The following is a 115,343-nucleotide window of genomic DNA, read 5'->3' as shown; positions in this document are numbered from 1 at the left end:
CGGCCAGCTGCGAGTGATTGTAGGGCGCCAGCTCGTCACCCAGGTCATGCAGGAGGGTCGCGACGACGAGATCATCATCGCCACCGTCGGCTTCGGCACGTGCCGCTGACTGCAGGGAGTGCTCCAGACGGCTGACCTTGTAGCCGCTCAGACCATCATCGAGCTTGCGCAGGGCAAGCTTGAGGCGCTCCACCAGCCCTTCATTGAACTGATCCTCAAGACGCTCGAGCAACGCATAGTCTTCTGCGGTGCCGTCCTTCATCTGGGTGAATGAAACCTGATCCATTACGCCATTTCCTCACGGTTTTCTTGTTGTGCCTGCTGCTGACGCTGACGCATCAGGGTCGTGGCGAAGCGCTCACGCGGGCCGTCGCTGTCCATGTAGCAGCCCTGCAGGTGACGATGCCCCTCATTGGTGTCGAACGCCGTACGGCCATGCAGCACGCGGGTGTTGTCGAACATCATCAGCTCACCGGACTCGAGCTGGAAGCGAATCTCGTTGGCCGGGTCCTGGAACAGCTGTCCAAGACGCTGGCGGGCCTGATGGTAGCGGCGCGTGTTCTCCAGCGACATGTGCGGCAGATGATCAAGACGCGGGCTGTAGTTGACGCCGATCGGCTCACCATCGGCGCTCTCACGGATCACGCAGCGACGCGTGGTCAGCTCGGTGCCGGCATCCAGGAAGCGGAAGCCCACCGGGGTGGTGCGCAGCAGTTCATAACCTTCCGGCATCTCGGCCTTGAGCTGCTTGAGCGCATTCAGGCTGTCGACCAGCGTGGATAGACCGCCAGTGGTCTCGTTGACCAGGCAATGCAGCATCTGGATGCCCGGCACCGGATCACGATACGGATTATCGGTGTGCGGTCCAAGTGCCACGCTGCGATAGGCGAGATCGTTGCCGGTCGGGCGCGAATACACCTCGAAGTAGCTGCCGAAGTTGGTGTCCTTCACGTAACCGAAGTGACCGGCCACTTCCAGAATGCGCTCCGGATCGGTCGGCACGTTCTGCACGATGATGTAGCCAAAGCGCAGATAGGCCTCCAGTGCCTTCTGGAAGTCCTCATTGTTGCCCATCTTCTCCCAGTCGACGCGCTGCGCCTGCTGATCGATGCCCGCATCCCAGCTCTCGGCCTTGGGGAACGGTGTGATGCCCTGCAGCTCATGCGCCAGCAGGGTGAGGTCATACACCTCGCAATGCCCGTCACTGAAAGTGAATTCCACGTGCGTCTCATCGACCGGGCGCGCCGCGGTCAACTCGAGATTGACGTCGATGGCATGCGAATCGAACAGACGCTGGGTGGTGACCTCATCGAGCTGCTCCGGGTCCTGGGTGCGCTCGCGCAGCCACAGCGGGCTGACCGGCTCGGGGCCTTCAGCGGTGATCAGGTTCAGTGACAGCGGCGACTCGCTCAGGGTCAGCGGCAGCGCGTCGGACAGGGCATTGGTCAGGGACATGCAGGCATCTCTCCATTAGCACGGTTGTATATCGTGGCCATTATGGGAGCGAGGCATGGGACCTAAGTAGGGGGTGAGTGTTATCGGAGGGCATGCATTTTTCTTATGGGGAATCTCTGGGAAGTCAGCTGCAGAAGGTCAGTCCGGAGGCACGTTTTATACCAGACCCACAGTTGTAGATCTGGTATTTTAGAGTCCGATAATTGCATCGTTTACAAACTCCACAGTCGTATCTCTATCAGAACCCCCAGGTATCGCTGAGTACCACAGGCTGATTCGTATCAAGAAAAGCGAAATCGCTACTCCCTTGAGCGCGCACTCATATAGTTACAGCATACACTCGTATCGCTCCAAATATAGAGAACAGGCACGTATTAAAAAGAACGCACGTTGTATCGCTTTGCATGCATTACCCTATCGCTTCCAATAATCCCCTTTATTTTATGTGCTTAATTAAATCAGTCACTTGCTGTAGAGCAATAGATGAGAAGTCGCACTTTGTTGTCATATGGTAAGCCATTCTAGGGGGCAGCGTTCCTTGTCATTCAGCAAAATATGCCGATTTCCTGATGGCCATCAACAGGTTGTGAGGATGGCCTGACCTAACGGACTACCCCGGGGGCGGTCCGGAAATTTCCGCGTGGGAGCGGCTGTTGAGGGCCTGTCGGAGGAGGTGAGATTCCGTGGCATCGTAACGCACCATGAGGGGGAAAGGGAAATAATATAATTGGATTTGCCATGTATTATTATTGCGTTATTTGCGGTTTGTTGTATGAGTCATGCAAGGCAGCCACCTCCATATAATATGGAGGAGTTATCGTTATCCTTCTGTCGCAGTGCCAATCGGGTGGGAATCTGGCTCGAAACGACGTCGTGGTCGGTCAATGGGATATACATGGCAAGGAGGCACCAGCGGACGGAACTCGAGCAGCGCCTTCAGTGCGCCCTGAAAGGGACACGGAGAACTTCGGACTGGCGATAGCCTGACGTCTATTGTCACGACATGTGACGGGATATCGTCATGTACCGTGAGCGCTTTCAGCCCTGTCAACATGACCCCCCATCTCTTGGCGATGCGGTGAGTGATGGAAGAGAGCGACGTGCGTCTGCCAACTCGCTGTCTCGATGTGAATGGCGGCAGGACCATGTCCCGTGCCGGTCTCTCAGGGAGAGGCCGGCACGGTGGGTGGGCAGGCAAGGAGCGAGGGATCGTCTCGCCCCCAAGACATCATGTCGGGCGTATCACATGGGTGAGGTACTCTCGAGAGAAGTGAATCTCTGCGATGAGGTCGCGGTCTGAGTCGGGGCCTGGAGTGTCTGCCGCGAGCCTGGCGATCATGGCATCGGTCAGTGTGCCGGGAGGCCGTCGATGAGGCGGCAGTCGGGCATAGTCCTGCGTTTCGAGCTCAGGGGGAGCGCCCTGGCGCAACGGTCGTGCATGAGGTAGGGCCTTGGGCGCGCTACCGGCGAAGCTTGAGTACTGAATTCGTGAATGCGACTCCGGGAGGTCCTCCAGCGCGCGTTGGGCATAGCGCTCCAACAAGGGGTCTTGCAACATGAAGAGGTCACACTGTCCATCGAGGTGGTTCTGGCGACGAATGATGCGACCCAAGGCTTGGCGAAAGTACTGTTCCGTCTTGATGTGGCTCAGGTAACAGCATACCCGCAGGCGTGGGAGATCAACGCCTTCGCTGATCATGTTGACCGAGATGATCCATTGGGCGCTCGTCTGTTGAAAACGGGCCAGCATCTCATGGGCTCCCGGTAACTGGCTGTGGACCAGGCAGGTGGTATGTCCCTGCTGATCAAGCCTTTCAGCGATAGCGCTGGCATGGGCGATATCGGCGGCAATCACCAAGCCAGCCGCCGTCGGGTCTTCCCGGCGCCACCAGGCCAATTGATCGGTGGCCTGGTGGAGTAGCTGCGTCACGAGGCCATCATGGCGAACCAACGACGCATAAGGCACCTGCGGATGTCTCAGTAATGCAGGCAGACTGGTATAGCGCTTCGTGTTAGAAGGCTGAGCTGGTGTGGCATGCGTGCGCAGCAGAATCTCTCGGTTGTCGAGCATATGCATCGTCGGAATTCTGCACACCTGATCGTCGATGGCTTCGCGTAGGGAGTAGATGAATCCGGGAATCAGGCGGCGGTCAGGCGAGTGCGCAGCGCCGGATGACGATGCCGCATCGTGAGCCTGATAATGCAGCAAGGGTAAACAGCTTCCATCCGCCCGCCATGGCGTGCCCGACAGCGCCAGAGTGAAGCGAACGTATTGCTCAAGGGATAGCAGGGCGTTACCCCATTGATTGAGTCCCGTGACATGAGTGCCATCGGCACTGGTTTGACTGGCGGCATGATGGCTTTCATCCCAGATCATCAGTACTCGCCCTCTCTGGCAAAGTTGCTTCAGCGTGTCGAGTCGGTGGTGAAGCGCTTGATAGGTCACGCAGGTCCCTGCATCGCTGGCCTGTCCGCGCAGAGGACGCTCCAGTACGCGCTCGAACTGTTGCCTTGCCTGTTGCACGATGGTGCTCGTGGGGCCGAGATAGAGAATCAAGTCGATACTGCCATTGAGCATCAGCTCCTCGGCCAGTACCGCTGACATGAGCATCTTCCCGGCCCCCGGTGTGGCCTGGCAGAGAAAGTGAGGGCTATCGTCGTTCAGCACCTGAAGTGCAGTTTCAATGCAGCGCGCTTGCCAGTCCCGCAGAGGCGGTGTCTTGCCATTTTTCACTAGACGGTTGTGCGATCTGTGTCTCATGCCTCGCCCTCCGGCATTGTCACTGCACGAAGTTGGATCAAGGCCATGTAGTGTCCCCACGCTTTCATCGCCATGTCCTCGGCATTCTTTCGCGCCGCAAGTATCACGTCGCGCCATTGTGGCTTTTGGTGTAGGGAGAGGTCGAAGTACTCGATCATGTAACCGATCTCTTGTCGCGTGACGAGATTCTGAGCAATCAATTTCTCCAACTCACGCTGATCTTCCTCCGTAAATGGCAGAGTGGGAGCCTGAGGAGCCTCGATGGGCGTATCGTGAGTGGCGGCCTCCTTTACCGTGATCGTAGTGGAATGGACAGGCTCGAGCCCCGGGGCGACCGGCATTTGTAGTGCGCTGAGCATTTGAAACAGCTTGCGTTTCTTGCCTCGAATACCGACTTCAATGGCAAGTCCCTTGTCGATGCACTGCATCAAGCGCTTGGTAATGGCGCGATAGAGAGTGTGTTTGTCGAGAGACTTGAGTGATGAGTGTGTCAGTAGCGCATCTCGACATTCCACAATGGTGAAGTGAGATTTAGTCTCGGCATATTGATTCAAGAGCGGAATCAGACACTGATTGATGGTGTGTCGACGTTTGAGTTGGCGGTCGTCGCCCTGGTGTTGGGTACCATTAACCGGTGAAGTGTCAGGCAATGATGTTGCGTCAGTCATTGGAGCGTCCCTCGGGTCGATAATCATGAAACAGATCATGGTGCTGACACGTTGTGGTCAGTCATTTCGACTCTACGAGAGTTCAAGAATCTGGGAAGTCGATCTGCAATACGTCGAGGCCTGACGTTTACCGTCTGCAGGAGACAGATATTTTAATTCTGCAGGCGGCAGATATTTTCAGACTGTAGGAGAGAGATTTTCATGAGAAGGCGCGTCAATGACTCTCGGATATGCGTACCCTTTACTCAGCATGACGTGAGACTAAGTTGATGTATTTAAAAGATTAATCCTTCTAATGGGCAGCGATCGAGCTCTATCAGGACAGATACGATGTTGACTGAGAGCGTGGTGGTAATTCACTAGGCGATAGTGGTGCCAGACCTCCTATGTCACGAGATGATGTTGTCTAAACCATTTTTAATGATTTAAGTTGCTGGTCGTGACCTGATGCGATTTGAATCGACGGTGATATATGACCATTTTGTCAAAGACAGACTACGTCGCCACAGTCATGTCGGGCGATCCATTGCTGGAGTTGGTGTCATTTTTGGACGCCTGAAGAAGGTCCTATCGAAGCCTGCTGATATTGGCCGGCGCGACGGATGAGACGCTGTGTCATTCGCAAGCGTCAGGCGATCGGCCGGGATGCGAGGAGAGGGATTGGCTGTCATAGCCTGAGTAAAAAGGCATGTCCGGGGAGCTGTATTCGCTGATCTGTTGTCGTCAGTTGGCAAACTGACGGCGCACGTGATCCATCATCCCCTGGTGGATAAGACGCTAAAGGAGGATAGGGCACTGGGTGAGGCTAAAGAGGCCAACATAGAGAGCGGGGAGTGGCGTGATATCCACTTCAGCCACTACGCATTCACGCTTACCTGGTTGCATGGCTCTGTCGATCGCGACATGAAGATCACTTCGGTAATGAGTGCTCGGTAGGCCTGAGTGAGGTGAGCACAATGAAGAAGGTCATGCGAACGGGCAGCATCACGATGGCGTAGCCTTGAGGTGGGCACTGCCGCGAGCCTGTTTGACCGGACATGCTCGAGAACGGGAGCTGGCCAGTCGGTAGGGGGCCAAGGCCGAATTGGATGGAGGGAGATAGCATGAGCAGCGTGCCCAGGATCATGAACGATCCCGGCTTTGTGAGTGATGCCTTGATCTAGGTGCTGCGCAAGCGAGATGCTGGGTAAGCCACCGCATTGCTCAGCAGAGACGGCGAGCATGGCGGTTGCGAGTCGGTAATGTGCAAGAGTCTGGTCAAGGGGAAGTCAGCAGACGAGCTGATAGAGTTCGATCGTGTGAGCATGGCAGACCTGTTCAAGTTAAAGATCCGCCCATTTCGTCGCGTGCGTGTCATGTATCCTGAGCGCTGGCACATTGCGCTGTAGGGACACTGCATGAGTGACTGACAACGGGGGGTGGCCATTGATGCTGCGCGACCACGCCTTGATCTTACCGGCTTCGGTAGTCCCGGCGTGATGATGAACACTCCCGCGAACGATCGCGTCTTTCGTCAGCAGGTAGCGCTAAACAACAGCAGGAGATCATTGGGGCCGGTAGGCCTTGTAGTCGTACTCCCGCCCAAGGTGCCGCCTTGGCGCGTTCTTTCGTGAAAATAAAAATGAGATTTAATCATATTAAGGGAGGATTGGCCGTTCGTGCTGATCAAGGTACCTGAAATCACTGGCATGCCTGTTTCTCAGGATATTTAGCGTTGAGACTTAAACGGCAAGTTTCTTTATCCTCTTGTTCGTGCATTGAGGTAAGACCTCTTCACCCTGTACGAGGTTTCCCACAATGATCAACGCGTGCGACGTACTTCGTAATAAGGCGTCGTAGGCCGATAGGATGGTTTCTTCTTCGTTGAGTGTCGTCTGCCAAATGGCGTGACCGCCACTGTCATCAGGAGTCGCTAAAGAATCCACCATGAATGCCGTTAGCCAGTGATTCAGTCTGCATGACAATGTCGGCAGTGATCGAGCATGGCGTACGACCCTTCAAGGACTTTCACACGCTGGATGACCATGACTTCATATCCCGTACCAGACTCTCCTGATGAAAGTGCTCGTTACGCGGCCACCTCTCGGTTGGCTTCACGTCTTTTCATGTACCTCACTGTCTTCCTGTTTTTCATGGCGGGTGGCGCTCTGGTATATCTCAGTATGGCGATTGATGAAGAGCAGCTGGCACATGACAAAGCCGATGTCTTGCTGGCCCTAGAGGATCGTCAGACACAGATTGCCATTGCCTTGGATGATTACGCCTTCTGGATTGATTCGTATCAGTACACCTATGGTGCCGTCGACCATGAGTGGGCGTATGACCGAGATAACATTGGCCCCTCTCTGTATCCCACCTATGGATTGGAGGGCGTGTTCATCGTAGGACCGGCAGGTGGTACTCGCTATGCGCTCCTCGAAGGTGAGTTGCAAGATGTCAATCTCGAGGATTGGGTCGAGAGTGACGTACCACGGTTGCTGGAAAGTGCCAGAGAGGGCTCACGGGAGGATGAGGTCGCCACGGAATATACGACAGTGGGCGGTGTGCCGGCAGTCGTGTCCGCTGCCGTGATTCGTCCCGACAGTTCCTACACTCAGTTCGAGACGCTTTCCTACCTTGTGTATGTCGACATTCTGGATGGGGCTAAACTTGCTGCCATCTCGGAACGTTACGGGCTGACGGATCTGCGTATTGGTGTTGTTGGGTCCAAGGACATCGAAGAGCCCTACGTGATTCTCGCCACTGAGAATGTCGGGGACATTGTCGTGCAATGGCAGAAAGAGGCTTATGGCCGACATCTTCTGATCAACGTCTTGCCTCTCTGGGGGATGGTGGGAGCGTTGGTCGTGTTCCTGTTGATATGGCTTCGCAAGCATTTGCATCATGCCAGTCAGGCTGTGGTCGAGGTACAGCATGCCTTGAAGCTCAGTGAGCGTCGCTTCAAGAATTTGTCAGAAATCTCCTCGGACTGGATCTGGCAGTCCGATACGCAGCAGGTCTTGACCTACCTGTCAGATCGATTTGAGCCGTTGACGGGGCTCACGGCATCCGAGTGGCTAGGTAGGCCCTTGTCAGAACTCTTGCATTACGATCCGTCGATATTGGCCGACATTGCGGCTCACGGTGCGGGCGCTGGACGTCAACCAATCGCGTGTGAGTTGCAGGATGGAGAGGGCCGCACTCGGTATTGCCAGGTCTTTGCCTGTGAATTTCGTGCCGGTGGAGAGCTCAAGGGGTACCAGGGGACCGTGTGTGACATCACGCGTGAAATGGAAGCCAAGGCGCAGATCGAGCACATCAGTCAACATGATCCGCTGACCGGGCTCGCCAACCGCCATCGGCTCGATCGGTTTCTTGACGAGAGGTTGCGTACCGAGGTGAGTGGTGACCAGCCGTTGTTCGTGCTGGCGCTTGATCTTGATCGGTTCAAGCCAGTCAATGATACCTACGGGCACGCAGTTGGGGATCAGGTGCTCCGTGAAATTGCGAAAGCGATCCAAGGCTGCATAGAGGATCGCGATATGGTCGCAAGACTCGGGGGAGATGAATTCATTGTGGTCGCCACGCAGTGCAAGACGCCTCAGGACGCAACACGACTGGGCCAGTGTCTGATCGACAAGATCAATCAACCGATCCAGATCGAGAATCACGTGATTCACGTCGGGACCAGCATTGGTATCGTCGCCGCGCCGTATCATGCATTGACTCATGATGCGCTGTTGCGGGGTGCGGATATTGCGCTTTATGAAGCCAAGTCCCAGGGCAGAAATGTGGCATGCATCTACGACCCTTCCATGAGCGAGCGCATCATGGAGCGACGTCAGCTGGAAATGGATTTGTGCCAAGCTGTCGCGCGCAAGGAGTTGCGGCTTGAGTTTCAGCCGCGTTTCGATGCAATGACTCAGGACATCATCGGCGCAGAGGCGTTGGTACGCTGGCATCACCCTATTCGGGATGTGTTAAGTCCGGCTTGCTTCATTCCTGTGGCAGAAGAAAATGGCGTGATCTTCGAGATCAGCGATTGGGTCTTGCGAGAAGCCTGCTGGAACGCCATGAGTTGGGACAACAAGCTTTGGGTGTCAGTCAATCTGTCGCCGGTCGAGTTCCAGCGTCATGATCTGGTGCAGCGCATCCAACGGGTACTTGAGGAAACTGGCTTGTCTGCTGAACGTCTGGAGCTGGAAATCACCGAGAACATCATGCGGGAGGATTCCGAGGCGATCCTGACGACGATGAGCGATCTCAAAGCTCTCGGGGTTCGGCTGTCAATGGATAATTTCGGGACGGATTACTCCTCGCTGGGGTACCTGCAAAGCTATCCATTCGATGGCATCAAGATTGATCGCAGCTTTCTCATGTACCTCGATCATTCCGAGCGTCATGAGGCGGTCGTGGATGCGATCATCAGAATGGGGCATGCCCTGTCTCTCAATGTGACAGTTGGCGGTGTGGAAACGACCGAGCAGCTCGAGAGGGTCTCCAGCCTATCCTGTGACCAGGTACAAGGGTTCTATCTTGGCCCGCCAGTCTCACCAACCTCTTTCAAGGAGCTGTTATGTGACGATGTCTCCCGCTAATGTCGGGACATGCGTCATCGGCGTGTCTCGCGTTGTACGATTCACTCTCTATCGAGGATCGTGTCGAGTTCGATCTCCCGTTGAGAGCGGCATCGATGCCTGATCGTCATAGGGAGCTGATTGCAATGTTCCGGGAAGCGCAAACGCCGCCGACGTCCTGTTCAGGGTGCCGGCGGCGTTTGCGTGTGGGCCTTACCGCTGAAGGCGTCAATGCATCTCGGTTATGACCCCGTTACCGTTACCGAGGAAGCGGTAGGTGGTGGCTCGTGCGAGCCAGAGGAGATGTCCTCGATTGGCTCGCACGCCCGGGGTGTTGGCCAGATCGAGAGTTTTATCGACCTGGCTGAGGAATTGCAGATGGCGCTGATAGTCATTCAGGACGTCATGAGCGACCTGCGTATGTGTGAAGCCATTGATATCCTGGCCGATCCTCCCTTCGGCGAGATGCACATCCAGTCGTAGACAGTCGTCATTATCTGCGGGCAGGAAGCTCGGGGTACGCATGCGGCATGGACGCACCTGATACAGGAAGGCGGGGCGCCGGGAAAATCAACCTGCAGGGTGGGGCCCATCCATGTGTGTGGCGACTCTCTTGGCAGTGCTGGATGGCGTCGAGGATGTCATGGAAAGGGAGCTTGTCGTTTTCCTACGCCTGGGCAATCTGACCCTGAAGAAGCACCAGGCGTAGTGACTTCGAACGACATGTCACGATGAGGTTGGAACATCTCGTCGGACACAGGGTATGGAGTATCGTGGCGTGGGGCAGTCAATTGCGTGACATCAGAGGCCCCGGATTATCAAGATAGCGTTCTCGAATATGCTGTGCCGACCAATAGGTGAGGGCTGCGACCGTTCCCGTGGGGTTGTGTTGCATATTCTGTGGGAAGGCACTGGCCCCCATGACGAAGAGATTGTGCGCATCCCAATGCTGTAGATATCGATTGAGGACGGATGTCTTTGGATCTGTCCCCATGATGGCACCACCGGTCAGATGCGTTGACTGATAACTTGAGGGATCGAAGTGGTCACCCCGCTGTTTGACGCTCTCGGTATGATAGTCCGGTTGCAACTGGGCGACGATTTCACGCATCCGCTCTGCCATGAATTCCGTCATTCGTAGGTCGTTATCTTTCCAGTCATAGGTCATGCGCAGCAAGGGATCACCATGCGGATCCTTGTACGTGGGATCCAGATCCAGGTAGACGTCTCGATAGGACATGTTCGTACCTGTCGTACCCAGCATCATATGGTGGCCGTAGTGCTCGCGGACCTGCTTTTTCCATTCACTACCCCATTGCGGCGTTCCCGGAGGCGTGCGTAGTGCACCGATCGCGCCTCCCGGGCCTTGGGTGGTATAGATGTAGGAGCCCCCAATGAAACCGTGTTGCTCGGTATCGAAGGTATCGGGACTGAAGTCATCAATCACCTGTCCACTCCCTCCAGCCGAGATGAAGGGGTTGAATTGATGATCCTTGAAGTAAAGATCCATGGAGCCCGTGATCTGGTAGGAGAAGTTGCGCCCCACCACCCCGGTGTTGCTTTCCGGGTCATAGGGTTTTCCAATCTCGGATAACAGCAACAAGCGGACATTGGATAAGGGAAATGAGGCAAGAATGACCATTCCCGCAGGCTGAAAGACCTCATTGCCATCAGCATCGCGATAGATGACCCCTTTGACCGTGTCATCTTCCTCGTGCTTCACGATACGTGTGACTTCACAGCCCGTCCGATACGCGAAGTTCTCGCGTTGCTTGAGTGCATCAAGCGTGCAGGTTTGTGGGGATGCCTTGGAATAGTTGAGGCATCCGTAGTTGCTGCAAAAGCCGCAGAAGTTACAGGGACCCAATTGCATGCCATAGGGGTTGGTCCATGCGCCCGATACATTGGCAGAGGGGTAGGGATATGGGTGCCAGCCCAGTGCCTTGGTCGCCTTGGTGAACAAGGTATCCGTCAGGGTTCTCGGCAAGGGAGGGAGCGGGAACGGATTCTTGCGCGGCCCTTCGAAGGGATTCCCGCCTTCGATCATTTCTCCCTGGATGTTGCCAGCCTGACCGGACAAGCCTGCGACCTTTTCGAAGAAGTCATAGTGAGGTTCCAGCTCTTCATAGCTGACGCCGTAGTCCTGGATGGTCATGTCCTCAGGCAAAAAGCCTGGAGAAAAGGTGCGATCGGCAAAGCTCTTGAGTGCCAGTTCGTTTGGTGTGGCGCGATACAGCACCCCTGTCCAATGCGAACCGGCACCGCCCACGCCATCACCGGGATGGAAGGTAGTCCAATGACGTTGGGGAATGGCCTGTTCCTGGCGATTTCGTCGTATCGTGACGGTGCTCTGACGTGGGCGTTGCATCATCTTGAGGCGTACCCCGTACTTGAGCTCATCCGCAGGCTTGGGATACAGGAAGTCTTCTTTGCTCCGATCTGCTCCGCGCTCAAGCGCAAGCACGTTCAATCCAGCGCTCGTCATTTCCAGGCCCATTATCGAGCCGGTCCAGCCAAGACCGATGATGACGACATCGACGTCTGGTTGTGTGATGGACATGTCGTGATTCCTTTCAGTTCGACGGGGGGGTGGAGGCAGCGTCTTCGCGAGCATGATCCAGGGAGTCTGGACGCCCTTGTTGCGCCGGCTTGCCAGGCCCGTGCGCCTGTCTCACCTCAGCCACCTGCTCAGGAGTCACCCTGGAGGCATCATTGCTCCAGCTCTGTCGGACGAAACTTGCCAGGCTGGCGGCTTCCTCGTTGCTCAAGCGCCAGTCAAAACCTGGCATTTGCAAGCGTTCCGGGCGTTTTGGCGTCGACGGCAACTGTGCGCCATACAGGATGGTGCTGATCAGGGCTGTCGGATTGTCAGCGTTGACCTGGGTGTTGCCGGAAAGCGGGGGGAAGACGCTATCGGCGCCTCTGCCATTGGCGAAATGACAAGCATTGCAGTTGTCCAGATACAGACGTGCCCCCTCGTCCAGGGAAGTCGCGCTCGTCAGTTGCCGTGTCGTGGCATCCGGTGCTGTGTAGGAAGATGGCGTCGATGCGGGGGCGGATGAGGCGCGTTGCTTGTCCGTGGCGCCCAGCGTCGTCAGATAGGCCGCGATGGACGATAAGTCCGCATCAGTGAGGTGAGACGTGCTGTGCTGAATGACAGAGGTCATTTCGCCGCCAGTCGCGGCGTGGCGATTGCGTCCAGTGGCCAGATAATCGATGACATCGTCTTCCGACCAATCGCGTAATCCTGATGCGTCGCCCCCACGCAGAGAAGGTACCTGCCACTCGTTCAGCTCAGTTCCAGCCAGGTACTCGTCGCCGTCCTGGTCGTTGAGCGCTTTTTCCTGCATGAACAGGCCGCGGGGCGTATGACAACTGCCGCAATGTCCCGCGCCTTGCACCAGATAGCGTCCACGCTCCAACAGTTGCTGTCGATCACCAGAGAGATCACTGGAAAGGTTGGCGAAAGAAGTATTCGATACCTCATCGACGAACAGCCAGTTCCAGAACCGAATCGCCCAGCGCTGATTGAATGGGAAGCTGAGAGAGGTCTTTGGTGCGGGCTCGGTGACAGGGGCGACTCCCTCCATGAAATAGGCATACAGTGCCTTGATATCGTCGTCACTCAGGCTGGCATAAGACGGGTACGGCATTGCCGGGTACAGATAACTGCCATCTGCACGTATCCCTTGTCGCAGAGCAGCGGCGAAATCCTGCTCACGATATTCCCCGATCCCTGCCTTGGGCGCTGGCGTGATATTGGTGGCGTAGATGGTACCGAAGGGGCTCTCGATGGGGCGTCCCCCTGCGTACTCTTTATTCGCGCCCTCACGGGTGTGGCACGCCATGCAATCTGCTGCTCGGGCCAGGTAGGCGCCGCGCTTGATCAGTTGGGGATTGGCCGCACTATCCGTACTGATAGAGGACTGACTATGTGTAGGACTGTCACCGAGAACGGCCATTGCCGCACCTGCGGCACTCACGGCAGCCGCCAGGAGTGCGAGGCGTACTGGCCAATTTCTGTATTGGGGCATCCGTTGCTCCTGTTACCCGTCGTCCAGTGGGAGATTGGCTGAATAATTTGAGCGGTGCTGATCAGCCGCGCTTTCCGGCAAGGCTGACTGGACCGAGCGGATAGGGCACATCATGTTGTGTGACCCACTCGCGGAAGCTGGCGCGAGCGCCAGTGAAGCCAAGCATCTTCCAGCCCACCATGTCCCGGTTTCCGCCATACATGGGATCGGAGAGATACCCTTCGCGTGTGTTCTGCAAGAGAAAAGCAAAGAAGGTGGCGGAGGGGAGGTCGGGTATCCCGGCGGCTTTAAAATCAGCTCGTCCATTTTCCAGGTCGGTTAGCAGCGCATCTTGCTGCTCTGATGAAAGGTCAGTGAATTCCTGTCCCGTTTGTTGCTTGGCATGGTGACGGGCGCCTTGAATCCCCAAGCGATAGAGTTCTGCAGGTGTGTGGGGGAGCTGATACCCAAAGACGGGATCGGCGTTCGGGTGAAAGGGGCCTTGCATGTACCAGTCGCTCGCCTGCCCGTAGTCTCCACTCAACTCCTTGTCGATGAAAACTGGGACGTTGGCCGTCAAGGCCCCGGCACCATGTTCATCTTCAGGTATCAGGCGATCGGTGGCGGAGAGAATGAATTCCCATTCTTCCTCGTTGAAAAACGCAGGAACGTACTGATGAAGAGGTGGGGTCGCCGCATCCGACGACTGGCTGAACAGCAGGCTTGGAGCCAAGGTGACGGCAGGGATGACGGTCAGTGAGTTCCGCATGAACTCACGGCGTTTCTGACCTTCGGAATCGAGCGACATATTGCCTCCTTGAGCGCGGTGTGTCGGTGACTCGCTCAACTTTCCAGCGAGTGTTCAACGCGATATCTGGCTGACTCCTTCGGGAGCGGGGCACACCATATGACGACTCTTGCCGCCTCTCTTCGACGTCACTCCTGTCATGGGGTGGTGATGCCTAGAGAATGCAGAGGGGGTGTCAGAATACTGTGCTGAAATATTAGAATAACATCATGATTGGTTGCATTTGAGAGGAGAGGGTAAAGAGTTGGTGTGACGCAGCGTTGCGTTTACCAGTCTGCTAGGCGTGAGAGGCTTGTCGGCAGGTAATGGTCTGTGGAGTGATTCAATACTTCTAGACTCCAACGTGATGGGTAAGATTGCCCTCTCAACGAAAGGTTACCTGACCCAGGAAGTGTCGTGCATTCTTCTGTCGCTTAACGTAGAAAGTTTCTCGCCTAAAGTTAGGTCAAGGTCATCCGATGCTACTAATTAGTGTCTTTGGAAGCTGGTGAAGCTGATTTTCTACGCAGGATCACCCTATTGGTGGAAGCCGCGAGAAGTCATGCTGAAAGAAGACTTTTTTTAGAGTTATGCAATCTCCCAAAGTACAGCGCTGGTAGTAATATCGTCGATAACGATAAGTTATGACGTTGAAATATTGTAGCTTTCTTGATATTGGCTGCGACAAAGCAAGACGCTGCATGGAGGCTTGGGAGTGAACTGGAAGCATCTAAGCCAAAGGCTTGAAAATAAGCCATGGTGGGGCGACTTGATGTTCTAGGTTGTTAGGCCCCAGGCTGTGCAAAGGCACAGTTTCAGTCAGCCCTGATGATATTATTTTTTTGGCGTAGTCACCAATGAAGCGATTGGGTCTCTGGTGTTGTATCTGTCTGCTCACAGGGTGGTCGACTGTGATACGTCTTACGGACCGGCAGGTTTGGTGGTGTAAGCGCTACGTCATGCTTGAAGTCATGGGGTGGCGGTCAGAGAAGGGATGCTCCTCACCAACCAGTGAAGTCTTTAGATCGGTTGCAAATCCTGTGGAAAACTTGGTGCTCTTGAATGCTTCAGAGTATTTGCCAGCGGAAAGCTGCTAGGAACGCCTCAACCGAGTGGCTATGCCCGAGTCCCAAAGTGAGAGTCTTTAACTACTGTCAAAAATATGCGTGTCGCTGAATTTCGTGAAATGAGTTGATCGGACAGCTGAAATGAAACGCTACCCGTTATCATGGCTTACCCAGCGTTTTGATATTTGTGCGGATGACAAGATCGGCCTTCATTGCCTTGGCAATTTCACGTCCGTAGGAGACTGCCGCCTTCTGTGTGGTGAATAACTGAGTGGGATGATTGCGTTCATCGCTCTTGACGAGCCATGCCCCTGATTTGGCTATTACGAAGACAGTACGAAACATAGTTAACTCTCATGTAAAATGGCGATCTTACATTAACGTATTATGAATTAATACTAAAGTTTTACATTCCCCCCTTTTGTGAATATTGGATGCTGGTAATGATTCTATTAGCGTAAGTTATCTTGTCGTGTGTGGCGCATAATCTTAGATAATTTTAGAGGCTTGATTTTTGCCTAGTGAAAATCCTGGATTCATAGAATAACCGCAGCACTTTGGACCGCACGGTAGAGGCAGGAGGGCCAGCGCCGGTACCCTCTCGGGCTCTTCGACGCCAGGTGTGGAATTAGTGCCCTGGAATGGTCCAGGATATGGGGCCCCGAACAGACTGGAGAATTGACATGGATGGTACTCAGATCCTGACCCTTGGCTTGGGCTTGCAAGCGCCTTGGAAACTCAAGGACCAGCATCTGGATACCACGTCATCTCCGCATCGTCTCGAGCTTTACTTGGAAGCCGACCGGGGGAGCCTTTATGCCTGCCCGGAATGCGGCAAGGCATGCCCGGCGCATGACTTTGCGGACAAGTCCTGGCGACACCTGAACTTCTTCCAGCATCATTGCTATCTCCATGCTCGCGTTCCTCGCACCCGGTGACCAGAGCACGGCGTCAAGCGAGTCGAGGTGCCCTGGGCTCGCCCTGATAGTGGCTTCACACTGTTGTTTGAACAGGCTGCCATGTCGTTGGTCAGGGAGATGCCTGTGCTCGCCGTCTCTCGGCAATTGGAAGTTACTGACAAGCGTCTATGGCGCATCGTGCATCATTACGTAGGCCGCATGCTGGGAGACCTGGGTCTTTCTCAGGTTGCCAATGTCGGGGTAGACGAAACGGCATCACGTCGAGGGCAACGCTACGTCACCGTATTTCTCGATATGCAACGCCAACAAGAGCCGGTGATCTTTGCTGTCCAGGGACGTGGCAAAGAGACGATCAAGGCGTTCAGCGCCTTTCTAGAGGCACATGGCGGCGCCCCGGGCAATGTGGTTGAAGTCGTGTGTGACATGTCTCCGGCCTTCCTCAATGGCACTGCGGAACATCTCCCTGATGCTCGAGTGACGGTTGACTGGTTCCATATCGTGCAGACGTTCACCAAGGCGTTGGATGAAGTGCGTAAGCGGGAACGTCGAGAAAAAGCCCATCCCAAGGCCCTGCGCTGGGCAGTGCTGAAAAACATGGATAACCACAACCTGACGGAAAAACAGCTGGTCGCTCTCCGCGAGCTGGTTGCTGGTCAAGGGGCTACCGCGAATGCATGGATCATCAAGGAAAAGCTGAGATGGATTCGTCGCGCACCGACAGCGCGCGGGGCTCGTTGGCGCATCACGAATTACCTCAATGTGATGCGTGAGGCAGTCGCCGGCCACACGCTTCTCAAGCCAATGGCAAAAGCCTTCAATACGTTGGAGCGACATGCCGACCAGGTTGTGAGGCGCTGGCGCTCAGGCCTGACGAATGCACGACTGGAAGGCATGAATGGCCTTTTTCAGGCTGCCAGATCTCGGGCTCGCGGCTACCGAAACGAAAGCAATTTTATTGCGATGATCTATCTGATCGGCAGTCCCGTGGGGCGCATGCTGGATGAAGTCAAATCCACATGAAACGTCGAAGAGCCGGTTCAAGAGAGGTATCAGACACTGATTGATGATGTGTCGCCGATGGACTTTGCGCTCGCCGCTCTTGTGAAGGGTGTCGTCAATCGATGAAGTTTTACGCACTGATGTCGCGTCTTTCATTGGGGTATCCCTCGGGTCGAAATCCTGAAAAATATCTTGGTGCTGACCCATCTTGATCAGCCATTTCGACCATACGAGAGTTCAAAGATCTGGGAAGTCGATCTACAATAAGTGCCCGGGGTCGAGGATGCGTAAGAGAACGTGTCGTGCAAGGTCTTCGGCGGGTCCGCCTATGAGTGCAAGACGGCGCTCGGCGGCGTGGAAGTTTGCTGTGAGCAGCCGGTCAATGTCTCGGCCAAGGACTACCTGGCGATGATTATGGTGGTGCCGAAGGTCGACGAAGCCATCATGTCAGCCGATTTCGCCTCTAGTCGTTTGGCGACACGTTCCAAAGTGGCTACAACACCCTCCGCGACCCGGTCGTAAATTCGTGGAAGCGATTACCGAGCCACTGACCAGCATGTACGACAACACTATTGGTGCGGTGAAAGAGGTTGTAACGGAAGCGCTGGATAGCTTGATCGAAAAGCTTAAAGAACAGACCCAGAAGGTGACCTCCGAAATCATCGGTAATATGGCGGGGCCGGATGCCGTGGCGGCTGGCGGGCAGGCCAAGCAGGGGAGAGCGCGGCCCCGGAAGGAGTCACCATGATGGGTGCCGCAAGCACGCTGATGGCTATCTACGGCTACTATGCCCTGGCCCTGGACACCATCAAAATCGTCTGGGCGTGTGAGGAATATGAGTTCATGCTCGCCGCACACCGAGAGTGTGGTAATTGCACCTATGTCGGCTCCTACTGCAAGACGGAGGTGCTTGGGGCATGCATCGAGAAGCGCAAAGGCTACTGCTGCTTCAAGAGCCCGATGGCGCGCATCATACAAGAGCAGATCCGCCGGCAGATGGGGCTTGAGTATCCAGATTTGCAAGACTTTGGCGATGCTGAGGACCCGGAGTGCGGGGGTATCCCCCTGGACGTCTTGAATGCAGTGGACTGGGACAAGGTAAATCTTGACGAATGGACGGCAACACTCGTGGAAAATGACCTCTTCCAGGGGGCGCCAGACAATCTGACAGTTGAAGCCCTGACCGGTTAGGGTAACTGGCTGGGCGCTGGGGATGAGGGCGAAGAGTCCCGCCCCGATGTCATCGAGCGGACTGGCGAGAGGATGGGGGATCTAGAGTTCGATGAGCGGTATCAGGAAGCGCGACAAATATACAACGTAGAAACCAAGTAAAAAGAAGCCCCGCCGAATTGCGGGGCTTCTTTTATGGGGTTTGGAATAGCAAGCGCTTCCCCTTGTTCAACATATAAGGGTAAGGAGTCGTGATCCCGTAGTCTGTCTCCGGTGGCAAATAAATATAGAAAGTTCCGGGTAGGTTTTCACTTAGTTTGTTATATGCAGCTTCGTAATCGAAGCTTTCATTTGATGATAAGAATAGTATCTGAGACAAAGTATCAATTGAATTCAACTCGACGGCACTATAATAGGGGGCGTCTTTCAGCTTGAATAAATCACGATTCTGATTGTTAGAAATTGATTCGAACGCTTGTCTGTTTACCCACTCACCGGCAATGGTAGACTCATTAGCTCGTGGGATTGTAAGGGCCAGTCGGACAATGCATTGGTCTGCAATCTGGCACCCTAGCTCCTCTGAGGTAAATGAATACCCTGTATAGCTCATATATCCTAAAGTACTCACGGGAAGTGAGCTAACACTGCCCTCTGCACCCACGGTATCGATCAGAGAATCCTTAACGATACCAATGTAGTCGTTGATAGCTGACTGTCGATCACCACCAGCAGCGTAGGGAATGCTTGCGAATAATAATGGATGCTTGTGACGGTGCTTTGGCTTATTAGGTTTCATCGCCTGGATCACAGATGCGGATTCGGCTACATCCGACAAGTCACTGGAAGTCAGGAGGGTGGCAACGGATAGAACGTCAAAAATGGTGCTTTCTGTTCTATCATAAGTCGCTTGAGTACCATCCACAGCATCGCCGACATCATGCTGTGAAACAAAAGCATAATCTTTCATCAGATTACTAGGCAAAGAATATTCTGAGTTGTAAGTTTTCTGGGTGTGCATAGAACAGCCTTGAAGTAGGCTTACAAGCATGACCGCTGATAAAGCTTGGAGTTTTTTTATGTTGAGCATTTTGGGTGTCCCTTGATTGTTCTGCCGTAGTGCTATTCCTTGTATATTGACTTACTTATACATTCTGTCTAGTCAATATACAAACCCCCTCGAGGTAGAGGGGGGAGAGAAGAGCTCTCTGGCGTAGCAGCTAAGCGTCCAGCGACTGCTTCTTGAGGTGCTCGTCCTGTTGGCGACGCTTCTTCTGCCACTGCTCTTTCTGTCGCTGCTGGCTCTTCTGCACTTCGGCCGGCGGCTTCTTCTCTGAAGTGGACCCCAGAATTCGGATCAGGCGCTAAACTCTGATCAGACCGATCAAGAGAGCTTGATCATGAGCAGGAAGCGTCGACAGTACAGCAGTGAGTTCAAAGCCCAGGCAGCCCTTACCGCCCTCAAGGGGGAACAGACCATGTCGGAGATCTCGGCCCACTTCGAGATCCACCCAATCATGGTGAGCCAGTGGAAGTGCGATCTGTTGGACAACGCCACCGGCGTCTTCGAGGGCATGACTTCCAGTAAAACCGCCCAGAAAACCCACCCAGAACCTCCCCTGCCATCAAAGGCAGGGTATAGCAAGAATCGCTATCCGCCTGCCCCAGCATTTTGACTCCGCAAGGGGTAGCGTCATCATGTTGGAAGGGCAACGTCTTTCTCTCGATTGCTGTGCAGGCATAAAGTGTCAGAGGGGCGAAGGAGCGAGGTAATAGCGCTCCTGAGAGAAAGAGCAACACACGGCTTTCCCGATCCAAGGGAAGCGCTGACACTGAGGAGCGGGCGCTACAGGCGACGATCTGGAGTGAATTCGACTTCTTCGACACTCTGGGCCAGCGCCAGAAAAGCGGGGTGCTCTGGATTAACGAGGTAGTTCGTTTCTCGGGGCGCGACCACACTCGGAACCGCCAGAACTAGGCTCGACTGTCCCTCAGGCCAGTCGTCACCGATCTCGGCTGTGGAGGGTGGCGCCGGCTCAGCTCGCCAATCTGCTGGCAGAACGTCCTCCGGGAGCTGCATTAGCACCTCCTCCCGGAATGTCGCCTCCAGGAGCGCATACTCCTTCAGCAGTTGATTGTCTTCCAGGTGAACCATCACCTCGAGCATGGCCAATGACTCTGTGCTCGCGAGGTACACACAGGCCTTACCTTTGCTGTTCCAGCGCCCGCCGTACAGCCAAGCCCCTTCCCCATCAAAGGCTGTCTTTAGCCACTTCCGCTTAACGAGCCGATAACCGCGCACCACAGTCATGCAAAGACGCCATGCTCAAGTCGGCCGATCAGATCTAGAACGGCTTCGGCGCCAGCAGTGGTAGCCACCATCTCGACCGGTCGACGGCCCCCCAGCCCACGCACGGGGCTGAGCAACCATTCTTTCGCCTTCGCCTTGTCGCCCTCGAACAGGTCCACCGTGTTCTTGTACACCTCAGCGAAACGGTAAAGCCGATCGCCCTCGGCAGATTTGAAGTAGCCAGTATCGGCACGACGCTTCAGGGTTGCCGGAGGAATGATCACATACCGTGCCAACTCCTTGCTCTCAAGCCCGGAGATCTCAGTGAGCTTGGTATAGACTTTGTACGAGATGCCGGCACTCAGCGCTTCATGCAGCTTGGCTCCACGCGAAGGAATACCCAGAGCTCTCCAGAAACCGTCCTTCCGAGCGGCTGGTTTTGGGCGATACTCTTTGATAGTGGCTTGCATAGCTCTCTCCCGTGACTTCATCTGATACCTCTTCAGGGTATCAGATGATTCATTCGCCAGTATCTCGTACCGTTTGTCGGCTTCCTGAGGTAGTACTAGCCGTAGGCCAAAACCTGAACCGGCATCAGACAGAAGAACACGAACGTCGCCACCAGCCTCGCCAACGTCCACGCGATATCGACAAGGGTGCCCGAGCGGATATCAATCTCGTTGTAGGTCATCACTCTGCCGTTGCTTCCTGAAGTTTGACGCTATCAATCACAGGTTAGCGGGTTTACGGAGAAGGGGTTGGGCGAGGTTCGGGTGTCCATGGCCTACGCGCCCCCAGAATGCCCGCGCGCTGGATGATCTCGGGCACGAAGGCTTCCTGACGGTGCGCCATGATATGCACGCCGCTCACGCCCTCGATCTCCCGTAATTGCTGGATCATCTCGATGCAGATATCACGGCCCTCCGCCTTCTGATCCCGGGCTCCCTTCAAGCGCTTGAGCACGTCATCCGGGATATGCACGCCAGGAACATGGCGGCGCATCCATTCGGCGGTACGTGCCGAGGCCAGCGGGCCGACGCCGGGCAGGATGAAGCATTTCTCCACCAGGCCCAGATCACGAGCGTGATGCATGAAGTCCTGAAAGCGTGGGAGGTCGAAACAGTACTGTGTCTGGATGAACTGAGCCCCGGCGGCGATCTTCTTGGCCAGACGTTGAGGGCGAAACGCGAAAGGCGGGGCAAAGGGATTGGCGGCGGCACCCAGAAATACCTGGGGGGCAGAGGTCAGTGATCGCCCGCTGGCAAAGGCGTGCTTGTCACGCAGTCCGGCGACGATTTCCAGAAGCGACAGGGAGTCGAGGTCGAACACCGGCTTGGCCTCGGGATGATCCCCGACCTGCACGCCATCCCCGGTCAGACACAGCAGGTTGCGGAGGCCCAGCGCTGCAGCGCCCAGCACATCGCCTTGGATGGCGATGCGGTTTCTGTCACGGCATGAGATCTGCATCACCGTTTCATAGCCTTCACGGGCCAGCAGGGCACACATCGCCACGCTCGACATGTGGCAGTTGGCGCCCGAGCCATCGGTGGCGTTCATGGCATCCACATGGTTGGCAAACAGCTGCGCGCGTGCATGCACCTCCTGTGGGTCGGCCGAGTCGGGCGGTGCCAGCTCGGCAGTGACGGCAAACTGACCACTCCTGAGTACTCGCTCCAAGTGACCGACGTTGCCATCGCGCTCGGTAGGTGGCGGTTGGGTGTTGTCCGGGATAGTGAGTCTGGAGGTCATTTCAGGCTCTCTCGACGTTCAGCGGCTTGTCGGGCTACGCGCAGCCAGGATGAAGTGCCCTGCAGGCGATGGTCCACCGGCAGCTGAACGATCTGGATCGCATCGCTGTCCTTCATCCGCTGGTTGCCTTCCCAAGCTTCCACCCAGACGCAGCGCTTGTCGGGCTCGACTTCACAGTTGCCGTTTTGCATGACACCGCCGCAGGGGCCGTTGCGCAGGTGCTTGGGGCAGTTCATGGAGCAGGACATGCCGGTCGAGCTCAGAATGCACTGGCCACACATCTGACAGTCAAACAGCAAGCCCTTGCAAGCTTGCTCCAGCTTGGCGACGGGCTTCTCGGCGCGTGCGTAACCGATGGACTTCCACAGCGGCTGCAGTTTGATGATCACCGGCTCGACAGCCTGATAGGTGAGCTCCAGCAGTCGCGCGTGACGTGCGGCCCACAGACGAATCGAATACAAGGATGTCTCCTGTCAAAACCTGGCGGGGGTAACGCCCTGAGCGTTTCAAAGCGTTATCTTCGCATGGCCGCTACCCGAGCCGACATCCCGTGGGCGACAGAGTCACGTCCGAAAGGCACAGGCCAAGGCTCAGGCGACGGGGCAGGAAGGGCTCATCGCTCGGCGCCGAGGCTTTCAATGATGAAGCTCTCCATGGCCTGTGCCGCTGGCGACAAGCTGGCGCCTTTGCGGCGAATCAGGCCCACTTCGCGACTGACCCGTGGTTCAGCGAGCTCAATGAACCGCAGGCGTTCATATTCCTGCGGAAACGCCAGGCGTGGCAGCGTCGTGATCCCCATCCCGGCGACCAGCGTGGCGGTCAGCGAAATCATGTTGGAGATATACAAGGCGTGCATCTCAAGCAGTGACTCGGCCGCTGTGCCCTGCAACAGCCGCGAGGTGCCATTGCCGATCAGGGATTCGGTCTCCAGTGCTTGCCATGTCAGGGTCTGTCGCTCGGCAAAGGGGTGATCGTCACGGCATACCACGCCGACTTCGTCATGAAACAACGGATGAAAGCGCAGTTCTTCCTCTACCCCCCACAAGCTGGTGATGCCGATATCGACCTGACCGCTGATGACTTGCTCGCGCACGAAATCGGCGTTGCCATCATGAAGGCCGACCTTGATCCCGGGATAACGACTGACGAACTCGGAGAGGAGTTTCGGCATCAGCCGGCTGGCCACTGAGGGCACCACTGCCATGTCCAGTTGGCCTGCCTCCTTGGCGGCGCGCGCCTGTAGCTCGCGACTCAGACGATCATGCTGATTGATCAGCTCCCGAAAGCGCGGCACGCAGTAGCTGCCATAGGGCGTCAGAGTCGCCTTGGCTCCCTTTTCAAACAGTGCTTCCCCCAGACGGTTTTCCAGCTCGCGGATGGCCATCGACAGGGCGGGCTGCGTGCGATGCAGATAACGAGAGGCAGCATGGAAGCCACCATGATCTACCACTGCCAAGACATAGCGCAGCGGCGTGATCTTCAGCTCTGCGACCATTGCGTCGATCCTCTTCATGATGGTAAGGGAAATTTATCATAGGGTATTTATTATTGATTATCTTTATCTCTCTGGTCCTCCTAGTCTGTTGTCACCGCGTTCAAGGAGGTTCACATGTCACACCACACCACTACCGCCACTCACGCCGCTGCTCACGATCTCTACATCGATGGTCAGTGGGTCGCAGGTCAGGGCAGCATCGCCAATCTCAATCCGTCCGATACCCGTGATGTCATCGGCCATTATGCGCAGGCCAGTGTCGGTCAAGTTGCCGATGCCATCCAGGCGGCCAAACGCGGCCAGATACAATGGGCCACGTCAGGTCTTGAGCAACGTTATTCCGTGTTGATGGCCATCGGTGATGAGCTAATTGCCCGCAAGGCGGAACTGGGTGAGTTGCTGGCGCGTGAAGAGGGCAAGACCCTGGCGGAGGGAGTGGGTGAGGTGCATCGCTCCGGGCAGTTTTTCCATTACTACGGCGCTGAAGTGCTGCGCCAGATTGATGAACGCGCAGACTCTGTGCGCCCTGGTGTTGAGATCGAGGTCCGCCGGGAGCCCGTCGGTGTCGTCGGTGTGATCAGCCCCTGGAATTTCCCGATGGCGACAGCGGTCTGGAAGATTGCGCCTGCGCTGGCCTTCGGCAACTCGGTCGTCTTCAAACCGGCCAATCTGGTCCCTGCGAGCGCATGGGCGCTGACCGAAATCATCCATCGCCAGTCACTCCCGGCAGGCACTTTCAATCTAGTGATGGGCCCGGGCAGCAGCATCGGGGATGCGCTGATCTCCAGTCCTGACATTCATGCCCTGTCCTTCACTGGCTCTCTGGAAGTGGGCCGTCGAGTGGCGGCAGCCACTGCTGCCAATCTGGTGAAATGCCAGTTGGAGATGGGCTCCAAGAACGCCCTGATCATCGCCGATGATGCTGACATGGAGCTGGCCGTCGAGGCCGCCTTCAATGGTGCCTACTCAGGCACTGGCCAGAAGTGCACGGCATCTTCGCGGCTGATCGTGATGGAATCGGTCCATGACGAGTTCGTGGAAAAGCTAGCTGCGCGACTGTCTCAGGTACGTGTCGGTCATGCATTGGAAGAGGGCGTGCACATGGGGCCGGCTGTCGATGCCAGACAGCTCGAGTCCAACCTGTCCTGGGTGCAACGCGCGCAGGAAGAGGGGGCAACGCTGGTCTGTGGCGGCGAGCGTGTGGAATGCGCGACCGACGGCTATTTCATGAGCCCGGCGCTGCTGGTGGGTACCAGCAACGACATGGCTATCAATCGCGAGGAGATCTTCGGTCCCATCGCCTGTGTCATCAAGGTGAGCGACGCAGAAGAGGCCATCAATGTGCTCAATGACACGCACTTCGGGCTCACGGCGGGCATCATCACCAATTCCCTGAAATTGGCCAGCAGCTTCAAGGCGCGTGCCGAAACCGGCTGCGTGATGGTCAATCTGCCGACGGCGGGGACGGATTACCACGTGCCCTTCGGTGGACGTAAGGCCTCAAGCTTCGGGCCACGTGAGCAGGGGCGATACGCGCGCGAGTTCTACACCATCGTGAAGACCTGCTACATCAAGGCGTGAGGAGGCCCCATGTCAAAGACAATGCTGACGATCGATGGCCTGCAGTATTCCAACTGGTCACGCGAGATATTCGAACAGATGCGTGAAGGCGGGCTGGATGCCGTACACGCTACCCTCGTGTACCACGAGACGACGCGAGAGACGTTATCGCGTCTTGGCGAGTGGAATCGTCGTTTCGAGGCCTGGCCTGATCTGATCATGCCCGTGCACGTGCCGAAGGACATCGCGGTTGCGCAAGCCAGCGGGCGTGTCGGCATCATCCTGGGGGCGCAGAACTGCTCCCCCATCGAGGACGACATCGACATGGTCGAAGTGATGCGTGACCTCGGGTTGATGATCATGCAGCTGACCTACAACAACCAGAGTCTGCTGGCCTGCGGGTGTTACGAGGCGGAAGACAGCGGGATCACTCGCTTCGGACGCCAGGTGATCCGTGAAATGAATCGCGTCGGCATGGTCATCGACATGTCGCACAGCGCAGAGCGCTCCACGCTAGAGGCGATCGAGATATCCGAGCGCCCCGTGATCATTTCCCACGCCAACCCGGAAAGCTTCCATCCGGCAAAACGCAACAAGTCCGACAGGGTGCTCAAGGCCATCGCGGAGAGTGATGGCCTGCTGGGGTTCTCGGCGTATCCCTTCCATCTGCGCAATGGCTCCGACTGCACCCTGACCGAGTACTGCGAAATGATCGCCAGAACCGCAGACCTGATGGGCGTCGAGCACCTGGGGATCGGCACTGACCTGTGTCAGAACCAGCCGGTCTCCATTCTGGAGTGGATGCGCAATGGCCGCTGGTCCAAGGACATGGATTATGGCGAAGGCAGTGCCAGCAACGCTGACTGGCCGCGTCCGCTACCCTGGCTGCGAGATAGCCGTGACTTCCCCAACCTGATTGCCGGTTTGCGCAAGGTCGGCATGTCCGAGGACGAAGTGGCCGGCATCATGGGCAAGAACTGGGTCGCGCTCCTCGAGCGTGCCGCGACCCGGCAGGAGATAGCGCCTGCCTGATCGCCGTTTCGCTATGCCATGGCACCTGTGCCGAGCCAGGAATCCTCAGGGTATCGCTCGGCAACAACAACCATAATAAATGCCTGCCAATGACGAGAGTTCGTCAGAGGAATGCCACATGACTTCATCTCGCAAGACCACGACGTCTGCCACGCCGGATGCGTTACCGAAAGGTCAGTACCGCTTTGGCGACCCTGTCGTTCTGACCTGCAGCATCGGGTTCATTCTGCTGTTTGTCGGCCTGTCCCTGTTTGATCTTGAGGGGGTCGCGCAAGCCATCAGTACCGGCTTTGCCTGGACCGCCAGAACACTGGGCAGCTACTTCCAGATTCTGTTGCTGCTCACCTTCTTCATTGCCCTGGGGCTGACCGCTACCCCTGCAGCCAGTGCCCGTATCGGTGGCACGCGAACGCCTGAGCTATCCACCTTCAAGTGGGTGTCGATCATCATGTGTACCTTGCTGGCGGGAGGCGGAGTCTTCTTCGCTGCCGGCGAACCGGTGTACCACTTCTTGGTGACGCCGCCTGCCTTTGATACCGAGCCGGGCACTGCGAACGCCATCGCGCCTGCACTCGCACAGTCCTTCATGCACTGGGGCTTTCTCGCCTGGGCCATCTTGGGCAGCCTGACTGCCATCGTGCTGGCGCATGCCCATTACGACAAGGGCCAGCCCCTGCAGCCGAGAACGCTGCTGTATCCCGTGTTCGGCGAGAAGATCATGAAGGGCAAGCTGGGCGGCGTGGTGGATGCCATGTGCGTCATCGCCGTGGTGGCAGGAACGGTGGGTCCCATCGGGTTTCTGGCCACGCAGGTCAGCTTCGGCCTGCATGAACTCTTTGGCGTGACCAATGATTATTCGACGCAGCTGAGCGTGCTGGTAGTGCTCGGGGTGATCTATGTCACCTCAGCCGTGACCGGCATCGACAAGGGCATCCAGATCATGTCGCGCTTCAACGTTTTCCTGGCGCTGGGTGTGGCGGCGGTGATCTTCGTCTTCGGGCCGACCCTGTTCATGGTCAATGCCTTCACTCAGGGCTTTGGCGAATATCTGAGCTCGTTCTTCACCATGTCGACCATGACGGCACAGAGCGCTCCAGACTGGTGGATGCAGTGGTGGACCGTGTTCTTCTTTGCCTGGTTCCTCGGCTATGGCCCGCTGATGGCGATCTTTGTGGCGCGCATCTCCAAAGGCAGAACCATCCGTCAGATGATCCTAACCGTTGCTGTACTGGCGCCACTGGCTACCGCTGTCTGGTTCACTCTGCTGGGCGGGGCGGGCATCTTCTATCAGTTCACCGGCGTGATTGACCTCACCGAAGCACTCAACAACTTCCAGTTCGATGTCGCGACCCTCACCGTGGCGCAGGCATTGCCGGGTGGAACCGCAATGGCAGCTGCCATCCTGACGCTGACCACCATCTTCGTCGCCACCACCGGTGACTCGATGAGCTATGCGATCGCCGTCGTCAGCGCCGGGCATGACGATCCAAGCCCGCTGGTGCGTGCCTTCTGGGGCATCAGCATGGCGTTGATGGCCGCGATACTCCTCTATATGGGTGCTGGTCAGATCAGTGCGCTTCAGCAGTTCATCGTCATTACGGCCATCCCTGTCTCGCTGGTGCTGCTGCCCTCATTGTGGACAGGACCTCAATCAGCCTTCGCGATGGCACGCGCGCAGGGAATCACCAGCCAGCGGTCCGCCATGCCGGCCCCGGAAGATGCAGGAGAGCGTTGATATGTCTCGCAATCACCAGGGCGCGCGCCTCTCATCCACCGAGCAACGGCTACGGCTGCGGGCACCGGACGATGTGATGCAGCTGGAGCGCCTCGGCAGTCTGCATGCCAGTCGCCTGAGTTTCGTGAGAAGTCTGGTGCGCCAGATGGCACATGAAAAATGGAAGATCACCACGACCCGCTTCGAACTGGATGCCCTCGGTCACGGTGTGGCGATCTACTGCCTGCAGACGCCGAGCAAGCGCTATCACGGCGTCATATTTTCTCAGGCGCTTGAGGATTCCGCACGCTCTGACCGCGTCATCGCAGAAGCCTGGGATGTCACCTTCGGCGTCGTGGAAGGTGATGTGGATGATGCGCTTCTCGAGCAGATGGCGGCCAATGTGCCGTTGCAGGAAGCCGGGCGCCAGCATCCCAGATTGTTGGTCCTTTCACGTGCCAATCGCAGCTTACGTAACTTCGCAAGCTTCCTAGAAGCTTTGAGTGCAGGCCAGCAACCTGATCCTGAGTGGCTGACCCGGGTCGGCTATCTGTATCGAACCACGGCCGTCTATGGCAATGGCAAGTTCGGCATCGCGGATTATGACCGTCTCAAGGACAACGCGGATTTCCATCGGCCATTTTCTGCCCAGATGCTGGGCGTCTACCTGCTGCGTCACTTCTCGATCCAGCAGATAGAGCACATGGCCCGTACCCAGGCACCCGAGACCGCCGCACCTCTGGCAACCTCGTTGAAGCGCTATCTGGGCATCGGCAACTCCACTGGCCTCGGGATGGCGCCGTTCCTGATCAATCATCCGCAGCTGGTACAGCGCTGGGTGGAAAGCCGGGAACTGGCGCTTGCCGAGGTGACGGCACAGGTGCCGGGAGAGCAGGAGCGTTCACGTCTGCTGGCACTCTTGAAGCGCGCCGAGATTCATCTGCGTCAGACGGTCACGGACGATCATGAGCAGACCCTGCGTAACCAGGCCACAGTGGCGTCCTTGCCTGAGCTGATGACATGGCTCGAACTCGTGCCGCTGTCGCCGGAGCTCTGGCAGGAGCTGATCGACTGGAGTCACCAGCAGCATGGGCTTGAGGCCCAGGAGCTGGTGAACACTCTGCTGCTGGAACTGTATCCGGGCATCGTCGACCACTATGAGGACCTGATGGCGGTGGAGGAAAGCCTGGAGCTGACCCCGGACATGCCGTTGGTTCACCTCAAGCAGGTGATCGAAACGCACTACGACTGGGCGTTGCGCTTCGATTTTTCACTCGCCGAGAATCGCCACTGGTTCTGGTATCGCTCGGTCGAGAAGGAGGAGCCCCGTCTGGGAGTCCGCGACAGGGAGGTGGGGGCCGACAAGGAAATGAAGCTGGCGATTGCCCCGCGTGTCGCGGATACCCATGCAGCGATCAGTCAGTACCTGGATGACCACCCTCGTGCCTTGGTGGTGGAATTCCTGATCCATTGCCCGCGCCACAAGGATATCGTTCGCCGCATTCAGAGCATGGCCAGCACGAGCTTTGGCGAGATACGCGCCAATCTGTGGGCGCGGGACATGAAGCCCATGCACTTGCTGCGGACCAAACTGTCGTTCTTCGGTGCCAGTCGTTTCGATCCGAGGTCTGACCGTTGGGTGCGTATCACGCTCTTCCAGGGGGCTCCGCTGGTGGAGGAACTCAACGCCGAGCCGCAGGACCCTGTCGCGTTTGATGATTGGAGCTTCCCGCTGGCACCGCAGATTGCGCGCACGGCGCGAACAGAAATAACCGCCGACCCTAGGCAGGGCAATACCACGACAGTGGGAGGAATGTCATGAAGGTCTCCTACAACGAACTCCACGGCCTGTGTCGCAAGGCCTTTCAGGCGATGGGCTTCGAAGACGGTGACGCCGGTGATGCCGCCGACATGGTGGCCTGGATGCAGCTCTATGAGTTGGAAGGGCTGGCAGCGCTCAATCGCGGACTGCGTTTCTTGCTGGAGGATACTGAGGAGCGTCCGCCGGAAATCGTCTATGCCGATGGCGACCTCGCAATACTCGACAGCCACGGTCACAGCGTATTGAAGAGCTCATCGCTGGCGCTGGAGCTCGGCTTCGCTAAGGCACGTGCGCGTGGCCTCGCTGTCATCAAGATCCAGCATTGCCACAATCGGCAGCTGATCATGGGCTACCTGGCGCGCCTTGCGGGGCGCGGCATGAATGTCACCGCCTTCTGGCGCAACGCCCAGGATGTCGACGAGGCGGTCGGCTGTCCCATGATCGAGCAGGTCGTGGGCTTCAGAGCCAACAGCTCGGTCCCCGAGATACGGGTCTATGCCGTGCGTGAAGTGCCAGAAGAGAATGAGCCCAATGATGGCATCACGCTGGTGATGGCCAACCACGTCGACCTTCTGCCATCCCTTCGCTCCGACTATGACGTCGATCTGCTGGCCTGTCATGAGGAGTCGAAGCTGCTCGCCTGTCGCCAACGTGCCATGCAGGAAGGCATCGAGGTGGATGACGAACTCTGGTTACGCCTGAAAGCGCTTTCGACACGCCTGTTGGTCGAGGCAACGGAAGATTCTCGCAGTGGTGCCGGTGCCGGTTCCACCGACAACGACTGACCTCTCGCGTCCCAATACGCCCCATCACTTCATGATTCGCCGCTCTTACGCCGGCGGGTCATGGAGTGCGCCCATTGAAAGATTCTCGAGGAATAGCCCATGGTTCATCCCGTCAAGACTGATCTGTTTGCCTCTCGTGCGCCCCTGTCGTGGGCGAGTGTCGGCAATGGCATCCTGTTCACTGCGCAGATCCCGATCGATGCCGCTGGCAATGTCGTGGAGGGCGGGATTGCTGCCCAGACCCGCCAGACGCTGGATAATCTGATTCATACCCTGGAATGCGTCGGTGGTGACGCCTCCTCTCTGACTCAGGTGCTGATCTATGTGACTGACCGCGAGCACCTGGCGACAGTCAATAGCCTCTATGCAGAATACGTGCGAGAGCCCTATCCCAACCGGGCTGCCATTATCGTCTCCGGCTTTGCACGCGAAGAGATGCTGGTCGAGATGGTCGCGTATGCTGCACTGGAAGGCGATACAGGCAACCCCGTGTAGAGCCCCCTCTGCAAGAGTTGATCAGCCGAATACCATCGCTTAAAGAATAAGCGCTCCGAGATCCCCTCGCTCGCACATGCCAGGTGCCCATCTAGTTATTGATGGGCACCTGATCTCATTGTACCGGGGCTATCCAGGGCGCAATCGCCTTAGTGTATTCACTGGCGCGCCGCATGGCCTGACGATGCAGGTACTCCAGGCTATGGGCATAGTGCGTCAATGTCTGTTCCGGCGTGCGGTGGCCGATCCAGATGGCGAGTTGATACAGCAACATGCCACGTTCCCGGCTATCTTCCCCGGCATAGCCCTGAACTCCCTCAAGAAAGCGTTTCAGGGGCGCTTTTTGCAAGCCCCAGGAGCCGTGCTCCTGCAAGTCATCGAGAATGTTTCGATTCTGTGCCGCTTCAAGACGGATCAGCCACCAGCTAACGGCTGCGTGACGTAACGAGTGAAAGTCGATAGCGTTTCCCAGCACATCTCTCATGGCGTCGATCGCCGGGGCGATCAGACCGGCGTGATTGAAGGCCAGACCGCTGTCGCTCGGGCCGAACAGGGCGATGTCAGAGAGGGCCGTCGTGGGGAAGCCTCGCCGCCGATATACCCACCATCCTGCCAATAACTGAATATCTCCGAAGAATGTCAAAAGGTGCAGCGGAAGTACGCGTCGGGCTGCAGGAGTCTTCCCACCGCGAATATAGACGCGGCACTCAACCTTGGGCAGTGATCTCAGCTGCTCACTCAATGCCTCGTGAATGATATCCGTATCATGCTGTGAAGGGGGCGAGAACTCTGTGTCAGATAGTCTCGGTGACGGTCCGGCCGGACATTGCTCCTCCAACCAGTGCTCAAGCGAGAAGGTTCCCTGAGGACATTCGATGCGAATGTCTCGTAGCGTCAGAGCACAGACCTCGCTGGCGCGCATCCCCCCGTGGAAGCCCAATGCGATGCAGAGCCATTGCATGGTGGCGTCAGGCGTTGCATCGGGCTTGGCGAGAAGGTGGTCCCGCACCTTTTCCATTTGCCTCAGGGTGGCGAAATGAATTCGCTTGGCGCTGGGGGTTTTACGGTTACCGGATACTGGCGGCTCGACGTCCAGCAAGACTCCCATACTGTGCATGAAGCGGATGAGCTGCCCCATGTTGCCAAGAAAGCTTTGTGTCGTGCTGGCAGACCAGCCCATATCGTGAGGCACACACCAACACATTTCCTGGGCACTGTCGTTGTCCCATTCGTGGATATCGATTGACAAGGCGTAGTCCGCCATTGCCATTGGCAGGCTGCGAGACAGATAGGTGTGCAGTGAACTGACGCGTAGCATGCGAGTTACGCGTAGATCATGAAGCCAATAGAGCACCATGGCCGGATAGCTGTGGCGGATGCCCATGAGTTTGGTGAGACGCCTGCTTGTTTCGAGTAACAGAGCCTCCAGGCGCCTTTTAACATACTCGTCGCTTGTCTTGCGCAGATAATCAGAGGAAATGACACCGATCCATTGCTTGATGATACGTCTTGCCGAAGGAAGCCAGTCGATCGGCCAGGAAGCTCCGCTAATCAAGCGCTGTCCTGGGGATTGTGTCAGCACTGTTGAGGAATACGGAGCGTTCGTTTCTTGCGTTTCGGCTGTAAAAAGATCGACGGTGCTCACCTTTTCGTCATTCACCACAGCCTCAGGCTGGCGGTCGTCGGAATGAGATACCATGACCGTACTGGCAGGAGGGGCCTCAAGCCGAGCGAAGTAGGAGTGGGGCTCATAAAGCCCTTGGGCGCTACTGTAGGGGATTGGATAACGACTGAACTGACTGACCCAATAACCGGGTAACCCCCCCATCACAGCGGCATGGGGCAATGCTCTCAACAGGGTGGTCAGTTTTATTGTCCGACGTTCCTCGATCGTCAGGGGCAGTGTTGTGACCAGGGACGCCAGCTCCTGTCTCATGCGCTCCTTGATGATGCGAATCCGTTCGGTAATCGAGAGATTTTCGTCTCCCTGCTTCTCGGCCAGCAACCATTCGTCCTTGGCGGTGGCGGGTTTCTTGGCTCTCAATGTCTTGAATGCTGTCGCCAGTGTCGACTCCAATGGCAGACGGTAGGCCATCAGGTGAGACGACATGATCCGTGGTGGGGTCGAGTTAGCAGGGATCCAGACCCACTCATTGGGGATATTTCGATCACTCTCGAAGTGACGGCGCGTGAGGCAGGCCAGTGTGACCAGAATGACCTGTTGCCCTAGCCCTGCACGGACACCGAGCTCTACGGCAGCGCGTAGCAGGGAAAAGGCAGTGCCTGAACGACGTAGCTCGCGGATGATCGGCAAGACCCTGGTCGTGTTGGCCAGTGCCTTTGTATCCATTGGCAGCACGCTTTTGCGCCGGGCTAGCGTGGGCCATTGCGGCAGCATCGCCAGGACTCCCGGGCTTTGATTAACCTCTTCCAGAAAGCGGCCGATGACGCCGTAGGCTTCGCGACGCCCTATCGGGCGATGATGGTGAGCCTTTCTCCACCGAATCAGTTCCGTGACCATGGTCTCGGCTTGCGTGTGATTGAGGGCCAGCGTAATACTGCCGGCCTCTGCCGGCACATCGTTGGCGGGTAGGCGCTTGGCGTGACGCTCGATCCAGTACAGAAGGTGCAGGCTTTGCTGGCGTTGCCTGCCTTTGATTCGATCAAGTCGGCGCTCCTCCCATCGTCGCCAAAGCTCCCGCATGTGGTGGGTGCTCATGAACTTGAGGTGCAAGTCAGGATCGGGCCTGGTCAGTAATCGGGTTACTGGAGCATCCTTTTCACGAGCAATGGAAAATATCCAGTCTCCGCTCATGGCAAATCCTTGAGAGGTAGCACCTTGATCCGCAACTCATCGGACAAGTCCCCCAAGAGACGTTGCATCTCCGGCGGTAGGCAGAGGTTGCTGGCATAGGGGGCGTGGCGCTGCTGGCCGCGTTTGACATGGCCCAGCAGCATATCCAGCGTGTTCGCTTTCATTCGCCCATCAAGTGTCTGGGCGACAAAATGACGTGGCGCGTTATCGGGCAGTGCCAGCAGGGTATCGAGTGCACTGCGTGATGATGTGGTCAGCTGCGGTGTCTGATGGCGTGCGCTGATCCAATCTCGCATGTAGATCTGCTGGAAAGGTTTTGCGGTCAGATTGAGGCTTGCCCGGCGTCTTGACCACCACATGGCCAGTGCCTCCTTGTCTTCAGGCCATGACAGCCAAGTCTTTCCCTTTCGTGGCCAGTGTTGCCGCCAGGCAGTCTGCCACGCCTCTAGAGTATCGAGGTTCTGGCAAACCGGGAGAGGTAGCGGGATTACCCGGCTTTCTCTGTAGTGCCCCGAATCTTTGTCAGCGACCCAAAGCAGGCGTCCCCGCCGAGACATTCGCGTAGTGGGGCCGATAGGGCGCAGTCCCGCTGTCATTTGAACGCCCAGGAGCGTGTAGCAGCAAAGGGCGCTATTGAGTTCGATCAAAGCCGAGCAGACATCTTGCGAATGACTTGGCGTACGGGCGGCTTTGGGGAAGTCAGAAAGGCCAGCTTGCACCAGGTCATGTAAGCCCTTCAGTGCTTCTCTGGCCGTATGGAGCGTCAGTGTCACGCTCGAGCCCAAGGCCGTGATGGATTGCCTACCCTTGGGAAGCGCAATCACTTCCTTCGGTGTTGCGATTTCCCACCATACAAGTGATGCGTTCATGAGGCGCTGTAGCTCACGCATGGGCATCTTGCGGTAAGCGGCAGGCGCTGCAGTTTTCAGGCTGAGTTCCCCGTAAAGCCACTCCGCTTCGATATCCGTCTTCGCCATGTTGAGGATATGCTGACGCGCGGCTCTGACAATGCGCTGAGCCGTGGGGGTGGTGCCAGCGTCCAACTCCATGTGTTGCACCAGCCGACGGTTGAGCAGTGTCAAAGTCTTTATCAGAGGCTGAGTTGTCGCTTCACTCAATTGATTGAGTGAAGCCGCGAGTGTGTCCGGTAGTCGTAGAGAGAGTGGTGGACTTCCTGACGGTGCATGAATAACGGGGACGTAGAGTATGCTGCTCTCAGCAACCCACTGCAGCGGTTGGCCACGCGATACCGCCGTAGTGCGGAGCAGCGCTTCCTGCGCTACATCCGTCACACGTATCTGACTGAGACGTACTGGGGCAATACCTGTTGCAAGTACAAGCTGCACTAGCAGTTTGGCATCAGGCGGTAGAGGTAAGGCCAGTATCCTGCGGATCTGCCCCTGAGTCGTGGCGAAATTAGACAGACTTCCCAGGCTCTGCGCGATAGAGGTTTGCTGACGCTTGCGAGCGATTACTCTGCAATCTTCTGGTGTCAGCAGGCTGTCTCCTCTGTGATGGAAGGGGACTTCCTCTTCTTGCTGGTGCGAGATTCTGTTCCGTTCGAGGCTGGCCTCCTCGTCCTCGTCCCCATCCGGGCGCAGCGGTGAATCGAGTATCTCAGGCAGCTCAGGACTGGAGTCAACAGACGAAAAGTTGTGCTTGAAAGAGTCTTGATAAAAGACGGAGCGTTGCGGGCTTCGTTTTGTGTAGCGCGCGCGTCGAGTTCCAGGGGGTGGATTACCGGAGAGCAATTCTTCGGCTCGATTCAAGCGGCTATAAAGCTTTGGCTTATCATTTGCCAGCCATGGCATGCTTTTCCAGGCACTGAGCAACGAGAGACTGGCAGAATGACGCCACACGATCGGGTGCTGCCAACGTGGCAACATGTACCCTAATGCGATACGTAACGTCGACAGGTGTTGGTAATAGATGCTGGGATCGACAAGAAAGCTTGAGTGGTAACCCGCCATGTCGCGCAAAGCGAGGCGAATCAATCGGCGATTGTGCTCAAGGGGGAACTGCTCGCCATTACCTGGCAAGAGTTCGGGATAGGATGTTGAAGCCGTGCCGTGGCATGCAATCTGTATTGCCTGGTTTGCGATGTCTTCTCGCGCCATGGAGGGAGCGAATTTGTCGGGAAATGTCAGGTGGCTATGCAGGGGGTGGCTCTGACGAATCGCCTGTAAAGGACCCGGTGCAAGTGGGAGTAGTCTCAGAAGCTTGCTGATGAGGTCTAGCAATGAAGGATCATTGTCATCCATTACCTGAACATTGGCGGATATCCAGAGGTCCGCTTGGCTGCAGGGGGGGAGGTTGCGCTGAAGAAACGGCCACAAGCGCTGTTCCTCTGAGGCTGTCAATACCTGGTCACCCAGATGATCTGCCCATTGGTGAAGTATTGTCTCGGGGAGCCATGTCTTGCTGTCGGGAGTATCATCCATCATGAGGAGGCCTCCCTCCCTCGTCCAACCGATCGCCAAACAAGTCGTCATCCCTATGGGCCACATGGGATCGGCGAGTTGGTGAGGTGGCTGCCCCCGTTGTGTCTGGGGCGGGGTTCGACGCTACTTGCCACCGAGGCGGGGTCGTCGATTTGGACGATGTGGGCGACATGGGGGCTGATGTCGGTGCCTCCTTTTGTGCCTCGTTCTCCCGTTTTTTCGCGGTAAAGGGTGCCTCTGACACCATGGACTCATCGTCGGGACTACGCTGCCCTTTCGGGCTATGAGCGCGTTGCAGCGTACTCTTGGCCCAGCGTCCTTGGGTCAGGATCATGAGACTCTTGATATCCAGGGTGGGTTTCGATAGCCCGAACACGATACGCGCCAACTTCTCTTCCAGCCCAGGCTTCTCATTGAGCTGCTTGATGAATGCACGGGCTTCCATCACGTGTGATGTGTTGAAAAGCTCCTGAGGCAGCACCTCTGACAGATAGCGCAACACCTCCAGCTCCTCGTAGGTGAGACCTTCACGGTCCACCTCAAACACCTTGAGGGAACGGAAGTTCTCGAGAGATGACTCTCTGAGTTGTCGTAAGAGCATTCCACGGGTGAGCAGCTCGTAATGGCCCTGGGCACTGACAAGCACGATGGGTAGATGGCTGAGCAGCAGACCCTTGTATGAAGGGGCCTTTCCTTTGCGTGGAGGCGGAAGGTAGATGAGATCGCCAAGAGAGCGTCGTGAAAGATTCCGTATCTTGCCTGTGATGGAAAACTCAGCCTCAGGCAGGGGCGTGTAGGTATCGGTCATGAGCTCTCCCTCGCGTCTTATTAATTATCTCATCCTTATAGTAGGATAAATATCACTCTGTTGTTGCCTTGGGAAGTGCTGCCATCCTTGGCAACATCCTCTATGGGTTGGGCTATCAGAAGAGGTCATTGCCGGGATCATGCATGTCATCCGCCAGGCGAATGTAGCGTTCGAAGGTCTTCTGATCACGATGCCCGCTGATGCGTTTTATCTGTTGATCGCTTTTCCCACGGAGATGCGCTTCGGTAATGAAGCCGGCACGAAAGCTGTGGGTGGTGAACTTTTCTGCACTGAGATTGGCGCGCTGTAACGCCTTCTTGAGTAGATTGCCGAACGTGACGGGGTGCATTCTGCCGGCCCCCACTCGATCTGCCTGATCGATGGAACGATACAGCGCACCTCGACGAATGCCACTCCAAGCAAGCCAAGCCTCCAGTAACGTCACTGGGCAGCAACGTCCACCCGCAGGATTACGAGGAAGCGTCTTCTGCTCGATTCGTCCGCTTTGATTGGTTTTGCTGTGGCGCAACGTGATCACGATACCGCCATCACGCCATTCGATATCCTCTCGGTAGAGCGCGACGACCTCACTGGAACGAAACGCCCCGTAGAAGCACAGGCAGAACATGCTGGCATCACGTAAATCTCGGGGATCCTCGAGGTCCAGAGCCTTCAGCAGCTGTCGCAAATGATGGAGTCGCAAAGCGGGGGCCTGGCGCTGTCGTCCATCACTCTTGCGATGAATCCCCTTCAATACGCCCTTCACTTCCAGGCTCAGCGTGGGGGAGGGCAACTGCATGTAAACATGCCAGGTACCCAGCGAGCTGGCGTGACGGGAAATCGTGGCAGGCTTGCGTCCTTTGACATGCATCTCCGCCAGATAATTGGCGACCTGCTGGGCAGTGGCGGGGAGTGTGTAGCCGGCTTTCAAGAAGCCCCGGATATCTGAACGGAATGCCAGAATCGTGTTCTTGGCCATGCTGTCGGACAGCAATCGTCTGGCAGCGCGTGACAACTCCATATCCCCTGTCAGCGCGTGACTCTCTTCCTTTCCAGACAATGACGACATATCGGTTGGCAGGCCTTCGACCTTCTCGTTATGCGACATGATTACCCCCTTGAGAGGTCATTGAGTCGGAGGAGGGGGCAGACCCTGGGGGAGTGTGTGTGACGTCGTGAGGGGAAGGAATGCATGGTGATGGGGTGGTCATGAAGTACCTCGATTGGCAGGCAGTGTCTGACGCCGGTTCGGTGGCGCCTCTTGTCCTGCGGAGTTGCTTGCAGGCAACTCTCACGCTATCGAGCTTCGCGAATCTGGGAAGGCAATCTTCAGCGGCCCAATGGCCGTAATTCTCCAGACTACATATCAGGTGCCGCTATTTTTCGGAGGGGGTGAGGTAATACAGGTGCGGGAAGCATCCCCAGCACGACATAGCGCCTGTGATTGATACTTCGACGGGTAGGAATGCACCAGTAAGCGACAAAATCATAAGGAAAACGACTTAAGTCTCGCTGGATAGCAGTGAATAGCATAAGACGACGGTAAAAGATCACCAGGTTGGTGCGCGGACAAAGAAATATATTTCTCCATGCCCTTTATTGGTGCGCATAGGATGTTTAATCGTCTACCGAAAAATAGTGACGGCGATGAAATGTACTAAGCGGGTCGGCCCTATGCCATTGATTGGCATATCGATTGCACTACACGAGGAGGGATAACAAGTACAACAAGATACGAGGGAATGTCGTGAACAAGAAAATTGCTACCGCAATGCTGTCCGCCTGTGTCGGTTTCTCGCTGGCCAATGTCGCCCAGGCGGAAGAGGGGCCGATCAAGGTCGGCATCCTGCATTCACTGTCCGGCACCATGGCGATCAGTGAATCGACACTGAAAGACACCATGTTGATGCTGATCGAGAAGCAGAACGAGCAGGGCGGGCTGCTGGGACGCAAGCTGGAGCCTGTCGTGGTCGATCCGGCCTCCAACTGGCCGCTGTTCGCCGAGAAGGCGCGTGAACTGCTGGCGCAGGACAAGGTCGACGTGATCTTCGGCAACTGGACGTCCGTCTCGCGCAAGTCGGTGCTGCCGGTGGTCGAGGAGCTCAACGGCCTGTTGTTCTATCCGGTGCAGTATGAGGGCGAGGAGTCCTCGGAGAATGTCTTCTACACCGGGGCGGCGCCCAATCAGCAGGCGATTCCGGCAGTGGATTATCTGATGAACGACGTGGGCGTGGAGCGCTGGGTGCTGGCGGGTACGGATTATGTCTATCCGCGTACCACCAACAAGATCCTGGCTGCCTACCTCAAGTCGAAGGGCGTGGCCGACGAGGATGTGATGGTCAATTACACGCCCTTCGGTCATTCCAACTGGCAGTCCATCGTCTCGGACATCAAGTCCTTCGGCAGCGCGGGCAAGAAGACCGCCGTGGTGTCCACCATCAACGGCGATGCCAACGTGCCGTTCTATCGTGAGCTGGCCAACCAGGGCATCGATGCCGAGGACATTCCGGTGGTGGCCTTCTCGGTGGGCGAGCAGGAGCTCTCGGGCATCGATACCGCGCCGCTGGTCGGGCATCTCGCGGCCTGGAACTACTTCATGAGCGTGGACAGCGATACCAACTACGACTTCATCGATGAGTGGATCGCCTACACCGGCAAGGAAGATGCCGTCACCAATGATCCGATGGAAGCCCACTACATCGGCTTCAACATGTGGATGGAAGCCGCTCGCAAGGCCGGCAGTGTCGAGGTCGATGCGGTCAAGGACGCCATCATCGGCGTATCCGTTCCCAACCTGACCGGCGGCTACGCCACCATGATGCCCAACCATCACATCACCAAACCGGTGCTGATCGGCGAGATCCAGGACAACGGTCAGTTCTCCGTCGTCTGGCAGACCCCTTCCACCGTGGCAGGCGATGCCTGGTCGGACTATCTGGAAGGTTCCAAGGACCTGATCAGTGACTGGCGCAAACCGATGGAGTGCGGCAACTACAACGTCGTGACCCATTCCTGTGGGGCTCAACAGAACGTCGCCACGCAATGAGGCGTCGCACGTTCTGAGAGTGAGGCGGCGCGCATGTGAACCTGCGTGCCGCCTCGCTGAGTGTCGGCTCCGAGGTCGCGACGCCCTCGGAGACTGATGACGCCTTCGCGCGTTCACCATGGATGGCCTTCGTGATGTCTATTTCCGTTGCAATGATGTTCCGCGGGTGCTGGCAGAGGATGCTGCTGATCTGTCTTCTGTCATTCCCCCTGTTTGCCGCTGCCCAGTCCGACTCCGCGACTGGGCAGTCAGCGCGTCTGTCTGACAGCGCTGCCCAGGCCTTGCTGACCCGACTTGCCGAGGCGCGCAATCCCGCCAAGCCGGCCGTGATCGATGAGATCGCCGTGAGCGGTGATGCGCGCGCGCGTGGCTGGCTGGAAGCCTTCTCCTCAAGCAAGCTGGCTCGCCTCAAGAGCGGCGAGCGCTTCCTGATCATCGACAATAATCGCGGCCGCGAATGGGCCGTTTCCGACGCCCTGTCCGGCGACTCCGCCGGCAAGGTCTCGCGACGTGAACTCGAGACGCTGCGCAGCAACAACTCGCTGCGCGGCCACATCGATGGTGTGCTGTCGATGATCGACCTGTCGTCCCCGGAGGCCGAGGTCCGGCTTACGGCGGCGCGCGGCCTGCGCGGCAGTGTCGATGAGGCCATGGCCGAGCGGCTGCCGAGTCTGATCGAGAAGGAAGCCGATGCTGATATTCGCGCCACCCTGGCGGAGGCACTCGCCATCCAGCGGCTGGAAGCCAATGGCGACCCTGCGGCGCTGGAGACGCTGTCCGGCAGCCTGAACGCCGCGGCGATTGCCGCCATCAATGGTGCTGCGGCCAGTGATGACCCGCAGCTGGCCAAGGCCGCCCGGGTAGCACTGGCCGGTATCGAGCAGAAGCTCAAGCTCAACAGCGGGCTCGAGACGCTCTACTTCGGCCTCTCGCTGGGCTCGGTACTGGTGCTGGCTGCCATCGGGCTTGCCATCACCTTCGGTGTCATGGGCGTGATCAACATGGCGCATGGCGAACTGATCATGCTGGGCGCCTACACCACCTGGGGCATGCAGCAGCTGCTGCCCGGGCAGCCGGGGCTGGCGCTGCTGCTGTCGATTCCGGCGGGTTTTCTGGTCGCGGCGGCGGTGGGCGTGATCATCGAGCGCAGCGTCATCCAGCACCTCAAGGGGCGACCGCTGGAGACCTTGCTGGCCACCTTCGGCATCAGCCTTATCCTGCAGCAGCTGGTGCGTACCACCATCTCACCCCTGAATCGCATCGTGGTCACGCCGGAGTGGATGAGCGGCTCGCTGATGATCAATGAGGCGCTGTCATTGACGCTCAATCGCCTCTACATCATCGGCTTCGCGCTGTTCGTGTTCGCCGGTCTGATGCTGATCATGCGCCGCACCCGTCTCGGGCTCGAGGTGCGGGCGGTGACCCAGAACCGGGCCATGGCGCGCTCGATGGGCATCAAGGCGACGCGTGTCGACATCATGACCTTCGCACTCGGCTCCGGCGTTGCCGGCCTTGCCGGTGTCGCGCTCTCGCAGATCACCAACGTCGGTCCGAACTTGGGCCAGAACTACATCATCGACTCCTTCATGGTGGTGGTGTTCGGCGGGGTCGGCAATTTGTGGGGCACGCTGGTGGCCGGCATGTCGCTGGGACTGCTCAATCAGTTCCTCGAGCCCTGGGCGGGTGCGGTCCTCGCCAAGATCGTGGTGCTGGTGTTCATCATCCTGTTCATTCAAAAGCGCCCGCGGGGACTCTTCCCGCAGAAGGGCCGCGCCGCGGAGGGTTGATCCATGCCTGATTCACGTTACTGGCTGGCGCGCCCCTTCACGGAGCGCTCCACCCAGATATTCCTGGCAGTCCTGACACTGTCGGTACTCGCGGTCACGCTGCTGCATGTGCTGCTGCCCGAGAGTAACCCGTTGCATGTCAGCACCTTCACCGTCACCTTGCTGGGCAAGTACCTGTGCTATGCGCTGCTGGCGGTGGCGGTGGATCTCGTCTGGGGCTACCTGGGTATCCTCAGCCTGGGCCACGGCGCCTTCTTCGCGCTGGGCGGTTACGCCATGGGCATGTACCTGATGCGCCAGGTGGGTGACCGCGGCGTGTATGGCAATCCGGAGCTTCCGGATTTCATGGTCTTCCTCAACTGGCAGGAGCTGCCGTGGTTCTGGCAGGGCTTTGACATGCCGGGCTTCGCCTTCCTGATGGTGCTGTTGGCACCGGGGCTGCTGGCGCTGGTGTTCGGCTTCCTGGCCTTCCGCTCCCGCGTCACCGGTGTCTATCTCTCCATCATCACCCAGGCGCTGACCTTCGCCTTGATGCTGGCGTTCTTCCGCAACGAGATGGGCTTTGGCGGCAACAACGGCCTGACTGACTTCAAGGACATGCTGGGCTTCGATCTGCGCACGGATGCCATGCGCGTCGCGCTGTTCATCGCCAGTGGTGTGGCGCTGGGACTCGGTTATCTGCTGTGTCGCGGCATCGTCGGCTCCAAGCTCGGGCGCGTGAGCATCGCCTGTCGCGACGCCGAGGCGCGCACGCGCTTTCTGGGCTATCGCGTCGAACGTGTCCAGCTGTTCATCTTCGTGGTCTCGGCGATGCTGGCCGGTGTGGCGGGAGCGCTGTATGTGCCGCAGGTCGGCATCATCAATCCTGGCGAGTTCTCGCCGCTGTTCTCCATCGAGGTGGTGGTGTGGGTGGCGCTCGGTGGCCGTGCGACGCTCTACGGCGCCGTGCTGGGCGCGCTGATCGTCAATTACGCCAAGACGGTGTTCACCGGCATCATGCCGGACGCCTGGCTGTTCGCTCTCGGCGGTCTGTTCGTGCTGGTCACCGTGCTGTTGCCCAAGGGGATCGCCGGCCTGTTCGCCCAGCGTGGCTGGGGCCGGCGCTCGTCGTCCAAGGCGAAGATTGATCCGACGAACGCGACTCGTCCCACCGAGCAGGAGGCCACTGCATGAGCCTGTTAAAAGAGATGGCGACGCGGGATCGCGTGTTCGACTTCCTGACCCCACGTGTCTCGCCAGTGGATGTGACCCACGGGCCGATCCTCTATTTGGAGGATGTCAGTGTCAGCTTCGATGGCTTCAAGGCGATCAACGACCTCAACCTGACCATCGACGATGGTGAGCTGCGCTGCATCATCGGCCCCAACGGCGCCGGCAAGACCACGATGATGGACATCATCACCGGCAAGACGCGCCCCGACAGTGGCTCGGTGTGGTTCGGCAGCCGCCACGATCTGCTGCACATGAGTGAGCCCGAGATCGCCACCCTGGGCATCGGTCGCAAGTTCCAGAAGCCCACCGTCTTCGAGGCGCTCAGCGTGTTCGAGAATCTCGAACTCGCGATGGCCACCGACAAGCGCATCTTCCCGACCCTGACCGCGCGCATGACCGGCGAGACTCGGGATCGGATCGAGGAAGTGCTGCAGACGATTCATCTCAAGGAATGGCATGCGCGCGAGGCGGGCATCCTGTCCCACGGCCAGAAGCAGTGGCTGGAGATCGGCATGCTGTTGATGCAGAAACCGCGTCTGCTGCTGGTCGATGAGCCGGTGGCCGGCATGACCGAGCAGGAGATGGAGCGCACCGCGGAGCTGCTGACCAGCTTGGCGGGACACCAGTCGGTGGTGGTGGTCGAGCATGACATGGGCTTCGTGCGCTCCATCGCGCGCAAGGTCACGGTGCTGCATCAGGGCTCGGTACTGGCGGAAGGCAGCATGGATGCGGTATCGAGCGACCCCAAGGTCGTCGAGGTCTACCTGGGAGAGAGTGACGGATGACGCAAGCGCAGATGACCGATACCCCGATGCACCACGCATCGCCGACCCATGACCCGGCGACGAATGACGTGGCGCCGCTGCTGAGCATCGAGTCGCTCAATCAGTTCTACGGCGAGAGTCATACGCTGTGGGATCTCACGCTGGAGATTCCCGCCGGCCAATGCACCTGCGTGATGGGCCGCAACGGCGTCGGCAAGACCACCTTGATGAAATGCATCATGGGTGAGGAGAGCGTCCGCGACGGCAAGCTTCTGTATCGTGCCGAGGGCGGTAGTGGTGAGAGCAGCAGTGGCGATGCCAGTGGCCTCGAGCCGCTTGATCTGACACGCCGCAAGCTCGAGGAGCGCGCCCGCCTGGGCGTCGGCTATGTCCCCCAGGGGCGTCAGATCTTCCCGATGATGACGGTGGAAGAGAACCTGCGCACCGGCCTGCCCGTACGTCGTGATGGACTGCGCCAGATTCCCGAGCGCATCTATGAGCTGTTTCCCGTGCTCAAGGAGATGCGTCACCGGCGTGGGGGTGACCTGTCCGGCGGGCAGCAGCAACAGCTCGCCATCGGCCGCGCGCTGGTGATCGAACCGCGCCTGCTGATCCTCGATGAGCCCGGCGAAGGCATCCAGCCCAATATCGTCGCCCAGATAGGCGAGGTCATTCGCCGCCTGATCAAGGAAGACGGCCTGACGGTGCTGCTGGTCGAGCAGAAGCTGCCCTTCGCGCGCAAGTACGCCGATCGCTTCGTGATCATGGATCGCGGCCGGCGGGTGGCCGAAGGCGAGATCGCGGCGCTGTCCGATGAATTGATCAAGCAGCACCTGACCGTATGACCATCCAGTGCATGATTTCCGCAGACGGCGCGACGGATGTCGCGTCCGGCCATCGCTTCGATGATCAGCGTCAGTGGCAGGCCTCGCTGGCGCTGCGCTTCGAGACCGACACCCGTGATGGCGCAGGCCCCATCACGCGACTGACGCGTCGTCGTCATCACGGCCCGCTGCGTGTGCAGCGCCCTTTCTATCCGGAAGGCCGCCACGGCTGCTGCCATGTCTATCTGCTGCACCCTCCCGGCGGGCTGGTCAGTGGTGATGCACTGCATATCACGGCAGAGGTCGAGGAAGGCGCGCGGGTGCTGTTGACGACGCCGGCGGCGGCCAAGCTCTACAAGGCGGATCGCAACGGCGTGGCCTGGGGCCAGCATACGTATCTCAAGGTCGCCAACGGCGCCACCCTGGAATGGCTGCCTCAGGAGACGCTGGCCTTCAATGGCTCGCGCGGCGAGCAGACCACCACCCTCGAGCTTGAGGGCAATGCTCGCTGTCTGGGCTGGGAGGTGCTGGCACTCGGCCGCCCCGTCGGTGAGCTGCCCTTCGTCAGTGGCCATCTGGAGCAACGCTTCCGCCTGACGCGTGATGGCAAGCCAGTGTGGATCGAGCGCCAGTCGCTGGACCCGCTGCATGCGCGCTTCATGGGGCGCTGGGGGCAGGGCGGCTGCAGTGTCCAGGCCACGCTGTGGGCGGTAGGGCTTGCAGATGAGGCGGCGGCCATCGAGGCCCTGCGCGAGGCGATGCCTGCCTCTCCGCGATGGGCGGTGACACGCCGCGAGGGCGTGCTGCTGCTGCGCTATCTGGGCCATGAACGCAACGAGGCCTGGGCGCTGTGCCAGCAGGCATGGCAGATCCTGCGCCCGCTGATGACGGGGCTTGAGGCACAGGTGCCGCGTATCTGGCTGACCTGACCTCGAGAGCCCCCACGCAATGACAACCACAAGAGTCACGACATGGAACTGACGCCAAGAGACAAGGACAAGCTGTTGCTGTTTACCGCAGCACTGCTGGCCGAGCGCCGCAAGGCCAAGGGCCTCAAGCTCAACTACCCGGAATCCATCGCGTTGATCAGCGCCGAGATTCTGGAAGGCGCACGCGAAGGATTGAGCGTGGCTGAGCTGATGGGGCGCGGGGCAGAGGTATTGACCCGTGATGACGTGATGGAAGGTATCGCCGAGATGATTCCCGAGGTGCAGGTCGAGGCGACCTTCCCGGATGGCACCAAGCTGGTGACCGTTCACAACCCCATCGTGTGAGGTGAGCAATGATGATTCCCGGTGAATATCAGGTGGCGGACGGCGAGATCTCTCTCTGCGAGGACCGCCTGCGCACCACGCTCTCGGTCGGCAATCGCGGCGACCGACCGATCCAGATCGGCTCGCACTATCACTTTGCCGAGGCCAATCCGGCGCTGGTGTTCGATCGCGAGGCCGCCCTCGGACAGCGCCTGGACATCGCCGCCGGAACGGCGATTCGCTTCGAGCCCGGGCAGACGCGTGACGTCACGCTGATTCCCTTCGCCGGCAGTCGTCATATCTATGGCTTCCGCGGCGAGGTGATGGGACAGCTCAAGGATGACGGCAGTGTCGAGCGCTGAGCGAGTGACAACCTTTCCGTCAAGGCGCCAGGCAATGGCGCCGACAGGCATTTACCTTGGAGCTCATTCAGAGACTGCGGCTCAGGGATCAAGAGGCAACCCATGAAGATAACGCGACAGGCCTATGCCGACATGTACGGCCCGACCACTGGTGACCGCGTGCGCCTGGGCGATACGGCGCTGTGGATTGAGGTGGAAAAGGACTTCACCCACTATGGCGAAGAGGTGAAGTTCGGCGGTGGCAAGGTGATTCGCGATGGTATGGGCCAGAGCCAGCGCGCTGATGAGAGCGTGATGGATACCGTGATCACCAATGCGCTGATTCTGGACTGGTGGGGCATCGTCAAGGCGGATGTCGGCCTCAAGGCCGGGCGCATCGCGGCCATCGGTAAGGCCGGCAATCCCGACACCCAGCCTGACGTGGATATCGTGATCGGCCCGGGCACCGAGATCATCGCCGGTGAGGGCAAGATCCTCACCGCTGGCGGTGTCGACCCGCACATCCACTTCATCTGCCCCCAGCAGGTGGAAGAGGCGCTGATGAGCGGCATCACCACCATGCTCGGCGGTGGCACGGGGCCGGCCACCGGCACCAATGCCACCACCTGTACGCCGGGACCCTGGCATATCGGCAAGATGCTGCAGGCGGTGGACAGCCTGCCGATGAACATCGGCTTGCTCGGCAAGGGCAATGCCTCGTTGCCCGAGGGGCTGGAGCAGCAGATCGAGGCCGGCGTGATTGGCCTCAAGCTGCATGAGGACTGGGGCACATCGCCGGCCTCCATCGACAACTGCCTGACAGTCGCCGACGCCTACGACGTGCAGGTGGCGATCCATACCGACACCCTGAACGAGTCGGGCTTCGTCGAGGATACCCTGGCGGCCTTCAAGGACCGTTGCATCCATACCTTCCACACCGAAGGGGCCGGTGGCGGCCATGCGCCGGACATCATCACTGCCTGTTCGCGGCCCAACGTGCTGCCGTCCTCCACCAACCCGACGCGCCCCTACACCGTCAACACGGTGGATGAGCATCTCGACATGCTGATGGTCTGCCATCACCTGGACCCGAGCATCCCTGAGGATGTGGCCTTCGCCGATTCGCGCATTCGCCGCGAGACCATCGCCGCCGAGGACATCCTGCATGATCTGGGTGTCATCTCGATGATGTCCTCGGATTCCCAGGCGATGGGCCGTGTGGGCGAGGTGATCTGCCGCACCTGGCAGACCGCGCACAAGATGCGCGAGCAGCGTGGCCTGCTGGCGGAGGATGCCGAGCGTGGCACCGACAACTTCCGTGCCCGCCGCTATATCGCCAAGTACACCATCAACTCGGCCATCACCCACGGCATCGCCCATGAGGTCGGCTCCATCGAGGTCGGCAAGCTGGCGGATCTGGTGCTGTGGTCACCGGCGTTCTTCGGCGTCAAACCGGCCTGCATTCTCAAGGGCGGCATGATTGCCGCCGCGCCGATGGGCGACCCGAATGCCTCGATCCCCACGCCGCAGCCAGTGCATTACCGCCCGATGTTCGGCGCCTTCGGCAAGGCAGCCAGCGCCACGCGCCTGACCTTCGTCTCTCAGGCGGCACTCAAGGCCGGTGTCGGCGAGGCCCTCGGACTCGACAGCCCGTTGTCCGCCTGTCGCGACGTACGCCAGGTGCGCAAGCGTGACATGAAACTCAACGATGCCTGCCCGGAGCTCAAGGTCGACCCCGAAACCTACGAAGTCTTCGCCGACGGTGAACTTCTGACCTGTGAGCCTGCCACCGAGCTGCCGCTGGCCCAGCGCTATCACCTGTTCTGAGGGCCTGTTTCAAGTGCCTGTTCTGATTCCCTATTTGAGAATGACGCCATGATGGAACTGATACATCGCCTGCCAGACGCCAGTGGATCAGGCGACCCAGCGAGCGCTCACACCGAGGCGGAGCCTCTGGATACCTTGACTCTGCCGCTGGAGCTGCGCATTCGTGGGCGGCTGCGTGCTATCACGGACGGCGGGCGCGAGGTCGGCCTGTTTCTGGATCGCGGACCGGTGCTGCGTGACGGCGATCGGCTGGCCTCGCGCGAGGGCGAGGTGATCCGCATCCGCGCCGCGGATGAGCCGGTAGTGACTGCCCACATCGCCGCCGGGCGTCCGATGGCGGCGCTCTGCTATCACCTGGGCAATCGCCATGTGCAGCTGGCGATCGGCATGCATACGCCTGACGCTGATGCTGAAGCCAAGGACGAAACCGGCTGGGTGCGCTTCCCGCCGGACCACGTGCTGGAAGCGCTGGCCGAGCGACTGGGGGCGACCCTCACTCATCACGAGGCGCCCTTTGATCCTGAGCCGGGCGCCTATGCCCAGGCGGGGCAAGCGCATTCCCATGCTCACAGCCATGACCATAGCCACGATCATGGTCAGCCACATGACCATGAGCACAGCCACGGTCATTCTCACAGCCACGGTCATTCTCACAGCCACGGTCATTCTCACAGCCACACTCATGAGCACACGCATGAGCACTGATGCCATGGCGGGCCTGCCGGCTCAGGAGGACCTGGCACTACTGGGGCTCCTGCAGCTGGTGAGTCCGGCCTTGCCCATCGGCGCCTTTGCCTGGTCCCAGGGGCTGGAAAGTGCCTTCGAACTTGGGTGGGTCACTCAGGAGCAGGAGCTTGGCGAATGGATCGACGGCGTGCTGGAAGACGGGCTCGGCCGTTGCGAACTGCCGTTGCTGGTGCGCCTGCAGCAGGCATGGGCCGAGGAGGATGCGTCGGCGCTCAATGAGTGGGATGGCTGGCTCAAGGCGACACGCGAAACCGCCGAACTCAGCGATGAGGACGCGCGTCTCGGGGCGGCGCTGCTGCGCCTGCTCAGAAGCCTCAAACTTGAACCACCAGCGGCGCTGATGCCCGAGACACCGGGCTACGTCACGGTGTTTGCCTGGGTGGCGTACCAGCGTGGGGTGCCACTGCGCCAGACCTTGATCGGCTTCGCCTGGGCCTGGCTGGAAAACCAGCTGGCGGTGGCCTGCAAGGCCATGCCGCTGGGGCACACCGCCGCGCAGCGCCTGACCGAGCAACTGCGCCCCCGCGTAGTGGAGGTCGTCGCACAGGCACTTGAGCGCCCGGATGCAGCGCTTGGCCCGATACTGCCGGGGCTGGCACTCGCCTCCGCCCAGCACGAAACACAATATTCCCGTCTGTTCAGGAGTTGAGCGAACGCCGCCTGTTCTGAGGCGGCGGCGCCTGAACCGACCGACACGAACCCCTGATATCTCACGAGAAAGGAAGCTGTCATGAAGCATTGTCTACGCGTAGGAGTGGGTGGGCCGGTAGGCTCCGGCAAGACGGCGCTGTTGCGTCAGCTGTGTCTGGCCCTGCGCGATCACTACGACATCGGGGTGGTCACCAATGACATCTACACCCGCGAAGATGCCGATTTCCTGCTGCGCCATGAAGCGCTGGAGGCGGACCGCATTCTCGGCGTCGAGACCGGTGGCTGCCCACATACCGCGATCCGCGAAGACGCCTCGATGAATCTGGCGGCCATCGATGATCTCCAGGCGCGTCATCCGAACATGGAGCTGGTGCTGGTGGAATCCGGCGGTGACAACCTGTCCGCGACCTTCAGCCCCGAACTTTCCGATCTCACGCTCTATGTGATCGACGTCTCGGCAGGTGACAAGATTCCGCGCAAGGGCGGGCCGGGCATCACCAAGTCCGACCTTCTGATCATCAACAAGATCGACATCGCCGAGCAGGTGCATGCCTCGCTTGAGGTGATGGACCGCGACTCGCGCAAGATGCGTGGCGAGCGGCCCTTCGTGTTCGCCAACCTGTATGACGGCGTCGGCCTGGAAGAGATCATCGCCTTCATTCTGGATCGCGGCATGCTGCCGGAGCGCCGCCCGGAAAAGCTGGCCGCACAGGCCTGACGGCGCAGCGTTTTCTGTCACTTGCCTGTCGCCCATTGTCTCCCGGTAGTCGACACATGACGGATATCGGGTGAATTCATCATCATCTTGTTCAGGAATGACACATGAAGCGTTCTCACTCCGCACTGCTGGCCACCTCACTGTTGCTGGTGGCGACCTCGGCCTCCGCACACCCCGGCCATGATGCCCAGGGACTGATGGCCGGCCTGACGCATCCCTTCACCGGGCTGGATCACCTGCTGGCCATGCTGGCCATCGGCATCTGGAGTGCACGCCAGTCACGGGCCTTGAGGGTTGGCACGCCGCTGCTGATGGTCATTGGCATGCTGGCGGGGGCCGGTATTGCGCTTCTCAGCGGTGGACAGGCGCTGCATGCGCTGATCGCCGAGCAGGGCATCCTGCTCTCGGTGCTGGTGTCCGGTGCTCTGGTGGCGCTGCTTCTGCGTCTGCCGACTCTGGCTGGCGCCGTCATGGTGGCCGGCTTCATGGCCTTCCACGGCTTCGCCCACGCGCTGGAAATGCCGGCGGCTGGCAGTGCCATGGGTTACATGGCGGGCTTCGTGATCGCGACACTGGCCCTGGCGTTGCTGGGCCGTGCAGTGGGTCAGCGCCTGATGAGCGTGCCAACCATCGCGTCTCGTCTGGTGGGTGGGGCAGTGATGGCCTCTGCCGTGATGATGGCAGTCTGATCGTCACCTGACATTCTGCTCGCGACGAGAAACGCCCCGCTGGCTTGCCAGCGGGGCGTTTTCTTTCTTTCTGATGCTGACGACACAAGAGAGGTGGGGCGCTTCATCAGAAAATGGCTGACGGGAGATTATGTTATAACGTATCATTTGCCACATCTGATGATCGAGAAACCAGCGGTCTCCCACGTCCAGGCACTCACCTGAACCTCGGCCTGACCATGCGCCGGCAAGAATGCCGTCATGCGCGCACGGCGTGGCAATGACCCAACCCATTGAGGTAGTGCCTGATGACTTCCCCCCAAATGTCTCCTTCATATCCCTTGTCGGTAACCGTGTTGTCCGGTTTTCTGGGCGCCGGCAAGACGACGCTGTTGAATCACATTCTGGCTAACCGCGAAGGGCGGCGAGTCGCGGTGATCGTCAATGACATGAGCGAGGTCAATATCGACGCCGCCATGGTACGCGGCGCATCCGGCACAGGCGGCGAGGTGGCGCTCAATCGCGCCGAGGAGCAGCTGGTGGAGATGAGTAATGGCTGTATCTGCTGCACGCTGCGCGAGGACCTGCTCATTGAGGTCCGGCGATTGGCCGAGGAGGGGCGCTTCGACTGTCTGGTGATCGAGTCCACCGGCATTTCCGAGCCGCTGCCGGTGGCGGAGACCTTCACCTTCGAGGACGAAGATGGTCAGTGCCTCTCGGATGTCGCACGTCTCGACACCATGGTCACCGTCGTGGATGGCGCCAACTTCCTTGCTCAGTATCGCGAGGCGCAGTCACTGGCCGAAGCAGGAGAAAGCCTCGGCGAGGACGATGAGCGCAATGTCGCGGATCTGCTGGTCGACCAGATCGAGTTCTGTGATGTGCTGCTGATCAGCAAGACGGACATGATCGAGGCAACTCAGCTGGATGAGCTGACGGCCGTGCTGCGCTCGCTCAACCCGGAAGCCGAGATTCTGCCCATGACGCAGGGCGCCGTGCCGCTTTCCAAGGTACTGGACACCGGTCGCTTCAGTTTCGATCGAGCGCAGCAGGCACCGGGCTGGTTGAAGGAGATGCGCGGCGAGCACGTACCGGAGACCGAGGAGTACGGCATTTCGAGCTTCTCCTACCATGCGCGTGTACCGTTTCATCCTGAGAAATTCCACCAGCTGCTCCACGGGGATTGGTTCGGTGGCAAGCTGCTGCGCTCCAAGGGCTTCTTCTGGCTGGCCACGCGCCCACAGTTCGCGGGGCAGTGGAACCAGGCCGGTGGCATCGCCCACTATGGGTTCGGCGGCATGTTCTGGAAGGCGGTACCGAAGGTCGAATGGCCCGAAGACCCCGAGTACCTGGCGTCGATCCAGGAAAAATGGCAAGAGCCCTTCGGCGACATGCGCCAGGAGCTGGTGTTCATCGGTCAGAACCTGGAGGAAGACCGTATCCGCCAGGCGCTGGATGAGTGTCTGCTCGATGACGCCACGCTGCTGGCAGGCAAGGAAGCCTGGCGTATTCTGCCGGACCCGTTTCCCGCCTGGGAATGAGCGATAGCACCTGAGTCCCTGATCTGCTGGCACTCGCCAAACCACCCCACTGATCCGCGATCAGTGGGGTGTTCTGTTTCTACGTTCATTGCTTGATGCACCTGCTCTTCGTTCCTTGAAGAGATGACTTTCCCGTTCAAGGCAGACTGCCTATGCACGTGGGATTTTCCCTGTTGTGTCATCGAGTCAATTCATGACGGCTTGGCTGAGTGCTACGTCGCTTGAGCGATACCCAGAGGGGGAATGTCAGGGCAGAAGCGATGCAGAGAGTGCCAAGCCATTGAAGGGAGCCGAATGACTCGCCCATCCATAGAAAACCCAACACAGTTGCCGTCAGCGGGCTGAGCATTCCCAGCAGTGATGCGGAAAAGGCGGGCAGTCGCTGGACGCCGGCAAACCAGAGGCTATAGCCGAGCACGCCACCCGGCAGGATCAGGTAGCCATAGCCCAGCAGATGTTGCGGCTCGAGGGTGGTCGGAATACCTTCCGACCAGGCGGCCAAAGGCAGCAACAACAGTCCACCGAAGATCAATTGCCAGCCCGTCAGGCTCAATTGACTGACGTCGGGCGGACGTTGCCAGCGCTTGCTGAGTACGATGCCGGCGGCCATCGAGACAGCACCGAGCAGTGCGACCCCGACCCCTGTCATGTCCAGTCCACCTTGGCCGGGATTGAGCAGCATCACCACTCCGACCATGCCCAGTCCACACTGCATTGCGGCTGTCATGTTGAAGTCTGTCCCTAGCCACCAGCGACTCAACAGTAGAACCCACACCGACTGACTTGCCAGCAGCAAGGCGGCCATGCTGCCGGGGATGCGGTATGCCGCGGCAAATAGGCAGGTAAAGAAGAGTCCGATATTGAGGGTGCCCAGCACCATGGCCTTCACCCACCACCCTCCCGACAAGGTCTGTCGAGTCCAGAGCAGAATCAGTATTCCCGCGGGAAGGGCGCGAATGGTGGCTGCGGTGAATGGCGTGTCGGCAGGGAGAAGGGTCTGTGTCACCAGGTAAGTACTCCCCCAAATGATCGGGGCTGTAGCGGTCATGGCGAGAACCTTCAGGTGTGAAGATGGCATGCTTGTCTCTCCTTGAAGTATCTTTTTAAAAAGATAAATGTAAGAGTACTCGCAAAACCGCCGACGTCAAAGTATCTTTTGGGAAAGATAACTGGGAGGTTTCATGATGTGGGATACCGTGGATCGCATTCTTGCGCAGTGGGAGGAAGCTCGCCCCGATCTGGATTGCCGGCCGATGGGCATATTCGGGCGTATCAGCCGGGCAGGTCGTGTGTTTGGCTCTAGGATGGAGCAGGTATTCGAGAAGGAGGGCCTGTCGACTATCGAGTTTGACATCCTGGCGACGCTGCGACGTTCACAGGTGCCATTGACCCCGACTCAGCTGTATCAGACGTTGATGCTCTCTTCCGGTGCCATGAGCACGCGGATAGATCAGCTGGTGAAGCGAGGGTTGTTGCAACGCCAGGCCAGTGATGAGGATCGGCGCAGCAATCGCGTCGCGCTGACGGAAGCAGGGCGCCGTCTGATCGACACCACTCTGGAAGCGCATGTCGAGAATCAGCACCGGATGGCGAGTGCGCTGGACAGCGATGAGCAACATCAGCTTGCCTGTCTGCTGCGCAAGCTAATGTCTGATGAAGAACGCTAGTTATCATGCAGCACTCATCGGGCCTCTGTAGGGGTATGCACCAGATCAACCTCGAGTAGAAGTCTCGCTGCCGGTCTGAGAAACGAGGCGTGAGATGCGTGCCGCTGCAGTGCTCAGGGCAAAAAGCAGGGTGGCGAGGCACACGATGGTGGGGCCGGTGGGCGTATCCAGCCAGTAGGCTGCCTGCAGACCGCCGGTGGTGGAAATCCCGCCGACGATGGCAGCGGTAACCGCCATGAGTTCTGGGGTGTGGCAGAAGCGGCGTGCCGTGGCCGCTGGAATGATCAGCAGCGCGGTGATCAGAAGCGCCCCGACCACCTTCAGGGCGACCGCGACCACCACGGCCAGCGACAATGTCAGCACCAGCTGCTCGCGTTGCGGGTTGATGCCGCTGGCACGCGCCAGTTCTTCATTGAGTGTCGCAGTGAGCAATGCCGACCAGCGCCAGCGAAGCAGCCCGAGGACCAGCAGGCCTCCTGTGGCGATGATCGCAAGATCCGTCTTGCTGACGGCCAGGATATCGCCGAACAGATAGGCCATCAGGTCGATCCGTACGCCAGGCAGGAAGGACACGGCGACCAGCCCGAAGGCGAGCGCGGAGTGCGCCATGACGCCAAGCAGGGTGTCCATGGCATAGCCGCGTCCGCTGAGCAGGGTCACCAGCGTCGCCATGATCAGCGAGACGATGAGCACGCCTGCCAGCATCGAGGTGGACATCAACAGTGACAGCGCCACCCCGAGAATCGCGGCGTGGGCCGTGGCATCACCGAAATAGGCCATGCGCCGCCAGACGACGAAACAGCCCAAGGGCGCTGCCGCAAGCGCGACGGCAATGCCAGCCAGAGCGGCGCGGACCATGAAATCGTCCATGACATTGTCCAGCATCAGTGCAATTTCTCTGTGATCGGTGTCGCGGGTGTCGCGGGTGTCGTGAGGGGCTGTGCAGGCGGCACCCTGTCATCCATCGGCGGCGCCGTGTGGCTGTGTCGATGGTCATATCGGTAGAAGGCGAGGGCGTCAGCAGTGTCGAGTCCGAACAGATTCTGATAGGCCGGTGAGGCCATGACGCGCTCAGGCGTGCCCTGGCAGCAGACGTGCCCATGCAGGCAGACGACGCGGTCGGAGGCGCGCATCACCACATGCAGTTCGTGGCTGACCATCAGCACTCCGCAGCCTAGGGTGTGACGGACGCGATCGATCTGACGATAGAAATCCGCGATGCCACGATGATCCAGGCCTTGGGTCGCCTCATCCAGCAGCAGGAGATCAGGCGAATCCAGCAGTGCACGAGCCAGCAGAATGCGCTGGAATTGACCACCGGAGAGACTGGCGATCTGCTGAACCTCGGCACCGGGAATACCGGCCTGCAGGAGGGCATGGGCTACGGTATCCAGCGAGTGTCGATGTGGCAGGTTCAGGAAGCGTTCCACCGTCATCGGCAGCGTCGGGTCAAGGCTCAGACGTTGAGGGACATAGCCGATCTTGAGTCCCGGCTCTCGTTGTATCCGACCGTGCGACGGGGTGATGGACCCGATGATGCTGCGAAGCAGCGTGGACTTGCCGGACCCATTGGGGCCTACGAGGGTGACGATTTCACCGCGTTCCACCTGTAGCTCGATCTCCTCGAGAATGCGGTGCTTGCCGAGGGTGACGCAGAGGTTCTCGATCGATAACAGCGGCATGGAGAGCGGACCCTTGAAGAATGACAACGTTGGCGGTTCAGTGATCGTAAGTGTTATATTATAACATATTGAGTCGAGGCGGTAGCGTCTCCGAACTTCCTTCCATGTCATCGCATCTTCTGGAGAACCGTCATGCGCAATCGGTTGCTGCCTTTCCTCTCGCTGCCAGTGTTGATGTTACCCGCCGTGGCCATGGCGGAGGTGCCATCCGTCGCGGTGGATATCCCACCGGTGCATTCACTGGTCTCGCGCGTCATGGGGGAGCTGGGCAGTCCCGATCTTGTCATCCAGCCCGGCGCCTCGCCGCATGGCTATTCCATGCGGCCCTCCGAGGCCAGGTCACTGGCCGACGCGGATGTCATGATCTTCGTGAGTGATGAGCTGACGCCCTGGCTTGCCAAGGCGCGTGAGACGCTGGCCGCGGATGCTGATGCCGTCGAGTTGATGGAAGTGCCCGGCACCCTTCATCTGCGCTATCGCGAGGGCGCCACCTTCGAGGCGCATCATGATGAGCATGACGACCACGACAGCCATGATGATCACCATGAGCATGCCCACGCTGGCATGAACCCTCATGGCTGGTTGGACCCGATGAATGCGCGTCTCTGGCTGGCAGAGATCGCGGAATCGCTGGCAGCACAGGACCCGGAGCATGCCGCGACCTATCGCAGGAATGCCCAGGCGGGCCAGCGGGAGCTCGACACCATGACAGAGTCACTGTCGGCGCGTCTGGCGCAAGTTCAGGGCACTCGCTACATCGTCTTCCATGATGCCTACCAGTACTTCGAGCACCGCTTCGATGTCCCCGCGTCCGGTGCCATCTCGCTGGGGGATGCCTCCACGCCCAGCCCGGCGCGCGTCAAGGAGATCCAGACGCGCGTGGCGCGGGACAACATCCAGTGCGTCTTCCGTGAGCCACAGTACAACCCGGCGTTGATCGAGAGTGTCTTCGAGGGGACCGGCGTCAAGACCTCCATCGTCTTCGAGCCGCTGGGTGTCGGGCTGCCGCTGGGCGAGACACTCTATCCGCAGCTGATCAAGCGTCTGGGGCAGGGCATCCTGCGGTGTGCCGACGCCTGAGCGATCACGTGACATCAGGGCGGGGAGGCCGGCAGCCCCCCGTCTTTCTTTCCATATCCTCAAGAGAGAGCCACTGCATGCCTCATCCGACGTCCCCTCCATTGACGGAACGTGACGCTGAATTTTGCATCAATGCCGCGACTCGCACGCTCGAGCGCTGGGCGATCGCCGTCACGCGTGGGGAAAAGGAAACGCTTCTCTCGCTGTATGCCGAGGACGCGATTCTGGTGCCGACGGTCGCCGATGATGTGCGTGAGAATCGCCAGCAGCGGCAGGCCTATTTCGATGGTTTTCTCGCCAATGAGGCGCTGGCCTGCGAGCTGGGTGAGTACTCGCCACGGGTCAGTCGCAAGCTGGGCACCGTGGTGATCGGCGGCCATTACACCTTCGAGTATCGCGTCGCTGACGAGACGGTCACGATTCCGGCCCGTTTTCTGTTCACCTTCGAGGAGATCCTCGGCGAGTGGAAGATCACCGGCCATCACTCCTCGCGACTGGCGGGATGATCCTGCGCTGACGGCGAGCCGTCCGCGCTGTGTTCTTCACCTCTCCTGACACTCCCCCACACTTCGGCGGAACTCAGTGCCTGCCTCCCACCGGCGTGAGGGAGGCGGCACTGAGGAGAGCCGCTCTGGATATCTGACGAATGACCGCAATACTCCCCGACGTTTCCCTGACCGAGCGCTCCCGTTCCCTGAGCCCCCTTGAGTGGGTGGGCATGCAGGGGATCGATCTGCCCGTACTCATCGAGGAGGGCGATTACCGCCGTGAATTGCATGCCCGCGTGGATGCGCAGGTCGACCTGCCGATGCCGCATACCAAGGGCATTCACATGTCGCGCCTCTACCGTCTGCTGGATGGGCTGGCGGAGGGCAAGGCGCTGACCCCCGGCAGTCTGCGGAATGTGCTCGCTGCAATGGTCGAAAGTCATCATGACTGCGCCTCGCGCAATGCCCGCGTGAAGATGACGTTCGCACTGCTGGTGAAGCGTCCGGCGCTAGTCACGCCGGCACTCTACGGATGGAAGTCGTATCCCGTCACGCTGGAGGCCAGTCTGCACGAGGGCAGGTTCACGCTGCAGGCCAGTGTCACGGTGGGCTATTCCTCCACCTGTCCCTGCTCGGCGGCCCTGTCGCGTCAGCTGATCGAGCAAGCGTTCCTGGAGGCTCACCACAATGACGCCGCGCTGACCCCAGAGCAGGTCGCCGAGTGGCTCATCCACCATGCGACGCTGGCCACGCCCCACAGCCAGCGCAGTGAAGCGCTGGTTCAGGTCACGCTCAAGCCTGAAGCCGAGGATCTAGGGCTGATCGCGCTGATTGATGCCATCGAGCAGGCCGTGGCGACGCCTGTCCAGACGGCCGTAAAACGTGCCGATGAGCAGGCATTTGCCGCGCTCAATGGACAGAATCTGATGTTCGTCGAGGACGCCGCGCGCCGCTTGATCAATGGCTTGGCAGTCTCACAAGGCGAGGCGCATGTCCAAGTGCGGCATATCGAGAGCCTTCACCCCCATGATGCCGTAGCCTGGGGAGGCGGTGCGTAAGAAGCCCCCCTGCGCCATGGTGAGTGCCAGCTCACGGTCCCGCTGAAGAGACATCGAGGTTGATGTCTGATCTGTCCAGGCCCTGCCGGTGATGCCGGTGGGGCCTTCGCGTCTTGGGCGCCGCCATCAGGCATCATGTGGTTTGCAAAATAGGCCAGATGTTGTGATGTAGAGCGATATATTGCGTATATGTCTAGACAAAGGTCTATTTCTGCGCCAATTGGATTGACCCTTGAGTCGGGAGACGTCTAAGTTCTGCTCTATCTGGTATGGTTTGCAGTCCACTTGAGGGGCGGCTCTTGCGCGTGAAGCGCTCGAAGCTCCGTCGGCAGCACACGCTCACCGTCCTCAAGCGTCATGCCAGACGCGATACGTCCATACCCATAATCAGAACAATCAAAGGGATTCGACAATGAAGCGAGTCATGCTTGCCGCCACGCTGTTAGCCGCCGCCTTGGGTGCCACGACCGCACATGCCGAGAAGATCGTGTTTGCCATCGGGGGTAGTCCCAACAGTCTGCAGGGCCAGACCGCGCAGTACTTCGCCGATAGCCTGCAAGCCCGGCTCGGCGATGAGCATCAGGTCGAGTACTACCACAGTGGGCAGCTGGGGGATGAGCGCCAGCTGATCCAAAAGCTGCGCCTGGGTACGGTCGACCTGGCCGCGATTTCCTCGGTGATGTCGTCCGTGTCACCAAGCTTCGCCCTGTTCGACATGCCGTTCATGGTCAAGGACCGTGAACACCTCAAGCGCATCGATGATACGATCGTGATGACGGATCTGGCCGAGGATGCCAAGTCCAAGGGCCTCAAGCTGGTCTCCACCTGGGAGAACGGCTTCCGTCAGATCACCAATAACGAGCATCCGATCGTGGCGCCAGAAGACCTGGACGGGCTGAAGCTGCGTACCCCACAGAGCGAATGGCGGACCGGCATGTTCAACGCCTGGGGCGCCAACCCGACACCGATGGCCTTCTCGGAAGTCTTCGTGGCGCTGCAGACCGGGGTCGTCGATGGTCAGGAGAACCCGCTGTCCAACATCGATGGCGCCAAGTTCCAGGAGGTGCAGAAGTATCTGTCACTCTCCAATCATGTCTATTCGCCCATCTGGTTGACCAGCAGTCAGGCCGGCTGGAACAAGATGCCCGAGGACGTGAAGGCAGCGATTGCCGAAGTCTCCGCCGAGACTCAGAGCTGGGCCTTCGCCAAGGGGGCGGAGCTTGATGACAAGCTGCTGGCAAGCCTCAAGGCGGGTGGCATGGCCGTCAACGAGGTGGACCGGGATGCCTTCGTCACTGCAAGTGCGCCGGTCTATCAGGCGTTCTCCGACAAGGTCGATGGCGGCCAGGCGCTGGTTGACCGGGCCATGGCACTGGCCAAGGAGTAAGTCATGAGCTCGCATTCCCATGCGGCCAAGGCAACCTTCCCCACCGAGAGTGGGGAAGGACTGACGCCCAAGGCTGACTTGACAGTGCTGGACAGAATCAACCGTGTGGTAGAACGCTGCCTTGAGGTATTTACCGTCAGCCTGCTGTTGTCGCTGACAGTGATCGTGCTGGCAGCAGTGGCCTTGCGTACCTTCGGTGGCTCCTTGCCGTGGTATGACGAGGTCGCCTCGATCAATCTGGCATGGCTCAGCTTCTATGGCGCTTGTCTCGCGGCCTTGAAGCGTTCGCACATGGGCTTTCCCGGCTTGATCACCAAGGCGCCCATCGCACTGCGCAGTACGCTGTTCATTACCTCTGAGCTAATCGTGATCGGATTCTTTGCCGTGGTGGGCTGGTTCGGGTATCAGGTGCTGGACGTGCTGGCCTGGGATGCCTTGATCGCCTTGCCGAGCATCGGCCTGGATGTCACCCAGTCGGTGATCCCGCTCAGTGCGGCACTCTTCATCGTGTGTGAGCTGCTGAGCCTGCCCCATGCATGGCGCAAGATGTGTGAAGGCGTCAACAGCGAAGAGGAAGAGATCGCGGAAGCCATCCGCTTGGCCGAGGAAGACCTCAAGGAGCACCGCTCATGACGTTACTGATCATTATCGCGGCCCTGTTCGCACTGGTGCTGATCAACGTGCCCATCGCGGTTGCCATCGGCACGGTGGGGGTCGTGGGGGTGGTGATCTTCATGGGCGTGGATGCGCTGGTGAACGTGCCATTGACGCTCTTCAATGGCGCGACCAAGTTTCCGCTGATCGCGATTCCGCTGTTCATCCTCGCCGGTGCGCTGATGAACACGTCAGGCATCTCCATGCGGCTGATCAATCTCGTCACGGCGATGGTGGGGTTCGTGCGCGGTGGCCTGGCCATGGTCAATGTCGGGGTGTCACTGTTCTTTGCCGAGATTTCCGGCTCGGCTGTCGCGGACGTGGCAGCCACGGGGTCGGTGTTGATTCCCGAGATGAAGAAGCGCAAGTACACGCCAGAGTTCTCGGCGGCTATCACCTCATCCTCCGCGTCATTGGCGATCATCATTCCGCCGTCGCTGTCGATGATCCTGTATGGCGCCATCGCGGATACCTCCATCGTCAAACTGTTCGTGGCGGGGATCATTCCGGGCCTGTTGGGTGGATTCGGCCTGGCAGTGCTCTGCTACTACTATGCCCGCAAGTACGACATGCCGCGTGAGGCTGCCTTTTCGCTGTCGGCGCTTGGCAAGGCGTTCCGGGAAGCCTTCTGGGCGCTGACGCTGCCGGTCATCATCCTGGGCGGAATCTTCGGCGGCTTCGTGACCGCCACGGAAGGAGCGGGCATCGCCGTGCTGGCGGCGCTGGTCATCGGGGGTCTGGTCTATCGCGAATTGAATCTGCAGGTGCTGTATCGGGCGGTGATCGATGGCGTGATCCAGACGTCCGTCGTCATGTTGCTGGTCGCGACCTCAGCCGTCCTGGGGCTGTTCCTGACCGAGATGCAGCTGCCGCAGCAACTGGCGCAGGAAATCACCTCACTGACCACGGACCCGGTGGCGGTGCTGGCGTTGCTCAATATCCTGCTGCTGTTGCTGGGGATGTTCCTGCATGGTGCAGCGGCCATCATCCTGGTCGTGCCGATCGTGATGCCGCTGATCCAGCAGATCGGGATCGATCCCATCCACTTCGGCCTGATTCTGACGCTCAACCTGGCCATCGGTCAGCAGACACCCCCCGTCGCCTCGGTGTTGGCGACCTCATGCTCGATTGCCAGAACGGACATGTGGGAAACCACCAAGGTCAATCTGCCGATGATCTTCGTGCTCTTCCTGGTGCTGATGCTGGTCACCTACGTGCCGGCGATTCCCATGAGTCTTGTCGAGCACTTCTATGGGTGAGTGTTTGATTGATAGGTAGATAGATAGGTAGATAGATAGGTAGATAGGTAAGTAAGTAGGGCAGTGATGGAGACTGCTCACCAGACACGCCAAGGCCGCCCTTTGAGGCGGCCTTGGCGTGTCTGAAGCCAGCAAGCGAACCCCGAGGTGCATGCCCCTCAGGCAATCCACGCTGCATCAGGAGGGGGATTTCACTTTTCCGGTCCAGCAACCGGCACGCCTTGTGCTATCTGGCGGGGGCCGGACACATGCTGTTCGGCACGGAGAATCCAGGTGACACCTCCAGGCATCAGCAGCATGCCCAATACTTCGTTGGTCTGGGGCCATTGCCATGCCAGCAGGTAGCCGTAGAGCAACACACAGCAGGTCTCGAAGACGGTCTCTGCCCACCCACGGAGACCTGCAGTCGCTGGGCGGAGGAGTTTCACAAGGCATTGGCAATCCACGAACCGCCCACCGACATGAAGACGACTGCGGAACCGAAAGCCCACCAGCGCTCTGATGACAGCTCCAGCGGCAGTATTCGCGGCTGCAAGACGGCGACCAGCACAAGAATCATGATTGCCACGACCCCGGTCGCGATGCCCTGCAGGGTGGACCACTCTCGCGCGGAAAAACGTTCGGCCTTGAGTTGTTGAGCATTGCGCAGTGCGAACCATGTCCAGGACATCACGCCGAGCGAACCACACAGCATGCCGATCAGGTCTCGCCACTCTCCCGAGCCCTGCAGGAAGCGAAGCAGAACAGGCACGTTCATGCAGACGATATCCACCCCGATCAGCGTCAGGGACAGGCTCATGGACAGGCGGCTCGCGCGCTGGGAGCGTCACTTGGCACGCCGCTATTCGTGCGCAAGACGCGAGGCGTCGTGCTTTCCGATGCGGGAATGCTCTACCAGCAGCACGTTCACCCAGAGCTGAAAGGACTCGAGATGGGAGGGCGACGCCTGCGCGCGAGAGCACCCTGACACCGTCAGCGTGCTGGCAATGCATGCCGCCATTCAGCGAGGCGCCGGCATCGGTCTGGCCTGGGATTTCATGGCGGGAGACGCCATCGCAAAGGGCGAGCTGGTGCGTGTCACAGTCCATCGCGCGATCATTGGCCTGGCTGAGCATCTTGTCCACGGCCTTCATCGACCGTTACCGGCCTCCGCGCGATTTTTCAGGGGTTGGCTGATCGCAATATCAAGTCACTGGATGGCAGATACTGACAACCAAGGTCTAGATTGGAGGTCAGAATCATAGCTCAAGACGCAAAGTCGAATGACGGACATCGGATTAGTTGCCGAGGTGTCGACGCAGTAGTGACGTATTCAGACATCATCTCACCCTGGAGTTCTTGTCTCAGGGATGAGCTCAATCCATGACCTGTTATCGCTCAACAGATGAGGTGAATCTTCTGTAACAGAGAGTGATTTAACGTATAATTAAAGTAATCATAAGTTATCTTTGTCATGTGAACCCCGGCGTAGTCATGACTCAGATAATATTGTGCGTGACGTCGTCGTGTCTGCAGACCTGCTTCATTTTGCCAGGTCTTGGGAAGGCTGACCCGATGATGGGCAAGCAGGGCTTTGCGATGGCTTTACTAATGGCAACCTCCTGTTTCACTACTCAAAAAGTGGGTAGCGTCTCCTCCTTTGAGCGGTCTTCATTGTGGTGGCAGGAAAGACTGTGTAAAATTCCGCGTCCAGAGTTCGTTATTCGATAACTCAGCTTGAAAGAGTCTATCTAGTTCGCATAGAGACAAGACTCTTTGATATCCCCAAGATAAACCCCAGTGTGATAAAGACACCTTGGATAAGTAGAGTCATTATGCAACCTGTAAAGTGTTGGTATTCGATTGATGATCGTCTCGGAGCTCGTTGGCTGGCTTATATAGGCATCATATCGTTATTATTATATGCCGCTTTACAATTTGTCTTGCCAAACACTCAAGAAGTGATGGAACGAGTCTTGGCATTTTCGGGGCTTGTCGCATTCTGTGTATACGGTAAAGGCTTGCGCAAGGCCCCCCTCTTATTACTTCTGGGGTTTCTCTGCGTACAATTGTTTTCCTGGAGCCTGGGATTATGGCAGTACCCGCAATGGGCGATAGATGACCCAAGGCTCCAGGATCTGGCCAAATTGTTTATCTTCATCAGTGTGGCGTGGTGGTTGAACGGAAGTACACGAAATACTCTCATCGTGTGGGGACTGGCAGTCGGCGGGGTCTTGGTCACGACGCTATTTGCACCAGGTGACGACGGATGGCTCACCGGGTTTACTGGGGAAAGAGTGGGATTCGGAATCCGTAACAACCAGCATGCATCCATGTTGTTTGGGGTTTCGCTATTGGGTTTGCTCTGTTTTGCTCGTCGCTTTTGGAGCAACGGTAACGCGCGGTATTTGAGAATAGCGCTTTGGTGCCTGGCGATGGTGATGGTAGTGACTGGCATCGCCGTTGGTCAGACAAGAGCCGTCTGGCTCAGTGCAACGATTGCAAGTGGCATTGGTCTGATACTCTGGGTTATCAAGTCCGTACTGGAGGGTAGAACCAGACATTTGACAAAGTATCTCGTCACAATTCTATTATCTATCGTAATCGGGGCAGGGGTATTGGTCTCTACACTGGGAGACTCTCTCAATCATCGCTTCCATAAAGAGAGCAGTGTGATATCTCAGTTGGTAGATGGCGAGATCACGGAAGTACCTTATACAAGCATCGGGATTCGTATCAATAGCTGGATTGCGGCGAGCCAGTGGATTGCGGAACGCCCGATGACAGGGTGGGGACCTGAAGGCCGTCAGTTGGTCATGTCGGAAACGACCTGGCTGCCAGATTGGGTACTGGCAAAATATGGCCACCTGCATAATTACTTCCTGGAAACCTGGGTCGAATATGGAATTGTTGGACTTATCGCGATGTCTCTATTGGCATTCTGGATTGGCCGTGCCACCTGGCTAGCGTGGCGGGGTAATGCGATGCCTGATGACATTGCCTGCTTCGGCCTGATGTTCTTCATCTATTGGATGATAATCAGTAACTTTGAATCTTATAATTCATTCCCGACAGGCCTGTTTGTGCATAATCTGATCGTCGGTGGTTTGATCACGCATTATTGGCGTTGGCGTTTGAGTCACCAGACTGCGTAATCGAATCTGTTAATAAGTATGAATAAAGCGCGTCAGATCATTCTGGCGCGCTTTATTTTTGAGCACAAGAATATCGGTTGTTACCTAATATAAATAAGAAATGCCAGTAAGCTGTTATGGGACGAGGTAATCCATGTTTTTTATATTGTACTTCATTGGCATATTAATAAATAATGAGCCGGGTTTCTGGTGTGAGGTATCCCAAGAGGTCATCAGGTAGACACGATCCGCTACGCGTTTACCACCATCTGGAGATATCCTTTAGACTTTTGACTTTCCTCCACTGTTGCTCCGATAGGTAAATACAGAAAGTGTTTAAGTACTGCAAATTGACAATTCAATGAAAACAGGAGCTGGGTAGTGGTATTTGATGAAGCGATCAATTACTGACCAATATAGAAAGCGAGAAATTAGAGCCAGAAAATATCTAGCGACCGAGACGCATTACTGGCGTATTGATATCCCTCTCATTATAAATCATTAACATGATCTGATGCTTGCGAGTCTGTTCTGTCTCTTCCAGCGCCGGGTGCATCTCACAAGAACAGCCCTTTTTTGTTGACCCGCTGGCCGCTTCATACCTTCGAAGCACACTAAGGTGATGGTTATCTGGTGCTTTCTTGATTAACCCCGTGCAAGAAGGTGGACTTCACTACTCTGAATCTAGCCAAATATGACGAAAATATGTATAATCCATGAAGCTTTGAATAAAAAATCTCTCTATTTTCTCAAACAGGGTATCGTGATCTTACCATCGCGCCCTGTCTGTCGTCTGGCTTCAGGAATTGCCCCACAATCCTGGGGCGGTAGCGTGTTTAAAATATTTTTTGGATGTGTTGATCTACACAGAAAAGCATAGAGATGTCAAAAAGCATTAAATTTTAAGTTTGCTCTTTTAGAGGCCTATTAATTGCCAATTACGAAAATATATCATGATATTAGTTGCTTACTTATGAGGTGCAGTTGTATGACAGCTCCGCTATGAATTTGTTTATGCAGTATACTGCAATAAGTATTATGGCCTAATATAATTTCTGTATTCATTGGTGAAACGTATGGGTAAGTCTTTGAGTTTTTTTGCGAAGCAATGCTACTTGTTAACGCAGTTTTTTCACAAAAATGTAAAATTCTTTTTTTCGGCAGCGAGTTTTTTTTCATTATCCAAAGTGGCACAAACTATATCGTTCTTTTTGCCAATTAAAGTATTAATTATGATTTCTATGGATAAGCCACCAGCATATTTCGATTCTTTAAAAGAAATCATACCTTACAGAAATTTTATAATTATAGTCTTACTTTCAGTACCATTTTTTTATATTTTGTATATGTTGTTAGGGTTGGTGTATAGAAAGCTAATAGATTTAGATTTGAAAGTAATATGGAGTTCGCAATATGACGGAAACGGTTTTCAATTGAAAACAAAAGATTTGCGGATAGCCTATACACAAACATCACGCTTGATGAGCGATATATTCCTCTGCTCTGTAGTATCGATAATAGCATTGAGTATTAATATTTATATTGGTGTCTTAGTATTGCTCTTGTCATATGTAATGGTTAATGTGTTTTTAAAGCACGCTTTTCAAGCAAAAGAAGATGACAGAGTAACTTTTGTGAAAATTCACAGAAAGCAGTTGATCGAATATACATTAGCTTTGTCCTACATGGTGGTCTTTTTCTCTTTAGTTGCTTTTGTATATTATAGTTTGTTAGGTGTGTATGAAACTATCTTTCTATTGCTTATTTCCCGTTTATATCTTCAAGGATTGCAGCGTATAATGGTTGAGACTATGTATCTTAATCAACATATCCAATCACATAAAATTTCCTGATCAGGTTATCAAACTCACGATAAAGGTATACAATGATTAAGTTAAGTGTAATTGTTCCGGTCTATAATTCAAGTAATAGTTTGGAACAATGTCTAGACTCCTTGGTTAAACAAAGCTTTGATTCATTTGAAGTCATAGTTGTCAATAATAATAGTACTGACAATAGTCAAGATATAATAAATGACTTTTCATCTCGCTATCCAGACATTATTGTGTCTGAATTTGAAGAGCAAGCTGGTGTCTCCTATGCGAGAAATAGAGGGCTTTTAGTTGCTAGAGGTCAATATATTGGCTTTGTAGATGCCGATGACTATATTGAAAAGGAAATGTATCAAAAGCTATATTCTAAGGCTGTAAGCTCTAGAGCCGATATTGTTATTACATGCAGGAATAACCTGCTGCAATCTGGACAAAAAAAACCAAAATTATATAAGGATAATTTCTTCAACTCTTTGAATATACGTGAAGGAAATGGTTTTTTAAGGAAAGTATCTGTTTTTGTATGGGATAAAATATTCAGTAAAAGTTTAATTCAAGAGAACCAAATATCTTTTAATACGACCTTAAATTATGCTGAAGACTATTTGTTCTTGATAAATAGCTTGGTGCGGTCAAAAAAGGTAAAAGTCGTCAATGAATGTTTGTATAACTATCGTGTAAGCACGAGCGGTAGTATTACTAATAGTATCACCAGTAATGTTTTAGATATAGAAAAAGCACTACAATTGATCACTGATTGTTTAAAGAATAATAACGCTTATTCTAGGAATAGAGAAGATTTATATAGAGTGGCTTTAGGGTTTTATGGGAGAAGGTTAAAAGCATTCTCACAGCAGGATAATAAAATAATACAACTAAGTTTTGCTAGAAAGATGCAATCATTTATAAAAAACCATTTTTCTGATATTGATTATGTTGAAAAGAATCTTAGTAAAGTAGAAAGATTAGCTCAGCTGATAGATAAACGTTGGAAAGCTTGTTTGTATATATTTACGCCTAACTGGGCTAAGTCTATAGTTTTTAAATCGGATAGAGTTTTATCGAAAGCAAGTGTAGTAAAAAATGTTTATTGTTTTTTTGGTAAATACTGTGGCTTGGAAGTAGATAGAGTGCTTTATGCCTCTTTTTCAGGAGCCAATATTAGCGGCTCGCCGTATCACTTGATGAAAGATGTACAGGCAAGTAGACAAAATATTAAAATTTCTTTTGCAACTAACAATTTTGTTAGAGATAAAAGGTTTTTAATTAAAAATGATATTAAGAATGTAGAGTTGGTCCATACAAAATCACTTAAGTATATATATCGACTTGCCACTAGTAAATATTTGGTGAGTAACTCCAGATTCCCGACTTTTTTTGTTAAGCGTTGTTCACAGATACTACTAAACACATGGCACGGAACTCCTATTAAAACGCTTGGTTTTGATATTAAGGAAGGTGCTATAGATGTTTGGCGAAATCAAAATCAGTTTCTTATGGCTGATTATTTCTTAGTACCAAATCCATATGCAAAATCTGTACTTCTTCCGGCATATAACTTAGATAAAATTTACTATGGTGAAGTTTTAGAAAGTGATTATCCTCAAAACGAGGTTATTGATTCTTCGGAGAGAAGAGAGGAGATAAGGACGGTACTTGGCGTTAATGATAAAAAGGTTATTGCCTATATGCCCACTTGGAGAGGCGTTAGCACAGGTAATATGGATATAACGGCTCAGGCAAACTTGTTCACGGAGCTTTTCCATAAGTTAGAAAAAGAATTGCCAGAAGATACTATGGTATATTATAACTTGCATCAGCTAGTTTCTTCAAAAATCAAAAAATATATTGGCAATAAGGTGCAGCCCTTCCCTGATGGCTTCGAAGTATATGAGTTCTTAACTTGTACAGATGTATTGATAACAGATTATTCCAGTGTAATGTTTGACTATGCTGCTAGCTCTAAACCTGTGTTGTTGTATGTTCCAGATAAAGAAGAGTATATAGAGGGGAGAGGTTTTTATTTTCCAATTACAGAATTGCCATTTCCTCAAAGTGAATCAATAGATCAATTACTTACTCATATTGTGGATGCGAGCTCTTCACAAGAAGAAAAGTTCAAAGCTTCTAATATGGCCCCTTATAGGCACGACAACATTACGCCTGCTAGATATATAAACTCTAGGTTTTTTGAGAATTACAATGGTAGATATCCTAAGAAGTGTAAATCTGTTGATAAGATAGTAGTGTTTTTATCCGGCAATTTGAGTCGTAAAGAACAAACCTTTTTGGAGGGAAGGGAAAGTAAGTTGCAAGACTATGTCTTCATACTGGATGCTAATAACTTTAGCGATGACTTGTCAAAATACTTATTAGAGCAAGGATGTACTTTGATTGTTGTGCCAAAAGATACCTTGTTTAATGTTTTTGATTTAATTGCTTTGAGATTGTGGCGGAAGTTTAAATTATTGAGCGGCTTGGTTAAGAAATCTTACGATAGAGAGTTAAGAAGGATTGTGCCAGGTATTAACGTAATAGAAGTCATTAGTTTTTCTTCTAGACCTAAATATATTGAAATGGCTAAAATTTATTGCAATAGTCTCGATATTTAATCTTGAAAGCAAGCTCCAGGTGATAATATGAATGATGGAAAGGTGATAATTACTTATGGAACATTTGATATGTTCCATATTGGGCATCTTAATCTTCTCAAGCGTCTCAGTGAGAGAGGTGATCGTTTAATAGTGGGTGTATCGACTGATGAGTTTAACTTGCTGAAAGGTAAGAAGACACTGATTCCCTACGATCAGCGTGCCAAGATCGTGGAAGCGATCGATTGTGTAGACCTCGTCATTCCTGAAAACGACTGGGAGCAAAAAGTACGCGACGTCAAGGAATATAATGTTGATACTTTCGCGATAGGGGAAGACTGGAAAGGCGAGTTCGATTTCCTGCAGGAATATTGTGATGTGTTGTATCTGGAGCGCACCAAGGATATTTCCACAACGGATCTGAAGCGCTCGCTGAAGCGGTTCTTGTCCATTCCTCATGAAGATCTCATCAAGGCTTTCGAAGTTTTGGAATTGCTTCGTAGAGATCTTGAATAATGATGATGCTACAAACGCTATGAAAGCTCAAAATCGTGTCTTGAGTGGCTATACCATGTATACCACTGAATTGGTACGCCTGGTCGATTTCTGTATTATCTTTCTGGCAGGGTTCAGTGCACATTGGTTCCATTTTGGGGGACTGGATGTTTCCGAAAGATATGGTTGGGGCATGTTGCTGGGGGGGATATTAGCTCTTCTGGTACTGCCGCATTTCAATATCTATCGTTCCTGGAGAGGACAAGTCCGCTTCCGCCTGGTATTCCAGATCATGGCCGGATACATGATGTTGGGAGGGCTGTTGGCGCTGGTCATGTTCATGACCAAGACAGGTGACAAGTTCTCCCGGCTGTGGGTTGGCTACTGGATGGTAAGTGCTACGACCTACTCCATCCTGATTCGTGCGATTGCTTATCCTGTTCTCAATCATCTGCGAGCCAAGGGCAAGAACCGCAAAAGCGTTCTCTTGATTGGTGATGCCTTGACCTGTGTTGGTGCAGTGCGTCAGCTGGCCAAGATCCCGACAGCAGGCTTTGATGTAGAACGAGTCATCTTGACTGGGGGGATTGAGCATTGGGGGTGGAGCGCGATTGAGCCAGAGCGCTACCAGCCTGACCAACAGATCGTCCATCAGGAGCAGGAAGTCTGGATCTGTCTCCCATTGACGCAAGGTAACCTGGTTCGTGATATCCAATCAGAGTTGAGCCTGACGACCTGCAATGTGCGTTACATGCCCGATATGCGTGATTTCCGCCTTATCAACCATGATGTATCAGATGTTGCCGGTCTGTTCATGCTTGATCTGAGTTGCAGTCGCATGTCGCTGGGCGCAAAGCTTCTCAAGTGGATCGAGGATCGCCTGCTGTCATTGATCATCGTGATTCTGCTGTCACCTTTATTGGCGCTTATCGCGCTATTGGTGAAATGTACCTCTGCGGGCCCGGTGTTCTATACCCAGGAAAGGGTCGGGTTGAACGGAAAGCCCTTCAAGATGCTGAAATTCCGCTCGATGCCAGTCGACAGTGAAAAGTGTGGGGTGCAGTGGGGAAATGCCCAGGCGAAACGAACTACCCTTGTAGGCAGGTTCCTTCGCAAGACCAGCCTGGATGAGTTGCCGCAGTTCCTCAACGTGCTTAAAGGTGACATGTCAATCGTGGGGCCGCGTCCGGAACGCACGATCTTCGTCGAAAAACTTCGTCACGAAATTCCTGGTTATATGCAAAAGCACATGGTTAAGGCCGGTATCACGGGCTGGGCACAGATCAATGGTTGGCGAGGCGATACGGACCTGGCCAAGCGAATTGAATGCGACTTGTGGTATGTAGAGCATTGGTCATTATGGCTGGACTTACGTATCATCATGCTGACTCTCTTCAAGGGTTTGATCCATAAACATGCGTACTGACACATTGGTGAAAGTGAAATGAATATCGAAGTCGAAAAATCCTATCGGCTTCTACGGTTTTTGAATAAACCACGCCACCCATTACTTCGTTATCCTTTGGCCTTGTTATCCGGCATTGGTGTGTGGATGCTGGGTGCGCCTCTGGCCGTAGCGGCAGACAGTATCAAGCTTGCATCGCGAAGTAATGGACTGAAAATCGTCGTGCGGCGAGGCATCTGGTTTGCGCATACCGGGTGGCTGCCAGTGTCGACCAGGTCTGATTTCTTTTTCGATATTTCTGAAGAAATGTCTACCAAGGCGGCCGACTGCCTCATTGCCTGGTTGGCTGACAACCAGCGCATCACTGACTTTGAGCGCCATATCTGGCAGGCTGATCTGCATGGTGGGAAGCTGGAAAAAGCCGATTTCTCAGAGTGTGATAATGATCGTGATACGTCTACCAGCAGTCTGGTCATCTCTCCGCAAGACTCACTCTGGCAATATGACAAATCCTTCTGCGCCAGCGTCAATCATGCATTGTCGATCATCAGCGCTGACATGGACAATCCGACAGCAGCGCCTGTCGTGGCGCATAAGTTCCAGAAGTCAGCGCAGTCGTTTGACAAGAATGATGCCTATCGCACGATCAAGGATTGCGATAGTTTGATGCGTAGCCTTGAATGGCCCTGGTATGTCATCAGTGGCACGCTTCTTGGAGCCGTGAGAGAACAGGATTTCTTGGGACATGACTACGATATTGATATCGGTGTCGACGCCAAGGACTTCGATATCAAGCAACTTCGAGATGCTGTTGCTGGATCCGACAATACCTGGTTCATAAAGTCAGAAAGTTATTGTACTTTCCGGGAAGTCGTATCCGAGAGTGCCGTGCGATATTCCAGATTGACTCAGCCGATACTTGTCAAACTCGTGCACCATACCGGCCTTGTCGCTGACCTTTTTGTTCATGTGCAAGAGGGGAGCGTCGTCTGGCATGGCTCCGCTATCCATCGGTGGGACAACTCGGAGTTTTCGTTGACTGACTACACCTTGGGCAGTCAGGTAGTCAAAGGTGCCGCGGATGCTGATCGTTACTTGACTGAAAACTATGGCGATTGGCGTACCCCCGTGACGCGTTTCGATTGTAGTATTGATCCTCCCAATATCCGTTATTCTCGAACTGCGCGTTCAATCACGTACTTGAGCAAGGTCATTTATCGCTATCTGCTTGACGGTGATGTCGAGAAGGCACGTCAATACCTCTCTGCACTGGAAAACGATGGGATGATCCTCAAGCAAGACGGTGTCTATCGTTATTGTTAGAGGATCGCGAAGATTCGGCTTCTCGCATCGTGGGAAGGCTGACGGTATCAAGGATATGAATGACAGAAGCCCGCCAAATTGGCGGGCTTTTTTGTTTGTCATCGCATGCCCCGGCGCTCCCCATCCACCAGTCGGCTGATGTCGGAGGGCGCGTCGTGCTTGAGCTCCGGCGGGAGCAGGGCATCCGGCAGGTCCTGATAGCAGACCGGGCGCAGGAAGCGGTGAATCGCGGCGGTGCCCACCGAGGTGGTGCGGCTGTCGGAGGTGGCGGGCCAGGGGCCGCCGTGCACCATGGCGTCACAGACTTCGACCCCTGTCGGCCAGCCATTCACCAGGATGCGGCCTGCACGACGCTCCAGCACTGGCAGCAAGTGGCAGGTCGCGGTGTGATCTGCTTCATCGAGATGCAGCGTGGCGGTCAGCTGGCCTTCGAGTGCACTGCAGACCTGCTTGAGCTGAGCGAGATCCTCGCATTCGACGATCAGCGAACTTGAGCCGAAGACTTCCGCCTGCATGGCCTCATTGGCAAGAAAGTCACTCGCCTGGGTGCTGAACAGCTGTGTCTGACATGGGCTGGCGATGGGGGAGTCGCTTTCACCGCTGGCCAGACAGGTGATGCCTGGCTGTTCGGACAGGCTCGCGACGCCTTGGGCATAGGCCTTGTAAATGCCGGGTGTCAGCATGGTCTGCACCGGGCTTGCCTGAATGGCAGGGATGGCCGCCTGCTTGAAGCGTTCCAGCGCTGCGCCTTTCACTGCCAGTACCAGCCCCGGGTTGGTGCAGAACTGCCCTGCGCCCATGTTGAGCGAGCCGACGAAGGCCTCACCCAGCAATTCGGCGCGGGCTTCCAGGGCCGCTGGCATCAGGATGACCGGATTGATACTGCTCATCTCGGCGTAGACTGGAATCGGCTGCGGACGCGATTGGGCGAGCGTCAGCAGGGCGGTGCCACCACTGCGCGAGCCGGTAAAGCCGACCGCCTGTATCTCGGGATGCTTGACCAGTGCCTGACCGACCTCATTGCCTGGGCCGAACAGCAATGAGAAGACGCCTTCCGGCATCTGACAACGCCTGGCGGCGTGAGCGACGGCCTGACCGACCAGTTCCGAGGTGCCCGGGTGGGCCGAGTGTCCCTTGACCACGACCGGACAGCCTGCAGCGAGTGCTGAGGCGGTATCGCCGCCGGCCACCGAGAAGGCCAGCGGGAAGTTGCTGGCCCCGAAGACAGCGACCGGGCCAAGCGGGATCTGACGCTGGCGCAGATCGGCACGCGGCAGGGGAGTGCGCTCCGGCAGCGCAGGGTCGACGCGCACATCCTGCCACTCACCGCGACGCAGCACCTTGGCGAACAGCTTGAGCTGTCCGCAGGTGCGACCGCGTTCACCGTTCAGGCGTGCCTCAGGCAGGCCGGTTTCCTGCATTCCGCGCTGGGTCAGGGTCTCGCCGAGTGCCTCGATCTCCTCGGCGATGGTCTCGAGGAAGAGGGCTCTTTCTTCGGGCGTCGTGGCGCGATAGGCATCAAAGGCCTGGCCGGCCAGTCGGCAGGCCTCTTCCACATCCCCTGCATTGGCCCCCGGGTAGCCGGGCGCCAGGCGCTCTCCGGTGGCCGGATTGATGGCGTGGATCGCCTCGCCCTTGGCGGCAAAGCTGCGCTGTCCGATGAGCTGATGTCCGTTGAGTGTCATGGTGCCTCCTGTCTGGCATGTTGGGTGAGTCTGGCATCGTGGGTGATAGCGGCAATCGGCAGCCGATACCAGTGAATGGCGTTGTCGTGCAGAACCTGGTCGAACGAGATCTGGCGTTGGTCGTGAGACGCCGTCTGCGCGATGGCGCCTGTCACCAGTGATAGCCAGTCGCCATAGCTGACCTTGAGGCCGGAGACCGGGAAGTTGCTGGCGAACAGGCAACGACGGGGGCCGAAGATGTCCAGTACCTCGCAGAGCAGCTCGTGATTGGCGCTGGCATCCCAGGCATGCCAGGGCGTGCCCAGCTCCGAGAGCTTGACGGCGACATTCGGGTTCTCAGAAAGCGCCCGCATGCCTGCGCGCCATTGGGCGAGGCCTTCCGGCGTGCGATCCCACGGCAGGCCGCTGTGATTGAGAATGACGCGCAAGCCGGGGTAGTCCTGAAGGGTTGTGGCCGCCTCCTCGAGGTGCCAGGCGGGCACGCGCAGGTCCCAGCTCAGACCACGCGCTTTGAGCAGCGCCAGCCCTTCGCACCAGCGTGGGTCCTGCAGACTGCCGCGAGTGCCCGTCACCGTCTGGCGGGTCTGGGGTGTGGCGGCGGTGACCGGCTTGGCACGCACGCCACGAAACAGCGGTGAGTCACATTGCGTGTCCAGCTGTGCGGCGCACGCCTCAGTGCCGAAGGCCGCCCAGCCGACATGCGCACTCGGTAGGCCATGAATGGCTGCTTGCTCGGTAATCCAGCGCGTCTCTTTCTCAGCCTGTGGGCGTGACGCTTCGGCTTCGCAGTGCACACTGCCTACCAGGCGATAGCCCGTGGGGATCAGGCGCTTGAGATCCGCGACCTGAAAGGGCTGGCGAATCGCGGCATAGTCGCCGAGAAAGAAGTTCTTTACCGGCGAGTCTTCCAGCCAGGGATACGCCACCTGGCCATCCAGCGCCCAGAGATGATGGTGGGCATCGATCAGCGGCTGGCTTTGTGAAGGTTCGCGCTGTATTGGGGTATCCGTCATGACTGGCTCGTGTCCTGGCAAGAAGTATCAAGTGCCCACTGACTCAGTGGTCACGCACCAGCAAGCAAGACACGTCCGGTTCGGCGCGCGTCGCGAAGCTTCGGCGTACCTGACCGCTCTCCAGATCCAGCACCGCGATGCGATCCCCCTTGAGCGAGACGAAGGCCTGCTCGCCATCCGGATGGAAGCTCATCGCGATGGGAATCGCCTCAAGCTGGATGGTGCCCAGCGGTGCCAGCGTTTCATCGAACAATGACAGCGAGCTTTCGCCGTAGTTGGTGGTGATCAGGCGGCCCCTGGGGTCACGGTAGATGCGATTGGGGTCACGACCGGTGGTCGCCGAGGCGCGCACGGTCATTGATTCGGTATCCACCGCCACGATGCTGTCGTCATCGCGATTGCTGATGAACAGGGTGCGGCCATCGGCGGATAGGCTGTTGCCTTCCGGCTTGCGGCCCGGAATCATCGCGATGGGCGCGAAGGTGGCATCGTGCGGCTTGAACTTGGTGATGGTGTTGCTGAGCAGGTTGATGCCGTAGGCCCAGTCGCCTACCTGGGTGAGCGCGAACAGGTGGGTCTTGTAGCCCCCGGAGGGCACGGCCAGGTCCGGCGTGGTCTGGGTCAGGGGCGTGTTGAACAGCAAGAGGGTGTTGTGGCCCTCGCTCATCGCATACAGACGATCCTGCTCATCGATGCCCAGCCCATGGATGCGGTAGTACGGCCAGGTGCTGAGCGTGTTGACCAGCGTGAAGGTCTCGAGATCGACCACGAACACCGAGCAGCCGCCCTGGTCGCCGATGCAGTCGGCACCGAGGATGCCGTAGTGGCCCACGAAGGCGTAGCGGCCGGTGGAATCCACCACGAACTCATGCGGGTAATCCGGCAGGCGCAGATGGTTGAGCTCCTCGCCGCTGGTGGCGTCGTAAAGGCTCAGGGTGTGTGCGCATTTCTGGTTGAGCAGCAGAACATCTCGGGACATGACATTTCTCCAATCAGCGAGGGCCTGTTTGTTAGGGCCTGTATGTCGAGGGCTTATGCCCTCGCTGGGGTGACAGATAGATAAAACGAGCAACCGTTCAGGCGTTACTGAGTCACGGCGGCCGTGGTCTTCTGCGTGCCTTGCGGCTGGGCGTCGGTCGCGACATCGGCACTGGCCTGACTGGCGCCCTGGATGGCATCGATCCAGTCACGGCCATTGGCGGCGATATAGCTGTCCCAGGTGGGCAGCACGACTTTCTGGAAGGCGGCGGTATCGACCTCGGTCTCGATCTTCATGCCCTTGGCGGCCAGTTCAGTGAGAATCTTCTGCTCGTTCTTCGCGTTCAGTTCGCGCTGATAATCACCGGCCTCACGTGCTGCGCTCACCAGCACCTGCTGATACTCCGGTGACAGGCTCTCGAAGGTGTCGTCGTTCATCACCATCAACAGCGAGGTATAGGCCTGATTGGTCAGCGACAGGTAGTCCTGCACTTCGTAGAAGCCTGCCGACCAGACGATGCTGATCGGGTGGTCCTGCGCATCGACCGTGCCCGTCTCCATCGCGGTGTAGAGCTCACCCAGCGGCATCGGCACCGGGTTCGCGCCGAGCAGGGAGAAGGCCTCGATCAGTGACTTGTTGGAGTTGGTGCGCATCACCAGGCCATCGACATCCGCGGGTGTCTTGATCGGGTGCTTGGAGTTGGTCATCGCGCGGAAGCCGACCTCCCAGAAGGCCAGGCCCTTGAGGTTGTCCTGCTTGAGCAGTGCCAGGGCATCGTCGCCGACCTTGCCATCCAGCACCTGATAGGCCGTCTTGCGGTCCGGGAAGATGTAGGGCAGATCGAAGGCGCCCAGCGCCGGCTGCAGGCCCGCGAAGTTGGGGTTGCCGGACAGCTCGATATCGATGGTGCCGCTGCGCACGCCGGCGATCATCTGCTGGTCACCGCCGAGCACGCCGTTGCCGAAGATGTTGACGGTGATCTCGCCATCCGTGCCTTCCTTGACCAGCTCGGCGAAGCGCTCGGCCGCCTGTTGCTGGGTATCGGTGGTCGGGGCCGTGTGGGCCAGCTTGAGCACGGTGGCTGCGTGCGCGGCGCTCATTGGCGCAAGGAGAAGCAGGCTGGCGAGGGAGGTCTTGAGCATTGGCGTCATGGAAAGGCTCTCTTGTCGTTGTTGTCGTGAATGGCTCGGTTTTCGTGAGTGGCGCTGGCGACCTGCAGAATTGCGGGTCAGTCGGTCATCCAGTACAGGGGCACGGTGATGATCTGCGGGAAGGCCACGAACAGCAGCAGAATCACTACATAGGCGAGGGCGAAGGGCGCGACGCCACTGACCGCCTTCTCGAACTTGAGGTTGCCGACGCTGGTGATCACGTTGAGCACGTTGCCGACCGGCGGGGTGATCAGGCCGATGGCGCAGTTGAGGACGAACATGATCCCGAAGTAGACGGGATCGATACCGGCCAGCTTGACGATGGGCATCAGGATCGGCGTGAGCACCAGAATGGTCGGGGTCAGGTCCATCACCATGCCGACCACCAGCACGATGCCCATGATGGCGAGCATCAGGATGCGCGGATCATCGGCCAGCGGCTGCAGCAGACCGGCGACCATCAGCGGCAGCTGGGCGATGCTGATCAGCCAGGAGGCGACCATGGCAGCGGCCACCAGGAACATCACGATGGCGGTGCTGCGCGCGGCCTGGGCGAGGACGGCGTAGAGCTGGCTCAAGTCCAGTTCCCGGTAGACCACGGTGGCGACGAAGATGGCGTAGACCGCGGCGACCACGCCGGCTTCGGTCGGGGTGAAGATGCCGCTCTTGATGCCGCCGATGATGATGACCGGCAGCATGATGGCCCAGAAGCTGTCCTTGAGTGCCTTGAGGCGCTCACGCCCGGTGGCCTTCTTCGTGACGACCAGATCTTCCTTGCGGGTCATGAACAGCCACATCACCACCAGGGTCACGCCCATGATCAGCCCCGGCACGATCCCGGCGAGGAACAGCTTGCCGATCGAGATGCCACCGGCGACCCCGATGATGATCAGCGGAATCGAGGGCGGGATGATCGGCGCGATGATCCCGCCGGCGGCCATCAGGCCGGAGGAGCGGCCCAGTGGATAGCCCGCCTTGCGCATCATGGGCAGCAGCATGCTGGCAAGCGCGGCGGTATCCGCGACCGCGGAGCCGGACAGACTGGCCATGACGATGGCGGCGAAGATGGCCACGAAACCCAGTCCGCCCTTGCGGTGACCCACCAGCGACATCGCCAGCGTGACGATGCGCTGGGAGAGCCCGCCACGCGACATCACTTCCCCGGCGGTCAGGAAGAAGGGAATGGCCAGCAGGGTGTAGCTGTCGGCGCCGTTGACGAGGTTCTGGGCCAGGATCTGCGAGTTGAACAGATCCAGGTGCAGCATCAGCACGATGGCACTGACCAGCAGGGCAAAGGCGATGGGGAGGCTCAGGCCGATGGCGGCCAGCAGGGAGCCGAGGAAGAGCCCGATGGTCATGGCGTGTCTCCTTGCTGATCAGATGAGGGGCTGGCGGCATTCGGTGGCGTGAGGCCATGCAGGGCAAGGGGCGTCAGCAGTCGCCAGAGCAGGATCAGCGACATCAATACGCCTGCCATCAGGCCGGCGAGATAGAAGACGCCGACGGGAATGCCGCTGATGGGGGAGAGATTGCGCCAGTTGAGCACCGTCTGATCGAAGCTGCCCTTGAGCAGCATCAGGCAGCAGCCGAGCATCACCAGGGTGACGACGCGATCCAGCACCCTGCGACATGCCGCCGGCAGCTTGTCGGCGAAGGTGTTGACGCTCAGGTGCTCCTGACGGATCAATGCCGTCACGGCGCCCATGAAGGTGACCCAGACGAACAGGAAGCGGGACAGCTCGACGCTGATCGAGATGCCGCTGTTGAAGCCGTAGCGCAGCACGACATTGACGAAGACCAGCGCGATCATCGCCACCAGTGCCAGCACCATCAGCAGGGTGAGGGCCTTCTCCAGTCCCTTGAAGATCGTCGTGATGCCGGTGGCAGTGCGGGTAGGCGCCGCTGACGCCAGCGGGGTGGGGTGGCTTCCCCGTGACTCGGAGGATGGCGCGATGGACGGTTTGATCGACATGGATAACGGCATCTCTTGGGTCAGTTTGTTCATGGTGTTATCCCCGAAGGAAGCATCTCGATGACGGCGCGACAGTGCGACGCTGTGGCGAGTCGCGGCAGTACTGCCGCGGGTCGTTTTCTGAGACTGGTCACCGGAACGGGTTGCTCAGACTGGTCGCCGGGACTGGTTGTGTTGACTAAAGGGCGTCGGCCAGCGCTGCCTGGAATTGTGTCACCACCGCTGGGTCCAGCGCCTGGGTGTGCTGCTGGATCACCGGTGCCAGTGCCTCACGCATGCGCTGACGTTCACTGTCCGCCACCACGTTGACGGTCATTTTGTCCTGCAGCTCGCTCAGCAGTTCCTCGTTCATGGCACGGCTCTGCTCACGCTGATACAGCGTGGCTTCACGAGCGGCCTCGCGGACCAGCTGGCGTTGGGCGTCATCGAGTGACTGCATGAAGCCCGCCGAGGCGACCAGCACCTGGGCGTCATAGGCATGCGCGGTACGCGACAGGTACGTCTGGACCTCGAAGAAGCGCTTGGCGTCGATCACGGTGTAGGGATTTTCCTGACCATCCACCGTGCGGGTTTCCATGGCGGTGAACAGTTCATTGACCGACATGGGTACGGCGTTGGCATTCAGTCCATTGAAAAGGTCGATGTAGAGGGCGTTCTGCATGGTGCGAATCTTGAGGCCCTCGATGTCCTCGAGCGTCTCGATGGGACGGCGGCTGTTGGTCATGTGACGGAAGCCGTTCTCCCAGTACTCGAGTGCCACCAGCTGCTTGTCATCCAGGCTTGCGAGCAGGGCACGGCCGGCCTCGCCATCCAGTACCGCATCGGCATGTGCACTGTCATCGAACTGGAAGGGCAGGCTGACGATGTTGAAATCAGGATTGAGGCTGCTGAGGGTCGCAGTGGAGGGGGCGGTGAAATCCAGGGTCCCTGACTGCAGCATCGAGGTCATGTTGACGTCATTGCCCAGAATGCCGTTGGAGAACACCGTGATGGTGATCTCGCCGTCTGATTTTTCCTCGACCAGTTGTGCAAACTTCTTGGCGCCCAGTGTCTGGGGATGCGCCTCCGGCAGGCTGGTGCCCATGCGCGCGGTGATCTCGGCGTGGGCGGTGGTCGCGAAGGTCAACATCAGCCCCAGGGTGGAGATCGTCTTGAGCAGGGCGTTGTTGAACAGAGTCTTGTCAGACAGGGCGTGGCGAATAAGCATGACGAATTCCTTGCAGATTGTTGTTATAGGGGCTGTTTTCCAGAGCCTGTTGTCATGGGGACGGATGTCATGACGATCGTTGTGGCATCGAATGAGCGCTAGGCGCTGGTGTCCAGCGAGTAGCAGCGAATGGCGTTGTCGCAGAACAGCTTGAGGCGGTTTTCGGGACTCAATGAGCGACTGAGGTCCTTGAAGGCCTGCCACAGCGTATCGAGCGAAGTCACTAGCCCATCGACCGGGAAGTTGCTGGCGAACATCACGCGGTGGACCCTGAAATGGCGCAGCACGATCTCGAAGACCTCGCGGTTGTCTTCCAGCCGCCAGGGCTGGCCCGCGACGCCGAGGCCCGAGAACTTGATCATCACCTGTGGCCAGGCGGCGACCTTGGCGAGGGCGTGTGACCATTCACGCAGGGTGTCGGGATCACGATCGCCGGGCACGCCTGCATGATTGATCACCACCGGCATCTCGGGATGGCGTTGCAGCAAGGGCAGCAATTCCTCGAGGTGCCACCAGGGCACCTGCAGCTCGAAGATCAGGCCACGACGCGCGACTTCACTGACGCCATACTGATAGCGCGGGCAGCGTAGCGAACCGGGCATGGCGTGGGTGGCCAGTCTCGGGTCGTAGCGCTCCAGTGCAGCTGGCTTGTGGCGGACCCCCTTGACCCTTCTTGATGCGCAAAGTCCTTCCAGCTGATCGCCGATGTCGCTCTGATCCAGCCAGGCTTGGGCGATCATGGCATCGGGCCAGCCGCTCTCGCAGGCAGTCTCCTCGATCCAGCGCACTTCCTTGAGCGCATCGCCCCGCGCCCATTCCGCCTCCATGTAGACGCACCCGAGCAACCGATGCGCCTCGCCCGCCGCCTGGAGATGCTCGGCGGGCAGGTAAGGGCGACGGATCGCGGAGTAGTCGCCGTAGCGGAAGGGGATCATCGGCTCATCACACAGCCAGGGGTGGTAGTTCTGCGTCGGGTCCCAGACATGCATGTGGGCATCGATGATCGGCAGATCTTCCTCCTGGCGAGTGGCCAGATAACGTGCGCGCTGCTCGCCGAGTTCCGCCAGAGGCACAGGCATCACCGGGGATTGGAGTGAGTCAGAGAGCATGGCGTGCCTCCTTGCATGGGCGAGTCAGGCTAGCGTGATCAGCGCGCAAGCGCGGTGTCGATGCGATCCAGCAGCTCGCTGCCGTGCTTAGCAGTGAACTCGGCGCGTACCGGCTCGGCGACCTTGGCACGCATGCTGGCGGTATCAGGCTCACGCACGACCTGCATGCCTTGCTCCTCGAGGAAGGCCAGATCGCCCTGCTCATTGTCATGATTGAGCTGACGCTGATAGCGGGCCGCTTCCTGAGCTTCTTCCTTGATCAGGGTCTGCAGTTCGGGCGCGAGGCTGTCGAACGTCTGCTTGTTCATGATCAAGGGGGCGGCGGTGTAGGCGTGTGCGGTGAGCGACAGGTGCTCCTGTACGGAATACAGGTTGGCGGAGCGGATCAGGCTGACCGGATTCTCCTGGCCATCCACGGTGCGGGTTTCCAGCGCGGTATAGAGCTCCGCGAAGGGCATCGGGGTCGGATTGGCGCCGAGTGCCTGGAAGGCGGCGATATGCGCCGGATTCGGGGTGGTGCGCAGGGTCAGGCCGCTGACGTCATCGGCGTTCTCGACCGCACGTCGCGAGTTGGTGAGGTTGCGAAAGCCGATTTCCCAGAAGGCCAGTCCTTCGATCTGTTGCGGCTGCATGGCGGTCAGCAGCTCCTGGCCGATATCGCCATCCAGCACCTGATAGGCCTGCTCACGGGTGTCGAACAGGAAGGGCAGGTCGAGCACATTGAGCTCGCCGACCAGCCCACTGAAGTAGGGGTTGCCTGAGAGCTCGATATCGATGGTGCCGCTGCGCACGCCCGAGATCATGGCTTGGTCATTGCCCAGCTGACCGTTGGGGAAGATCTTGATGGTCAGTTCACCGTCACTGCGTTCTGCCAGATGTTTGGCGAAGCGTTCGGCGGCCAGGTGTTGTGAGTCGGTAACTGGATGCGCATGGGCCAAGGTCAGCGAGGTGGCGGCGTGTGCGGGGCCTGCTAGCAGCAGACCGGCAAGAGCGGCGGTGATGAATGAGGCGGCGGTATGGCGGGTCGTGATGGTCATGGCGAAGCCCTTTTCTCGTTATTGTCGTGATGCTTCTGGTGCGTACAGGCGTTATTGACGCCGGTGCTGCTGGTGTTGCTGGTGTTACCGGCGCTGGTGCTGACGGGGGCAGGGCCGGGTGGTGGCGAAACCCTCCAGGCCCTGATCCCTCCTCTATGGCTCGTACTGATCAAGCGTGCTCACAGCACCGCCATGGCGGATGGCTGCTCAGCGTTGTTATCGTGGGTCTCGAACGCGACGGGATTGCGCAGTGCACGCCCTAAGGCGGGCAGTTCGATCTCGAAGCGATCGCCTTCCTGCACCTTGATCTGATCGGCGAAGCTCAGGGTGGCGGTGCCGAAGAAGTGCACGTGCAGATCTCCCGGCGCGCGGAACTGGGCGTACTTGAAATGGTGGTGTTCCAAGTTGGCCAGGCTGTGGGCCATGTTGGCCTCACCGGTCAGGAAGGGCTTCTCCCACAGGGTCTGGCCGTCGCGGGTGATGCGGCTGGTGCCTTCCAGGTGCTGGGGCAGCTCGCCGATCAGCAGTTCAGGGCCGTAGCTGCAGGCGCGCAGCTTGGAGTGGGCCAGCCACAGGTAGTTGGCGCGCTCGGTGATGTGGTCGGAGAACTCGTTGCCTACCGCGTAGCCGATGCGATGCGGCTGACCGTTGGCATCGTTCACGTACAGGCCGACCAGCTCGGGCTCTTCACCGGCGTCTTCGGCGAAGGCCGGCACACTGATCGCGGTTTCCGGTGCCACCACGATGCTGCCGTCACCCTTGTAGAACCATTCCGGCTGCGCGCCGACCTGGCCCTCGGCGGGCTTGCCACCCTCGAGCCCCAGGCGGAACATGCGCATCGAGTCGGTAAGGCTTGCGTCACCCTGCGCCTGTGCAGCGGCATGCATGGCGTCGCGGGTATCGGCGCTGCCCAGGTGGGTCAGGCCGGTGCCGGTGACGGTGCAGCGCGCGCGATCTGGGTGGGTGACTGGCGGCAGCAGTTCCTGGCGATCAATGGCCTGCTTGTAGTCGATCAGGGTGTGCGAGTAGTGCTGTTCGATCAGCGCGCTGAGCCCGATGCCCAGCTCGATGGCGCGAGAGGCCAGCTCATAGGTGCCGCCCGGGAAGTCGAGCAGGCGCAGCTGGTCGCGGCTTTCGACCACGGCGACCCGCGGGCCGTTGGCGGTGCGAAGTTGGACGAGTCTCATGATGGCTTCCTCACTCGATGATGTTGAACTGATCGAAGTAGTCGCTGTTCAGCTCAAGGCCCAGCCCCGGGGTCTCTTCGTCGAGGTCGATGAAGCCGTTCACCGGCTCCGGGTCGCCCTTGAAGATGTAGTAGAAGAGCTCGTTGCCGATCTCGACGTCATGCACTGGGAAGTACTCACTCATCGGGGAGGCTAGTGAGGCCATGGTGAGGTGGTAATTGTGCATCTGGCCGGCATGCGGGATGACCGGCACGCTGAAGGATTCGGCCAGCGCATTGATCTTGCGCGCCGCGGTGATGCCACCGACCCGGTTGGTGTCGTACTGGATGACGGAGACGGCACGCTTTTCCAGCAGCTGGCGGAAGCCGTAATGGGTGAATTCGTGCTCGCCACCGGAGATGGGAATGCTGGTCAGCTGATTGAGTTCAGCGTAACCATCGATGTCATCGGCGATCACCGGCTCTTCCAGCCAGCGCGGCTGGAAGCGCTCGAGCTTCGGCAACATGCGCTTGGCGTAGTCCAGGTTCCAGCCCATGTAGCATTCGAGCATCAGGTCGACATCCTCGCCGATGACTTCGCGCACGGCGGCGACGCTATCGAGGTTGGCACGCACGCCCTCGACGCCGTCACGCGGACCGTAGCCGAAGCGCATCTTCATGGCGGTGAAGCCTTGATCCAGATAGGACTGGGCCTCTTCCTGCATGCCCTTGAGGTCGGTGCGGTAGAGCTTGGAGGCGTAGCAGGGGATCTTGTCCTTGGTGCGCCCGCCCAGCAGCTTGAAGACCGGCTTGCCGACTGCCTTGCCCATGATGTCCCAGATGGCGATATCCACGCCGGAAATGGCGGCCATGCCGATGCCCTTGCGGCCCCAGGCGTGGGTGGAGCGGTACATGCGCTGCCACAGGTATTCGTAGTCGAAGGGGTCCTGGCCGATGATCAGCGGCGCGAGGTACTGGTCGATGATCGCCTTGGCGATGCGCGGGGCGAGTGCCACGTTACCAAGCCCTACCAGCCCGTTGTCGGTCTCGATTTCCACCACCGTCCAGCCGTGGAAGCGGAAGGTGCCCATCGAGTCGCCCTTGTCCCACAGCTCATCCATGGCGTTGGAGCAGAAGTGGGCAGTGGGGGGGACGGTGTGGCCTTTCCATTCGAAGACGCGAGTTCTGACCTTGGTGATTTTCATCGGATTATCCTTGTTGTGGATGACGTTGGCGCACATAGGTGAGCAAGAGTGGCAAGGCATCAGGCCGACGCGGTCTCGAGGCGGAGCGCGCGCAGGTTGGTGCCCATGCGCTTGGCGATCGCGAAGGCATTGCGGGTCGGGTTCACGTCCGCCTTGCCCTGGCCTGCGATATCGAAGGCGGTGCCGTGGGCCGGCGTGGTGATGGGGATCGGCAGGCCGCCCTGGACGGTGACGCCGGACTTGAAGCCCAGCAGCTTGATCGCGATCTGCCCTTGGTCGTGGTACATGGTCACGATGGCGTCGTACTCGCCGTCGCGTGCCTTGAGGAAGATGGTGTCAGCCGGGAAGGGGCCTTCCACGGGATAGCCCTGGGCGCGGCACTCGGCGACGGCCGGCGCGATGACATCGATCTCCTCACGCCCGCAGGTGCCGCCCTCGCCACCATGGGGATTGAAGGCGGCCACGGCGATGCGCGGCTGCTCGACGCCGGCCAGTGTCAGCGAGTCATGAATCAGCTGGCTGGCGGCGATGATGCGCTCCTGAGTGACGTACTCGGCGGCATCCTTGAGCGGGATATGCGAGGAGATGCGTGAGGTCCACAGCGTCCCCAGGGTGTTGAACTCGCAGAAGTAGCCCTTGACGCCCAGTGTCTCGGCGAAGAAGTGCAGCTCGTCCTCATGGCCCAGGCCGCCTTTCTTCATCGACAGCTTGTTGAGGGGCGCGAAGCAGATGGCGTCGACTTCCTCGTTCTGGGCCGCTTCCAGGCAACGAGACAGCACCGCGAGGGTCGAGGCGCCACAGGCGGCACTTTCCTCGGCCAGCGTCACCTCCTGCTGTGCCACGCTCTCCACCAGCATCAATGACAGGCCTTCATGTTCACGGGCTTCCGCGAAGCTTGTGACGCTTGGCAGCTCGGTGAAGAGCCCGGCCTGGCGTTGGCCCTGCTCCCAAAGCCACTGATCCCCGACCAGCACGCTGTGGGTCTCGGCGAACTGCTCGGGTTCCGCGATCAGGCGAGCGATCAGCTCTGGGCCGATACCGGCGGGGTCACCGAGGGTCAGGGCAATGACAGGGCGTGTTGCGGACATGGGGTCAGCCTCTTGGTGTTGTCGTCGTTGTTGTCGTTGTCGATCGATGTGGTAGATCGTTGTCGTCGACCGTTGTCGATCGTGTCGATGTCGGGCGTGCTCAGCAGTCCGGCCTCTGGCGTGAGGGCCTTCTCAAGACAGTTCAGGACAGTTCAGGACTGTGAAATATCACGACTTGATTGGACTGCTGGTTGGTTTACCGGACCAGTTGAGATGAAAACTAGCCGAGCGCACGATGATTGGTCAAGGATTTCTCGAAAATTGCGACTATGGTCGGTTTTCTGGTGCGTCTGATTCGGTTGTCAGTTATTCTGGTATGAAATCTATACCAGTGGGGGCCGCATGAACCAGACGCCTTTCGCCTTCGAGAAAGCGCTGAAGAATCAGACCAAGAAGGAAATTCTCGCCGACAAGCTCATCGAGATGATTCTGACCGGCCTGCTGCGCGATGGGGACGAACTGCCCAGCGAGCGTGAGCTGGCGCAGTTGTTTGAAGTGAGTCGTGAGACCGTGCGCGGGGGGCTGGCACTGTTGACGGGGTATGGCCTGCTCAATGTCTCGCATGGCAGCAAGTCAAGGGTGTGTGCCAGCGAGGCGGTGATCGACAGCTTCCGCAATCATCCCGCACGTCAGCAGGGCGACGAGCTCAACAATCTGGACATCGAGAGCGTCTTCGAGAGCCGTATCGTGGTGGAGTCGGCCATCGCCCGCCGCGCTGCTCGGCACATCGATGCCGCGGGCCTCAAGAAGCTGGATGCCTTGCTGGACGCCCAGTCCCAGCATTTCGACTCGCCGGTGAACTTCCAGCTCTCGGATCAGAACTTCCATCAGGTGATCGCGGAGTATTCGCGCAACGAGATCCTGATCCGCTACGCCCACGAGCTCTATACCTATGCGCTCAACATTCGTCGCCAGGTCATGGCCGAGCATGGCTCGATCAAGCGCAGCTATGAAGAGCACGTACGTATCGTCGAAGCGCTGCGCGCCGGCGACCCTGACGCCGCCGAACGCGCCATGCTCTCGCATATCGACAGCGTCTATTATACGACGCGGGACAAGATGCCTCGTTGAAGGTGCCTCATGGAAATGAGGGGCTCAGTACTCCACGCCCGTCATCACCCAGACAATACGGGTCTCGGTCTCGCCGGGGTTGCGAATCCAGTGGGGTTCCTCCCCGGTCAGCGAGAAGCTGTCGCCCGGGTTGAGCAGGAATACCTGCTCGCCGATGGTCAGCTCCAATTGGCCACTTTCCACATAGCCCGCTTCCTCACCGCGCCGCTCACGAGGCGTCTCACCGCCGCTGCCGCCGGGCTGCAGGCGGGTCATGATCAGGATGAGCTGACCGCTCAGGCGGGGGGAGAGCAGTTCTTCCCGTGCACCGATGGCGCTGAGGTTCATGGCACGGCGTTGATCCGCGCGCACGATAGTTTCCTGTTCGGCCGCCGAGTCACTCCCGCCCGGCTGGAAGAACCAGCTGACGCGCACACCGAGGGCATCACTCAGGGCCTGTAGCACCCCGATGGGGAGGGAGGAGACGCCGCGCTCCACCTGGCTCAGATAGCCGACGGATTTTCCGACGCGCTTCGCCAGTTGGCTGAGTGTCATCTGACGGGACTTGCGCAGGTCGCGCAGCTGTCTGCCGATACGACGGTCTTCCTTTTCTGCATTGCTGAGTGCGGTGCTGCCGGCTGATGCCTGTGAGGAGTCTGTCTCCGTGATCATCCGGTTTCCTCTTGGCAATGGGGGCTGTCTGGCAATGAGGGCCATTTCATGTAGATGAAATGCGTGAAGTGGTTTTCATCAGCAAGATTATCAGCATGCGGCGTGGAGAGATAAGTCAGTGTTGTTATCAAATCGTCGTGTCGGGACTGGTGTTGGTTCAGGGCTTGAGATAGCGGTTTATGAGATAACGGCTTTTGAGATAACGGCTTTTGAGATAGCGGCTTTTGAGATAACGCTTGAGACGCAAAAGGCCAGTCATGATGACTGGCCTTTTGCGTGTGCGCCGGGCGTGAAAATCACCCGGCTGGGGTAAAGGCCGGTCGCTGCTTGCGGAAGGCCTGCTTGCGGGTGATCTTGCCCTTCTCGATGGTGAAGAGATCCACGCTATCGGCCTCGACACGCAGGCCATCGGGCTGGGTCGCCATGAAGGTGCATTCGGAGACGACGCGCGGATCGGCGAAGAAGAACTCGCCCTTGGCCCACTGCACATCAGGCATGGTCGTCCAGGTATTCACGAAGGCATCGCGCACGGCGGCCTTGCCGACGATACGCGTGCCGTGCGCCTCATCGCCTGACACGGTGTCGAAGACCACATCATCGGCGAAGTACTCCATGACGTCATCGATGGCGTGGCGATTGAAGGCATCGAACATGGCGGTCATCTGTTCACGGTTCATGGTACGGGTCTCTGGTGCATGCATGCCGCGAGTGGCATGCCAGTGGGAGGTGCCGCGACGTCATTCGGGAGCGCCGTGGCGTGTTGAGCAACATGAAAGACGGTGGTCGGTGAGCGTAGAGAGCGAGTCGTGGCTCAGCTCACCTTGTCCAGCACCTGGAAATACTTGTAGAGCAGATGCTGCCCCATGCGTCGGATCGGCCTGAGCGGATGGGCGGGCAGTGGGGAGTTGAAGATTGGCAGGTGGCGCTCGGGCAGTGACTGACCGGCGATCAGCGCGGCGAGTTGTCTGGAGGCATAGGCCGAGAACGACACGCCGTTGCCGCTGTAACCCTGGGAGTAGAAGATCTGCTGCTTGGGGTCCGGCTGCACGATGCGCGGCATCATGTCGTGGGAGATATCCATCCAGCCATGCGAGAACCACGGTGTCTCGATGCCGGCCAGCGCCGGGAACTTGCGTGCAATGGCGGCATGCACCACATCCAGATGACGAGCATTCTGCGCATCCGCGCCGCTGATGGCGCTGCGCGTGCCGATCTGCAGGCGTTTCTCGGGCAGCAGCCGATAGTAATAGCGCAGCTTGCGGGTATCCGTGGTCAGGATGGTCGAACGCAGGCTGCAAGCCTCGATTTCATCGTCGGTCAGCGTTCGCGTCCACACCGAATTGGCCATGATCGGCATGTTGCGATAGGCGGTCAGTGAGTGGAGGTTGGGGCTGGTATAGCCCGCCGTGGCGATGCCTACCGCGCGTGCCTTTACCGTGCCTCCCGGTGTCTGCAGATAATGGATGCCGTTCTCGGTCGTCCAGTGTTGCACCGGGCTGCTGGTGTGGATTCTGGCGCCATGGCGGCGCGCGATACGCGCATAGCTGTAGGCCAGCTTGAGCGGCTGCACGGCGATGCCCTCGGGCTCCAGCATCGCGCCGTGACTTTCCTGATCGCCCATGAAATCCCGATGGACCGTCGCACGGTCCAGTGTCCGGGTCCGGTAACCGAGGATGTTGTTGCACAGGCGTGATTCGGCCTCGAGATGCTGCATGGCCTGCGGGCTATGGGCGATCAGTAGATTGCCCAGCGGTTGAGGCTCGCAATCCACTTCCGGGTCCTGGGTCAGGGACCTGAAGACCTCGAAACCCTCGAGACTATTGGCGTGCAGCTGGCGCGCCATGTCGACCCCCCATTTCCTGACCCACTGGCTGCGACTCAGGCGTCCCCAGGCCAGATGGCCCTGGCCGCCATTGCGGCTGGTGCAGCCCCAGCCGATCTGATTGGCCTCCAGCACCACCGCCTTGATGCCGTGCTCGCGCGCCAGGAACATCGCCGTGGCAAGGCCGGTAAAGCCGGCGCCGATCAGCACCACGTCTGCCTCCATGTCGTCAGTGACCGGGCCATCATCCTCGGGAGGCGGGCCGGCGTGGTAGCGCCAGTAGCTCGGCGCATAATCCACTCCTTCACCCGGGGAGCTGTCCTTGAGAGGGTCGTAGTGAGGGTTGTAAGGCTGCTTGACAGTCATCGTGGGTCACCATCCGTATTGTTGTTGGCGATCGTTGTCATTGGTGATCGTTGTTGTCGGTGATCAATGTCAATGGCGGTGCTTGTCCAGGCGCGTTGCGCTCTGGGGTCTCTGCCTGCCCGAGTCGACGTGAGGCGCGTCATGCCGCTCAGGTCGCGCCCGGGATGGGTTGGCTTCCCGATCCCGGGAGGGTCTGCGGCGTTGGCGTGGCAGTGGTGCCCGGCGTGGCTGTCGCACTTGGCGAGATACTGGACGTGGTAGCTGGCGTGGCGGGTGTGGCAGCGCTCGGGGCTTCAGGCTCAGCGGCTTCGGCAGGTATCGGTCTGGCCTGAGGGGCCGGCTGCATGGCCGTTGCGGGCTGCTCGTGGGTCGCCTTGAGCATGCGATAGACCGAGAACATGTAGGCGATGCTGACGAGGAAGAAGGGCGCACCGACCACGATCGCCAGGCTCTTGATGGCGTTGAAGCCTCCGGCGAGCTGGAAGACGATGCCGGTGACACCGATGATCACGCCCCACAGCAGGCGCATCAGGATCTTCGGATTCTCGTTGCCATTGGAAACCTGCATGGCCGAGAAGAACGAGGCCGAATCCGAGGTGGTGACGGCGAAGACGATGATGTTGAACAGCACCGCGAGGCACAGCCACCAGCCGCCGGGCATGCTCTGCAGCAACAGGTAGATGCCGGATTCCGGGTTGCCCTGCACGCTCTCCCACAGCGGCACGATCTGATTGACCTCGGCATAGCCGGCCGAGCCACCCCAGATGCTGAACCACACGATCGACAGCAGCATCGGCACCACCACCACGCCGAACACGAATTCGCGCAGGGTGCGACCGCGGGAGATGCGCGCGATGAAACCGCCGCAGAAGGGGATATAGGAGATGTACCAGAGCCAGTAGAAGATCATCCACCAGCCCACCCATTCGCGCTGTTCGAAGCTGCCCGCGTCGGTCCAGAACTGAGTGACGAAGACGGCGCCGAAGTAATCACCGAACTGCTGGGTGATCATGTTCAGCAGGTACTGCGCCGGTGCATGACCGAAGGCCAGCAGCGCCAGCAATATGGCACCGGCCATGACCATGTTGAGCAGGCTGAGGTACTTGATGCCGCGCTCGATGCCGGTCGCCGCCGATGCCACGTAGGCGATGATGATCACCAGCATCACCATGGCCTGACCGAAGGCACCGAACTCGAGCCCGAACAGCACCTTCAAGGCATAGCTGATGGAGGTGACGCCCAGGCCGATCATGGTGGCATTGCCGCCGATGGTGCCGATCACCCCCAGCCCGTTGGCAAGCTTGCCCCACAGGCTGCTGTTGCAACGCTCTCCCAGAAGACCGTAGAGGCCGGTGGCGACCGTCAGCGGCTGTCCCAGGCGATAGGCCGGAAAGGCGATGGCCCAGGCGGCCACGGCAAACAGTGCCCAGCCATTCATGCCCCAGTCCATCAAGGTGTCGAGAATCGCGGTCGATACCCCGGCCTGCTGGCCGACTTGATGGAGGTCCTGCACATGCGAGGAGGTGTAGAGATGCGTCAATGGCTCGGCGACGCTGAAGAACACGAAGCCGATGCCCAGTCCGCAGCTGAAGATCATCGAGATCCACGCCACATAGCTGAATTCAGGGCGTGAGTCGTCCGGCCCCAGCCGGATGCCGCCAAAGGGGCTGAGCAACAGATAGAAGCTGAAGATCAGTGTCGCGGCGACACCAAGCACGAAGCTCCAGCCGAAGTTGAAGATCAGGAAGTCGCGTATGCCGGACAGCGCCGCGCCGGTCTGCTCCGGTGCCGCCAGGGCGTAGATCATGATCAGGGTGTAGATGCTGAGAACGGGCCAGAACAGCCCCTTGTCGTAGTCGCCAAGCAGACCGGACGAGCGCGGAACGCCGTTACTGCCAGCGCGCTCAGCCGCTGCGGGATTGCGTGTTGCTGTCACTGGGATGCCTCCAGGAAGGGGCCCTGATGCTCCAGCCAGATCTCGTCAAACACCTGACAAGCCGACAGGAATATCGAGAGCAGATTTTATTGTTGTCATGGGAGCGGGGGCTGGGACTTCACCATTCATCGAAGCGGCAAGGTCCCCATCCATCGTCAGTGAATGCGCTGCAGCTGATGCAGCACTCGATGAATCTTCTCGCGTCAAAATGAAAATAGACGGCGGTATAAATCACGCAAGTGAAATTTTCAGGTATTTTTTCATTTATATGTGAATTGGTAGACTTCTAGCGCTAACGCCTTGAAATAAAGAATCAATTGGGTGCACTGCTCAGGTTGGTTCGAGGGTCGAAGGCGGGCGAACAGAGGTAGGGGAGGAACGGGATAGGAAAGAGGAGGTGAGGGGGAGTGTGGAATGTGGAGGGCTGAGTGAGGAGTGAAGCAGCCTGTCAGGAGTGGCACTGCACGGAAGGTGCAGCGCCTTGCTCTGCCCCGTTATCTCCGCAACGACATTGCCCTACATGCCATTCGATATTCCTTTCCCAATATTGCCATCAGCTCTCCCGCTGGCATCGCTCTGGCCAGCGGGGCGCCCTGGCCCGCCCACTGTGCCCCGAAACCGGTGTCGCCCTGCGATCTGGCGGCGGCGTTGAGCGCCTTGCCGGCGGCGTAGGTGAGGGGGTAGTCCGGTGGTGTGGGGCATGATGGGTCTTCCATCAGGCGGGCAAATCGATTGGCGAGAATGCGTGCGGGGCGGCCCGAGACGATCGAGGTCATGCGGGTGTCATGCGCTGCCGGTCCTGCGAGTGCGTCTCGATAGGCGGCATCGGCGCTGGATTCCGGGCAGGCGATGAAGGCGGTTCCGAGTTGGGCTGCCACGGCGCCATTCGCGAGAGCGGCGGCAATGGCCTCACCATTCATGATGCCTCCTGCAGCAATGATCGGCAGATGCGTGGCGTCAACCAGCTGCCTGGTCAGGGCGGCAGTGCTCAGCTGGGTATCCGCGGCTTTAGGATCAAACATGCCGCGATGACCTCCCGCTTCGAACCCTTGCGCCACGATGGCGTCCAGGCCCGCCCGCTCGATGGCGCGGGCTTCCTCCAGGTGGGTCGCCGTCGCCATGAGCCAGATGCCTGCCTCCTTCAAGGCGCGGATGAAATCGCGTGAGGGCAGGCCGAAGTGAAAGCTGACGACGGGTGGGCGAGTCTCCAGCAACATCGCCTGCATGTCGGGGTCATCGGCGACGCTGGTATAGAGCGTGTCGAGTCTGGTGGGGGGCGTTGCCTCGAAGGCCTGGAAGTGCGGCGTCAGCCACTCCCGCCAGGCGCTCTCGCGAGCAGCGTCATGTGCCGGGGCCGGGTGCACGAAGACATTGACGTTGAAGGGCCTGTCGGTCAGCGCTTGCAGTTCCGTGATCATCCTGCGGGCGCCGTCGGCATCCGTGGCACCGACGCCGATCGAGCCCAGCCCGCCTGCCTTCGAGACCTCGGCTGCCAGACGCGGCGTCGAGACGCCTGCCATCGGGGCCTGAATGATCGGCCACTGCATTCCCATCCTCTTCAGCATTTTCGTTCTCCCCAGCATCGTTCTTTCTGGCATTGCGCTCTCTCCAGTATTGCTCCATCCAGCATTGCGCTCTGCTCTGCATGCACAACTCTGCCTGTGCACTCCGCCTGTGCACGCTGCGTGGCGTGATCAGGTCCTCGTGGCTTCGGGTGCCCCAGGCTCATGCTACGCCGCACGCAACGCCGTGTGCCACTTATGCCTTGCGCCCTCACCATTGCATTTCCTCGGGTCATCCCAACGTCTTGTTTACTGTTTATTCGAATGAGTGAATGCATTGCTCATCCTTCACCGCAACTCAACGGAAAAGGAAAGCGCCCCCATGTCCAAGTCCCATTCTTCGGCCCATAGCGTCTCCGAGATCATCACCGAATCCCTGCTCGAGGCAGGTGCCAAGCGCTGTTACGGCATCGTCGGCGATACCATCAACCATTTCACCGACGCCATCCGGCGCTCCGAGATGGAGTGGGTGCATGTGCGGCATGAGGAGGTGGCCGGCTTCGCGGCAGGGGGCGAGTCCTTCATCAGCGGGGAGCTGACCTGCTGTGCCGGCACCTGTGGCCCGGGGAGCACCCACTTTCTCAATGGTCTGATCGAATCGCATCGCAATGGCGCACCGGTGGTGTTCATCGCCTCGCAGATCGATACCGCCGAGATGGGCGTGGGCTTCCCGCAGGATGTGGACCAGAAGGCGCTTTATTCCCAGTACAGCGTGTTCTGTGAATACCTGACCAATCCCGAGAATGCTCGCCGCATGGTGGCCATCGCGGCGCAGAAGGCGCTGGCGGAAGGTGGGGTCGCGGTGCTTATCGTCCCGGGGGATCTTTTCCCGCAGAAGCCGAAGGCCTCGCTGCCCTGGCGTGCCCATCGCTTCTCGCCGGTGATCCGCCCGAGTGAGCAGGAGCTGGCCGCCGTCGCCGAGGCGCTCAATCAGCCGGGCAAGGTGTCGATCTACGCCGGGGTCGGCTGTCAGGATGCGCAGGAAGAAGTGCTGGCATTGGCACGTCGCCTCAAGGCGCCGGTGGCGTGGACGTCGCGTGCTAAGGACTTCATCGAGCCCAACAATGAACTCGAAGTCGGCATGACCGGCGTGTTCGGCCTGCAGGGCGGCTACGAGGCCGTCGCGGAATGTGACACCTTGCTGCTGCTGGGCTGCAGCTTTGCCTGGTCCCAGTTCTATCCGGACAAGGCCACCGTGATTCAGGTGGATCTCGACCCCGGCAAGATCGGTATCCGTCATCCGGTGGATCTCGGTGTCGTCGGTAGCGTCAAGGATACCTGCGACGCTCTGCTGACCCGCGTGGACCCGCGTGATGACAGTGGCTGGCTTGACAGCTGCCGCAAGAAATATCTCGAGGCACGCGACGAGGCCGCCGTCACCTCCGACGATGAGCATCTGATTCACCCGCAGGAACTGACCCTGGCGCTGGACCGCCATGCCAGTGAGGACGCCGTCTTCACCGCTGATGGCGGCAGCCCCATGGTGTGGTGCCTGCGTCATATCCGCGCCAACGGCAAGCGCCGCACGCTGCCAAGTCTGATGCATGGCACCATGGCCAATGCCTACCCTCAGGGCATCGGCATCCAGAAGGCCTACCCTGAACGTCAGGTGATCGCCATGTGCGGTGATGGTGGTCTGTCGATGCTGATGGGGGACCTGCTGACCCTCAAGCAGGAGAAGATTCCACTCAAGATCGTCATCTTTAACAACAGCACGCTGGGCTTCGTGGAGCTGGAGCAGAAGGTCGAGGGCATCCTGGATACCTACACCGAACTCGAGAACCCCGACTTCTCTCTGGTCGCCCAGTCCATGGGGCTGTGGGGACGTCGCGTCGAGGAGAAGCACGAGCTGGATGAGGCAGTGCAGAGCCTGCTGGCCCAGGACGGCCCCGGGGTGCTTGAGGTCAAGGTCAACCGCATGGAGCTGGTGATGCCGCCGCACATCGAAGCCGGACAGGTCGCTTCCACCGCGCTCTACTCCGCCAAGGCGGTGCTCAATGGGCGCATGGATGATGTGGTCGATCTGGTGCGCAACAACTTCACCGGGCGGTGAGTACGATGTGAGAGATTGTGGCCCACTCATGCCTTCACTCAAGAAGGCATGAGTGAAGGCGCAGACCAGAAAGCGCAGACAAGAAGGCCCCGATCCAGAGGATCGGGGCCTTGTCGTTGGCACGGCAGGTGACTGAGGAGAACTTCAGCACGATCGGCCGTTGTCTGCGGGAGCAGAGGTCAGCTCGCGGTCAGGATCACTTCCATACCTGTGAGGCGAAACCGCGCCAGTAGTCGTCCATGTCGCGATAGCTGGTCATGTCATACAGGCTGAACTTGCGATTGAGGCGGGCGCCACCATCACGCGTCAGCGGATTCCACGCCAGGCCGACATTGTCGCGGGTGGAGTGCATGAAGAAGGCATCCAGCGGCAGCACGATGTAGAGGCCCTTGTCGAAGCTACCCTCACCGAAGTCGTCACCGGCATCGGTGAAGGTGGCCCAGGCACCCATGCGCGCGCCATTGGCGAAGCCGCGCGAGACATCCAGCGTCACGCCGACATCTTCTGCCAGATAGCGGCCGATACTAGCCTTGGCCAACACGTCTTCATAGCCGGTATCCCAGTAGACGCTGGCATGGCCGGTGGTGGTGGAGTAGTCGCGCAACCCGAACTGCTGGTCGAATTCACGCTGCTTGACCCAGTTCACATCGACCCCATAGGCCAGCGGAGAGCCCAGCGGACGATAGAGCACCTCGGCGCCGACACCGGCATACATCATCTCCAGGATGCCTCCATAGGCCATGCCGTACCAGTCACGCCCGAACTGGTGGGTGCGGGTGTACTGCAGGTTGTCGATACCGACGTCGGTCTCTTCGATATAGCGCCCGATATAGGAGCGTACCCTCGGCAGCTTGGAGTCCGAGATGTAATCGAACTTGTCGAAGTTGTCGAACAGGGTCAGCTGCGCCGAGCCGGAGAGCCAGCCGTGGCGATCGGTACGCCAGGCGGCGGAGCCGCGCAGGTAGGCTTGATAGAGATAGCCATCCGGGCCGCCGATGTTCTGGTTGAGGCCGGGGGAGAAGCCGGCGCTCCAGCGATCATCGGGATTCTCGAGCAGCACCTTCTCACCCGGGTAGCGTGCGGCACCTTGTGCCTCGTCACTGTCGGGTTCGGTGGCGGCCAGCGCATAGACGCCATGGGTATAGCGCAGCTGCTGGCGGGCGTCGTGACCGGCATTGACGATATCGGCACGCTGGTGGACATCTTCGCGGGTATCCAGGCCGCCGGAGCGCAGGCGGTAATGGAAGCTCTCGAAATAGTCATCCAGGCGGTTGTGCAATACGCGGTTGGCACGGCCTTCGGCCTGTGCGGTCGAGCGGAAACGCGTACTCTCGCCGCTGACGATCAGCGCCGTACCTTCGCGGGACAGGCTATCGACACGAATGCCGGATTGCGCCTGGATCTCGCGGGACAGCTCAGGCCAGCTGACCTGGTTGCGTGAGGGGGCTTCTGCCTGCAAGGCCTCCGGCGGGCGGTCCAGCTTGGCCTGGGAGAGCCCGGCGAGATCCACCCCGAAGTTGACGCCCAGCATCGCGGTATTGCCCCGCTCCCAACCGGCCTTGAGGTTCAGGTTGTCCGTCACGCTCAGGCGAGCGCCCAGATTGATCGGGCTGTCCTGCGCTTGATCGTTGTCCTGTGGCTCGCTCTGATAGTCGTTGCCATCCAGCTCCACCATCATCACCAGCGGGTCCCACGGGGTCTGCCATTCCACGCCGCCGAACACGCCCATGTCGCCCTTGAACAGGCTGTTGAGGGAGAACTCGCCACCCTGGTCACCGCCGGTCTCGCCGCGACCGGGACGGTCGTTGTAGCTGTCGCGTATCCAGCCGATGGGGTTGGAGAGATCCCCGCGGGAGCCCAGATACCCCCAGCCCAGTCCCAGCGTGAAGTCCAGGTCATACCAGCGCTTGCTGGCGACCAGATATTCACTGCCGAACAGGCTGGTACCGCCCATGTCGCGCAGGCCGACCGCGAGCTGCGGCAGATAGCGGCTCTCTTCCCACAGGCGGATCTTGGCATCGACCCCCTTGTCCAGATAATCGCGGTCACCGGCGATGGATTCGCCATACAGGCGGTTGGTGACCTCGGTATAGCGAAAGCCCACTTCCAGCCAGTCAAGCGGCTGTAGGCTGACGTTATAGCGCTGATACGGCTCGACCTGGCTGTAGGAGAAGTGGATGCTGCCCGGCTTCTGCATGCGCGCGGTCGGTGTCTGCATCAGCCCGACGCCGCCGAAATCCGATTGACCATGCCCCAGGCCGCTCAGGCGGCTCTCGACGGGCTGCGGGCCATCCAGCATGCCGGCGTGGCTCACGGGGGCCAGCATCACGCCCGCGCTGAGCAGCGCCAGCCTGCGGATGATGCGTGGCAGCGGTGCCAGACGCGGCCGGGCCTGCATGGCGGGAGAAGAGGGGAAATGATGCATGCTGTCTGCTGCCATCCTTTGCTTGCCTGAGCGCGAAGCGTGCGGCGGGTTCATGGACGCCTCGCTCATGGAGTCTCACTCTCGACGGATGCGGGCGCCGACCCGTCGGCGGGGGTGTTGTCGGCCGCCACTTTTTCCTCAGCCGTGCCTTCTGGGGCATTCGCTTCTGCCGCCTCAGGAGAGGCGTCCAGCTCACGCAGCGACAGCAGGTACTCCGGCGCCTGAGGCTGGCCAGTAATGGCATCCAGGCTGCGGCACGTCTTGCCCGGCCATTGCAGGCTCAACCATTCCGGCAGGCTGCGATTGACCCAGGCCGCCGAGGGCGAGAGGCGCGGCAGATGAATCACGACACGATCCCCCGGTGCCAGCGTGTAGGGCTGCTCGTTCCAGGCGCTGATGCCGCGCTCGATCACTCGGCCGCTGAGCGTGATGACACTGGCGCTCTCGGCGCTGGTCCGTGCACCCGGCAGGCCAGCAATGGCCTCGCGCAGGGTCAGCTCTGGCCGCCAGTCAAGCTGACGAACGCCCACGGCGCTCCACAGCTGCAGGCGTGTCTCGGGCTGGCATTGCCCGATCCAGTCATGCGTGCTGAGCGGGATATCCAGGCGCGGGAAACGCCACAGCGCGATGGGATCGATACGCCCCACCTGGCGGCCACCGATCGGCGTGCGCTTGACGATCTGCATCCAATGCTTGAGCCCGGCGGCAGGCAAGCGCTCATCGAACACCGCCTGTGAACTCAGTTGACGCAATTCGAAGAACAGCCGACGCCCCAGCTGGCGAGAGTGCTCACGTGCCTGCCGGGGCGCCACGAAGGTGTGCGGCCATTCAATGCCGTGCTCACCCCTCAGTTCGGCGAGGTGACGTGACAGTGCCTCGCTGATAGTCAGCGTGGTGGGTGGCTGAGCGCGGTCAGGCGCGCCTTCAGCGGCAAACGCTGACGCAGGCGTCAGCAAGGCGCCCGACGCGGCCATCAGAGAGCCGAGCAGTGCGGCGGACAGGACGGCCTTCAGACGTGTTGGCAGATAAGGTTTCACGACACCTCGACGAACAGGAGAATGGCCGTCGGCTCCCCCGCGAGGGGCGACGTGATCAAGGCGCTGACGCCGGCGGCTGTCATGCCATGTACCTTCTTGCCAGGCACTTTCATGCCGGGTACCACGCTTACCACCAGGCACGTGCCACCTCCCAACGCCAATGGGGTGAGTCAGGCCAGGCCTGAACCTCTGCAGCCCAGATTCTGGGGGAGGCATCCAGTTTCATGGCGGGGGCCACCGCGTAGTGATTGACGCTCAACGTGCCGTCGCTCCAGTGAATGTTCTCCTCACAGTGGGCGACGCGTTGCTCGCCAAGCGGGAAGGGCTGCACGCTCGGCGCGGCACACGACCAGCCGGCACGGCCCTGGGCATAGCCCTCGGTGCCATCAGCGCGTTGCCAGCGCGTGCGTACGTGGTAGCCGGGAGCAGGCTCGCCAGCGGCCAACGCGGACATCAGCGTGGTCAGCCGAGTCTCGCGATGCATGTCCAGGAGGTCGCTGTCGAAGCCGGCGGTGCCGGTCAGCCAGCCGTTCTCCAGGCGAACGAAGGCGTGGTCCGCGGTTTCAAAACGAGCCAGTTCTGTCGGAGGCGACGAGGGAGTCGTCACTGTCTCGGCAGAAGTGGCAGAAGATGACGAGGCTGCCGGTGAAGGCAGCTCGTGGTCTGCTTGTGTCGGACTCGCGTCCGTGGCGCTGGGCGGGCGGGAACTGACAGTCTCAAGTGACGCCAGTACCACCATGCCGGTGTTGCCGTCGTAGCGCAGACGCAGCGACGCGTAGGGCAGGGCGCGCGCGCGCTCGGCATCGAATTGATCGCTGCCGAACACGGCACTCGCCGTCTGACCCAGCTGCCCCTGCTCAAGCGCCGAACAGCCGCCAAGCAGAAGTGCGCCGGACACGAGCAAAGGGGCCGCCTGGCGACCCCCCATGCTGATGGATGTCGAGATCATGATGATCAGAAAGTACCTGTCGTGCCGGTGGTGCCTGTCGTCCCGGTAGAACCGGTGGTGCCGGTCGTGCCCGTGGTACCTGTCGTGCCAGTGGTACCGGTGGTACCTGTCGTGCCGTCACCATCGCCCGGCTCGCCGCCTTCATCCGGGTTACTGCCATCGTCTGGATCAGTCGTGCCGGTCGAGCCGTCGCCGTCACCCGGATCGGTGGTGCCAGTGGAGCCGTCGCCGTCACCTGGATCGGTGGTGCCGGTCGAGCCGTCGCCGTCACCCGGATCGGTGGTGCCAGTCGAGCCGTCGCCGTCACCCGGATCGGTGGTGCCGGTCGAGCCGTCGCCGTCACCCGGATCGGTGGTGCCAGTGGAGCCGTCGCCATCGCCCGGATCGGTGGTGCCAGTCGAGCCGTCGCCGTCACCTGGATCGGTGGTGCCGGTCGAGCCGTCGCCGTCACCCGGATCGGTGGTGCCAGTGGAGCCGTCGCCATCGCCCGGATCGGTGGTGCCAGTGGAGCCGTCGCCATCACCCGGATCAGTGCCACCGTCGCCACCGTCCCCCGGATCAGTACCGCCGTCGCCGCCATCACCCGGATCAGTACCGCCGTCGCCGCCATCACCCGGATCAGTACCGCCGTCGCCACCATCACCCGGATCAGTACCGCCGTCGCCGCCATCACCCGGATCAGTACCGCCGTCGCCGCCATCACCCGGATCAGTACCGCCGTCGCCGCCATCACCCGGATCAGTACCGCCGTCGCCACCATCCCCCGGATCAGTGCCGCCGTCGCCACCATCACCCGGATCAGTACCGCCATCGCCGCCATCACCCGGATCAGTACTGCCATCGCCACCATCACCCGGATCAGTGCCGCCGTCGCCACCATCACCTGGATCAGTACCGCCGTCGCCACTATCACCCGGATCAGTACCGCCGTCGCCACTATCACCCGGATCAGTGCCGCCATCGCCGCCATCACCTGGATCAGTGCCGATATCGCCGCCAGTGCTACCACCACTACTGCCATCGCCACCAGATGCGACAGTCGCCGCGACGCCCACTGCCGCTGCGAGGCCAGCGGCAACGGCGGCGATGCTGCCGGCTGCCATGCCACCGGCTGCACCGGCACCTGCGGCAGTGCCACCACCGCTGCTACTGCCCGTACTTGTGGAAGAGCCGGTTGATGTCGTGCCCGTCTGCGCTGGCGCTTCACTTTCCGCGCGCGCGATCCCGGCAACGAGAGGGGATAGCGCCAATCCCGCGATGACCAATGTTGTAGCAGTACGTTTCATGAGAGGGCCTTATCTCCTGCAGAGTACATCTGCACATCTGGTTGTGATCGTGATGTCCTGCCGATTGGTTTTCCATTGGCACCAATAGGCAAGTCATGCACATTTTTATGACAAGACTTGAAACAATGCGCCCGGCATGCGAGTGAAAGAAGCAAGCGTACACTCAAGCCATGACATTCTCATCAATGACAGGTGAAATCAGTTGAAGCATGGCGCATCTAGTGCTAATGCGAGCCATCTTAGCGTATTCCCATTCTTTAGAGAATCTCAATTCACCTGCTGGCAGAGATATGGGAGTCAATGTGACGTCTTTACCTACCGAAATCATATCAGGCCTTATATCTGTCAGGGGGCTGAGCTTACTAAATCCGGTGAGTGAAAGTCATTATAAGGAGGTTCTTAATTAATCTCTTGAGAATGGTTTGTCTAATACTTGTCGGGGCTTGTTGTGGCCCAGAATGTATATTTACGTATCTTTGTGTAGCGGCGCGGAGGTATGTGAGTGATGCTGAGTCGCATATAGCAGACGCACAGTAGGTCTTGTCAACTGTGATCAGTACAATGGAAAGTGGGCGGAATGATGGAAAATTGCTTTTATATCAGTATCTTATGATTTTTTTGGTGCCAGTGTCTCACGCCTGGACCTGAACGAAATGTGAAAAACTGGTAGATAAATTGCGTGATTTTACAGTATGATGCGCACCTTATTTGTCACCATCGTGTTGCGAAAAGGCGACAGGGTTGGCAAGGATGCGAACCAGATTGATAGGAAATCAAGCACCACAGAGGTTGTCGTGTGCTCCTCTGGCAAGTGACACATTCTCCTACCGCTACTGCTGGCAATCTTCTTTCTTGTCAATCATGCCTGCCTCTGACTCGCTGGCGACGCGCTTTTTTGCGTAAAAAGTTCTTGTACTGCCGATGTCATGGTTGAGTCACTCAAACGCTATAGCGTCAAGGCACAAAGCAACTTCATAAGCTCGACATGCCTGCGCGTGATGGATGGATCCTCACGCCTCAAGGCGATGCTCACTATGTGCTTTCTGTCTTGAGGTGATGCTTTGTGTCTCGCTTAATGAAATAAATAGAGGGAGTCAAGGCCATCCGGCATTGAATTCGAGAACTTCGTTTCAAGGCGCCACATTGCATTGCCGCTTTCCCTATGTCTTCTTGTAACGCCCTTTCCAGGGTGGGGAAACGTTCGTCTTAAAATTCTTGAATTGTTTCCATCGTGGAAGCAATTCTGTCGCGTCATCAGCAGACTCTGCTGGTGGGCGTGTCCGGGCCTTGGGGTAAGCGCCGTCATATACCTCAGGGCGGTAGCGTGCCTGAACGCTGAATGGCTCAGAGGTGCTCCACCTCGGTTCCTGGGCACCGAACCAGCGTCTCTTCCTGACGATCCATCGTCTTTCATCGCTTCAGCACTCATGGCGGATGTGCCTTGCCAAGGCGCGCCGGGTGAGCTGCTTACATCATCTTGCAGGTTTCGGGGGTTTTACATGATCAAGGTCACCATGTTTGGCAAGGGCTGTGCGCTGAAGCCGCGCCCCCGCCTGGCAATGATCACCGCGCTGTTGATTGCCATGTTGTCTACCACCGGCTGTGCCTTTGCCCCCGGTGGCAACATGGATTATCAAGCGGAAACGGCTCCCCTGGATGACGCGCTCGAGGTCCGGCCCATCACCTTTGGCATGGTAGATGCCCTGAAGGACAGTCACGGGAAGGCCCAGCGTGACAACGAGAAGCTGGAACAGCAGCTGGCCGATTACGATTACCGTATCGGCCGAGGGGATGTGCTCAACATCATCGTCTATGACCACCCCGAACTGACTATCCCGGCCGGCTCCGAGCGCAGCGCCATCGAATCAGGCAACAGCGTTCACAGTGACGGCACCATCTTTTATCCCTATATCGGGCGCGTGAAAGCGGCCGGGCTCACCGTCAAGGAATTGCGGGCGGTCATCGAGCGTCGCCTGTCCGGCTATATCGCCTCCCCGCAGATCGATGTGCAGGTGGCGGCATTCAAGTCCCAGAAGGTCTATGTCACCGGGCAGGTGGAAACCCCCGGCATTCTGCCGATCACCAATGTGCCGCTGACCATCCTCGACGCCGTCAATCAGGCAGGCGGCCTGTCGCCGCTGGCCAACTGGCACGACGTGGTACTGACACGTGATGACAGTGATGAGCACTTCTCGCTGTATGACCTGCTGCAGAACGGCGCGCTGAGCAACAACCGTCTGCTGCGCGACGGCGATGTGCTGCATATCCCGGATGTGGGCAATCAGAAGGTCTACGTGATGGGCGAGGTGCAATTGCCGGGCAGTCTGGCGATGGGCAATTCGCGTATCTCGCTGACGGATGCCATCGCACAGTCTGGCGGTATCGATGAAGGTCAGGCCGATGCCAAGGGCATCTTCGTCGTGCGGCGCGCGGACACCAACACTGGCAAGCTGGCGACGGTCTACCAGCTGGATGCACGTGATTCGGCGGCCTTCGTGATCGGTGCGGAATTCATGCTTCAGCCTTCGGATGTGGTCTACGTCACGGCCGCGCCGCTCAGTCGCTGGAACCGTGTCGTCAACCAGCTGATGCCGACGCTGACCGCCGTCTATCAGGTGACGCGTTCCGCCAGTGATTTCGATGACCTGCGCAGTGATGATTGATCCGCGTCATCCCCCCATCTCCCTCTTCATTACCAACTACCACTGGTTCTCACGAGAGCCGCAGCACTCGAAGGGTGTTTCATGAATCAGACCCCGCAACATACGGCCACTGGGGCGATGCCAGCGCCTGCCACTCGCGACAACGATGACGATGCGATTGATCTGGGGCGCCTGTTCGGCACCCTGCTCGATTACAAGCAGTGGATCATCGCGATCACTGGCCTGTTTGCCGTCATCGGGGTGGTCTACGCGCTGCTGGCGACGCCCATCTACAAGGTGGATGCCCTGATCCAGATTGATGATGCCCCTTCGACCAATCCATTGGCTGACGTCAATTCGATTCTGGGCAAGGAGCCGCCGTCCCAGTCCGAGATCGAGATCATCCGCTCGCGGATGGTACTCGGCCGCGCGGTGGACCTGCTCAATCTGGATGTCACCGTCACGCCGAAGCGACTGCCGTTGCTGGGAGATTTCCTTGTGCGCCGCGGGGTGGAGCGCCCGGATTTCGCCCAGGGTTGGGCAAGTACCTGGGCAGGGGAGAGCATCAGCGTCAGTGAGATGCCTGTCGATGACGCCATGCTGGGTAGCACCATTACCCTGCGTGTCGTCGATGATGCGCATTACGAGCTGATCCAGGATGGTGAGTTGCTGGGCAAGGGGCGCATCAATCAGCTGGATAGCTTTGCCGATGGTCAGCTGAATCTGCGTGTCACTGCCTTGAATGCCGCCATAGGCGCGGAATTCACACTGACACACATCAGCCGCATGCAGGCGATCGAAGATCTACGCAAATCATTCTCTGTCTCGGAGCAGGGCAAGGAAACCGGCATTCTCTCCTGGTCGATGACGGGTGAGCAGCCGCGTGAGCTTCAGCGCACGCTGAATACCATCGCGGATATTTATTATTCACAGAATGTTCAGCGTCAGAGTGAAGAGGCGCGCAACAGTCTCGAGTTTCTTGATAATCAGGTACCCAAGGTACGTGCTCAGCTCGATGAGGCGGAATCGCGTCTGAATGCGTTCAGGACGTCACGTGACAGTGTGGATCTCTCACTGGAGACCCAGTCTGTGCTGGAGCGCATCGTGAATCTGGAGGCCCAGGTCAATCAGCTGGAACTGACCGAAGCCGAGATCGCCAAGCGTTATACGCCTAGCCACCCCACCTACGCGGCACTGCTCGAGAAGAAGTCTCAGCTCAAGCGCGAGATGGACAAGCTGAATGCTCAGGTGAAGGACCTCCCGGAAACCCAACAGGAAGTGTTACGCCTGACACGTAGCGTGGAAGTGACCCAGGCCATCTACGTGCAGCTGCTGAATAAAGTGCAGGAAATGGAGATCGCCAAGGCCAGTACGGTAGGTAATGTGCGCATCCTGGACGATGCCGGTATCTTGCCGCAGCCCGTCAAGCCAAAGAAGGCCATGATCGTGGTCATCATGACACTGCTCGGCGGCATGCTGTCCGTCGGTGTCATTCTGCTGCGTGCGGCGTTTAGGCGTGGGGTGGAATCGCCGGACCAGCTGGAAGCGCTGGGCCTGCCGATGTATGCCACCATCCCGCTCTCGGATGAGCAGGGCAAGCTGAGCCGCAAGGTGAAGCGTGCGACAGACAAGCATTCGCGCAAGATTCCCAACGGACTGCTGGCCGAACGCAATCCTGCGGATCTCGCGATCGAGGCCTTGCGTGGCTTACGCACCAGCCTGCACTTCGCCATGCTGGAATCCTCATCCAACACCCTGATGATCACCGGCCCCAGCCCGGGGATAGGCAAGAGTTTCATTGCCGCCAACCTGGCGGCTGTCTGTGCCCAAGCCGGGCAACGCGTGCTGGTAGTGGATGCCGATATGCGCAAGGGCCACATGCACTCCATCTTCGATGAGCGCTCCGAGTGTGGCTTGAGTGACTACCTGGCAGGCAAGAAATCACTGGAAGACGTCATTCGCCCTGTTTCCGCGCTTGAATCACTGTCCTACGTCGCGCGTGGCATTGCGCCGCCCAACCCCTCGGAACTGCTGATGAGTGCGCGTTTCCAGGACTTCCTGACTGCGGTCAGCGAGCGTTATGACCTGGTCATCATCGACTCTCCGCCCATCCTTGCCGTCACCGATGCCGCCGTCATCGGCAAGCATGTGGGCACGACTCTGCTGGTCTCACGCTTCGAGGTGAACGCGCCCAAGGAAGTGGAAGTCTCTCTCAAGCGCCTGGCAGCTTCTGGCATTGCCGTGAAAGGCGGAATCCTCAACGCCATGGAGCGCAAGGCCGCCGGCGCCTATGGCGAGAATTATGGCTATTACAACTACAGCTATAAATGATCCCGCTGTATTCCGTCATCAGTCATATTGAATTCGAAGGGAACCAGACATGAAAGACATGAGCTCTACCATGGAGCATCAACGGCGCTATTCACGTCACTACGAGCGCCTGCTTGCCAGCAAGCGCCTGCAGACATTCTTTGGCGTGCTGTTGGTTGTCGTACTGCCTGCCATGTACCGCTGGGGATTCGATTTCTGGAATACCTCCACCCTGGCACAATGGAATGCGATTCTGGGCACCGCCGCCGCCTTCACCTTGTCCCTGACGCTGATCAACCGTCTTTGCCAACTGCCGGGTACGCGCTCCTTCACTTACGTCATTCCGACAGTTGCGGCTTCCTATACCTTGCTTATCATCATCTGCGGTGTGCTGGAAATCGAGGTGTCACGTCTGCAGGTCGGGATTTCCTTCGTACTGGCGATCGTCTTCGGTGGGGCCTTCTACTATGTCGACAGCAAGCTGACCACCAAGCGCATGGCAGTGGTGCCCTTCGGGAAAGCCCCGTCCTTATGTGATCACCACAGCAAGTCAGTGTATTGGTATGCGATGAAGGAACCGACACTGGTCGGGTTCAAGCGTATTGACGCCGTCGTTGCGGACCTGAGGGCAGATCTCCCGGAAGACTGGCAGCGTTTTCTCGCTGACTGCACGATTCACCGTATTCCGGTGTATCACGCCACCCAGGCCCATGAAATGATTACCGGCAAGGTACTGCTGGATCACCTCTATGCCAACGAATTCGGCTCCCTGACGCCGCGCGAAGACTATGAAGTCATCAAACGGGGCATGGATATCCTCGCGGCGTTGATCCTGATTCCGCTGTTGGCCCCTGTCATGTTGCTGACGGCACTTGCTATTCGTCTGGATAGCCCGGGCAAGGCGCTGTTCTGCCAGCCGCGTATGGGCTTCCACTGCCGCCCATTTACGGTCTACAAGTTCCGTAGCATGTATACCGACATGAAGGGCACTGGCTTTACCCAGGAAGGTAATGACCCGCGTATCACGCGCGTGGGGCGTTTCATTCGCAAGTGTCGCCTGGATGAACTTCCCCAATTGTTCAATGTCCTGAAAGGCGACATGAGCATGATTGGCCCGCGCCCAGAGTCCATGAGCCTCACGGAGTGGTACGAGAAGGATGTACCGTTTTTCCACTACCGTCATGTAGTACGTCCTGGAATTACAGGTTGGGCACAGGTGGAGCAGGGCTATGCAGCAGAGGTAGATGGAATGATTGAAAAATTGGAATATGATTTCTATTATATAAAGAATTTTTCTTTTTGGCTTGATATTTTAATATTTATAAGAACTATAAAGACAGTTATCTTTGGAAGTGGGTCACGATGATTAAAGTTTCTATTATAATACCAGCCTATAATTCTGGCAAATATATAAGCGATTGTATAAGCTCAGTGCTATGCCAAAAAGAAAAAGACTATGATTTGGAGGTTTTAGTTATAGATGATGGCTCTAAAGACAACACTAAAGAGGTAGTGGAAAGTTTCGCATCTAAGCTTATAAGATATATTTATATAGAGAATTCTGGCGTATCGACTGCTAGAAATGTAGGTATTGAAGCCGCTACTGGGGATTATATTTCTTTTTTAGATAGTGATGATATGTTAAGCCCCGGTACCTTTAGGACTTGCATATCAATTTTTGAGCGCGAGAATATTGATATAGTATTTTTCGGGGCATCATCTATTATTGAATCAAACAAAAATATTGACATAGCAAAGTTTAGTTATAGTAGAGATGAAAAAATAGCTAATAGAAAAATTTCGACATTCAACGCCTTTGTAGAAATGAGTCAAAAGAATAACTATATCGTGCAACCATGCTTATATATGTATAGTGTAAGTTCTTTTAAGGATTTGAGGTTTAAAGATAATATTATACATGAAGATAACTTGTTTACAACGCAACTCCTCTTGCACGACCTAAGTTATAATGCTTATGTACTTAAAGAAATGTTTTATGTAAGGAGGGTAAGAGATGGATCAATTATGACTAAATCTAAAACTAGATTTAATATTGATAGTTACTTTTCTGTAGCCGAAGAATTGCTAGTTGTTAGATCTAAATTAATAGCTGATCGGCAAGTTTCTTTTTATTTGACCGAACTCTGCATTAAAATGGTTGTCAACGCCTTAATCGACTCTGTTCACGTGCATGGCTTAGCTAGTTTTAACGATAGATTACATGCGATAAAAATACTTAAAAATAATAAAGTTTTTCCGAAGTCAAATAAACTAAGGGTCCTAATGTTCATGCCTGAGCTTTATTTGTTTAAGCGTAGGGTCTTTAAATGAAGATCCTTTATGTTTCGATAATTAAAAGCATGTTGAGTAAGTATTTTATATATTTTTCTCATTTAATTTCGATGATAGTGTTGGCTCGATTATTTTCTCCGGAATATTTCGGTACACTAGCGGCAGTAATGGTTTTTTTTACTTTCTTCAAAATGGTGTGCGAGGGAGGCTTTAGTCCGGCAATAATCAATCTAAGAGCTATGAGTGAAACACAGCGCGACGGAATATTTACATTCACGCTATTAGTTGGTGTCATATGTGCCGTGATATTATATTCTAGTGCTGATGTCATAGAAGATTTTTATGGTTTTCCTGGTATTGTTTCAATAATGCCTTTCATAGCTCTAAGTGTATTTTTCTCTGCAGTTTCAATTTTTCCAAATGCTTTACTCTTACGCCAAGTAAAGTTCTTCACGATAGGTATAATTGGTGCTGTATCTGAACTGCTAGGGTTAGTATTAGCTGTGATTGTATATAAATTTGTTGGGCCATTAGAGGCTCTAGCTATTCGCTTACTTGCTAACACTATATTTACATCAATTGCATTGCTTTATTGCTCAAAGAATTTAGAGTTTGGTTTCCCGAAACCTAGTAAAAATATGAGCGGTGTTAGCTTGATTTTAAGCTTTTCAAGCTATCAGTTACTATTTAATATAGCAAATTATTTTAACCGTAATATAGATACTGTCATAGTTGGTAAGTTTTTTGGTAATGGTGTTTTGGCAATTTATGATAAGTCATATGAAATTATGAAATATCCCTTAATGCTATTAAGCTTTGCTATGACTCCTGCAATACAGCCGGTGATCAATAAATATAGTCATGATATAGAATACGTAGAATCGGTGCATCGATCCTTCGTGCTGAAACTTTCACTTTTAGCTTCAGTGGCTGGATTTTTTATATACTCGCTTTCTGATACTATTATATTTTTGCTACTAGGGGATGAGTGGTTAAAGGCGGCAGATATTATTCGTGTTCTTTCTTTGTCTATACCTATACAAGTAGTCCTTTCAACGAGTGGTAGTTTTTTTCAGTCTCTTAATAAGCCAAATATATTATTATTTAGCGGAGTTTTTTCGTTAATAATAACTTGCATTGCAATTGCTTGTGGCATATACGCTCGGGATATATATATTCTTTGCTACTTTATAGTGATTGGTTATCACGTTAACTTCATACAAGCGTATCTGTTGTTATATTATAAGGTGTTTAAAGTAAATCCTATGAGCTTTTTTATTAATGCTATACCTGCGTTAATATTCGCACCAGTTACATACCTTTTCTTTTCTTAAATTAACTTATTTGCGAACTATAATAGGAAGGTTAATGCCGATAATATATAGCTTCCTTATATTTGGTTTATCTGTTGTTTATTTTCTAGAGCATAATTTATACCTGAATCGAAGAGCAGTTTCTGTTATATCAATTTTTGTATATGCTGTATTTTCTATTATCTTCTTCTCTCTTAGAAGTGAAGAAGTAGGTTCAGATACAGATGTCTATATTGATTTTTTTAGACAAGCTTCAAACTATACTCTTACAGAAGCATTAGAGGTCTTTCGATTTGAAATTGGCTTTACTACATACTCTTACTTGCTTAGTTTGATCTTTAGTGGTGTGGAAGTTAAGTTTCTAATATCATTAACACAAGTATATCTAAGTATTTATTTTTTTTATAAATTTACTTCCGGTAAAGCCACGCTTTTTCTTGTCCTAGTATATATGGGGTTCTTTGTAAATATTAATCTCAATGTTAATGTTATACGGCAAGGTATGGCTATATGCTTTATCATGTTGTTCTATAAAAGTATTCTTGAAAATAAGATCATAATTTCTTTAGCTTTTATTTTAATAGCAATTTCATTTCACAAGACTTCGGTTTTATGTTGTGTAGCTTATTTGGTGCACTATACTAAGATTAACAAATATACAGGGAAGTTGGTATTAGCATGGCTTGCAATTTCAATCATTTCTTACTTGGAACTACCTGAAACCTTTATACGAAGATTGCTTATTGACTCTGGCATACTAGGGGAATATTCACATATATCTAATTCTACAGGATATGTGACAGGGTTTAGATTTGATTTTTGGTCTATTAGTTTTTTGCCAATACTTGTATATATATTGGCTCCTCTTTTCAGATTAAGAAAAACACCTTCGCTAGAGTTTTTTATTACTAATTATCTGATATTAAATTCAGTATTTATACTTATGTTTTTCATGCCTTACTCCGACAGAGTTGGTACTTACTCTTGGTATTTGATACCTATAATATCACTTCTGATGTTCGCTAAGTCTCAAGATAAGAATGGCGCATATATATTGAGTGATTCTAACTTAGGTATCGCTTACATGTATTTGTTTGTTATATCGATTGGTGGAGTAATGGCATATGTATATATGCCTCCCATGCAAATAGGATATTAAATGAAAATTTCTTATGTAGTAACTGTTAAAAACGGAGAAGATTTCATTGTATCATGTATTGAATCTCTGGAAAATCAACAAAGAGTAAGTTTAGAAGTTGTTATAATTGATGATGGTTCTGAAGACTCTACCGTGAGCTTGGTTAGAGACTATATCACTAACAATCCTAAAGTAAATTGCAACTTGGTTGAAACAGATGGAGTTGGACGTGCTAAGGCATTAGATTTAGGGGTAAGGCAAGCTAGTCATGATTTAATCGGTATTTTAGATGTGGACGATGATATCCATCCGATGAAATCTTTTAATCAAATTAAACACTTGCAGAATTTACCTAAAAAGACGCTTTTGTTTACTGGCTATAAAAAAGTTATAGGTAGTCAAGATGCCGACTTTGATAGTGTTGATAATGAACAACTAGATGTCTTAAATCATTACTCGCTTCGTGATCTGATTAAGCGTAATCCCTTATGCCATAGTTCTTTAGTTTTCCGTAAAGAAGACTATTTTAGTATTAATGGTTATAATCTTGGGATTAATAAGCTTATAGATTACGAGTTATATTTGCGCAGCAAGGTTAATGGATTTAAGGTTATATGTATGTCATCAAAAATGACCGCTAAGCGAATCCATCAGGCTCAGTCTTTTGAAGGCAGAAAAAGATTTAGTTATATAGGTGCCACCTTTAGATTACAGATTTCGTATGCCGTGAGCACTAATAACATAAATCTTGTACCTTATGTATTTGCTAAGTTGCTGTATTCATTGCTACCAGTCTCCCTTAGATCAAAGATAAACATAGATAAATAAATGAATATTGCGCACATACAATTGTTACCACTTTTAAGTGGTGTTCAGCGTGTCTCACTTGATGAGCTTGAGAGGCTGACAAGTGATACAAGAAAAGCTTTATTCTGTAGGGGACGAGGCCCCCTTACTGAGGGAGCTGAAAAGAGTGGCACAGACGTTATTTCTGTACCCTATTTGGTACGGGAGATCCATCCGGTACTGGACTTGAAAGCACTTTGGCATCTTTGGAATTGTTTTCGTCGTGAAAAATTTGATGTTGTTCATACTCACTCCAGTAAGACAGGCGTAATAGGACGTTTAGCAGCGAAATGGGCAGGTGTACCTTGTGTTGTTCATACTGTGCACGGTTTCGCATTTCCTGCAGCCACAAACTCTTTGCAGCGTAGAATTTTCCACACGATGGAGTGGATAGGTGCACGTTGTTCTCATCGTGTCATTTGCCTACACGAGGATGATGCAAAGATTTGCCGAGAAAAACTTGGACTTACCGACAAGCGCATCGAAATCATCCCTAATGGAATAGATCTTCAAAAATTTCACCCGTTATCTCTTGAGGCTAATCGTGAGGCCATGAGGGTGGAGGCAGGCCTTCCAGCTGATCGTAAATTGGTCATGATGGTCGGGCGATTATGGGAGCAGAAGAATCCAGCGTGTCTCGTTGAAGCTTACTGCCAACTCTGGGAGTCAGGTGACCCAGGGGCAGACCTGGTACTGGTGGGGGACGGTGCCTTGAAGGAATCCTTGGAAGCCAGGATCAAGCTTGCAGGTCTTGAGCCACATGTCCATTTTCTGGGGTGGCGGACTGATACGCCTGAACTGCTTCGTCTCTGCGATGTCTTTGTCTTGCCTTCTCGGTGGGAAGGTATGCCCTTAGCCATCCTTGAAGCGATGGGTTGCGGGCTGCCAGTCATTGTTTCAGATATCCCCGGGAATCGACATCTTGTCCACCATGGAGAGAATGGACTGCTGTTCCCCGTGGAAAACACTGGGTCTCTGGCCAGTGCGTTGGTAGAACTACTTGAGAATGCTAGCATACGTATCCGCTTGGGTGCCGCCGGAAGAGCCAAGGTAGAAACTGAGCATGATATTCAGCAGAGAGTACGAAACATAGAAGCGCTGTATCATGACGTATTAAGCGCTGGTGACTAGCCATGATGTCCGATATCCGGTCTTTGTACCAGGTCGGTTCTTTTTCACTATGTTGGCTATATTGGCCACTTCATCATACTCACAGGATTCAGCAATGAAAATTGCCATCGCAGGCACCGGCTATGTCGGTCTCTCCAACGCCATGCTGCTGTCTCAGCATCATGAAGTCGTCGCGTTGGATATCGTGCCAGAGAAGGTGGAAGGCCTGAACCGTGGTATCTCACCTATCGTCGATAATGAGATTCTTGAGTTTCTGGCGCGTGGAGATCTGAATTTCTGCGCTACCCTCGACAAGGAAGAGGCCTACCGCGATGCTGATTTCGTGATCATCGCGACGCCGACGGATTACGATGCTACCACCAACTACTTCAACACCAAGAGTGTGGAAGCGGTGATTCAGGATGTGCGTGACATCAACCCTGACGCGGTGATGGTCATCAAGTCCACTGTACCGGTGGGCTATACGGCTGAGGCGCGTGAGCGTTTCCAGACTCAAAATCTGATGTTCTCGCCGGAATTCCTGCGTGAAGGCAAAGCGCTGTACGATAACCTGCACCCGTCACGCATCATTGTCGGTGAGCGCTCCGAGCGTGCCGAGGTGTTCGCTGGGCTGCTCAAGGAAGGTGCCATCAAGCAGGGTGTCGATGTGCTGTTCACTGATAGCACCGAGGCGGAGGCCATCAAGCTGTTCGCCAATACCTATCTGGCAATGCGCGTCGCCTACTTCAATGAGCTGGATACCTACGCCGAATCACATGGCCTGGACGCCAGGCAGATCATCGAAGGGGTGGGGCTGGACCCGCGCATCGGCCAGCACTATCACAACCCGTCCTTCGGTTATGGGGGTTACTGCCTGCCGAAGGATACCAAGCAGTTGTTGGCCAATTATCAGGAAGTGCCGAACAACATGATCCAGGCCATCGTCGATGCCAACACCACGCGCAAGGACTTCATCGCGGAATCCGTGCTTAAGCGCAACCCGCAGGTAGTGGGGGTGTATCGCCTGGTGATGAAGTCCGGCTCTGATAACTTCCGCGCCAGTGCCATGCAAGGCGTGATGAAGCGCATCAAGGCCAAGGGTGTGGAAGTGGTGGTGTACGAGCCGGTACTGGAAGAGGACACCTTCTTTGGGTCACGCGTCATGCGAGATCTCGAGGTGTTCAAGCAGAAATCAGACGTTATTTTGAGCAATCGCATGGCGGAAGAGCTCGCCGATGTGGTCGACAAGGTTTACACTCGCGATCTGTTCGGCAACGATTGATTCTGTGTTTAAACTTTTTGGGCTGCGCAGTTGAAATTAGATCAATTTTATTTACATAGATAGAGGGCATAATTGTTGTTAGTTGTCGGGTCTCGTCTGATTGATTACCCGCCTGTGGAAAAGCTCGGGCCGCCTTTTTTGCCAATCTTTCATGGCTGATATCGGCGTCTGATGATGTAATGCTTTCTGCTGGATGTAGTGGTTGTAGAGCCAACAGTAACGCTTGGGTGTCTGCTCCAGATCCTTCCTCGATTCGTAGCGTCGAGTCGTCAGCACATCGCTGATACGGCCATTGAAGCGCTCGACCATCCCGTTGGTTTGGGGGTGACCCGGACTGATGAGCCGGTGTTCGAGATGATGCTGTGCACAGGCCTTGTCGAAAAGATGGCTTCCTGTCGGCTTACGTTCACCGCCCGACGTGAAACGATCGGTAAAGCACTTTCCATTGTCTGTCAGCACCTTCTGAACCTTGAACGGTGCCTTGTCGATAACGCGATGGAAGAACCCCTCTGCGTCTTTCGCTGACTGGCTGGAGCGCACCTCAAGATAGACCCAGCGCGTGGCGCGGTCGATGGCCACGAACAGGTACCGGAATCTGTCAACATAGTTGGCACATGAAGTGGTTCTGGCTTTTTAAAACCCTATTGCCTGCGGTATCGGATCCCGCTCCGGATTCAAATGCACTATCTCCGGCAGGTCGAGTTTTCGGATGTCACCTGACCATCGCTCCGGGTGACGCTGCTTCGCGGCCTCGAAGACCTCTCGGCGCTGCGTCAGAATGCCTTTGGCCTCGCCGTCATGACGCTGGCTCGGCGTGACGTAGCGAAGG

Annotated in this window: 95 protein-coding genes and 2 pseudogenes (2 of these 97 running past the window's edge); 51 read left to right on the top strand and 46 right to left on the bottom strand. The window is 57.2% G+C overall.

Translation table 11 applies throughout. The features are described from left to right. The 4 genes from AC26AR_RS10460 to AC26AR_RS10445 all read right to left on the bottom strand — a co-directional run. On the bottom strand, positions 1-286 hold the beginning of the coding sequence (locus AC26AR_RS10460; RefSeq protein WP_077373977.1) for an HD domain-containing protein. Its footprint begins 314 nt before the window's first position; only the first 286 of its 600 coding nucleotides appear in the window; the start codon lies at positions 284-286; its stop codon lies off the left edge, out of view. Then, positions 286-1,455, bottom strand: coding sequence for a TauD/TfdA family dioxygenase (locus AC26AR_RS10455; protein WP_488106984.1), 1,170 nt, complete (start codon positions 1,453-1,455; stop codon positions 286-288). Before AC26AR_RS10455 ends, AC26AR_RS10460 begins: the two co-directional genes overlap by 1 nt. 1,228 nt (positions 1,456-2,683) lie before the next feature. Beyond that, on the bottom strand, positions 2,684-4,216 hold the full coding sequence (locus AC26AR_RS10450) for a DEAD/DEAH box helicase (protein WP_488106983.1): 1,533 nt from the start codon (positions 4,214-4,216) through the stop codon (positions 2,684-2,686). Beyond that, a complete protein-coding gene (locus AC26AR_RS10445) occupies positions 4,213-4,884 on the bottom strand; it encodes a hypothetical protein (RefSeq protein WP_488106982.1) in 672 nt (223 codons plus the stop codon). The genes AC26AR_RS10450 and AC26AR_RS10445 overlap by 4 nt, the downstream gene beginning before the upstream one ends. A gap of 2,018 nt (positions 4,885-6,902) precedes the next feature. Here AC26AR_RS10445 and AC26AR_RS10440 point away from each other — a divergent pair. Both AC26AR_RS10440 and AC26AR_RS10435 read left to right on the top strand, forming a co-directional pair. Further along, positions 6,903-9,461, top strand: coding sequence for a bifunctional diguanylate cyclase/phosphodiesterase (locus AC26AR_RS10440; protein ID WP_488106981.1), 2,559 nt, complete (start codon positions 6,903-6,905; stop codon positions 9,459-9,461). Between the two features lie 210 nt (positions 9,462-9,671). Then, entirely contained in the window at positions 9,672-9,923 is a 252-nt protein-coding gene (locus AC26AR_RS10435) for a hypothetical protein (protein ID WP_169477195.1), read from the top strand. Between the two features lie 304 nt (positions 9,924-10,227). Here the strand turns inward: AC26AR_RS10435 and AC26AR_RS10430 are convergent, their stop codons facing one another. From AC26AR_RS10430 to AC26AR_RS10415, 4 genes are all read right to left on the bottom strand, one after another. Next, complete coding sequence (locus AC26AR_RS10430; protein WP_488106980.1) at positions 10,228-12,000, bottom strand: GMC family oxidoreductase; 1,773 nt, start codon at positions 11,998-12,000, stop codon at positions 10,228-10,230. A gap of 13 nt (positions 12,001-12,013) precedes the next feature. Beyond that, positions 12,014-13,402, bottom strand: a complete 1,389-nt coding sequence (locus AC26AR_RS10425) for a c-type cytochrome (RefSeq protein WP_488106979.1) — start codon at positions 13,400-13,402, stop codon at positions 12,014-12,016. A 133-nt stretch (positions 13,403-13,535) separates the two neighbouring features. After that, positions 13,536-14,261: a gluconate 2-dehydrogenase subunit 3 family protein gene (locus AC26AR_RS10420; RefSeq protein WP_348471782.1), complete on the bottom strand. Its 726-nt coding sequence runs from the start codon at positions 14,259-14,261 to the stop codon at positions 13,536-13,538. A 1,205-nt stretch (positions 14,262-15,466) separates the two neighbouring features. Next, positions 15,467-15,652, bottom strand: a complete 186-nt coding sequence (locus AC26AR_RS10415) for a DUF2188 domain-containing protein (RefSeq protein ID WP_141392016.1) — start codon at positions 15,650-15,652, stop codon at positions 15,467-15,469. Between the two features lie 338 nt (positions 15,653-15,990). Here AC26AR_RS10415 and AC26AR_RS10410 point away from each other — a divergent pair. From AC26AR_RS10410 to traN, 4 genes and pseudogenes are all read left to right on the top strand, one after another. Then, positions 15,991-17,247 (top strand): annotated as a pseudogene (locus AC26AR_RS10410) (ISL3 family transposase). A gap of 276 nt (positions 17,248-17,523) precedes the next feature. After that, entirely contained in the window at positions 17,524-17,748 is a 225-nt protein-coding gene (locus AC26AR_RS10405) for a hypothetical protein (protein ID WP_488106978.1), read from the top strand. Between the two features lie 34 nt (positions 17,749-17,782). Further along, entirely contained in the window at positions 17,783-17,974 is a 192-nt protein-coding gene (locus AC26AR_RS10400; RefSeq protein WP_488106977.1) for a hypothetical protein, read from the top strand. After that, on the top strand, positions 17,971-18,417 hold the full coding sequence (gene traN / locus AC26AR_RS10395) for a conjugal transfer protein TraN (protein WP_488106976.1): 447 nt from the start codon (positions 17,971-17,973) through the stop codon (positions 18,415-18,417). The genes AC26AR_RS10400 and traN overlap by 4 nt, the downstream gene beginning before the upstream one ends. 172 nt (positions 18,418-18,589) lie before the next feature. Here traN and AC26AR_RS10390 read toward each other — a convergent pair whose 3' ends face one another. After that, entirely contained in the window at positions 18,590-19,483 is an 894-nt protein-coding gene (locus AC26AR_RS10390; RefSeq protein ID WP_488106975.1) for a hypothetical protein, read from the bottom strand. A gap of 310 nt (positions 19,484-19,793) precedes the next feature. Between AC26AR_RS10390 and AC26AR_RS10385 the strand changes: the two genes are divergently transcribed. Next, positions 19,794-20,069: a transposase gene (locus AC26AR_RS10385; protein ID WP_488106974.1), complete on the top strand. Its 276-nt coding sequence runs from the start codon at positions 19,794-19,796 to the stop codon at positions 20,067-20,069. Positions 20,070-20,239: 170 nt separating this feature from the next. Here the strand turns inward: AC26AR_RS10385 and AC26AR_RS10380 are convergent, their stop codons facing one another. From AC26AR_RS10380 to AC26AR_RS10355, 6 genes are all read right to left on the bottom strand, one after another. Further along, positions 20,240-20,704 carry an RES family NAD+ phosphorylase gene (locus AC26AR_RS10380; protein WP_488106973.1) on the bottom strand — a complete coding sequence of 155 codons (465 nt, stop codon included), beginning with the start codon at positions 20,702-20,704 and terminating at the stop codon, positions 20,240-20,242. After that, a complete protein-coding gene (parS, locus tag AC26AR_RS10375) occupies positions 20,701-21,153 on the bottom strand; it encodes a type II RES/Xre toxin-antitoxin system antitoxin (RefSeq protein ID WP_488106972.1) in 453 nt (150 codons plus the stop codon). The genes AC26AR_RS10380 and parS overlap by 4 nt, the downstream gene beginning before the upstream one ends. A gap of 95 nt (positions 21,154-21,248) precedes the next feature. Further along, positions 21,249-21,377: a hypothetical protein gene (locus tag AC26AR_RS10370; RefSeq protein ID WP_283248921.1), complete on the bottom strand. Its 129-nt coding sequence runs from the start codon at positions 21,375-21,377 to the stop codon at positions 21,249-21,251. A gap of 50 nt (positions 21,378-21,427) precedes the next feature. Continuing rightward, positions 21,428-22,432, bottom strand: a complete 1,005-nt coding sequence (locus tag AC26AR_RS10365) for a methylenetetrahydrofolate reductase (protein WP_488106971.1) — start codon at positions 22,430-22,432, stop codon at positions 21,428-21,430. Beyond that, positions 22,429-22,893 (bottom strand): methylenetetrahydrofolate reductase C-terminal domain-containing protein, encoded by a 465-nt coding sequence (locus tag AC26AR_RS10360; RefSeq protein ID WP_141392004.1) that lies wholly within the window; start codon positions 22,891-22,893, stop codon positions 22,429-22,431. Before AC26AR_RS10360 ends, AC26AR_RS10365 begins: the two co-directional genes overlap by 4 nt. A 152-nt stretch (positions 22,894-23,045) precedes the next feature. Continuing rightward, positions 23,046-23,927 carry a LysR family transcriptional regulator gene (locus tag AC26AR_RS10355; RefSeq protein ID WP_054556197.1) on the bottom strand — a complete coding sequence of 294 codons (882 nt, stop codon included), beginning with the start codon at positions 23,925-23,927 and terminating at the stop codon, positions 23,046-23,048. Between the two features lie 114 nt (positions 23,928-24,041). On the opposite strand from AC26AR_RS10355, the gene AC26AR_RS10350 reads away from it, so the two are divergent. From AC26AR_RS10350 to AC26AR_RS10325, 6 genes are all read left to right on the top strand, one after another. Further along, a complete protein-coding gene (locus AC26AR_RS10350; protein ID WP_054556196.1) occupies positions 24,042-25,508 on the top strand; it encodes an aldehyde dehydrogenase family protein in 1,467 nt (488 codons plus the stop codon). Positions 25,509-25,517: 9 nt separating this feature from the next. Then, a complete protein-coding gene (locus AC26AR_RS10345) occupies positions 25,518-26,519 on the top strand; it encodes a dipeptidase (protein WP_169477194.1) in 1,002 nt (333 codons plus the stop codon). A 118-nt stretch (positions 26,520-26,637) separates the two neighbouring features. Further along, positions 26,638-28,254: a BCCT family transporter gene (locus AC26AR_RS10340; RefSeq protein ID WP_488106970.1), complete on the top strand. Its 1,617-nt coding sequence runs from the start codon at positions 26,638-26,640 to the stop codon at positions 28,252-28,254. Between the two features lies 1 nt (position 28,255). Further along, positions 28,256-30,055, top strand: coding sequence for a hypothetical protein (locus AC26AR_RS10335; protein ID WP_488106969.1), 1,800 nt, complete (start codon positions 28,256-28,258; stop codon positions 30,053-30,055). Next, entirely contained in the window at positions 30,052-30,840 is a 789-nt protein-coding gene (locus tag AC26AR_RS10330) for a DUF3726 domain-containing protein (protein ID WP_488106968.1), read from the top strand. Before AC26AR_RS10335 ends, AC26AR_RS10330 begins: the two co-directional genes overlap by 4 nt. 99 nt (positions 30,841-30,939) lie before the next feature. Next, positions 30,940-31,335 carry a RidA family protein gene (locus AC26AR_RS10325; protein WP_488106967.1) on the top strand — a complete coding sequence of 132 codons (396 nt, stop codon included), beginning with the start codon at positions 30,940-30,942 and terminating at the stop codon, positions 31,333-31,335. A 115-nt stretch (positions 31,336-31,450) separates the two neighbouring features. Here the strand turns inward: AC26AR_RS10325 and AC26AR_RS10320 are convergent, their stop codons facing one another. The 4 genes from AC26AR_RS10320 to AC26AR_RS10305 form a co-directional block, all read right to left on the bottom strand. Continuing rightward, a complete protein-coding gene (locus AC26AR_RS10320; protein ID WP_488106966.1) occupies positions 31,451-34,150 on the bottom strand; it encodes a hypothetical protein in 2,700 nt (899 codons plus the stop codon). Next, on the bottom strand, positions 34,147-36,594 hold the full coding sequence (locus AC26AR_RS10315) for a hypothetical protein (protein ID WP_488106965.1): 2,448 nt from the start codon (positions 36,592-36,594) through the stop codon (positions 34,147-34,149). Before AC26AR_RS10315 ends, AC26AR_RS10320 begins: the two co-directional genes overlap by 4 nt. Then, positions 36,584-37,399: a hypothetical protein gene (locus AC26AR_RS10310; RefSeq protein WP_488106964.1), complete on the bottom strand. Its 816-nt coding sequence runs from the start codon at positions 37,397-37,399 to the stop codon at positions 36,584-36,586. Before AC26AR_RS10310 ends, AC26AR_RS10315 begins: the two co-directional genes overlap by 11 nt. 115 nt (positions 37,400-37,514) lie before the next feature. Then, positions 37,515-38,507 (bottom strand): site-specific integrase, encoded by a 993-nt coding sequence (locus AC26AR_RS10305; protein ID WP_488106963.1) that lies wholly within the window; start codon positions 38,505-38,507, stop codon positions 37,515-37,517. A gap of 663 nt (positions 38,508-39,170) precedes the next feature. Between AC26AR_RS10305 and urtA the strand changes: the two genes are divergently transcribed. From urtA to zigA, 14 genes are all read left to right on the top strand, one after another. After that, complete coding sequence (gene urtA / locus AC26AR_RS10300) at positions 39,171-40,445, top strand: urea ABC transporter substrate-binding protein (protein WP_136938922.1); 1,275 nt, start codon at positions 39,171-39,173, stop codon at positions 40,443-40,445. Between the two features lie 134 nt (positions 40,446-40,579). After that, positions 40,580-42,232, top strand: coding sequence for an urea ABC transporter permease subunit UrtB (gene urtB, locus AC26AR_RS10295; protein ID WP_488106962.1), 1,653 nt, complete (start codon positions 40,580-40,582; stop codon positions 42,230-42,232). A 3-nt stretch (positions 42,233-42,235) separates the two neighbouring features. After that, entirely contained in the window at positions 42,236-43,405 is a 1,170-nt protein-coding gene (urtC, locus tag AC26AR_RS10290) for an urea ABC transporter permease subunit UrtC (RefSeq protein ID WP_488106961.1), read from the top strand. After that, positions 43,402-44,229 (top strand): urea ABC transporter ATP-binding protein UrtD, encoded by an 828-nt coding sequence (gene urtD / locus AC26AR_RS10285; RefSeq protein WP_488106960.1) that lies wholly within the window; start codon positions 43,402-43,404, stop codon positions 44,227-44,229. The genes urtC and urtD overlap by 4 nt, the downstream gene beginning before the upstream one ends. 77 nt (positions 44,230-44,306) lie before the next feature. Continuing rightward, positions 44,307-45,053 (top strand): urea ABC transporter ATP-binding subunit UrtE, encoded by a 747-nt coding sequence (gene urtE, locus AC26AR_RS10280; RefSeq protein ID WP_488107901.1) that lies wholly within the window; start codon positions 44,307-44,309, stop codon positions 45,051-45,053. An 11-nt stretch (positions 45,054-45,064) separates the two neighbouring features. Next, the gene (locus AC26AR_RS10275) at positions 45,065-45,961 is read left to right on the top strand and encodes an urease accessory protein UreD (RefSeq protein WP_488106959.1); all 897 of its coding nucleotides are present in this window, start codon (positions 45,065-45,067) and stop codon (positions 45,959-45,961) included. A gap of 42 nt (positions 45,962-46,003) precedes the next feature. Next, complete coding sequence (gene ureA, locus AC26AR_RS10270) at positions 46,004-46,306, top strand: urease subunit gamma (protein WP_024952521.1); 303 nt, start codon at positions 46,004-46,006, stop codon at positions 46,304-46,306. A gap of 11 nt (positions 46,307-46,317) precedes the next feature. After that, positions 46,318-46,647: an urease subunit beta gene (locus tag AC26AR_RS10265; protein WP_054556303.1), complete on the top strand. Its 330-nt coding sequence runs from the start codon at positions 46,318-46,320 to the stop codon at positions 46,645-46,647. Between the two features lie 102 nt (positions 46,648-46,749). Further along, complete coding sequence (ureC, locus tag AC26AR_RS10260) at positions 46,750-48,453, top strand: urease subunit alpha (RefSeq protein ID WP_176494429.1); 1,704 nt, start codon at positions 46,750-46,752, stop codon at positions 48,451-48,453. Positions 48,454-48,501: 48 nt separating this feature from the next. Then, positions 48,502-49,158, top strand: a complete 657-nt coding sequence (ureE, locus tag AC26AR_RS10255) for an urease accessory protein UreE (RefSeq protein WP_488106958.1) — start codon at positions 48,502-48,504, stop codon at positions 49,156-49,158. Continuing rightward, a complete protein-coding gene (locus AC26AR_RS10250; RefSeq protein ID WP_303568389.1) occupies positions 49,148-49,849 on the top strand; it encodes an urease accessory protein UreF in 702 nt (233 codons plus the stop codon). Before ureE ends, AC26AR_RS10250 begins: the two co-directional genes overlap by 11 nt. Positions 49,850-49,930: 81 nt before the next feature. After that, positions 49,931-50,569: an urease accessory protein UreG gene (ureG, locus tag AC26AR_RS10245; RefSeq protein ID WP_054556181.1), complete on the top strand. Its 639-nt coding sequence runs from the start codon at positions 49,931-49,933 to the stop codon at positions 50,567-50,569. Positions 50,570-50,673: 104 nt separating this feature from the next. Then, the gene (locus AC26AR_RS10240; RefSeq protein ID WP_488106957.1) at positions 50,674-51,258 is read left to right on the top strand and encodes a HupE/UreJ family protein; all 585 of its coding nucleotides are present in this window, start codon (positions 50,674-50,676) and stop codon (positions 51,256-51,258) included. A 302-nt stretch (positions 51,259-51,560) separates the two neighbouring features. Continuing rightward, positions 51,561-52,778, top strand: a complete 1,218-nt coding sequence (gene zigA, locus AC26AR_RS10235; protein WP_191237817.1) for a zinc metallochaperone GTPase ZigA — start codon at positions 51,561-51,563, stop codon at positions 52,776-52,778. A gap of 178 nt (positions 52,779-52,956) precedes the next feature. On the opposite strand, the gene AC26AR_RS10230 is transcribed toward zigA, so the two are convergent. Then, on the bottom strand, positions 52,957-53,856 hold the full coding sequence (locus AC26AR_RS10230) for an EamA family transporter (protein WP_488106956.1): 900 nt from the start codon (positions 53,854-53,856) through the stop codon (positions 52,957-52,959). 103 nt (positions 53,857-53,959) lie between these two features. Here AC26AR_RS10230 and AC26AR_RS10225 point away from each other — a divergent pair, with 103 nt between their 5' ends. Beyond that, entirely contained in the window at positions 53,960-54,445 is a 486-nt protein-coding gene (locus tag AC26AR_RS10225; RefSeq protein ID WP_488106955.1) for a MarR family winged helix-turn-helix transcriptional regulator, read from the top strand. A 45-nt stretch (positions 54,446-54,490) separates the two neighbouring features. On the opposite strand, the gene AC26AR_RS10220 is transcribed toward AC26AR_RS10225, so the two are convergent. Beyond that, a complete protein-coding gene (locus AC26AR_RS10220; protein ID WP_488106954.1) occupies positions 54,491-55,315 on the bottom strand; it encodes a metal ABC transporter permease in 825 nt (274 codons plus the stop codon). A gap of 14 nt (positions 55,316-55,329) precedes the next feature. Next, on the bottom strand, positions 55,330-56,127 hold the full coding sequence (locus tag AC26AR_RS10215) for an ATP-binding cassette domain-containing protein (protein ID WP_488106953.1): 798 nt from the start codon (positions 56,125-56,127) through the stop codon (positions 55,330-55,332). A 132-nt stretch (positions 56,128-56,259) separates the two neighbouring features. Between AC26AR_RS10215 and AC26AR_RS10210 the strand changes: the two genes are divergently transcribed. From AC26AR_RS10210 to AC26AR_RS10185, 6 genes are all read left to right on the top strand, one after another. Then, entirely contained in the window at positions 56,260-57,207 is a 948-nt protein-coding gene (locus tag AC26AR_RS10210) for a zinc ABC transporter substrate-binding protein (RefSeq protein ID WP_488106952.1), read from the top strand. 77 nt (positions 57,208-57,284) lie between these two features. Further along, the gene (locus tag AC26AR_RS10205) at positions 57,285-57,713 is read left to right on the top strand and encodes a DUF4440 domain-containing protein (protein ID WP_136938543.1); all 429 of its coding nucleotides are present in this window, start codon (positions 57,285-57,287) and stop codon (positions 57,711-57,713) included. Between the two features lie 140 nt (positions 57,714-57,853). Continuing rightward, positions 57,854-58,753 (top strand): GTP cyclohydrolase FolE2, encoded by a 900-nt coding sequence (folE2, locus tag AC26AR_RS10200; RefSeq protein WP_488106951.1) that lies wholly within the window; start codon positions 57,854-57,856, stop codon positions 58,751-58,753. A 412-nt stretch (positions 58,754-59,165) separates the two neighbouring features. Continuing rightward, complete coding sequence (locus tag AC26AR_RS10195) at positions 59,166-60,140, top strand: TRAP transporter substrate-binding protein (protein WP_488106950.1); 975 nt, start codon at positions 59,166-59,168, stop codon at positions 60,138-60,140. A 3-nt stretch (positions 60,141-60,143) separates the two neighbouring features. After that, positions 60,144-60,773, top strand: a complete 630-nt coding sequence (locus AC26AR_RS10190; protein ID WP_084208290.1) for a TRAP transporter small permease — start codon at positions 60,144-60,146, stop codon at positions 60,771-60,773. Further along, the gene (locus AC26AR_RS10185; RefSeq protein ID WP_084208291.1) at positions 60,770-62,053 is read left to right on the top strand and encodes a TRAP transporter large permease; all 1,284 of its coding nucleotides are present in this window, start codon (positions 60,770-60,772) and stop codon (positions 62,051-62,053) included. Before AC26AR_RS10190 ends, AC26AR_RS10185 begins: the two co-directional genes overlap by 4 nt. 424 nt (positions 62,054-62,477) lie before the next feature. Here AC26AR_RS10185 and AC26AR_RS10180 read toward each other — a convergent pair whose 3' ends face one another. Further along, positions 62,478-62,852 carry a hypothetical protein gene (locus AC26AR_RS10180; protein ID WP_488106949.1) on the bottom strand — a complete coding sequence of 125 codons (375 nt, stop codon included), beginning with the start codon at positions 62,850-62,852 and terminating at the stop codon, positions 62,478-62,480. Between the two features lie 1,015 nt (positions 62,853-63,867). Between AC26AR_RS10180 and AC26AR_RS10175 the strand changes: the two genes are divergently transcribed. The 6 genes from AC26AR_RS10175 (at position 63,868) to AC26AR_RS10150 (ending at position 72,812) form a co-directional block, all read left to right on the top strand. Continuing rightward, a complete protein-coding gene (locus tag AC26AR_RS10175; protein ID WP_488106948.1) occupies positions 63,868-65,187 on the top strand; it encodes an O-antigen ligase family protein in 1,320 nt (439 codons plus the stop codon). Positions 65,188-66,242: 1,055 nt separating this feature from the next. Then, entirely contained in the window at positions 66,243-67,019 is a 777-nt protein-coding gene (locus AC26AR_RS10170) for a hypothetical protein (RefSeq protein WP_488106947.1), read from the top strand. A gap of 32 nt (positions 67,020-67,051) precedes the next feature. Beyond that, entirely contained in the window at positions 67,052-69,610 is a 2,559-nt protein-coding gene (locus tag AC26AR_RS10165) for a CDP-glycerol glycerophosphotransferase family protein (RefSeq protein WP_488106946.1), read from the top strand. Between the two features lie 27 nt (positions 69,611-69,637). Next, positions 69,638-70,105, top strand: coding sequence for an adenylyltransferase/cytidyltransferase family protein (locus tag AC26AR_RS10160; RefSeq protein WP_488106945.1), 468 nt, complete (start codon positions 69,638-69,640; stop codon positions 70,103-70,105). Positions 70,106-70,160: 55 nt separating this feature from the next. After that, the gene (locus tag AC26AR_RS10155; RefSeq protein WP_488106944.1) at positions 70,161-71,510 is read left to right on the top strand and encodes an undecaprenyl-phosphate glucose phosphotransferase; all 1,350 of its coding nucleotides are present in this window, start codon (positions 70,161-70,163) and stop codon (positions 71,508-71,510) included. 18 nt (positions 71,511-71,528) lie between these two features. Next, complete coding sequence (locus tag AC26AR_RS10150; RefSeq protein WP_488106943.1) at positions 71,529-72,812, top strand: LicD family protein; 1,284 nt, start codon at positions 71,529-71,531, stop codon at positions 72,810-72,812. Positions 72,813-72,910: 98 nt separating this feature from the next. On the opposite strand, the gene AC26AR_RS10145 is transcribed toward AC26AR_RS10150, so the two are convergent. From AC26AR_RS10145 to AC26AR_RS10090, 12 genes are all read right to left on the bottom strand, one after another. Further along, the gene (locus AC26AR_RS10145) at positions 72,911-74,497 is read right to left on the bottom strand and encodes an aldehyde dehydrogenase (NADP(+)) (protein ID WP_488106942.1); all 1,587 of its coding nucleotides are present in this window, start codon (positions 74,495-74,497) and stop codon (positions 72,911-72,913) included. Continuing rightward, entirely contained in the window at positions 74,494-75,510 is a 1,017-nt protein-coding gene (locus AC26AR_RS10140) for an amidohydrolase family protein (protein WP_488106941.1), read from the bottom strand. The genes AC26AR_RS10145 and AC26AR_RS10140 overlap by 4 nt, the downstream gene beginning before the upstream one ends. Positions 75,511-75,553: 43 nt before the next feature. Next, complete coding sequence (locus AC26AR_RS10135) at positions 75,554-76,489, bottom strand: YncE family protein (RefSeq protein WP_191237338.1); 936 nt, start codon at positions 76,487-76,489, stop codon at positions 75,554-75,556. 104 nt (positions 76,490-76,593) lie between these two features. After that, positions 76,594-77,640: a DctP family TRAP transporter solute-binding subunit gene (locus AC26AR_RS10130; protein ID WP_488106940.1), complete on the bottom strand. Its 1,047-nt coding sequence runs from the start codon at positions 77,638-77,640 to the stop codon at positions 76,594-76,596. Positions 77,641-77,717: 77 nt separating this feature from the next. Beyond that, positions 77,718-78,998: a TRAP transporter large permease subunit gene (locus AC26AR_RS10125; protein WP_191237336.1), complete on the bottom strand. Its 1,281-nt coding sequence runs from the start codon at positions 78,996-78,998 to the stop codon at positions 77,718-77,720. Beyond that, positions 78,995-79,645 carry a TRAP transporter small permease gene (locus tag AC26AR_RS10120; protein ID WP_488106939.1) on the bottom strand — a complete coding sequence of 217 codons (651 nt, stop codon included), beginning with the start codon at positions 79,643-79,645 and terminating at the stop codon, positions 78,995-78,997. The genes AC26AR_RS10125 and AC26AR_RS10120 overlap by 4 nt, the downstream gene beginning before the upstream one ends. 145 nt (positions 79,646-79,790) lie before the next feature. After that, complete coding sequence (locus AC26AR_RS10115) at positions 79,791-80,819, bottom strand: TRAP transporter substrate-binding protein (protein WP_488106938.1); 1,029 nt, start codon at positions 80,817-80,819, stop codon at positions 79,791-79,793. Positions 80,820-80,917: 98 nt separating this feature from the next. Next, positions 80,918-81,928: an amidohydrolase family protein gene (locus AC26AR_RS10110; RefSeq protein ID WP_488106937.1), complete on the bottom strand. Its 1,011-nt coding sequence runs from the start codon at positions 81,926-81,928 to the stop codon at positions 80,918-80,920. A 38-nt stretch (positions 81,929-81,966) separates the two neighbouring features. Beyond that, on the bottom strand, positions 81,967-82,965 hold the full coding sequence (locus AC26AR_RS10105; RefSeq protein WP_488106936.1) for a TRAP transporter substrate-binding protein: 999 nt from the start codon (positions 82,963-82,965) through the stop codon (positions 81,967-81,969). Between the two features lie 179 nt (positions 82,966-83,144). Further along, the gene (gene araD1, locus AC26AR_RS10100; protein ID WP_488106935.1) at positions 83,145-84,152 is read right to left on the bottom strand and encodes an AraD1 family protein; all 1,008 of its coding nucleotides are present in this window, start codon (positions 84,150-84,152) and stop codon (positions 83,145-83,147) included. A gap of 10 nt (positions 84,153-84,162) precedes the next feature. Continuing rightward, positions 84,163-85,335, bottom strand: coding sequence for an L-rhamnonate dehydratase (locus AC26AR_RS10095; protein WP_077373800.1), 1,173 nt, complete (start codon positions 85,333-85,335; stop codon positions 84,163-84,165). A 59-nt stretch (positions 85,336-85,394) separates the two neighbouring features. Next, positions 85,395-86,423: a 4-hydroxythreonine-4-phosphate dehydrogenase PdxA gene (locus tag AC26AR_RS10090; RefSeq protein ID WP_488106934.1), complete on the bottom strand. Its 1,029-nt coding sequence runs from the start codon at positions 86,421-86,423 to the stop codon at positions 85,395-85,397. Positions 86,424-86,765: 342 nt separating this feature from the next. Here AC26AR_RS10090 and AC26AR_RS10085 point away from each other — a divergent pair, with 342 nt between their 5' ends. Continuing rightward, a complete protein-coding gene (locus AC26AR_RS10085; protein WP_084208310.1) occupies positions 86,766-87,494 on the top strand; it encodes a FadR/GntR family transcriptional regulator in 729 nt (242 codons plus the stop codon). Between the two features lie 24 nt (positions 87,495-87,518). On the opposite strand, the gene AC26AR_RS10080 is transcribed toward AC26AR_RS10085, so the two are convergent. The 5 genes from AC26AR_RS10080 to AC26AR_RS10060 all read right to left on the bottom strand — a co-directional run bounded on the left by AC26AR_RS10080 (position 87,519) and on the right by AC26AR_RS10060 (position 93,834). Continuing rightward, positions 87,519-88,145, bottom strand: a complete 627-nt coding sequence (locus AC26AR_RS10080) for a helix-turn-helix domain-containing protein (RefSeq protein WP_488106933.1) — start codon at positions 88,143-88,145, stop codon at positions 87,519-87,521. 296 nt (positions 88,146-88,441) lie between these two features. Beyond that, on the bottom strand, positions 88,442-88,822 hold the full coding sequence (locus AC26AR_RS10075; RefSeq protein WP_488106932.1) for a nuclear transport factor 2 family protein: 381 nt from the start codon (positions 88,820-88,822) through the stop codon (positions 88,442-88,444). 134 nt (positions 88,823-88,956) lie between these two features. Beyond that, on the bottom strand, positions 88,957-90,333 hold the full coding sequence (locus AC26AR_RS10070; RefSeq protein ID WP_488106931.1) for an NAD(P)/FAD-dependent oxidoreductase: 1,377 nt from the start codon (positions 90,331-90,333) through the stop codon (positions 88,957-88,959). A 148-nt stretch (positions 90,334-90,481) separates the two neighbouring features. Then, positions 90,482-92,269, bottom strand: a complete 1,788-nt coding sequence (locus tag AC26AR_RS10065) for a BCCT family transporter (RefSeq protein WP_488106930.1) — start codon at positions 92,267-92,269, stop codon at positions 90,482-90,484. A 494-nt stretch (positions 92,270-92,763) separates the two neighbouring features. Then, a complete protein-coding gene (locus tag AC26AR_RS10060; protein WP_488106929.1) occupies positions 92,764-93,834 on the bottom strand; it encodes an NAD(P)H-dependent flavin oxidoreductase in 1,071 nt (356 codons plus the stop codon). Between the two features lie 319 nt (positions 93,835-94,153). Here AC26AR_RS10060 and AC26AR_RS10055 point away from each other — a divergent pair, with 319 nt between their 5' ends. Next, positions 94,154-95,884, top strand: coding sequence for a thiamine pyrophosphate-dependent enzyme (locus tag AC26AR_RS10055; protein ID WP_136938516.1), 1,731 nt, complete (start codon positions 94,154-94,156; stop codon positions 95,882-95,884). A 196-nt stretch (positions 95,885-96,080) separates the two neighbouring features. Here the strand turns inward: AC26AR_RS10055 and AC26AR_RS10050 are convergent, their stop codons facing one another. From AC26AR_RS10050 to AC26AR_RS10035, 4 genes are all read right to left on the bottom strand, one after another. Then, positions 96,081-98,309 carry a YjbH domain-containing protein gene (locus AC26AR_RS10050; RefSeq protein ID WP_488106928.1) on the bottom strand — a complete coding sequence of 743 codons (2,229 nt, stop codon included), beginning with the start codon at positions 98,307-98,309 and terminating at the stop codon, positions 96,081-96,083. A gap of 65 nt (positions 98,310-98,374) precedes the next feature. Then, positions 98,375-99,346, bottom strand: a complete 972-nt coding sequence (locus AC26AR_RS10045; protein ID WP_488106927.1) for a hypothetical protein — start codon at positions 99,344-99,346, stop codon at positions 98,375-98,377. Between the two features lie 127 nt (positions 99,347-99,473). After that, positions 99,474-100,244 (bottom strand): hypothetical protein, encoded by a 771-nt coding sequence (locus tag AC26AR_RS10040; RefSeq protein WP_488106926.1) that lies wholly within the window; start codon positions 100,242-100,244, stop codon positions 99,474-99,476. Between the two features lie 56 nt (positions 100,245-100,300). Continuing rightward, positions 100,301-101,581 carry a hypothetical protein gene (locus AC26AR_RS10035; protein WP_488106925.1) on the bottom strand — a complete coding sequence of 427 codons (1,281 nt, stop codon included), beginning with the start codon at positions 101,579-101,581 and terminating at the stop codon, positions 100,301-100,303. A gap of 1,499 nt (positions 101,582-103,080) precedes the next feature. Here AC26AR_RS10035 and AC26AR_RS10030 point away from each other — a divergent pair. The 9 genes from AC26AR_RS10030 to AC26AR_RS09990 all read left to right on the top strand — a co-directional run bounded on the left by AC26AR_RS10030 (position 103,081) and on the right by AC26AR_RS09990 (position 114,514). After that, positions 103,081-104,244, top strand: coding sequence for a polysaccharide export protein (locus AC26AR_RS10030; RefSeq protein WP_488106924.1), 1,164 nt, complete (start codon positions 103,081-103,083; stop codon positions 104,242-104,244). 81 nt (positions 104,245-104,325) lie between these two features. Next, on the top strand, positions 104,326-106,554 hold the full coding sequence (locus AC26AR_RS10025; RefSeq protein WP_488106923.1) for a polysaccharide biosynthesis tyrosine autokinase: 2,229 nt from the start codon (positions 104,326-104,328) through the stop codon (positions 106,552-106,554). Positions 106,555-106,603: 49 nt separating this feature from the next. Next, the gene (locus AC26AR_RS10020; RefSeq protein WP_488106922.1) at positions 106,604-107,899 is read left to right on the top strand and encodes an exopolysaccharide biosynthesis polyprenyl glycosylphosphotransferase; all 1,296 of its coding nucleotides are present in this window, start codon (positions 106,604-106,606) and stop codon (positions 107,897-107,899) included. Further along, on the top strand, positions 107,896-108,864 hold the full coding sequence (locus AC26AR_RS10015; RefSeq protein WP_488106921.1) for a glycosyltransferase family 2 protein: 969 nt from the start codon (positions 107,896-107,898) through the stop codon (positions 108,862-108,864). Before AC26AR_RS10020 ends, AC26AR_RS10015 begins: the two co-directional genes overlap by 4 nt. Further along, the gene (locus AC26AR_RS10010; RefSeq protein ID WP_488106920.1) at positions 108,861-110,159 is read left to right on the top strand and encodes an oligosaccharide flippase family protein; all 1,299 of its coding nucleotides are present in this window, start codon (positions 108,861-108,863) and stop codon (positions 110,157-110,159) included. The genes AC26AR_RS10015 and AC26AR_RS10010 overlap by 4 nt, the downstream gene beginning before the upstream one ends. Before the next feature lie 34 nt (positions 110,160-110,193). Then, positions 110,194-111,297 carry an EpsG family protein gene (locus AC26AR_RS10005; RefSeq protein WP_488106919.1) on the top strand — a complete coding sequence of 368 codons (1,104 nt, stop codon included), beginning with the start codon at positions 110,194-110,196 and terminating at the stop codon, positions 111,295-111,297. Next, positions 111,298-112,104, top strand: a complete 807-nt coding sequence (locus tag AC26AR_RS10000; RefSeq protein WP_488106918.1) for a glycosyltransferase family 2 protein — start codon at positions 111,298-111,300, stop codon at positions 112,102-112,104. Continuing rightward, entirely contained in the window at positions 112,105-113,253 is a 1,149-nt protein-coding gene (locus AC26AR_RS09995; protein WP_488106917.1) for a glycosyltransferase family 4 protein, read from the top strand. It begins immediately after the preceding gene. A 94-nt stretch (positions 113,254-113,347) separates the two neighbouring features. Beyond that, positions 113,348-114,514 carry a nucleotide sugar dehydrogenase gene (locus AC26AR_RS09990; protein ID WP_488106916.1) on the top strand — a complete coding sequence of 389 codons (1,167 nt, stop codon included), beginning with the start codon at positions 113,348-113,350 and terminating at the stop codon, positions 114,512-114,514. A gap of 78 nt (positions 114,515-114,592) precedes the next feature. Here the strand turns inward: AC26AR_RS09990 and AC26AR_RS09985 are convergent. Then, a pseudogene (locus AC26AR_RS09985) lies at positions 114,593-115,105 on the bottom strand (DDE-type integrase/transposase/recombinase); the annotation flags it as partial. 42 nt (positions 115,106-115,147) lie between these two features. Then, positions 115,148-115,343 (bottom strand): IS3 family transposase gene (locus AC26AR_RS09980; RefSeq protein ID WP_245163163.1) (it continues 1,321 nt past the right edge of the window). Within the gene, positions 115,148-115,343 belong to an annotated coding region that runs on past the window's edge; the region does not span the whole gene.

It is taken from the genome of Cobetia sp. PS-4MA, from assembly GCF_057670765.1.
Note: the sequence above shows the minus strand (reverse complement) of the source record. Positions and strands in the feature narration are given on the sequence as shown.

Coding starts and splice junctions, on each gene's coding strand:
- AC26AR_RS10455 (WP_488106984.1), bottom strand. CDS start 1,455: ATGTCCCTGACCAATGCCCTGTCCGACGCGCTGCCGCTGACCCTGAGC.
- AC26AR_RS10450 (WP_488106983.1), bottom strand. CDS start 4,216: ATGAGACACAGATCGCACAACCGTCTAGTGAAAAATGGCAAGACACCG.
- AC26AR_RS10445 (WP_488106982.1), bottom strand. CDS start 4,884: ATGACTGACGCAACATCATTGCCTGACACTTCACCGGTTAATGGTACC.
- AC26AR_RS10440 (WP_488106981.1), top strand. CDS start 6,903: ATGACCATGACTTCATATCCCGTACCAGACTCTCCTGATGAAAGTGCT.
- AC26AR_RS10435 (WP_169477195.1), top strand. CDS start 9,672: ATGCATCTCGGTTATGACCCCGTTACCGTTACCGAGGAAGCGGTAGGT.
- AC26AR_RS10430 (WP_488106980.1), bottom strand. CDS start 12,000: ATGTCCATCACACAACCAGACGTCGATGTCGTCATCATCGGTCTTGGC.
- AC26AR_RS10425 (WP_488106979.1), bottom strand. CDS start 13,402: ATGGCCGTTCTCGGTGACAGTCCTACACATAGTCAGTCCTCTATCAGT.
- AC26AR_RS10420 (WP_348471782.1), bottom strand. CDS start 14,261: ATGTCGCTCGATTCCGAAGGTCAGAAACGCCGTGAGTTCATGCGGAAC.
- AC26AR_RS10415 (WP_141392016.1), bottom strand. CDS start 15,652: ATGTTTCGTACTGTCTTCGTAATAGCCAAATCAGGGGCATGGCTCGTC.
- AC26AR_RS10400 (WP_488106977.1), top strand. CDS start 17,783: ATGTACGACAACACTATTGGTGCGGTGAAAGAGGTTGTAACGGAAGCG.
- traN (WP_488106976.1), top strand. CDS start 17,971: ATGATGGGTGCCGCAAGCACGCTGATGGCTATCTACGGCTACTATGCC.
- AC26AR_RS10390 (WP_488106975.1), bottom strand. CDS start 19,483: ATGCTCAACATAAAAAAACTCCAAGCTTTATCAGCGGTCATGCTTGTA.
- AC26AR_RS10385 (WP_488106974.1), top strand. CDS start 19,794: ATGAGCAGGAAGCGTCGACAGTACAGCAGTGAGTTCAAAGCCCAGGCA.
- AC26AR_RS10380 (WP_488106973.1), bottom strand. CDS start 20,704: ATGACTGTGGTGCGCGGTTATCGGCTCGTTAAGCGGAAGTGGCTAAAG.
- parS (WP_488106972.1), bottom strand. CDS start 21,153: ATGCAAGCCACTATCAAAGAGTATCGCCCAAAACCAGCCGCTCGGAAG.
- AC26AR_RS10365 (WP_488106971.1), bottom strand. CDS start 22,432: ATGACCTCCAGACTCACTATCCCGGACAACACCCAACCGCCACCTACC.
- AC26AR_RS10355 (WP_054556197.1), bottom strand. CDS start 23,927: ATGGTCGCAGAGCTGAAGATCACGCCGCTGCGCTATGTCTTGGCAGTG.
- AC26AR_RS10350 (WP_054556196.1), top strand. CDS start 24,042: ATGTCACACCACACCACTACCGCCACTCACGCCGCTGCTCACGATCTC.
- AC26AR_RS10345 (WP_169477194.1), top strand. CDS start 25,518: ATGTCAAAGACAATGCTGACGATCGATGGCCTGCAGTATTCCAACTGG.
- AC26AR_RS10340 (WP_488106970.1), top strand. CDS start 26,638: ATGACTTCATCTCGCAAGACCACGACGTCTGCCACGCCGGATGCGTTA.
- AC26AR_RS10335 (WP_488106969.1), top strand. CDS start 28,256: ATGTCTCGCAATCACCAGGGCGCGCGCCTCTCATCCACCGAGCAACGG.
- AC26AR_RS10330 (WP_488106968.1), top strand. CDS start 30,052: ATGAAGGTCTCCTACAACGAACTCCACGGCCTGTGTCGCAAGGCCTTT.
- AC26AR_RS10325 (WP_488106967.1), top strand. CDS start 30,940: ATGGTTCATCCCGTCAAGACTGATCTGTTTGCCTCTCGTGCGCCCCTG.
- AC26AR_RS10320 (WP_488106966.1), bottom strand. CDS start 34,150: ATGAGCGGAGACTGGATATTTTCCATTGCTCGTGAAAAGGATGCTCCA.
- AC26AR_RS10315 (WP_488106965.1), bottom strand. CDS start 36,594: ATGATGGATGATACTCCCGACAGCAAGACATGGCTCCCCGAGACAATA.
- AC26AR_RS10310 (WP_488106964.1), bottom strand. CDS start 37,399: ATGACCGATACCTACACGCCCCTGCCTGAGGCTGAGTTTTCCATCACA.
- AC26AR_RS10305 (WP_488106963.1), bottom strand. CDS start 38,507: ATGTCGCATAACGAGAAGGTCGAAGGCCTGCCAACCGATATGTCGTCA.
- urtA (WP_136938922.1), top strand. CDS start 39,171: ATGCTGTCCGCCTGTGTCGGTTTCTCGCTGGCCAATGTCGCCCAGGCG.
- urtB (WP_488106962.1), top strand. CDS start 40,580: ATGTCTATTTCCGTTGCAATGATGTTCCGCGGGTGCTGGCAGAGGATG.
- urtC (WP_488106961.1), top strand. CDS start 42,236: ATGCCTGATTCACGTTACTGGCTGGCGCGCCCCTTCACGGAGCGCTCC.
- urtD (WP_488106960.1), top strand. CDS start 43,402: ATGAGCCTGTTAAAAGAGATGGCGACGCGGGATCGCGTGTTCGACTTC.
- AC26AR_RS10275 (WP_488106959.1), top strand. CDS start 45,065: ATGATTTCCGCAGACGGCGCGACGGATGTCGCGTCCGGCCATCGCTTC.
- ureA (WP_024952521.1), top strand. CDS start 46,004: ATGGAACTGACGCCAAGAGACAAGGACAAGCTGTTGCTGTTTACCGCA.
- AC26AR_RS10265 (WP_054556303.1), top strand. CDS start 46,318: ATGATTCCCGGTGAATATCAGGTGGCGGACGGCGAGATCTCTCTCTGC.
- ureC (WP_176494429.1), top strand. CDS start 46,750: ATGAAGATAACGCGACAGGCCTATGCCGACATGTACGGCCCGACCACT.
- ureE (WP_488106958.1), top strand. CDS start 48,502: ATGATGGAACTGATACATCGCCTGCCAGACGCCAGTGGATCAGGCGAC.
- AC26AR_RS10250 (WP_303568389.1), top strand. CDS start 49,148: ATGAGCACTGATGCCATGGCGGGCCTGCCGGCTCAGGAGGACCTGGCA.
- ureG (WP_054556181.1), top strand. CDS start 49,931: ATGAAGCATTGTCTACGCGTAGGAGTGGGTGGGCCGGTAGGCTCCGGC.
- AC26AR_RS10240 (WP_488106957.1), top strand. CDS start 50,674: ATGAAGCGTTCTCACTCCGCACTGCTGGCCACCTCACTGTTGCTGGTG.
- zigA (WP_191237817.1), top strand. CDS start 51,561: ATGTCTCCTTCATATCCCTTGTCGGTAACCGTGTTGTCCGGTTTTCTG.
- AC26AR_RS10230 (WP_488106956.1), bottom strand. CDS start 53,856: ATGCCATCTTCACACCTGAAGGTTCTCGCCATGACCGCTACAGCCCCG.
- AC26AR_RS10225 (WP_488106955.1), top strand. CDS start 53,960: ATGATGTGGGATACCGTGGATCGCATTCTTGCGCAGTGGGAGGAAGCT.
- AC26AR_RS10220 (WP_488106954.1), bottom strand. CDS start 55,315: ATGGACGATTTCATGGTCCGCGCCGCTCTGGCTGGCATTGCCGTCGCG.
- AC26AR_RS10215 (WP_488106953.1), bottom strand. CDS start 56,127: ATGCCGCTGTTATCGATCGAGAACCTCTGCGTCACCCTCGGCAAGCAC.
- AC26AR_RS10210 (WP_488106952.1), top strand. CDS start 56,260: ATGCGCAATCGGTTGCTGCCTTTCCTCTCGCTGCCAGTGTTGATGTTA.
- AC26AR_RS10205 (WP_136938543.1), top strand. CDS start 57,285: ATGCCTCATCCGACGTCCCCTCCATTGACGGAACGTGACGCTGAATTT.
- folE2 (WP_488106951.1), top strand. CDS start 57,854: ATGACCGCAATACTCCCCGACGTTTCCCTGACCGAGCGCTCCCGTTCC.
- AC26AR_RS10195 (WP_488106950.1), top strand. CDS start 59,166: ATGAAGCGAGTCATGCTTGCCGCCACGCTGTTAGCCGCCGCCTTGGGT.
- AC26AR_RS10190 (WP_084208290.1), top strand. CDS start 60,144: ATGAGCTCGCATTCCCATGCGGCCAAGGCAACCTTCCCCACCGAGAGT.
- AC26AR_RS10185 (WP_084208291.1), top strand. CDS start 60,770: ATGACGTTACTGATCATTATCGCGGCCCTGTTCGCACTGGTGCTGATC.
- AC26AR_RS10180 (WP_488106949.1), bottom strand. CDS start 62,852: ATGAGCCTGTCCCTGACGCTGATCGGGGTGGATATCGTCTGCATGAAC.
- AC26AR_RS10175 (WP_488106948.1), top strand. CDS start 63,868: ATGCAACCTGTAAAGTGTTGGTATTCGATTGATGATCGTCTCGGAGCT.
- AC26AR_RS10170 (WP_488106947.1), top strand. CDS start 66,243: ATGGGTAAGTCTTTGAGTTTTTTTGCGAAGCAATGCTACTTGTTAACG.
- AC26AR_RS10165 (WP_488106946.1), top strand. CDS start 67,052: ATGATTAAGTTAAGTGTAATTGTTCCGGTCTATAATTCAAGTAATAGT.
- AC26AR_RS10160 (WP_488106945.1), top strand. CDS start 69,638: ATGAATGATGGAAAGGTGATAATTACTTATGGAACATTTGATATGTTC.
- AC26AR_RS10155 (WP_488106944.1), top strand. CDS start 70,161: ATGTATACCACTGAATTGGTACGCCTGGTCGATTTCTGTATTATCTTT.
- AC26AR_RS10150 (WP_488106943.1), top strand. CDS start 71,529: ATGAATATCGAAGTCGAAAAATCCTATCGGCTTCTACGGTTTTTGAAT.
- AC26AR_RS10145 (WP_488106942.1), bottom strand. CDS start 74,497: ATGACACTCAACGGACATCAGCTCATCGGACAGCGCAGCTTTGCCGCC.
- AC26AR_RS10140 (WP_488106941.1), bottom strand. CDS start 75,510: ATGACGGATACCCCAATACAGCGCGAACCTTCACAAAGCCAGCCGCTG.
- AC26AR_RS10135 (WP_191237338.1), bottom strand. CDS start 76,489: ATGTCCCGAGATGTTCTGCTGCTCAACCAGAAATGCGCACACACCCTG.
- AC26AR_RS10130 (WP_488106940.1), bottom strand. CDS start 77,640: ATGACGCCAATGCTCAAGACCTCCCTCGCCAGCCTGCTTCTCCTTGCG.
- AC26AR_RS10125 (WP_191237336.1), bottom strand. CDS start 78,998: ATGACCATCGGGCTCTTCCTCGGCTCCCTGCTGGCCGCCATCGGCCTG.
- AC26AR_RS10120 (WP_488106939.1), bottom strand. CDS start 79,645: ATGAACAAACTGACCCAAGAGATGCCGTTATCCATGTCGATCAAACCG.
- AC26AR_RS10115 (WP_488106938.1), bottom strand. CDS start 80,819: ATGCTTATTCGCCACGCCCTGTCTGACAAGACTCTGTTCAACAACGCC.
- AC26AR_RS10110 (WP_488106937.1), bottom strand. CDS start 81,928: ATGCTCTCTGACTCACTCCAATCCCCGGTGATGCCTGTGCCTCTGGCG.
- AC26AR_RS10105 (WP_488106936.1), bottom strand. CDS start 82,965: ATGACCATCACGACCCGCCATACCGCCGCCTCATTCATCACCGCCGCT.
- araD1 (WP_488106935.1), bottom strand. CDS start 84,152: ATGAGACTCGTCCAACTTCGCACCGCCAACGGCCCGCGGGTCGCCGTG.
- AC26AR_RS10095 (WP_077373800.1), bottom strand. CDS start 85,335: ATGAAAATCACCAAGGTCAGAACTCGCGTCTTCGAATGGAAAGGCCAC.
- AC26AR_RS10090 (WP_488106934.1), bottom strand. CDS start 86,423: ATGTCCGCAACACGCCCTGTCATTGCCCTGACCCTCGGTGACCCCGCC.
- AC26AR_RS10085 (WP_084208310.1), top strand. CDS start 86,766: ATGAACCAGACGCCTTTCGCCTTCGAGAAAGCGCTGAAGAATCAGACC.
- AC26AR_RS10080 (WP_488106933.1), bottom strand. CDS start 88,145: ATGATCACGGAGACAGACTCCTCACAGGCATCAGCCGGCAGCACCGCA.
- AC26AR_RS10075 (WP_488106932.1), bottom strand. CDS start 88,822: ATGAACCGTGAACAGATGACCGCCATGTTCGATGCCTTCAATCGCCAC.
- AC26AR_RS10070 (WP_488106931.1), bottom strand. CDS start 90,333: ATGACTGTCAAGCAGCCTTACAACCCTCACTACGACCCTCTCAAGGAC.
- AC26AR_RS10060 (WP_488106929.1), bottom strand. CDS start 93,834: ATGCTGAAGAGGATGGGAATGCAGTGGCCGATCATTCAGGCCCCGATG.
- AC26AR_RS10055 (WP_136938516.1), top strand. CDS start 94,154: ATGTCCAAGTCCCATTCTTCGGCCCATAGCGTCTCCGAGATCATCACC.
- AC26AR_RS10050 (WP_488106928.1), bottom strand. CDS start 98,309: ATGCATCATTTCCCCTCTTCTCCCGCCATGCAGGCCCGGCCGCGTCTG.
- AC26AR_RS10035 (WP_488106925.1), bottom strand. CDS start 101,581: ATGAAACGTACTGCTACAACATTGGTCATCGCGGGATTGGCGCTATCC.
- AC26AR_RS10030 (WP_488106924.1), top strand. CDS start 103,081: ATGATCAAGGTCACCATGTTTGGCAAGGGCTGTGCGCTGAAGCCGCGC.
- AC26AR_RS10025 (WP_488106923.1), top strand. CDS start 104,326: ATGAATCAGACCCCGCAACATACGGCCACTGGGGCGATGCCAGCGCCT.
- AC26AR_RS10020 (WP_488106922.1), top strand. CDS start 106,604: ATGAAAGACATGAGCTCTACCATGGAGCATCAACGGCGCTATTCACGT.
- AC26AR_RS10015 (WP_488106921.1), top strand. CDS start 107,896: ATGATTAAAGTTTCTATTATAATACCAGCCTATAATTCTGGCAAATAT.
- AC26AR_RS10010 (WP_488106920.1), top strand. CDS start 108,861: ATGAAGATCCTTTATGTTTCGATAATTAAAAGCATGTTGAGTAAGTAT.
- AC26AR_RS10005 (WP_488106919.1), top strand. CDS start 110,194: ATGCCGATAATATATAGCTTCCTTATATTTGGTTTATCTGTTGTTTAT.
- AC26AR_RS10000 (WP_488106918.1), top strand. CDS start 111,298: ATGAAAATTTCTTATGTAGTAACTGTTAAAAACGGAGAAGATTTCATT.
- AC26AR_RS09995 (WP_488106917.1), top strand. CDS start 112,105: ATGAATATTGCGCACATACAATTGTTACCACTTTTAAGTGGTGTTCAG.
- AC26AR_RS09990 (WP_488106916.1), top strand. CDS start 113,348: ATGAAAATTGCCATCGCAGGCACCGGCTATGTCGGTCTCTCCAACGCC.